Source organism: Mycobacterium lacus, assembly GCF_010731535.1.
Lineage (GTDB): Bacteria > Actinomycetota > Actinomycetes > Mycobacteriales > Mycobacteriaceae > Mycobacterium > Mycobacterium lacus.
Genome location: NZ_AP022581.1, coordinates 979,771 through 1,095,113, shown reverse-complemented (window position 1 = coordinate 1,095,113; position 115,343 = coordinate 979,771). Strand labels below are relative to the sequence as shown.

92 protein-coding genes, 2 tRNA genes, 3 rRNA genes and 11 pseudogenes (2 of these 108 only partly in view) are annotated in these 115,343 nt (G+C 65.6%); 37 read left to right on the top strand and 71 right to left on the bottom strand.

What is annotated here, in order from left to right; all coding sequences use genetic code 11:
- Both G6N24_RS05130 and G6N24_RS05125 read right to left on the bottom strand, forming a co-directional pair.
- Window positions 1-953 carry the 5' portion of an acyl-CoA dehydrogenase family protein gene (locus G6N24_RS05130; RefSeq protein ID WP_085156577.1) on the bottom strand. It extends 328 nt beyond the left edge of the window, so the window shows 953 of its 1,281 coding nt (coding positions 1-953); the start codon lies at window positions 951-953; its stop codon lies beyond the left edge, outside the window.
- Window positions 950-2,101, bottom strand: a complete 1,152-nt coding sequence (locus tag G6N24_RS05125) for an acyl-CoA dehydrogenase family protein (RefSeq protein WP_085156686.1) — start codon at window positions 2,099-2,101, stop codon at window positions 950-952. The genes G6N24_RS05130 and G6N24_RS05125 overlap by 4 nt, the downstream gene beginning before the upstream one ends.
- A 107-nt stretch (window positions 2,102-2,208) precedes the next feature.
- On the opposite strand from G6N24_RS05125, the gene G6N24_RS05120 reads away from it, so the two are divergent.
- The 5 genes and pseudogenes from G6N24_RS05120 (at window position 2,209) to G6N24_RS05100 (ending at window position 10,401) form a co-directional block, all read left to right on the top strand.
- Window positions 2,209-2,823: a hypothetical protein gene (locus G6N24_RS05120; RefSeq protein WP_085156683.1), complete on the top strand. Its 615-nt coding sequence runs from the start codon at window positions 2,209-2,211 to the stop codon at window positions 2,821-2,823.
- Window positions 2,820-3,443, top strand: a complete 624-nt coding sequence (locus tag G6N24_RS05115) for a hypothetical protein (protein ID WP_085156575.1) — start codon at window positions 2,820-2,822, stop codon at window positions 3,441-3,443. Before G6N24_RS05120 ends, G6N24_RS05115 begins: the two co-directional genes overlap by 4 nt.
- 252 nt (window positions 3,444-3,695) lie before the next feature.
- Window positions 3,696-4,922 (top strand): cytochrome P450, encoded by a 1,227-nt coding sequence (locus G6N24_RS05110; RefSeq protein WP_085156572.1) that lies wholly within the window; start codon window positions 3,696-3,698, stop codon window positions 4,920-4,922.
- Window positions 4,919-6,072: pseudogene (locus tag G6N24_RS05105) on the top strand (zinc-binding dehydrogenase). Before G6N24_RS05110 ends, G6N24_RS05105 begins: the two are co-directional and overlap by 4 nt.
- A gap of 501 nt (window positions 6,073-6,573) precedes the next feature.
- Window positions 6,574-10,401 (top strand): PPE domain-containing protein, encoded by a 3,828-nt coding sequence (locus G6N24_RS05100; RefSeq protein WP_407938697.1) that lies wholly within the window; start codon window positions 6,574-6,576, stop codon window positions 10,399-10,401.
- A gap of 309 nt (window positions 10,402-10,710) precedes the next feature.
- Here G6N24_RS05100 and G6N24_RS05095 read toward each other — a convergent pair whose 3' ends face one another.
- Window positions 10,711-11,535 (bottom strand): SDR family NAD(P)-dependent oxidoreductase, encoded by an 825-nt coding sequence (locus G6N24_RS05095; RefSeq protein WP_085158700.1) that lies wholly within the window; start codon window positions 11,533-11,535, stop codon window positions 10,711-10,713.
- A 61-nt stretch (window positions 11,536-11,596) separates the two neighbouring features.
- Between G6N24_RS05095 and G6N24_RS25295 the strand changes: the two genes are divergently transcribed.
- Together G6N24_RS25295 and G6N24_RS05085 are read left to right on the top strand one after the other, a co-directional pair.
- Window positions 11,597-12,025: a serine hydrolase gene (locus tag G6N24_RS25295; RefSeq protein WP_163745418.1), complete on the top strand. Its 429-nt coding sequence runs from the start codon at window positions 11,597-11,599 to the stop codon at window positions 12,023-12,025.
- A 13-nt stretch (window positions 12,026-12,038) separates the two neighbouring features.
- Complete coding sequence (locus G6N24_RS05085) at window positions 12,039-12,293, top strand: serine hydrolase (protein WP_163745417.1); 255 nt, start codon at window positions 12,039-12,041, stop codon at window positions 12,291-12,293.
- A gap of 353 nt (window positions 12,294-12,646) precedes the next feature.
- Here the strand turns inward: G6N24_RS05085 and G6N24_RS05080 are convergent, their stop codons facing one another.
- Both G6N24_RS05080 and G6N24_RS05075 read right to left on the bottom strand, forming a co-directional pair.
- Window positions 12,647-13,882, bottom strand: a complete 1,236-nt coding sequence (locus G6N24_RS05080) for a cytochrome P450 (protein ID WP_085158572.1) — start codon at window positions 13,880-13,882, stop codon at window positions 12,647-12,649.
- Between the two features lie 22 nt (window positions 13,883-13,904).
- Window positions 13,905-14,273: pseudogene (locus tag G6N24_RS05075) on the bottom strand (LLM class flavin-dependent oxidoreductase); the annotation flags it as partial.
- A 44-nt stretch (window positions 14,274-14,317) separates the two neighbouring features.
- On the opposite strand from G6N24_RS05075, the gene G6N24_RS05070 reads away from it, so the two are divergent.
- Window positions 14,318-15,814: an acyl-CoA carboxylase subunit beta gene (locus G6N24_RS05070; RefSeq protein ID WP_085158574.1), complete on the top strand. Its 1,497-nt coding sequence runs from the start codon at window positions 14,318-14,320 to the stop codon at window positions 15,812-15,814.
- 153 nt (window positions 15,815-15,967) lie between these two features.
- On the opposite strand, the gene G6N24_RS05065 is transcribed toward G6N24_RS05070, so the two are convergent.
- The 8 genes and pseudogenes from G6N24_RS05065 to G6N24_RS05030 form a co-directional block, all read right to left on the bottom strand.
- Window positions 15,968-17,146, bottom strand: coding sequence for an acyl-CoA dehydrogenase family protein (locus G6N24_RS05065; protein ID WP_085158576.1), 1,179 nt, complete (start codon window positions 17,144-17,146; stop codon window positions 15,968-15,970).
- Between the two features lie 2 nt (window positions 17,147-17,148).
- Window positions 17,149-18,192: an acyl-CoA dehydrogenase gene (locus G6N24_RS05060; protein ID WP_085158578.1), complete on the bottom strand. Its 1,044-nt coding sequence runs from the start codon at window positions 18,190-18,192 to the stop codon at window positions 17,149-17,151.
- A gap of 12 nt (window positions 18,193-18,204) precedes the next feature.
- The gene (locus tag G6N24_RS05055) at window positions 18,205-19,026 is read right to left on the bottom strand and encodes an amidohydrolase family protein (protein WP_085158580.1); all 822 of its coding nucleotides are present in this window, start codon (window positions 19,024-19,026) and stop codon (window positions 18,205-18,207) included.
- Window positions 19,023-20,639, bottom strand: a complete 1,617-nt coding sequence (locus G6N24_RS05050; protein ID WP_085158582.1) for an acyl-CoA synthetase — start codon at window positions 20,637-20,639, stop codon at window positions 19,023-19,025. The genes G6N24_RS05055 and G6N24_RS05050 overlap by 4 nt, the downstream gene beginning before the upstream one ends.
- Before the next feature lie 11 nt (window positions 20,640-20,650).
- Window positions 20,651-21,853, bottom strand: a complete 1,203-nt coding sequence (locus G6N24_RS05045; protein ID WP_085158705.1) for an amidohydrolase family protein — start codon at window positions 21,851-21,853, stop codon at window positions 20,651-20,653.
- A gap of 2 nt (window positions 21,854-21,855) precedes the next feature.
- A complete protein-coding gene (locus G6N24_RS05040) occupies window positions 21,856-22,710 on the bottom strand; it encodes an enoyl-CoA hydratase (RefSeq protein WP_085158702.1) in 855 nt (284 codons plus the stop codon).
- A 78-nt stretch (window positions 22,711-22,788) separates the two neighbouring features.
- Window positions 22,789-23,796 carry a dihydrodipicolinate synthase family protein gene (locus tag G6N24_RS05035; RefSeq protein WP_085158584.1) on the bottom strand — a complete coding sequence of 336 codons (1,008 nt, stop codon included), beginning with the start codon at window positions 23,794-23,796 and terminating at the stop codon, window positions 22,789-22,791.
- Between the two features lie 20 nt (window positions 23,797-23,816).
- A pseudogene (locus G6N24_RS05030) lies at window positions 23,817-24,047 on the bottom strand (SDR family oxidoreductase); the annotation flags it as partial.
- A 160-nt stretch (window positions 24,048-24,207) separates the two neighbouring features.
- On the opposite strand from G6N24_RS05030, the gene G6N24_RS05025 reads away from it, so the two are divergent.
- Window positions 24,208-25,014, top strand: coding sequence for a TetR/AcrR family transcriptional regulator (locus G6N24_RS05025; RefSeq protein WP_085158707.1), 807 nt, complete (start codon window positions 24,208-24,210; stop codon window positions 25,012-25,014).
- 16 nt (window positions 25,015-25,030) lie between these two features.
- On the opposite strand, the gene G6N24_RS05020 is transcribed toward G6N24_RS05025, so the two are convergent.
- From G6N24_RS05020 to fabG, 5 genes and pseudogenes are all read right to left on the bottom strand, one after another.
- Window positions 25,031-25,708 carry a GntR family transcriptional regulator gene (locus G6N24_RS05020; protein ID WP_085158588.1) on the bottom strand — a complete coding sequence of 226 codons (678 nt, stop codon included), beginning with the start codon at window positions 25,706-25,708 and terminating at the stop codon, window positions 25,031-25,033.
- Window positions 25,709-25,712: 4 nt separating this feature from the next.
- On the bottom strand, window positions 25,713-26,906 hold the full coding sequence (locus tag G6N24_RS05015; protein ID WP_085158590.1) for an acyl-CoA dehydrogenase family protein: 1,194 nt from the start codon (window positions 26,904-26,906) through the stop codon (window positions 25,713-25,715).
- Entirely contained in the window at window positions 26,903-28,114 is a 1,212-nt protein-coding gene (locus G6N24_RS05010) for a CoA transferase (RefSeq protein WP_085158592.1), read from the bottom strand. Before G6N24_RS05010 ends, G6N24_RS05015 begins: the two co-directional genes overlap by 4 nt.
- A pseudogene (locus G6N24_RS05005) lies at window positions 28,111-29,327 on the bottom strand (acetyl-CoA C-acetyltransferase). The gene G6N24_RS05010 and the pseudogene G6N24_RS05005 overlap by 4 nt, the downstream one beginning before the upstream one ends.
- Window positions 29,328-29,411: 84 nt before the next feature.
- Window positions 29,412-30,170, bottom strand: a complete 759-nt coding sequence (fabG, locus tag G6N24_RS05000) for a 3-oxoacyl-ACP reductase FabG (protein ID WP_085158594.1) — start codon at window positions 30,168-30,170, stop codon at window positions 29,412-29,414.
- Window positions 30,171-30,265: 95 nt separating this feature from the next.
- Here fabG and G6N24_RS04995 point away from each other — a divergent pair, with 95 nt between their 5' ends.
- On the top strand, window positions 30,266-31,438 hold the full coding sequence (locus G6N24_RS04995; protein WP_085158596.1) for an acyl-CoA dehydrogenase family protein: 1,173 nt from the start codon (window positions 30,266-30,268) through the stop codon (window positions 31,436-31,438).
- A 347-nt stretch (window positions 31,439-31,785) separates the two neighbouring features.
- Here the strand turns inward: G6N24_RS04995 and G6N24_RS04990 are convergent, their stop codons facing one another.
- From G6N24_RS04990 to G6N24_RS04980, 3 genes and pseudogenes are all read right to left on the bottom strand, one after another.
- Complete coding sequence (locus G6N24_RS04990; protein WP_085158597.1) at window positions 31,786-32,286, bottom strand: GNAT family N-acetyltransferase; 501 nt, start codon at window positions 32,284-32,286, stop codon at window positions 31,786-31,788.
- A gap of 3 nt (window positions 32,287-32,289) precedes the next feature.
- A pseudogene (locus G6N24_RS04985) lies at window positions 32,290-32,592 on the bottom strand (type II toxin-antitoxin system TacA family antitoxin); the annotation flags it as partial.
- A 188-nt stretch (window positions 32,593-32,780) separates the two neighbouring features.
- Window positions 32,781-32,864 (bottom strand) — tRNA-Leu (locus G6N24_RS04980).
- Between the two features lie 157 nt (window positions 32,865-33,021).
- On the opposite strand from G6N24_RS04980, the gene G6N24_RS04975 reads away from it, so the two are divergent.
- Window positions 33,022-33,399 carry a hypothetical protein gene (locus tag G6N24_RS04975; RefSeq protein WP_085158601.1) on the top strand — a complete coding sequence of 126 codons (378 nt, stop codon included), beginning with the start codon at window positions 33,022-33,024 and terminating at the stop codon, window positions 33,397-33,399.
- Complete coding sequence (locus tag G6N24_RS04970) at window positions 33,396-33,752, top strand: DUF3817 domain-containing protein (protein WP_085158603.1); 357 nt, start codon at window positions 33,396-33,398, stop codon at window positions 33,750-33,752. Before G6N24_RS04975 ends, G6N24_RS04970 begins: the two co-directional genes overlap by 4 nt.
- On the opposite strand, the gene G6N24_RS04965 is transcribed toward G6N24_RS04970, so the two are convergent.
- From G6N24_RS04965 to clpS, 11 genes are all read right to left on the bottom strand, one after another.
- Complete coding sequence (locus G6N24_RS04965) at window positions 33,749-34,369, bottom strand: non-canonical purine NTP pyrophosphatase (protein WP_085158709.1); 621 nt, start codon at window positions 34,367-34,369, stop codon at window positions 33,749-33,751. The genes G6N24_RS04970 and G6N24_RS04965 overlap by 4 nt on opposite strands.
- Window positions 34,366-35,145 carry a ribonuclease PH gene (gene rph, locus G6N24_RS04960; RefSeq protein WP_085158605.1) on the bottom strand — a complete coding sequence of 260 codons (780 nt, stop codon included), beginning with the start codon at window positions 35,143-35,145 and terminating at the stop codon, window positions 34,366-34,368. Before rph ends, G6N24_RS04965 begins: the two co-directional genes overlap by 4 nt.
- Before the next feature lie 86 nt (window positions 35,146-35,231).
- The gene (locus tag G6N24_RS04955) at window positions 35,232-36,005 is read right to left on the bottom strand and encodes a cyclic nucleotide-degrading phosphodiesterase (protein ID WP_085158607.1); all 774 of its coding nucleotides are present in this window, start codon (window positions 36,003-36,005) and stop codon (window positions 35,232-35,234) included.
- Between the two features lie 74 nt (window positions 36,006-36,079).
- Window positions 36,080-36,895 (bottom strand): glutamate racemase, encoded by an 816-nt coding sequence (gene murI, locus G6N24_RS04950; RefSeq protein ID WP_085158609.1) that lies wholly within the window; start codon window positions 36,893-36,895, stop codon window positions 36,080-36,082.
- Window positions 36,892-37,557, bottom strand: a complete 666-nt coding sequence (locus G6N24_RS04945) for a rhomboid family intramembrane serine protease (protein WP_085158611.1) — start codon at window positions 37,555-37,557, stop codon at window positions 36,892-36,894. Before G6N24_RS04945 ends, murI begins: the two co-directional genes overlap by 4 nt.
- Window positions 37,548-38,519 carry a cysteine synthase gene (locus G6N24_RS04940; protein ID WP_085158613.1) on the bottom strand — a complete coding sequence of 324 codons (972 nt, stop codon included), beginning with the start codon at window positions 38,517-38,519 and terminating at the stop codon, window positions 37,548-37,550. Before G6N24_RS04940 ends, G6N24_RS04945 begins: the two co-directional genes overlap by 10 nt.
- 9 nt (window positions 38,520-38,528) lie before the next feature.
- Window positions 38,529-38,801: a MoaD/ThiS family protein gene (locus tag G6N24_RS04935; RefSeq protein WP_085158615.1), complete on the bottom strand. Its 273-nt coding sequence runs from the start codon at window positions 38,799-38,801 to the stop codon at window positions 38,529-38,531.
- Between the two features lie 10 nt (window positions 38,802-38,811).
- A complete protein-coding gene (locus tag G6N24_RS04930; RefSeq protein WP_139822275.1) occupies window positions 38,812-39,240 on the bottom strand; it encodes a Mov34/MPN/PAD-1 family protein in 429 nt (142 codons plus the stop codon).
- A gap of 24 nt (window positions 39,241-39,264) precedes the next feature.
- On the bottom strand, window positions 39,265-40,296 hold the full coding sequence (locus G6N24_RS04925; protein WP_085158617.1) for a P1 family peptidase: 1,032 nt from the start codon (window positions 40,294-40,296) through the stop codon (window positions 39,265-39,267).
- A gap of 10 nt (window positions 40,297-40,306) precedes the next feature.
- Window positions 40,307-40,894, bottom strand: a complete 588-nt coding sequence (aosR, locus tag G6N24_RS04920) for an oxidative stress transcriptional regulator AosR (protein WP_085158619.1) — start codon at window positions 40,892-40,894, stop codon at window positions 40,307-40,309.
- A gap of 25 nt (window positions 40,895-40,919) precedes the next feature.
- On the bottom strand, window positions 40,920-41,225 hold the full coding sequence (gene clpS, locus G6N24_RS04915) for an ATP-dependent Clp protease adapter ClpS (protein WP_085158621.1): 306 nt from the start codon (window positions 41,223-41,225) through the stop codon (window positions 40,920-40,922).
- Between the two features lie 117 nt (window positions 41,226-41,342).
- Between clpS and G6N24_RS04910 the strand changes: the two genes are divergently transcribed.
- Window positions 41,343-42,713: a nicotinate phosphoribosyltransferase gene (locus tag G6N24_RS04910; protein ID WP_372514521.1), complete on the top strand. Its 1,371-nt coding sequence runs from the start codon at window positions 41,343-41,345 to the stop codon at window positions 42,711-42,713.
- Window positions 42,714-42,731: 18 nt separating this feature from the next.
- On the top strand, window positions 42,732-44,735 hold the full coding sequence (locus G6N24_RS04905) for an ATP-dependent DNA helicase (protein ID WP_085158625.1): 2,004 nt from the start codon (window positions 42,732-42,734) through the stop codon (window positions 44,733-44,735).
- Between the two features lie 236 nt (window positions 44,736-44,971).
- Here G6N24_RS04905 and G6N24_RS04900 read toward each other — a convergent pair whose 3' ends face one another.
- A complete protein-coding gene (locus G6N24_RS04900; protein WP_085158627.1) occupies window positions 44,972-47,554 on the bottom strand; it encodes a glycosyltransferase family 1 protein in 2,583 nt (860 codons plus the stop codon).
- Between the two features lie 191 nt (window positions 47,555-47,745).
- Between G6N24_RS04900 and G6N24_RS04895 the strand changes: the two genes are divergently transcribed.
- The 3 genes and pseudogenes from G6N24_RS04895 (at window position 47,746) to G6N24_RS04885 (ending at window position 54,049) form a co-directional block, all read left to right on the top strand.
- The gene (locus G6N24_RS04895) at window positions 47,746-49,830 is read left to right on the top strand and encodes an alpha-1,4-glucan--maltose-1-phosphate maltosyltransferase (protein WP_085158629.1); all 2,085 of its coding nucleotides are present in this window, start codon (window positions 47,746-47,748) and stop codon (window positions 49,828-49,830) included.
- Window positions 49,831-49,836: 6 nt separating this feature from the next.
- Window positions 49,837-52,032 (top strand): 1,4-alpha-glucan branching protein GlgB, encoded by a 2,196-nt coding sequence (gene glgB, locus G6N24_RS04890; RefSeq protein ID WP_085158631.1) that lies wholly within the window; start codon window positions 49,837-49,839, stop codon window positions 52,030-52,032.
- A gap of 203 nt (window positions 52,033-52,235) precedes the next feature.
- A pseudogene (locus tag G6N24_RS04885) lies at window positions 52,236-54,049 on the top strand (PE family protein).
- A 79-nt stretch (window positions 54,050-54,128) separates the two neighbouring features.
- Here the strand turns inward: G6N24_RS04885 and G6N24_RS04880 are convergent.
- Both G6N24_RS04880 and G6N24_RS04875 read right to left on the bottom strand, forming a co-directional pair.
- Window positions 54,129-55,052 carry a tetratricopeptide repeat protein gene (locus G6N24_RS04880; protein WP_085158636.1) on the bottom strand — a complete coding sequence of 308 codons (924 nt, stop codon included), beginning with the start codon at window positions 55,050-55,052 and terminating at the stop codon, window positions 54,129-54,131.
- A 160-nt stretch (window positions 55,053-55,212) separates the two neighbouring features.
- A complete protein-coding gene (locus tag G6N24_RS04875) occupies window positions 55,213-56,394 on the bottom strand; it encodes an acetyl-CoA C-acetyltransferase (RefSeq protein WP_085158638.1) in 1,182 nt (393 codons plus the stop codon).
- A gap of 78 nt (window positions 56,395-56,472) precedes the next feature.
- Here G6N24_RS04875 and mce point away from each other — a divergent pair, with 78 nt between their 5' ends.
- Complete coding sequence (gene mce, locus G6N24_RS04870) at window positions 56,473-56,931, top strand: methylmalonyl-CoA epimerase (RefSeq protein WP_085158640.1); 459 nt, start codon at window positions 56,473-56,475, stop codon at window positions 56,929-56,931.
- On the opposite strand, the gene G6N24_RS04865 is transcribed toward mce, so the two are convergent.
- Together G6N24_RS04865 and nucS are read right to left on the bottom strand one after the other, a co-directional pair.
- Window positions 56,928-57,215, bottom strand: coding sequence for a hypothetical protein (locus G6N24_RS04865; RefSeq protein WP_085158642.1), 288 nt, complete (start codon window positions 57,213-57,215; stop codon window positions 56,928-56,930). The two genes, mce and G6N24_RS04865, sit on opposite strands and share 4 nt — an antisense overlap.
- A complete protein-coding gene (gene nucS, locus G6N24_RS04860) occupies window positions 57,215-57,886 on the bottom strand; it encodes an endonuclease NucS (RefSeq protein ID WP_085158644.1) in 672 nt (223 codons plus the stop codon). The genes G6N24_RS04865 and nucS overlap by 1 nt, the downstream gene beginning before the upstream one ends.
- A 46-nt stretch (window positions 57,887-57,932) precedes the next feature.
- On the opposite strand from nucS, the gene G6N24_RS04855 reads away from it, so the two are divergent.
- The 4 genes from G6N24_RS04855 to G6N24_RS04840 all read left to right on the top strand — a co-directional run bounded on the left by G6N24_RS04855 (window position 57,933) and on the right by G6N24_RS04840 (window position 63,375).
- Window positions 57,933-59,663 (top strand): adenylate/guanylate cyclase domain-containing protein, encoded by a 1,731-nt coding sequence (locus tag G6N24_RS04855; RefSeq protein ID WP_085158646.1) that lies wholly within the window; start codon window positions 57,933-57,935, stop codon window positions 59,661-59,663.
- Between the two features lie 7 nt (window positions 59,664-59,670).
- Window positions 59,671-61,296, top strand: coding sequence for an adenylate/guanylate cyclase domain-containing protein (locus tag G6N24_RS04850; RefSeq protein ID WP_085158648.1), 1,626 nt, complete (start codon window positions 59,671-59,673; stop codon window positions 61,294-61,296).
- Between the two features lie 79 nt (window positions 61,297-61,375).
- A complete protein-coding gene (locus tag G6N24_RS04845; RefSeq protein WP_085158650.1) occupies window positions 61,376-62,881 on the top strand; it encodes a DNA-3-methyladenine glycosylase 2 family protein in 1,506 nt (501 codons plus the stop codon).
- On the top strand, window positions 62,878-63,375 hold the full coding sequence (locus G6N24_RS04840) for a methylated-DNA--[protein]-cysteine S-methyltransferase (protein WP_085158653.1): 498 nt from the start codon (window positions 62,878-62,880) through the stop codon (window positions 63,373-63,375). Before G6N24_RS04845 ends, G6N24_RS04840 begins: the two co-directional genes overlap by 4 nt.
- 59 nt (window positions 63,376-63,434) lie before the next feature.
- On the opposite strand, the gene rrf is transcribed toward G6N24_RS04840, so the two are convergent.
- The 4 genes from rrf to murA form a co-directional block, all read right to left on the bottom strand.
- Window positions 63,435-63,548 (bottom strand): 5S ribosomal RNA (gene rrf / locus G6N24_RS04835).
- Window positions 63,549-63,635: 87 nt separating this feature from the next.
- A 23S ribosomal RNA gene (locus tag G6N24_RS04830) occupies window positions 63,636-66,764 on the bottom strand.
- A 285-nt stretch (window positions 66,765-67,049) separates the two neighbouring features.
- Window positions 67,050-68,581, bottom strand: a 16S ribosomal RNA gene (locus tag G6N24_RS04825).
- The 16S, 23S and 5S rRNA genes sit together here, the layout of an rRNA operon.
- Before the next feature lie 294 nt (window positions 68,582-68,875).
- Window positions 68,876-70,132, bottom strand: coding sequence for a UDP-N-acetylglucosamine 1-carboxyvinyltransferase (murA, locus tag G6N24_RS04820; RefSeq protein ID WP_085158655.1), 1,257 nt, complete (start codon window positions 70,130-70,132; stop codon window positions 68,876-68,878).
- A gap of 70 nt (window positions 70,133-70,202) precedes the next feature.
- Here murA and G6N24_RS04815 point away from each other — a divergent pair, with 70 nt between their 5' ends.
- Window positions 70,203-70,784: a cob(I)yrinic acid a,c-diamide adenosyltransferase gene (locus G6N24_RS04815; protein WP_085158657.1), complete on the top strand. Its 582-nt coding sequence runs from the start codon at window positions 70,203-70,205 to the stop codon at window positions 70,782-70,784.
- A gap of 125 nt (window positions 70,785-70,909) precedes the next feature.
- Here G6N24_RS04815 and G6N24_RS04810 read toward each other — a convergent pair whose 3' ends face one another.
- From G6N24_RS04810 to argS, 22 genes are all read right to left on the bottom strand, one after another.
- A complete protein-coding gene (locus tag G6N24_RS04810; RefSeq protein WP_085158659.1) occupies window positions 70,910-71,353 on the bottom strand; it encodes a DUF2550 domain-containing protein in 444 nt (147 codons plus the stop codon).
- Between the two features lie 6 nt (window positions 71,354-71,359).
- Window positions 71,360-71,725 (bottom strand): F0F1 ATP synthase subunit epsilon, encoded by a 366-nt coding sequence (locus tag G6N24_RS04805; RefSeq protein ID WP_085158661.1) that lies wholly within the window; start codon window positions 71,723-71,725, stop codon window positions 71,360-71,362.
- Window positions 71,726-71,770: 45 nt separating this feature from the next.
- On the bottom strand, window positions 71,771-73,222 hold the full coding sequence (gene atpD, locus G6N24_RS04800; protein ID WP_085158663.1) for a F0F1 ATP synthase subunit beta: 1,452 nt from the start codon (window positions 73,220-73,222) through the stop codon (window positions 71,771-71,773).
- A 29-nt stretch (window positions 73,223-73,251) separates the two neighbouring features.
- Window positions 73,252-74,172 (bottom strand): F0F1 ATP synthase subunit gamma, encoded by a 921-nt coding sequence (locus tag G6N24_RS04795; RefSeq protein WP_085158665.1) that lies wholly within the window; start codon window positions 74,170-74,172, stop codon window positions 73,252-73,254.
- A gap of 6 nt (window positions 74,173-74,178) precedes the next feature.
- Complete coding sequence (gene atpA / locus G6N24_RS04790) at window positions 74,179-75,831, bottom strand: F0F1 ATP synthase subunit alpha (RefSeq protein WP_085158667.1); 1,653 nt, start codon at window positions 75,829-75,831, stop codon at window positions 74,179-74,181.
- Between the two features lie 62 nt (window positions 75,832-75,893).
- A complete protein-coding gene (locus G6N24_RS04785) occupies window positions 75,894-77,234 on the bottom strand; it encodes a F0F1 ATP synthase subunit B/delta (RefSeq protein ID WP_085158669.1) in 1,341 nt (446 codons plus the stop codon).
- Between the two features lie 6 nt (window positions 77,235-77,240).
- The gene (locus tag G6N24_RS04780; protein ID WP_085158671.1) at window positions 77,241-77,753 is read right to left on the bottom strand and encodes a F0F1 ATP synthase subunit B; all 513 of its coding nucleotides are present in this window, start codon (window positions 77,751-77,753) and stop codon (window positions 77,241-77,243) included.
- 20 nt (window positions 77,754-77,773) lie between these two features.
- A complete protein-coding gene (locus G6N24_RS04775) occupies window positions 77,774-78,019 on the bottom strand; it encodes a F0F1 ATP synthase subunit C (protein ID WP_085158673.1) in 246 nt (81 codons plus the stop codon).
- Window positions 78,020-78,105: 86 nt separating this feature from the next.
- Window positions 78,106-78,858: a F0F1 ATP synthase subunit A gene (gene atpB / locus G6N24_RS04770; RefSeq protein WP_085158675.1), complete on the bottom strand. Its 753-nt coding sequence runs from the start codon at window positions 78,856-78,858 to the stop codon at window positions 78,106-78,108.
- Complete coding sequence (locus G6N24_RS04765) at window positions 78,851-79,336, bottom strand: ATP synthase subunit I (protein WP_085158678.1); 486 nt, start codon at window positions 79,334-79,336, stop codon at window positions 78,851-78,853. Before G6N24_RS04765 ends, atpB begins: the two co-directional genes overlap by 8 nt.
- A gap of 204 nt (window positions 79,337-79,540) precedes the next feature.
- A complete protein-coding gene (gene rfe, locus G6N24_RS04760; protein WP_139822278.1) occupies window positions 79,541-80,749 on the bottom strand; it encodes a UDP-N-acetylglucosamine--decaprenyl-phosphate N-acetylglucosaminephosphotransferase in 1,209 nt (402 codons plus the stop codon).
- Window positions 80,750-80,868: 119 nt separating this feature from the next.
- On the bottom strand, window positions 80,869-81,528 hold the full coding sequence (locus G6N24_RS04755; protein WP_085158680.1) for an L-threonylcarbamoyladenylate synthase: 660 nt from the start codon (window positions 81,526-81,528) through the stop codon (window positions 80,869-80,871).
- Entirely contained in the window at window positions 81,521-82,372 is an 852-nt protein-coding gene (gene prmC / locus G6N24_RS04750) for a peptide chain release factor N(5)-glutamine methyltransferase (RefSeq protein WP_085158682.1), read from the bottom strand. Before prmC ends, G6N24_RS04755 begins: the two co-directional genes overlap by 8 nt.
- A 50-nt stretch (window positions 82,373-82,422) precedes the next feature.
- Window positions 82,423-83,496 carry a peptide chain release factor 1 gene (gene prfA, locus G6N24_RS04745; RefSeq protein WP_085158715.1) on the bottom strand — a complete coding sequence of 358 codons (1,074 nt, stop codon included), beginning with the start codon at window positions 83,494-83,496 and terminating at the stop codon, window positions 82,423-82,425.
- An 88-nt stretch (window positions 83,497-83,584) separates the two neighbouring features.
- Entirely contained in the window at window positions 83,585-83,821 is a 237-nt protein-coding gene (rpmE, locus tag G6N24_RS04740) for a 50S ribosomal protein L31 (RefSeq protein ID WP_085158717.1), read from the bottom strand.
- A gap of 92 nt (window positions 83,822-83,913) precedes the next feature.
- On the bottom strand, window positions 83,914-85,539 hold the full coding sequence (gene fadD1 / locus G6N24_RS04735) for a fatty-acid--CoA ligase FadD1 (protein ID WP_085158684.1): 1,626 nt from the start codon (window positions 85,537-85,539) through the stop codon (window positions 83,914-83,916).
- Between the two features lie 19 nt (window positions 85,540-85,558).
- Window positions 85,559-87,337: a transcription termination factor Rho gene (gene rho / locus G6N24_RS04730; RefSeq protein WP_085158686.1), complete on the bottom strand. Its 1,779-nt coding sequence runs from the start codon at window positions 87,335-87,337 to the stop codon at window positions 85,559-85,561.
- Window positions 87,338-87,607: 270 nt separating this feature from the next.
- The gene (gene thrB / locus G6N24_RS04725; RefSeq protein ID WP_085158688.1) at window positions 87,608-88,543 is read right to left on the bottom strand and encodes a homoserine kinase; all 936 of its coding nucleotides are present in this window, start codon (window positions 88,541-88,543) and stop codon (window positions 87,608-87,610) included.
- 170 nt (window positions 88,544-88,713) lie between these two features.
- On the bottom strand, window positions 88,714-89,796 hold the full coding sequence (gene thrC / locus G6N24_RS04715) for a threonine synthase (protein WP_085158690.1): 1,083 nt from the start codon (window positions 89,794-89,796) through the stop codon (window positions 88,714-88,716).
- Entirely contained in the window at window positions 89,793-91,118 is a 1,326-nt protein-coding gene (locus G6N24_RS04710; protein WP_085158692.1) for a homoserine dehydrogenase, read from the bottom strand. Before G6N24_RS04710 ends, thrC begins: the two co-directional genes overlap by 4 nt.
- Window positions 91,119-91,121: 3 nt before the next feature.
- Window positions 91,122-92,540, bottom strand: a complete 1,419-nt coding sequence (gene lysA / locus G6N24_RS04705; RefSeq protein ID WP_085158694.1) for a diaminopimelate decarboxylase — start codon at window positions 92,538-92,540, stop codon at window positions 91,122-91,124.
- Window positions 92,537-94,189, bottom strand: coding sequence for an arginine--tRNA ligase (gene argS, locus G6N24_RS04700; protein ID WP_085158696.1), 1,653 nt, complete (start codon window positions 94,187-94,189; stop codon window positions 92,537-92,539). Before argS ends, lysA begins: the two co-directional genes overlap by 4 nt.
- 114 nt (window positions 94,190-94,303) lie before the next feature.
- Here argS and G6N24_RS04695 point away from each other — a divergent pair.
- The 6 genes and pseudogenes from G6N24_RS04695 to G6N24_RS23970 all read left to right on the top strand — a co-directional run bounded on the left by G6N24_RS04695 (window position 94,304) and on the right by G6N24_RS23970 (window position 100,104).
- Window positions 94,304-94,379: transfer RNA gene (locus G6N24_RS04695), tRNA-Arg, on the top strand.
- 202 nt (window positions 94,380-94,581) lie between these two features.
- Window positions 94,582-94,947 (top strand): hypothetical protein, encoded by a 366-nt coding sequence (locus tag G6N24_RS04690; RefSeq protein ID WP_163745361.1) that lies wholly within the window; start codon window positions 94,582-94,584, stop codon window positions 94,945-94,947.
- Window positions 94,844-95,541: pseudogene (locus tag G6N24_RS04685) on the top strand (transposase); the annotation flags it as partial. The gene G6N24_RS04690 and the pseudogene G6N24_RS04685, both read left to right, overlap by 104 nt.
- Before the next feature lie 171 nt (window positions 95,542-95,712).
- Window positions 95,713-95,940 (top strand): type II toxin-antitoxin system VapB family antitoxin, encoded by a 228-nt coding sequence (gene vapB / locus G6N24_RS26050; RefSeq protein WP_085161011.1) that lies wholly within the window; start codon window positions 95,713-95,715, stop codon window positions 95,938-95,940.
- Entirely contained in the window at window positions 95,931-96,347 is a 417-nt protein-coding gene (locus tag G6N24_RS04680; RefSeq protein WP_085161013.1) for a PIN domain nuclease, read from the top strand. Before vapB ends, G6N24_RS04680 begins: the two co-directional genes overlap by 10 nt.
- Before the next feature lie 780 nt (window positions 96,348-97,127).
- A pseudogene (locus tag G6N24_RS23970) lies at window positions 97,128-100,104 on the top strand (PE domain-containing protein).
- A 307-nt stretch (window positions 100,105-100,411) separates the two neighbouring features.
- Here the strand turns inward: G6N24_RS23970 and G6N24_RS26045 are convergent.
- Window positions 100,412-100,648 (bottom strand): annotated as a pseudogene (locus G6N24_RS26045) (IS1634 family transposase); the annotation flags it as partial.
- A gap of 147 nt (window positions 100,649-100,795) precedes the next feature.
- Window positions 100,796-103,435 (bottom strand): cellulose binding domain-containing protein, encoded by a 2,640-nt coding sequence (locus G6N24_RS04665; RefSeq protein WP_085161968.1) that lies wholly within the window; start codon window positions 103,433-103,435, stop codon window positions 100,796-100,798.
- A gap of 311 nt (window positions 103,436-103,746) precedes the next feature.
- Between G6N24_RS04665 and G6N24_RS25690 the strand changes: the two are divergent.
- Window positions 103,747-103,818, top strand: a pseudogene (locus G6N24_RS25690) (hypothetical protein); the annotation flags it as partial.
- Between the two features lie 159 nt (window positions 103,819-103,977).
- Here G6N24_RS25690 and G6N24_RS04655 read toward each other — a convergent pair.
- Entirely contained in the window at window positions 103,978-104,652 is a 675-nt protein-coding gene (locus G6N24_RS04655; RefSeq protein ID WP_085161967.1) for a winged helix-turn-helix transcriptional regulator, read from the bottom strand.
- Window positions 104,653-104,730: 78 nt separating this feature from the next.
- On the opposite strand from G6N24_RS04655, the gene G6N24_RS04650 reads away from it, so the two are divergent.
- On the top strand, window positions 104,731-106,299 hold the full coding sequence (locus G6N24_RS04650; protein WP_085161966.1) for a DHA2 family efflux MFS transporter permease subunit: 1,569 nt from the start codon (window positions 104,731-104,733) through the stop codon (window positions 106,297-106,299).
- A 109-nt stretch (window positions 106,300-106,408) separates the two neighbouring features.
- Window positions 106,409-107,128 carry an alpha/beta hydrolase gene (locus G6N24_RS04645; protein ID WP_197743110.1) on the top strand — a complete coding sequence of 240 codons (720 nt, stop codon included), beginning with the start codon at window positions 106,409-106,411 and terminating at the stop codon, window positions 107,126-107,128.
- Here G6N24_RS04645 and G6N24_RS04640 read toward each other — a convergent pair.
- Window positions 107,125-107,913: an alpha/beta hydrolase gene (locus G6N24_RS04640; protein WP_085161971.1), complete on the bottom strand. Its 789-nt coding sequence runs from the start codon at window positions 107,911-107,913 to the stop codon at window positions 107,125-107,127. The two genes, G6N24_RS04645 and G6N24_RS04640, sit on opposite strands and share 4 nt — an antisense overlap.
- A gap of 74 nt (window positions 107,914-107,987) precedes the next feature.
- Between G6N24_RS04640 and G6N24_RS04635 the strand changes: the two genes are divergently transcribed.
- On the top strand, window positions 107,988-109,412 hold the full coding sequence (locus G6N24_RS04635; RefSeq protein ID WP_232070692.1) for a DUF2254 domain-containing protein: 1,425 nt from the start codon (window positions 107,988-107,990) through the stop codon (window positions 109,410-109,412).
- Between the two features lie 128 nt (window positions 109,413-109,540).
- Window positions 109,541-109,876: a DUF732 domain-containing protein gene (locus G6N24_RS04630; RefSeq protein WP_085161964.1), complete on the top strand. Its 336-nt coding sequence runs from the start codon at window positions 109,541-109,543 to the stop codon at window positions 109,874-109,876.
- A 48-nt stretch (window positions 109,877-109,924) separates the two neighbouring features.
- Here G6N24_RS04630 and G6N24_RS04625 read toward each other — a convergent pair whose 3' ends face one another.
- The 3 genes from G6N24_RS04625 to G6N24_RS04615 form a co-directional block, all read right to left on the bottom strand.
- A complete protein-coding gene (locus G6N24_RS04625; RefSeq protein WP_139822518.1) occupies window positions 109,925-111,541 on the bottom strand; it encodes a DUF4185 domain-containing protein in 1,617 nt (538 codons plus the stop codon).
- Between the two features lie 286 nt (window positions 111,542-111,827).
- On the bottom strand, window positions 111,828-112,415 hold the full coding sequence (locus G6N24_RS04620) for an NUDIX domain-containing protein (protein WP_085161962.1): 588 nt from the start codon (window positions 112,413-112,415) through the stop codon (window positions 111,828-111,830).
- A 222-nt stretch (window positions 112,416-112,637) separates the two neighbouring features.
- The gene (locus tag G6N24_RS04615) at window positions 112,638-112,787 is read right to left on the bottom strand and encodes a hypothetical protein (protein ID WP_163745415.1); all 150 of its coding nucleotides are present in this window, start codon (window positions 112,785-112,787) and stop codon (window positions 112,638-112,640) included.
- 109 nt (window positions 112,788-112,896) lie between these two features.
- Here G6N24_RS04615 and G6N24_RS04610 point away from each other — a divergent pair, with 109 nt between their 5' ends.
- From G6N24_RS04610 to G6N24_RS04600, 3 genes and pseudogenes are all read left to right on the top strand, one after another.
- Window positions 112,897-114,630 carry an NAD-binding protein gene (locus G6N24_RS04610; protein WP_085161961.1) on the top strand — a complete coding sequence of 578 codons (1,734 nt, stop codon included), beginning with the start codon at window positions 112,897-112,899 and terminating at the stop codon, window positions 114,628-114,630.
- A gap of 17 nt (window positions 114,631-114,647) precedes the next feature.
- Window positions 114,648-114,795 (top strand): annotated as a pseudogene (locus G6N24_RS24185) (VOC family protein); the annotation flags it as partial.
- A 51-nt stretch (window positions 114,796-114,846) separates the two neighbouring features.
- On the top strand, window positions 114,847-115,236 hold the full coding sequence (locus G6N24_RS04600) for a VOC family protein (RefSeq protein ID WP_085161960.1): 390 nt from the start codon (window positions 114,847-114,849) through the stop codon (window positions 115,234-115,236).
- Here G6N24_RS04600 and G6N24_RS04595 read toward each other — a convergent pair.
- On the bottom strand, window positions 115,233-115,343 hold the 3' portion of the coding sequence (locus G6N24_RS04595) for an Rrf2 family transcriptional regulator (RefSeq protein ID WP_085161959.1). It continues 375 nt past the right edge of the window; 111 of the gene's 486 nt are visible here — the last part of the coding sequence; the start codon falls outside the window, past its right edge — the gene reads right to left on this strand; the stop codon is at window positions 115,233-115,235. The two genes, G6N24_RS04600 and G6N24_RS04595, sit on opposite strands and share 4 nt — an antisense overlap.

Genomic DNA, 115,343 nt, shown 5'->3' with positions numbered 1-115,343 from the left:
GGCAGTGTGCCATCCCGGACGCTGCGATAAACGTGGTCGATCAGCTGCTCGGCCACCGCGCGGTGCACCAGCGCCCGACCGGCCATCTCGCGCACCCGTTCGCTGTCGGCCTGTCCGGTCCTCTCCGCCAGTTCGGCGTAGTCGACCGGCGTCGTGTGGCCGCCTTCGCTGCCGCTGCCGCTGGCAAACTCCGAGCCCTGCCCGACCGCGCGGCGCTCGTGGTACAGCTGCCGGGAGGCCACCGCCCACCCGTCGTTGACCTGGCCGACGACGGCGTCGTCGCCGACGTCCACTCCGTCCAGGAACTCCTCGCAGAATTCGGTGGATCCGTTCACCTGGGTGATGCGGCGCAACGTGATTCCCGGATGGTCGATGGGCACCAGGAACATGGTCAGGCCGTCGTGCTTGGGCACGTCCCAGTCGGTGCGGGCCAGGCACAGTCCGAAGTCCGCAGCGAATGCGCTGGTGCTCCAGGTCTTGGCGCCGTTGATCACCCACCGGTCACCGTGGCGTTCGGCCCGGGTGAGGACGCCGGCCAAATCCGACCCGCCGCTGGGTTCCGACAGCAGCTGCACGAGCACCTCGTCGCCGCGCAGCGCGGCGGAGATGTGCCGCGTTTTCTGCTCCTCGCTACCGGTGTCGAGCAGCGTCGCGCAGCAGATGGTGAACGTCGGCGTGTTGAGGATCAACGGCATCTCGTAGCGGAGGGATTCGTCGTCGAATGCCCGCTGGTATTCGTAATCCAGACCCAGACCCCCGTACTCACGGGGAAAGCAGATACCCGCGAATCCGCCTTCGTAGAGCCGCTTTTGCAGCTCTCGGGCTCGCTGCCAGGACCGTTCATCGTCGCGAGGCGCAGCCGGAGGCGAATCCGGGTCGATGCGAGGCATGTTGTCCGCCAGCCACGCTCTGGCCCGGGCGGCGAATTCCGCAACGGATTCGGTGGGCGTCACCTGGCCGCCCTCGCCGCCTCGTACACCCGTAGGTTGTGTTCCTCCGGTGTGCCAAACATGGCCCGGTACAACGTAACCCGCCTGAGGTACAGATGTAGGTCGTGTTCCCAGGTAACGCCGATGCCACCGTGCATCTGTACGCAACGCTGAACGATCTGGCCCGCCATCTCCCCCACGTAGGATTTGGCGACGCTGGCCGACCGGCCGGCTGCGGGTGAGCGGGCCGCGACGTCGGCAACCGCCGCCGTTGTGGTCGCACGGCACGCTTCGAGCCACATCTTCATGTCGGCGAACCCGTGTTTGAGCGCCTGGTAGGAAGCCAGCGGACGGCCGAATGTGTACCGGTCCAGCGCCCATTGGACGGTGAAGTCGAACACCGTCTGCACGATGCCGACCACCTCCGCGCATTGCAGCACCTGGGCGATCTGGCTCTGCCGATCGATCAGCGCGGCGGTCTCGGCGGCGCTGCCGACAGCCGCGGACGCCGGCACGACCACACCGTCGAACTGCACCCGCGCATACTGCTTGACCAGATCGATTGACTGCTGGGCGGAAATCCGGACGCCCGGCGCGTCCGTCGGAACCAGAAACTGGCGAACCTCGTCGGCATCTGAGGCGCATCGCGCCACCACCAGCAGCACCGCGCTTTGAGCCCCCGCCTCGACCCGGTCCTTGGTGCCCTGAATGCGGTAGCCGCGGTGGCCGGAGTCGGTCGGCGTGAAGGTCACCGACGGATCGAGTGGCGCCCAACCCCGGCCCGGCTCGCAAACCGCCCACGACGCCACCGTTTCACCGCACATCAACGACTCGATGGTGGCCGCGTGCGCCTGCCGTTCGGCGCAGTCGACCAGCCCCGCGAGCACGGTGCTGACCGGATACAGCGGCCCCGGCGCGACCGTCTTGCCGAGCTGTTCGGCAACCATGGCCAGATCCGCGACACCGTTGCCCGACACACTGCCGCCGCCCAACGCCTCCGGAACGAGCAAGCCCGTCCACCCGAGTCCGGCGGCGCGCCGCCACCACGCGGGATCAAAGGACACACCCGCGGCATGCAGCTCACGGACGTAGCGCAGCGGCGCTTCCCTGTGCAGAAATGCCTGGGTGGTCGAGGCGAAGAGTATCTTTTCGGGAGAGTCGACGGCGGTCATGATGCTCTTTGTCAAGGGTTCGCTGGCGACTCTGATGTTAGCAATGAGCAATACCGTAAGAGATACCGGAGTTCAGTCGATAATGGTGTTGACGGGCGGTGACCGCGATGTCTGACACGAAGCAGCCGCCGGAGGATTCGCCGGAATCAGAAGCCGACGCGACGGCCTTGGCCGAAGAAGCCGATGCCGAAGACGCCGAGGCCACACCCTCGTGGCGTGGCCGGTTGCGGGCCCGGCTGCCGCGGCTGTCCACGCTCGCCAAGGTGGCGGCAATCTTCTTGATCTGCGCCTTCGTGGGGCTCAGCGGGTACATGGTGTGGCACCACAACGACGCCAAACACCGCCAGCAGCTCAGCGCGAAGTTTCTCGCCGGGGCCAAGCGCGGCGTGGTCAACATGACCTCGCTCGACTTCAACAAGGCCAAGGAAGACGTCCAGCGAGTGATCGACAGCTCCACGGGTGACTTTAGGGACGACTTCCAGCAGCGGGCAGCCGATTTCACGAAGGTGGTCGAGCAGTCCAAAGTGGTGACCCAGGGAACGGTTAACGCCGCGGCCGTCGAGTCCATGGACGAGCAGTCCGCCGTGGTGCTGGTCTCGGCGACATCGCGCGTCACCAATTCCACTGGCGCAAAGGGAGAACCACAGGCGTGGCGGCTCCGAGTGACTGTGACCGCGGACGCTGGGCAGTACAAGATGTCGAAGGTTGAGTTCGTACCGTGACGGATGATGCGCACGACCCGCAAGCGGCCGACAATGCCGACGCCGCAACCGAAGTCGACGAGGCGGACGGCGAGGGTGTCGAGGAAGCCGAGCCGGCGGCAGATCGGCCGCGGCGCGACCCTTGGCGACTCGTGCGCGGTCTGAGATCCGTGCCGGTGATTCTGGTCCTGCTCCTGGTGGTCTCCGCCGGCGTGGCGACGTGGCTGTTCTACAACGAGTACCGACCCGACCGGCAGACCGACCCCGGCGTCGCGCGCGCGGCGGCAGCCGCGGCTTCCGAAGGGACGGTCGCGCTGCTGTCCTATTCACCCGACACCCTCGAGAACGACTTCGCCGCCGCCAGAACGCACCTCGGCGGGGACTTCCTGTTGTACTACAACAACTTCACTGCGCAGATCGTGGCACCGGCGGCAAAGCAGAAGTCACTGAAGACCACGGCTCGGGTGATGCGTGCCGCGGTATCGGAGCTGAAGCACGATTCGGCCGTCGTTCTCGTCTTCGTCGACCAAACCACCACGACCAAGGAGAACCCCAAGCCGGCGGTGGCGGCCAGCAGCGTGCTGGTGACCATGACCCGTGTCGACGGCAAATGGTTGATCACCAAGTTCGATCCGATATAGCCCTAGGCCCAACCAACGCCGAGCGTGCACCCAGGGCGAAAAAATCATCTGTCAGAGATTCCGCCCTGAGTGCACGTCCGGCGCCGCGTGCTCGTCACCGACGACCGGCCGTTCTCCGGGAAGGGCCCTGGTGGCCGCCCGTACAGCACGGTCGCGTTGACACCGTGCCCATCACGGCGACCACCACAAATCCGTTGGGCTTCGTTGCTATCTATACTATGATAACGATATTCCAGCTCAGGAGGGCCGTTGATGACGCTGCGCACCCACCCCGACGGCCCGCCCGTCGCGCTCGACCTCACCGGCGAAACCAGTCCCTACCCATTCTTCGAGTACATGCGGCGCACCCATCCGGTCTGGCACGGTTCCCTGGCGGACCACTCACAAATGCCCGAAGAACTGCGGCCAAACGACGAGTGGGTGCTGTTCGGCTATGACGACGTGTTCCAGGCCTTCCGCGACGACCGCACCTTCACCTCGGCCAACTACGACAAGACGATCGGATTGGTGATGGGCCACACCATCCTGGCGATGGGCGGCAAGGAGCACCACGACCACCGCAGCCTGGTGGCCAAGGCGTTTCGCGCCACCGCGCTCGAACGCTGGGAACCGTCGGTCATCGGGCCGGTCTGCGACCAGCTGATCGACGAAATCAAACACGACGGCCGCGCCGACCTGGTGAAGGCGCTGACGTTCGAGTTCCCGACCCGGATCATCGCGACGCTGCTGGGACTGCCCCGCAAGGATCTCGACCTGTTCCGGCGGCTGTCACTTGACCTCATCTCGATTCAGGCCGACATCGTGGCTGGGCTGAACGCGGCCGCAGAGTTGCACGATTACTTCCTCGACCAGGTCCAGCAGCGTCGCCGCAAACTCACCAACGACATCATCGGCGACCTGGTCGCCGCCGAGATCGACGACGAAAAGCTCACCGACGAGGCCATCATCGCCTTCCTGCGCCTGCTGCTGCCGGCCGGGCTGGAGACCACCTACCGCTCCTCGGGCAACCTGCTGTACCTGCTGCTAACCCACCCCGAGCAGCTGGCGATGGTCTACCGGGACCGGTCGGCGATCCCCACCGCGATCGAAGAGGGCCTGCGGGTCGAAACGCCACTCACCATGGTCACGCGGACCACCACCGCCGAAGTCGAAATAGGCGGCACGACAATCCCTCCCGGCGCACAGATCGACCTGTGCACGGGCTCGGCCAACCGCGACGAAAGCCGTTGGCCCGACCCCAACACTTTCGACATCCGCCGGCCGCGGCATGCCCACATCGCGTTCGCGGGGGGAATCCACATGTGCCTTGGCATGCATCTGGCCCGGCTGGAAACTCGGGTCATGCTGAACAGCCTGTTCGACCGCGTCAAGGACCTGGCACTGGTTGCCGACGACGGAACCGGCGAGGCATCCAGGATCGTCGGACTCACCTTCCGGTCACCCAACAAGCTTCCGGTCACGTTCACGCCGGCCGCATGAAAAGTCGCGCGGCAATCCTGCACGACGTCGGCGGGCCATGGCCGGTCGAGGAATTCGAGCTGGATCCACCGCATGCCGACGAAGTCCTGGTCCAGATGGCCGCCGCCGGGTTGTGCCACTCCGACGACCGCATCCTCAAGGGCGACATGTCGGCCCGTAACGAGGTGATGCGATCCCTCGGCCTGCCAACCATGTTCCCGACGATCGGCGGCCATGAGGGTTCGGCCGTCGTGCGTGAAATCGGGGACGGCGTCACCGATTTCGCCCCGGGTGACACTCCATGCCGGTCGCACACCAGCGGCACCGACCGTATACGGCGGCGAAGGACATCACCACGCCTCTGCGACGTCGGCATCGGCACCATGGTCCCGGGAATGCCCACCGAGGGCACATTCCGCCATCACACCGCCGACGGTCGGCCGCTCGATCATCTGGCGAAGGTCGGTGCGTTCGCCGAACACACTGTGGTGTCGACGAATTCACTCGTGAAGATTGAGCCGCAGCTGCCGCTGGCGCCGAGCGCGCTGCTGTCCTGCGCCATCCCGACCGGCTCGGCTCGGCCGGGAATCGGGCCGGGGTAGGCGGCGGAGACACGGTCGTCGTCCTCGGCGCCGGCGGTATCGGTACCGGCGCGATCCAGGGCGCGAAGATCAACGGCGCGGCGCACATCGTCGCGGTCGATCCGGTGGACTTCAAACAGAAATCGTCCCTGCGGTTCGGCGCGACGCACATCGTCGCAACAGTGGCCGAGGCACTGGATCTGGTGCGTGGCCTGACACACGGGGTCATGGCCGATGCTGTCGTCGTCTCCCCGTCCTTGATCACCGCCGACGATGTGCGCGACGCTCTGCCACTCACCCGCAAGGGCGGAACCTGTGTGCTCACCGGCATGGCCTCGCAGTTGACCCGGTTAATCAAGATCGATCCGCAGGACTTCATCCCGATGAACAAGACGCTGGCGGGCACCATATTCGGATCGTGCAACCCGAGGGCCGACATCTCCCGGCTGGCTATGCTGTACCAAACGGGTCAGCTCCAGCTCGACGAGATGATCACCAGGCGTTACCGCTTGGATGACATCAACGGTGCCTACGATGACCTGCGCAACGGTGAAATCATCAGGGGCATTATCGATTTCGTGATCAGCTGACTCGGCGTACACAACCTGCCCGCTCCCCCACGGCAACTCGAAAACACCCTCGACGGCAGGCCACTTACGGCGGCCCGGCTCGGGTGCGGCGTTGATTGTGGCAGGTCCCCGATGGTCGGTCCACCCGGTTCTAGCACACGCTGGGCGGCCTTTCCCGCCCAGCTTCGCCAACATCCGCTTGAGCCCGCGACGCGGCCCGTTCATCGGCGCGGCGCAGGCCGATGCGGCCCGCCGTGTGATTCATCGTCCCTCCGGCCCAGCCCCAGGGCCACAGGACCACAAAACAAGGCAGACTCGCTCCGCTCGCCGCGGCCCCCCAACTGCGTAGAGCGACTCGAACGAACCTGCTGTAAATCAGATTTACGAAGTCTATGAATCATTTGAAATCTGAGTGATCTCATCCGGCCGCGACGATCACAGAGTAGCTTCACGACAACGCACTCGCCGAGCGCGAGTTTCTGAGCAGCGGTCAATACCGGATCCCCAGAGAAGGTTGGGACGATGAACTTTTCAATGTTGCCTCCGGAGATCAACTCGGCTCTCATATTTGCTGGTGCCGGACCAGGACCGATGCTGGCGGCCGCGGCGGCCTGGGACGGACTGGCCGAGGAATTGAGCTCGGCTGCAGCCTCTTTCGGCTCGGTGATATCCGGACTGGTCGGCGGATCGTGGCAGGGGCCGTCGTCGGTGGCGATGGCTGCTGCGGCAGCTCCGTATGCGGGGTGGCTTGCCGAGGCGGCGGCCCAGGCCGAGCAGGCGGCGGCCCAGGCCGCGGCGATGGTGGCCGAGTTTGAAGCTGTGCAGGCGGCGATGGTGCAACCGGCGATGGTGGCGGCCAACCGTGCTGACCTTGTGTCGCTGGCGATGTCGAACCTCTTTGGGCAAAACGCCCCGGCGATCGCGACCGTCGAGGCCGCGTACGAGGAGATGTGGACTCTCGATGTGTCGACGATGGCTGCCTATCACGCCGGAGCGTCGGCGGTCGCATCGGCGCTCACGCCGTTCACCCGCCCGTTGCAGAATCCGGCGGATCTGCCGACCCGAATGGTCGGTGCACTCGGGGCCGCCGTACCAGCCGCATCGGCCACGACCCCGAACCTCGGTTTAGCCAACGTTGGCTCCGGCAACGTTGGCAACGCAAACAACGGCATCGGAAATATCGGCAGCGGCAATCTTGGCAACTATAACTTCGGCGCCGGAAACCTCGGCAGCAACAACATCGGCCCAGCAAACCTGGGCAACAACAACATCGGCGCCGGCAACGCCGGCAGCAGCAACTTCGGCTGGGGAAACATAGGCATTCTCAACACCGGGTTCGCCAATGCCGGCCTCGGCAACTTCGGCATTGCGAATACCGGCAACAACAACGTCGGCATCGGCCTCACCGGCAACAACCAGATCGGCATCGGCGGGCTGAACTCGGGCAGCGCCAACCTCGGCTTGTTCAACTCGGGCACCGGAAATATCGGCTTCTTCAACTCCGGCACCGGAAACTTCGGCATCGGAAACTCCGGCAACTTCAGCACCGGCCTTTTCAATTCGGGGCAGGCCAATACGGGGTTCTTCAACACCGGCTCGTTCAACACTGGCATGTTCGATGTCGGTAATGCGAACACCGGCAGCCTGAATACCGGCAATTACAATATGGGCGCCTTCAATCCGGGGGCGTCTAACACTGGAGCGTTCAACACGGGCACCGCCAACACCGGTTTCTTCAACACTGGCAACATCAACACGGGCGCCTTCAACATAGGCAACATGAATAATGGCCTGTTCAACACGGGTGATTTGAATAATGGAGTTTTCTACCGCGGCGTGGGCCAGGGCAGTCTGAATTTCACGATCACGACACCCGATCTGACGCTGCCGGCCCTGGAAATACCCGGAATATCGGTTCCGGCCTTCAGTTTGCCCGCGATAACCCTTCCGTCGCTGTCGCTGCCGGCCACGACGACACCCGACAACGTTGCGGTGGGTGCGTTCGACCTACCGGCACTCACCCTGCCCGCGCTCAACATCCCCGCCAACACCACACCCGCCAACATCACCATCGGCGCCTTCGACCTACCCGCACTCACCCTGCCCGCGCTCAACATCCCCGCCAACACCACACCCGCCAACATCACCATCGGCGCCTTCGACCTACCCGCACTCACCCTGCCCGCGCTCAACATCCCCGCCAACACCACACCCGCCAACATCACCATCGGCGCCTTCGACCTACCCGCACTCACCCTGCCCGCGCTCAACATCCCCGCCAACACCACACCCGCCAACATCACCATCGGCGCCTTCGACCTACCCGCACTCACCCTGCCCGCGCTCAACATCCCCGCCAACACCACACCCGCCAACATCACCATCGGCGCCTTCGACCTACCCGCACTCACCCTGCCCGCGCTCAACATCCCCGCCAACACCACACCCGCCAACATCACCATCGGCGCCTTCGACCTACCCGCACTCACCCTGCCCGCGCTCAACATCCCCGCCAACACCACACCCGCCAACATCACCATCGGCGCCTTCGACCTACCCGCACTCACCCTGCCCGCGCTCAACATCCCCGCCAACACCACACCCGCCAACATCACCATCGGCGCCTTCGACCTACCTTCGCTGGCGATTCCTTCGGTGACTATTCCGTCGATGACAATACCTGCGGGTATCACCGTGGGCGCTTTTGCACTCCCGCCGCTAGAGATTCCGCAGGTGATTATTCCGCCCGTGACGATTCCCCCTATTACGGTGGGGGCGTTTGATTTGCCCCCGTTGCAGATTCCGGCGGAGACCATTCCGTCGCTGACGATACCCGCCGGCACCACTATCAGTGGATTTAATCTGCCCCGATTTCACATTCCTTCGGTGATCGTTCCCCCAGTGATGATAGGCGGCATAACCGTCGGCGACTTTAGCCTACCGGCGATACATACTCAGCCGATACCCGTTCCCCCAATAAATGTGGGCGGATTTGTGCTGCCCGGTATCGGATGGAGTGACTTTCTACACACACCCGAGATAACGGTCAATAATCTTTCAATACCGTTTCAGCTATCCTTCACGACCAATATACCTGCGCTTCAGCCGATAGGCGGCGGAACTAGCGTTATCAACGGTAGTCTCAGCCTCGGCGACCCGAATTTCCACGAACTCCACCTGCCGTCACTGGCAATCCACCCATGGCAGTTGACGGTCCCCATCGTGGTCGAGCCTTTCGCCCTTCCCGGCTTCACCCTCCCCAGTATCGATGTCCCCGCTATCCACGTCGACGGCTTCACCCTTCCCCAGATCACCACCCCGACGATCGCCACACCGCCGGTGACCATCGACCCCATCGCTACCGAGGGATTAGTCCTTCCGGAGATCACCATCCCGGCGATCACTACCCCGGCGTTCGCCATCGATCCGATCGGCGTGGGTGGGTTCACGCTGCCTGCGATCACCACGCCAACGATCGTCACCCCGCCGTTGACCATCGATTCGATCGGGACTGGCGGGTTCACGCTTCCCGCGATCACCACCCCACCCATCAACACCCCACCATTCACCATCGACCCCATCGCCGTCGGCGGCTTCACCCTCCCCCAAATCACCACCCCACCCATCAACACCCCACCATTCACCATCGACCCCATCGCCGTCGGCGGCTTCACCTCCCCAAATCACCACCCCACCCATCAACACCCCACCATTCACCATCGACCCCATCGCCGTCGGCGGCTTTCTCCCCAAATCACCACCCCACCCATCAACACCCCACCATTCACCATCGACCCCATCGCCGTCGGCGGCTTCAACCTCCCCAAATCACCACCCCACCCATCAACACCCCACCATTCACCATCGCCGTCCCACCAAATCACCACCCCACCCCAACACCCCACCATTCACCATCGACCCTATCGCCGTCGGCGGCTTCACCCTCCCCCAAATCACCACCCCACCCATCAACACCCCACCATTCACCATCGACCCCATCGCCGTCGGCGGCTTCACCCTCCCCCAAATCACCACCCCACCCATCAACACCCCACCATTCACCATCGACCCCATCGCCGTCGGCGGCTTCACCCTCCCCCAAATCAACGTCCCGCCGATCACCACGCCATCGTTCACTGTTCCGCCGATCGGCCTCGGGGGCTTCACCACGCCCCCGCTCACCATTCCCGGCATCCACCTGCCCAGCACCACGATCGGGAGTTTCGCGATCCCCGGGGGACCGGGCTACCTCAACTCGAGCTCCGCACCTTCGTCGGGCTTCTTCAATTCGGGCGCGGGCGGCAACTCGGGCTTCGGCAACAACGGTTTGGGGCTCTCGGGTTGGTTTAACACCAACGCGCCCGGGTTGTTGGGCGGCTCGGGCTACCAGAATTTCGGTGGACTGTCGTCAGGCTTTTCGAACCTGGGCAGCGGTGTCTCGGGCTTCGCCAACACAGGCACACTGCCTTTCTCGGTGACCAGCCTGGTTTCGGGCTTTGCAAACATAGGCAGCAACCTTTCGGGCTTCCTCCGCGGCAGCACGTGATAAGCCGTGGGGTTACCACCAACACCGATCGCCTGCTCCAACGGCCGCCCGATCACGGCCGCTATGCATGCATGCCCGGGAATCTGACCCAGCCGGGTGAGCAGAGAATGCTACTACGCCAGCCTGGCCAGCGTCCGCTCCCACAGCTCGCAGGCCAGGCGCAGATCGTAGGCGGCGCGGTTGGCTTTCGCGACCCTGCGCCTCGAGTAGTATTCGCCGGACGTCCAGTCGACTCCGGGCGTGCTCGAAGCCAGCCAGACCAGCTGATCGGCTCCCTGGTCGACGGTCGAGGTGAATCGCTCGGCGGGCGTGTACCGCGCCATGAACGCCATGACGCGGGATTCCGATGCCACCCCGAAGTTGGAGTTGACATAGCCGGGGTGAACCGCCGCGACGGCGAGCCCTTGGTCGTGGTAGCGCCGGTGTAATTCCTTGGTGAACAAGACGATTGCCAGCTTTGAGTACGCGTAGGCGACGCTGGGCCGTCGCCTGCCGGTGTTCTCCACGTCGGCAACATTGGCCAGGCGAACCAGCCGATGCGACGAGCTGGTCGTGTTCACGATCGTCGCCCGTGAGGCCACCAGCAGATCCAACAACTGCGTGGTAAGCAGAAACGGCGCCAAGTAATTGACCTGATAGGTCATTTCATATCCATCGGGTGTGAGGTGGACCTTGTGGACCATCATGCCGGCGTTGTTGGCCAAAACGTCGATGCGCGGGTACTCGGCACGAATCTTGTCCGCCAAGGCCCGCACCGCAGACAGGTCCGCGAAGTCGGCCACAAAATAATCCGCGCCCAATTCCCGGGCCACTGCGGTGGTCTTGCTTTCCGACCGGCCAACCACGACGACCTTTTCGCCATGCGCGCTGAGCCGGCGCGCCGCCGCCGCGCCGATGCCGTCACTGGCACCCGTGATGACGATCGTCCTATTCGTCATATCGATGGCGTCCTCCACCGGGAGTGTATCGATCCGCGCCGAAATGTCATTGACTGCTCACATGGGCGACATAACTCGGCGCAAGTTCGGGCGGCTCGCCGCGCTGGCGGGCGTCGTTGGCGTAAGCGGTGCGCTTACCAGCTGTGCCGCGCCGGCCACGCCGCCGCAGTCGGGGCCCACCGAGACCGCGACCCCGGCCCCGGATACGCGGGCCCGGCCCATCAGGCTCACCCAGGCCGATGTGGACCGGATCATCGGCGATCACGCGCATACGCTGCTGGACCACCTGCGGGCCAAGGCACCCGGCCGAAACTATGGGATCGCGGTGGCTTTCGCATGTCCCAACCGCCAATTCAATCGCTTCTACATGTACGGAACGGGCGCCGAACAGACCCCGCCCACCGCGCGAACGATCTTCGCGATCGGATCGATCACCAAGACCTTCACCGCCGCGCCGTTCGCCAACGGGGTGTCGACTCGGCCGGACTGACTGGGATGCCGGCTTGCGACGCTATCTTGGCGGCGATCTGAGCCCGGCAATGCGGCAGATCACGCCCAGGATGCTCGCCCGGCACACGTCGGGTCTCCCGGAGAACTCCACCGGTCCAGAAGACGGTGCCGGCCTGTTCCTCAAGAATCCTTCCGTGCCGCCGCCGAGCCTGGTCCGTGCGTGGCGGTCCCACAACGGCCCCCAACCGGGGAGCTGCTGGACCTATTCGAACCACGGCTTCATCACGCTGGGCTTCGCCGCCGTCTGATGGCGCATCTGGGTGCGGTCAGTGGAGCGCCAACACTGATGAAGGCGCTGGCAACCACGATCCAGCCGGCCCCCTGTCGGTCGACGTGTGCGGAAAACCGAACCGCGGGCCGGCGCGCATGGGGCTGGCGTGGCAAGTCGAACCCGGTCCGCCGCAGATCATTTGGAAAGACGGTCTGACCCGGCGGGTGGCTGTTCGTGCTGGATCGGTTTCAGGCCCCCGGGCCCCACCGAGGAGCCACTGGGAATCGCCATCCTGGTCAACGGTTATTGGAAAAAGGACAAGCCACCCGTACTGGCCAACAATCACGGCCCGGCGATGCTCAAACAGGTCGCGGCCGCCATCTAGACCGCTCACGCGAACGAGTAGCGAACCGGCAGGTGTTTGAGGCCGCCGACGAATGTCGTGGCAATGAGCTGCGGATCACCGGTCAGCTCAATGGATTTCAGTCTTGGCAGCAACTCGGTGAAGAAGCTGTTGACCTCCATGCGGGCCAGGGCGGCACCCATGCAAAAGTGCACGCCATAGCCGAACGCCACGTGTTTGTTGGGCTCGCGCCCGACGTCGAACCGGAACGGGTACTCGAAGACATCCTCGTCTCGGTTGGCCGAGACATAAGATAACAGCACGGATTCGCCTGCGGCGATGGGTATTCCGCGTACCACGGTGTCACTGGCTGCGGTACGCATGAACTGCTTGACCGGGGTGACCCAGCGGATCATCTCCTCGGTGGCCAGTGGCATCAAGCCGAGATCGTCACGCAACCGTGCCATCTCGTCGGGATTCTCGATGAGCGCGTGCAGACCGCCGGAGATGGTCGCGCTGGTGGTGTCGTGACCGGCGGTGGCGACGATGAGGTAGTAGGACACCGTGTCGATGTCAGATAGCGGCTCGCCGTCGACGCGGGCGTTGGCGATTGCCGACGCGAGATCCTCGGTGGGATGCCCCCGGCGCGATGCGGTCACCGCGTTGAAGTATCCGAACATGTCCAACAGCGCCGGCAGCTGATCCTCGCTCGTGGTGCCGCGCTTGAACTCGCTGTCGTCGCTGCCGAACAACTCCTGGGTCAGCTTGAGCATGCGGGGAAAGTCGGCCTCCGGCAGGCCCAACAGCGACATGATCACGTAGAGCGGGTAATTGACCGCGACCTGCGCAGCGAAGTCGCATTCGGGGCCCGCGCCCATCATCTTGTCGACATAGATCTTGGCCAGCTCGTCAACGCGGGCCTTCAGCGCCCGCATCGCCTTCGGGCGAAACCAGTCGGCGCCGATCGCGCGCACCACCCGGTGTTGCGGGTCGTCCATGTGGATCAGCGTGCGTACTCCCGCGGCGGCCTGCAGCTCGTCACCGTCGGCGGTCGCCAGGACCGGGCGCGGCCAGTTGGTGAACAGCGTGTTGTCGCGCTCGATGTCCATGACGTCGGCGTGCTTGGTGATCGCCCAGAACGGCCGGTAGTTCGGCACGTCGACCCACGCCACCGGAGCGCCGGCGCGCAGGTGCTTTAGCGCCGCGTGCAACCGCGGTTCGTCGGTGTATGCCAACGGATCTGCCAATACCTTGGCGGCCTCGTCGATCGTCTTCGTGCTCATCGGCGAAACCCCTTCAGTGCGGCGCTCTGACAGGACGGCGTCGCCGCGAAGATCGGCAGGACGCGATCTGCTTGAAGCGCTTCTCGACATGCGGCCGGATCTGGGTTCCGAGGCCGAGAATGAACCGGCCCTCCGAATACGCCCGCAGGTCCCAGCCGATGTTGGCGACGATCATCGGATTGCGGGCGAACGCCACCGCGATGTTAGTGCCCAACTCGAGCCGCGAGGTGTGTTCGGCGGCCAGTAGCAGCGGCAGAAAGGGGTCATGACTGGCTTCGGCCGTCCAGCTCCCGTCGTATCCGTCTTGTTCCAGGGCGTTGGCCGCCACGGCCGCGCGTGCGAGCTTGGTAGGGATGCCACCATCGATCTTGGGCCCGGAGGCGCTACCCATTTGGGTAACTTTACAGTAAGTGATCCAGTATGTAGGACAGAGGCATGACGAAAGCCGAGGATTGGGAGGAGACGCTCGAGGATCTCCAGCGTCGCCGTCAGCACGCGTGGGGTATGGGCGGGCGGGAGCGGCTGGACAAGCACCGCAGCAAGGGCAAGCTCGACGCCCGCACCCGCATCGAGCGACTTCTCGACCCCGGCACCTTCCGCGAATTCGGCACGCTGGTCGGCGGCGAAATCCCGGCCGACGCGATCGTCACGGGCTCCGGCCGGATCAATGGGGCAACGGTGATGGTGGGCGCCGAAGACTTCACGACGCTGGCCGGAACCATCGCACCGGGCAGCAATTCCAAGCGCTACCGCATCGCCGAGCTGGCGCTGCGCGACAAGGTCGCGCTGGTGATGCTGCTCGAAGGCGCCGGGTTTCGCCCCGCCGGTGCACATTACGGGCGCACCCCGACCGACCTGCTCGCCCAGGCACGGTGCTCGGGCCGGGTGCCGACGGTCGCCGCGGTACTGGGGCCATCGGCCGGACACGGCGCACTGGTCGCCCCGGTCTGCGACTTCACCGTCATGAGCCACCAGGGCGCGATCTTTACGGCCGGGCCGCCTGTGGTGAAAGAGTCTACGGGAGAGGATATTTCGAAGGAAGACCTCGGCGGGCCGGACGTCGCCGTCGCCAGCGGGGTAATCCATAACGTCGCCGAGGACGACGAGGCGGTGCTCGACACCGTCCGCCGCTACCTGTCGTATTTCCCGCCGAGCGCGTGGTCGTATCCGCCGTCGCTGCCAGCCTCAGAGGCAGCCAACCCTCGGCCGACACCGGAGTTGCTCGACATCGTCCCGCGCGACAACCGTCGCGTCTACGACATGCGGGCGGTGCTCGACGTGGTCTTCGACTGTCCCGACTGGTTCGAAGTCCAACCGGGATTCGGAAAGGCGATCATCTGCGCGCTGGCCCATCTCGGTGGGCATCCGGTCGCGGTCGTCGCCAACCAGCCGCGGGTCCTCGCCGGGTCCATCGACGCCGACGCCGCCGACAAGGCAGCGCATTTCATCATGGTGGCCGACTCCTTCCACCTGCCGATCGTTTTCCTGGCGGACAACCCCGGCATGTTGGCGGGCAGTCGGTCCGAGCGGGAGGGCGCGTTGCGCAGCGGCGCACGGATGTTCGCCGCGCAAACCGCGGCGACGACGCTGAAGCTGCACGTGACGCTGCGCAAGGCCTATGGTTTCGGCTCCATGGTCATGGGGCTGATCAGCTTCGACGGCCAGGTGGCCACGTTCGCCTATCCGGGGGCGACGATGGGCGCGATGGGCGCCGCGGCGCTGAGCCGCGCGTCACACGCCGATCAGGACCTGTCCGCCAGGCTGCGCAACGCCGAGCTGCAAGCGTCGTACCGCTCGGCCGAGCACATGGGCATCGACGAGCTCATCGATCCCCGCGAGACGCGCGACGCGTTGCTCGCCTCGCTGCAGCGCGGTCTGTCCAGCCGGCAGGCCCCCGCGGAACCGGTGACCCGCACGTTGATCATGCCGTGATTTCGTTGGCGCCGAGCGGCGCCGAGCAGCGCCGAGCAGACGCGAGAGCCCCCATTTGGGCTGCCAAATGGGGGCTTTCGCGTCTGCTCGGCGGGTCGTCAGCGGCCAGCGTGCAACTACGGCGCCGACACGCCTGCGACGGTCGCCGTCATTTCACGGTCGGCGTGTGGTCGGCTTGCCCAAGCCCAGCGTGTGCTGGGCGATCATGTTGCGGAACACCTCGAGCGTGCCGCCGTAGATTCCCACCAGCGGCGCGAATCGATAGACATACTCGGCGCCGCCGTCGTCGGCGGCCCCGTCAGCGCCGAACGGTAGCGCCGACGCCGCCCCGAGGATGTCCATCAGGTCCGGCGAGATGTCTCGCATCGTTTGTGCGATGGCCACCCGGCCGAAGATGTCCGGCGCGCTGAGCGCCGCTTCCATCCGGGCGACGCTGCGGCCCAGTCGATACGCCACCGACCGATCGTCGAGAAGACGCCGCCCGTTGGGGTTCGGCTGCGCCGCGCGCGCCGCGACCCCGTCGACCGCCTGGGCCATCGAACCGGCCTGGTGCATCATGATTGACGTGTCCTGCAGGCCGTCGGGTGCAGCCGCGACCGCACCATGCTCGGTGTTGAGTGGCTCGCGCAGCACGGCCCAGCCCGCGTTCACCTCGCCCAGCCGGTACTTGTCGTCGACGCGGACTTCGCTGTAATAGACGATGTTGGTCCGGTCGCCGTCGACCGTGCGGATGCCCCGGATTTCGATGCCCGGCGAGTCCAGCGGAACCAGAAACATGGTCAGGTTCTTGTGTTTTGGCGCGTCCGGGGCGGTGTTAGTGATCAGGAAGACGTACTGGCAGTTGTGCGCGCCGGTGGTGAACATCTTCGACCCGTTGATCAGCCACGAGCCACCGTCGCGCACCGCCCGGGTCTTGCAGGTGGCAACGTCGGAGCCGCCCTCGGGCTCGGTGTAGCCCAGGCACAGCCGGACATGGCCGCTGAAGACCCCGGGCATCACCTCCTCGATGAGTTCGGGTGAGCCGAACTTCACCACCGACCGCGCCACCATGGCGGTCGTCCCCCAGGTCACCCACGGCACGTGCGCCCGCCGCTTCTCCAGCTCCCACATGCGGCGGCGCACCCGGCTGAACCCGCCTTCGGTGTGCGGCTTCCACTCCGCGGCCAAATAGCCTGCGGCACCGAACGCCAAATGCAGACCCTCGTCAAAGTTGTCACCCGTCTCGCGGTCGCGGCGCCGGACCTCCTCGGTGACGTGGGTGGCCAGAAAGCTTCGCGCCTCGTCGAGGAAGGCGAGGTCCTCGTCGGACAGTTCGACCCGGGAGAAATCCATCATTAGGTCCTGACACTCTCGCGGGCGCACACGATTTCGGCGACCCGCTGCGCGGCCGCACCCGGGTCTCCGCCCGCCAGCGGCCACCCGCGGGCACGCACCAGGTACGCCGTCGCGGCAGCCTCCGCCGAAACCCCAAGGCCGCCTTGGATATGGACCGCCATGGTCGCCGCCTTGGCCGCCTCCTCGGCCATGAACACGAACGCCGACGGCGCCAGCTCGGCGCGTTCGTCGGGCTCGTTGTCCAGGAACCAGGCGGCGCGCCGGGCGAGGTTGCGCCCGGCCGAAACGGTGATGGCCATGTTGGCCAGCGGGTGCGAAATGCCCTGCAGCGTCGAGATGGGCACACCCAGCGTGTAGCGGGTCTTCGCGAACTCCGCCGCGATGGTCATCGCCTGTTCGACCAGACCCACCAGGGCGGCGGCGGTCAGCAGTCGCCACTCATCGGTCGCCCGTTGGTAATTCACCAGCGCGTCGGATCCGCTGGCCACCACCGTCCGGGTGTCGGCCGCGGCCGGATCCACCCAGGCCATCGGCAGCCGACCGATGTTGTCGACCTTCGCCGGTCGGGTGCCAAAGGCCAGGCGCACGATCTGGTCACCGTCATGGACGATGATGAGGTCGGCGATCGACCCGGTCGGAATCAGCCGGGGACCCGGACCGCTGTCGCTCCGTGGATCGAGTGCGACCAGCTGTTCGGCGTTGAGGACGCCCGACGTGTCTCCTCCAACGCGCGCCAGCAAGCGCGCGGCACACACGTGGTCGATCCAGGGAACCGGCGCCAACGACCGGCCGATCTCCTCGGCCACCAGGGTGAGATCGACCAGCGTCGCCCCGTCGCCGCCGCAGGACTCGGACAGTGCCATCGTCGTCGCACCCATCGCGCACAACCGCTCCCACAGATTCTCGTCGAACCCGGAAAGCTCCGCGGCACGGACTGTTTCGATCGGACAGCGGGTTTTGAAGAACTGCTTGTACGCGGCCTGCAGCGCCTCGTGATCTTCGCACAGGCTGTAGTCGAGCCTTCGTAGCTCGAAGCGGTCCATCGTCAGTACTCCTTAGGAGAAGAAGAATTCCCGGGCGTTGTTGTAGAGGTAGTTGTCCAGCGCGTCGGCCGGCAGGTCCAGCGCGAGGGCTTCCGGTATCACGCGGCGCATGCGCAACACCGGCCAGTCCGACGCGTAGATCACCTTGTCCCGACCGCGTGTTCGCATGTAGTGCAACAGGCTTTCCGGCAGCCGCTTGGGTGACCAGGCCGAGGTCATCAGGCGCAGGTTGGCGTACTTGAGCATCAGCCGGATCGCGACGTCCCACCACGGATCGGCGCCATGGATCATGCATAGCTTCAGTTCGGGAAATCGGACACACACCCGGTCCAGATGCATGGGATGCTGCACCTCGCCCGGGATCGGTGGCCCGGGGATGCCGGTGTTGACGCACAGCGGCAGGTCGAGTTCGGCGCACTTGGCGTAGAGCGGATAGTAGACGGCGTCGCTGGGCGGGTACTGCCCGTCGCCCCAAAAGCTCGGTCCCACTACGGCGTAGGCCACCGGCAACTCCTTGACGATGGCGCTCAACTCGCGCAACGGGCGCACCGGACGCAGCAGGTTGACCCCACCCATGGCCAACGCGAACCTATCCGGCTGAGCCTCCACGAACTTGCGCGCGGTGGTGGACGGGTTGACGAGCGAATCCATCAGGATCGCCTGCGCCACCCCGTGGGCGTCCATCTCCGCGAGCAGCTCGGCCAGCTCGACGGGGGCGAACATCGACTCCGGGCCCTTGAAATAGTCGTCGCGTACCTTGAGCATCCAGCTGGGCTGGGCTTCGGCCTCCCCGAAGTGCACATTCACCAGGCAGTCAATCACTTGATGCGTCATGACAGGACCCGTTGCGTCGCTTGGTTTCTCGCCCATTGGTAGTTCGGCTTGCCGTTGCCGAGACGCTGAATCTGCTCGACGAAGATGAACAACTTGGGGGCCTTGAAATGCGCCAGCCGCGAGGTGCAGAAGGCATAGAGGCCTTGCTCGTCCGCGGTGACGCCCGGCTGCGTGGCGATGAGCGCGACGACTTCCTGTCCCCACCGCTCGCTCGGCCGTCCGACCACGAGCGCGTCGGCAACGCCCGGATGTGCGCGCAGGACTTCCTCGACCTCTTCGACGAATACCTTTTCGCCGCCGGTGTTCACGACCAGCGAATCGCGGCCGTATAGGCGAATGGTGCCGTCCTTTTCGACGGATGCGCGGTCGCCGGGTATCACCACACGCCGGCCGTCGATCTCCGGGAAAGTCCGCTGGGTGGCCGCGGCATCGTTGAAATACCCGAGCGGAATCCGGCCCATCCTGGCCGCCCAACCGATCTCGTGCTCACCGGGCCGCAGGAACCGGCTGCGGTCGGCGGAGACGACCGTCGCGCCGACCCTGGGTTCAAAGGTTTCGCTTGCGGTTCCCTCACGGCTGTATCCGACGGCCATGTTTCCGGTTTCCGACGACCCGTAACCCTCGATGATGGTGGCCTGTGGCAGGAACTCCATCAGCCCCCGTTTGTACTTCGGATTCGTGGCCGCCCCTCCGGTGCCGACCGAGTGCACCGAGGACAGGTCGTACGGACGCGCGCGCAGCTCGGCGACCAGCGGCCCGGCGTACGCGTCGCCGACCATCGTGATCATGCCCACCTTCTCGCGCTCCGCCGTCTCCCACACCGACCGCACGTCGAGCTTGTCGCGGTCGTCGTACATCACGACGGTGAGGCCGTGCAGGAGCGCGGCGAACGCGGTCCACATGCCGGCCGCGTGCATCAGCGGCGAGATGGCGAACCAGGGCGGGCCGCCGACGCGTACGGTCTGGTGGATCTCGTCGACGCCCGCGTGGTCGGCCCCCGCCATCGACGTCACGTACATGTCGCTCTGTCGCCACAGGACGCCCTTGGGCCGTCCCGTCGTGCCGCCGGTGCACATCATGATCAGGTCGTCCGGCGACCCCGGCAGGTCGTCGTCCGACTTACCGGCCGCCAGCACGTCGTCCAGCGAAACGGCGCCGGGCAGTTGCCGAACCGAACTCCCGTCGTCGATGGACACCAGCAGTTCGGTACCGCTGGGAGGCAGCACCTCGGCGAACCGGGCGCCCAGCGAGCGGTGGTAGATGATGCCCCGCGGCCCCACGTAGTCGAGCAGGTCGCGGATCTCGCGCGGCGAATAGTGATGATTCACGTTGACCGGAACGGCTCGTGCCTTGAGGCACCCGATCACCATGTCGGGGTAGAGGTCGTTGTGCATGATGAGGGCGACCCGGTCCTGACCGCATTCCCACCTTTGCAGTGTCTCGCGCGGACGATGGACACCGAATCCCTTGTCGCTGAGGTAATTAGCCAGCTGGCCGGATCGTTGCGCCGCCTGACCGAAGGAGCTGCGCCGGGGGCCGCATACGGTCATCAGGCGATCGGGAACCAGCTCCGCGATCGCGTCGAGGACGGCCCCGATGGTCCATTCGGCCACGGCTGTGCCACCTAGGCCGCCAGCGCCACTTTGACGCCGAGGAGGTCCAATGCGTTGTCGCGCATGATCTTTCGAACCTCGTCGTCGCCGAACCCGGCGAGCTCGTCGGTGAACGAAAGCGGTGATTCCAGGCCTTCACCGTGGGGCCAGTCGGAGCCGAACAGGATGCGTTCGACGCCGATCTTCTCCGCGAGCACCGTGAGGTCTTCTTCGTAGTAGGGGGACACCCAGACGTGGTTGCGCAGCGTGTCGACCGGGTCGTTGGGGAACCAACGCGGCTGTTGGTTCGCCGTCTTCTTCAGCCGCTTGGCAAGTCGGTGCACCCACTCGGAGCCGTTCTCGATGCTGGCGACCCGAAGCTTGGGATGGCGATCGAAAACCCCGTGCACGATCAGCGAAGCCATGGTGTCGTGGATTGCCCGGTCGTCGACGAGGATCTTGTCGAGCGGGTCGGGCTCGGCGAAGGCCTCGAAGGTGTCCTTGCCACCCCACATGGCGGCGATCTTCAGATATCCGCTGTCACCCAGATGGAATGCCACCGGGACGTTCGCCTCGGCGAGGCGGGACCAGACCGCATCGTGCGACGGATGCCCGAGTGAGCGGTTCTTTCCGACGCCCGGTACCGGGGCCGGCCGCACATGGACCAGCCTTGCGCCGCGGTCCAGCACGAAATCGACCTCCTCGACGGCCCGCTGCGGATCGGCGAGGGAAATCATTGGCGCTGTGAGGATGCGGTGATCGTCGCGGTCAAACCCCCAGTCCTCGTCCAGCCATCGGTTGAAGGCGTGCAGCGAGGCCATCGTGGCCTCCACGTCATCCTTGAGCGCTTCCTCGACCCCGCATCCGAAGGTGGGGAACATGAAGACCGTTTCGATGCCCTGGCCTTCCACCACCGCGACTCGCGCGTCGCGGTTCTGGTATTCCGGTCGCAGCTCTAGCTTTTCGACCTGCATCAAGGATGCGGGATCCACACCCTTGGGAATCTCGCCACGAAACAGCGAGTCCAGGCAGCCCGGCACGATGATCGGATCGAACGTGGGGTTGGGGATGAAGCGGTTGACCCGGTCGCCGATGATGGCCTGGGTATGCCTGCCGTCGCTGTACATCTGGACGCCGCGCCTACGAAACTTTCTGTCCAGGTGTCGGGTAAACGCGTCCAGCGGCTCGTAGTAGTGATTGTCGACGTCGATCGCCTGGTAGCTCAGGTTACCCATGATCATCCTTTCCGGGCGCTCCACGCGTCAGATGGGGTGAGGGAAGGAAACTGCGGCGGCCGCTTCTCGAGGAAGCTCACGATCCCCTCGATGACGTCCGGCCGCGGCATCGCCTCGCGCAGCAAGACCTCGGCGTGTGAAGTGGCTTCTGCGACACCGCGGGTGGCGTCGCCGTATACCTGTCGCTTGATCACGGCCATCGAAGCGGGCGAGCAGTTTTGGGCGATGTCCCCCGCATATTCCAGCGCACGCCTCAGCAAGTCGTCGGGTGCGACAACTTCCTTGACGAGGCCCAGTTCGGCCGCCTCGCCGGCGAGAAAGGTACGGCCGCTCAACAACAGATCGAGGGCAACACCCCAACTGGTCAGGCGGGGCAATATCCACGAGATGCCGAACTCGGCGATCAGCCCGCGGCGAGCGAACACGGCGGCGAACTTGGCCCCGGCGGCCGCGAACCGGACGTCACACATCAGCGCCTGGGTCAGACCGATGCCGACACACGAACCGTTGATCGCGGCGATGACGGGCTTGCGCAGCGTGGTCACGAAGTGCGGTGGGCGTTCGCCGACCAAGTCCGCCAGACTCGTCCGACCCGCCTTCTCCATCGACTCGCCGAGCCCGGATGCCGAACCCGGCGCGCCCAGATGAGCCCCGGCGCAGAACCCCCGGCCCCGACCGGTCACCACGATCACCCGAACGGCCGGATCCGCTTCGGCACGGTCGATGCCCGCGTAGAAGCCGGCGGCAATGTCGGGACCCCAGGCATTGAGGCGGTCCGGGCGATTGAACGTCAGGATTGCGACGCCGGGAGGCCCGGCCTCGTAGAGCACCGCGTCCTCGGCATCCACGGTGCTCATCGGCGCCTCCTCGGGCATGACTCAGCGTACTTGTACGCATACTGTATACCTATCGGTACTGCATTCCGCTCGGTACCGCTAAGGACGTAGCAGCCCGAGGCGGCGATAGGCGGCCGCGATCTGGGTCTTCGCCTCGGCCGGCAACTCCGCTTGCGGAGGCCGCGAATGGGGATATGCGCCCACCGGCAGACCCAGCAACGACGCGGCATACTTGAATGCCCCGCCCCAGTGGGTGAAGTAATCCGGTCGTCCTGGGTAGCAGGTCCACCACGATCCGATGTCGATATCGAATTGATCCAGACCCGAATCGCGTCCGTAGTCCATGGCCTCGAGCAACTTGTCGTTTTGCACCAGATCCCAGTACTCGGAAAACAATCGCCGCTGTGGGGTCTCGAACAGGTAGCCGGCGGTGCCCAACTGGGCGGGGCAGACGATTCCGGCGCGCAGCCACCCGGCGCGGTACACCGTCTTGTCGCATTCCCAGATCACCAGGTCGGGCGCCAACTGATGCAGCCGCCGACTGGCCTCCGGGCGAAAGGCGCCCTCCTTCGTGGCGCATACCGCGGGCACTTCGTCGTAGATCCGCGCGCTTTCGGCCGGGGTCAGCACGTAACCCGAGGACGGGGAATTGAACATGCCCAAGGCGATATCGGTGCGCGAAGCGATGTATTTGAAGAATCTCAGCACGCCTTCGCCGCCGTGCACTTCCATCACCGGCGTTTGTAGGTAGGCGATGTCGGCGCCGCCGTGTTGGGCGTGCAGCGTTAAGTCCAGACAGTCCTTGGCCGTCATCGCCGAAGTACAGGCCTGCACGACGACGTCGGGATTTGCGCCGCGCGCCTCTTCGATCGCGACCTCCAGCAAGCGCTTGCGCTCATCGAGGGTCAACGACCAGAACTCGCCGATGCCGCTGGTGCACCACAACATCGGATGCCCGAGATCGGCCACGCAGTAGCGCACCAGCGCCCGGTAGGCGTCCCAGTCGATGTCGTCACCGTCGGGGCCGCAAAACGGCGTGTACAGCGAGTCGCCGATTCCCCGTAAAGCGCCGCGCGCCCAGGCGCGCGCCTCACCCGAGGTCACCACCGCAGCCTCCTTCTGAGTCGTCAGGTGAAGTCGGAACCGCCGTCGACGTTGATATTGGCTCCGGTCATGTAGGAGTTGCGCAGCGACGCAAGGAATGTCATGACGGGACCGATTTCGTCGGGCAGACCCGCTCGGGGCATTTGAGCCGGATGTCCGAAGTGCTCGGCGATCGCGTCCATCAGGTGATAGGGATCGTTGCCGTCGACACCGATCGACGTGGCCCGGCCGACCAGCGACTGGGACGCGATCACCACTGTGGCGGCATTCGCCAGGCCTAGATCCATGACGCGTATCAACCCAAGAAGTGCATTTACCAAAAAGCCTACGATAGGTTTTACAGTAGCAGACGAAAAACCGCACCACCGGTAAGGTTGATGGTCATCACCGGCCGCAGGCGTGGGCTAGATGTTGATGGAGGTGCCCGTAGTGGCAAAGCAGACAACCGCAGACAAGCGTCAGCGACGCGAGCGCGGGTCCATCAATCCCGATGACATCATCAGCGGCGCATTCGAACTCGCGGAGCAGGTGTCAATAGACAACCTGAGCATGCCGCTTCTTGGCAAACACCTCGGTGTCGGCGTCACCAGCATCTACTGGTACTTCCGCAAGAAGGACGATCTGCTCAATGCGATGACCGACCGCGCCTTGAGCAAGTATGTATTCGCCACCCCGTACGTTGAAGCCAGCGACTGGCGTGAAACGCTGCGCAATCATGCCCGCTTGATGCGGAAGACGTTCATGGGCAACCCGATATTGTGCGATCTGATTTTGATTCGGGCGGCGCTGAGCCCCAAGGCGGCGCGCGTGGGCGCTCAGGAGATGGAGCGGGCGATCGCCAACCTGGTGGAGGCGGGACTCTCGCCCGAAGACGCCTTCGACACCTACTCGGCGGTTTCGGTCCATGTCCGCGGATCAGTGGTGCTGCATCGGCTCTACGAAAAGAATCAGTCGTCGGACAACGGACCCCGCGCCATCGAGGACGCCGTGGCCATTGATCCCCAGACCACACCGCTGATCGCTCGAGTGACCGGCAAGGGTCACCGCATCGGGGCCCCCGACGAGACGAACTTCGAATATGGGCTCGAATGCATCCTCGACCATGCCGGCCGATTGATCGAGGAGGGCAAGAAGGCCACGAAGTCAGCCCCGTCCCGGGCACGCAAGGCGGCCAAGTCGCCCGTTGCGCGTGGACGGTCCAAGGCCGGCGCCCCACGGTAGCCATCGGCGGATCGCGTTATGGCGCCTCTGCAATCACCCCACGCGAGATCAGGTGGTCGATCAACGGAGCTGCGCCCGCGGCGAGATGCTCCGACATAGCCGCGCGGGCGAGCTTATCGTCGTGCTTCTGCAACGCGGACAACACCCGCCGGTGATCCCTGATCGACTGGGCCGGCCATCCTTCGATCGCGGGAAACACCGATTCCGGTGCGTAGCGGGTAATCTGCGACATCAGCTGGGCAAGCTTGGGCGAGTCGGCCGCAACGTTGATGGCCCGGTGAAACTCGTGGTTGAGCCGAACCGTCCGTTCGTCGTCATCACCGGCGTAGGCCGCCTCCAACTGGACCTGGATTCCGTTGAGCTCGCGCAGCTGGTCGTCGGTGATGTTCAACGCGGCCCGCGCGGCGAGCTCGCCACCGACGTGAGCCTGCACGTTCGCGACGTCGGCCAGGTCTCGCCCGGTTACCGGCAACACCACGAAGCCCCGGCGCGGCTGCTGCGCGATCAAACCTTCGGCGCGCAGGGCGAGCAGCGCTTCACGCACCGGCGTGACGCTGATGCCCAATTCCACGGCCAGTTGGTCCAGGCGAATGTAGGACCCCGCTGCGTAGCTGCCGTCGAAGATCCGCTTACGGACAAAGCGTGCGACATCCTCGGAAAGTTGCGGCCGCGCAGTGAAATCCGGGGCGGTCATCGCCTCACACCCGATACTCGGCCAGCAGCCGCTTGCTGATGATGGACTTTTGGATTTCGCTGGTTCCCTCGCCGATGAGCAGGAATGGCGCATCGCGCATCAGCCGCTCGATCTCATACTCCTTGCAGTAGCCGTAACCGCCGTGAATGCGGAAGCTCTGCTGGGTGACCTCGGAACAGTACTCGCTGGCAAGGTATTTGGCCATGCCGGCGGCCAGGTCGTTGCGTTCACCCGAGTCCTTCAACCGCGCCGCGTTCACCATCATCAGGTGCGCCGCTTCGACTTTGGTTGCCATCTCGGCCAACTGGAAGGCGATGGCCTGGTGTTCGGCGATCGGCTTGCCGAAGGTATGGCGTTGCTGGGCGTAGCGCACTGCGAGCTCGAAGGCCCGAATGCCAACACCACACGCTCGTGCCGACACGTTGACCCGGCCGACTTCGATGCCGTCCATCATCTGGAAGAAGCCTAGCCCCGGGGTGGCGCCGAGGATGTCGTCGGCGCTGGCGCGATAGCCGGCGAAGACGAGTTCGGTGGTGTCGATGCCCTTGTATCCCAGCTTGTCGATCTTGCCGGGAATCGTCAGTCCTGGCACTACTTCGCCGAAACCCGTTGGCTTCTCGACGAGGAACGCGGTCAGGTTGCGGTGCGGCTGGTCCGCGCCCTCGTCGGTGCGCACCAGCACGGCGATCAGCGTCGAACTGGCGCCGTTGGTCAACCACATCTTTTGGCCGTCGATGGTGTAGGTGCCGTCGGGGTTGCGTCGCGCCCGGGTTCGGATCGCGGCGACGTCGGAGCCAAGCTCCGGCTCAGACATCGAGAACGCGCCGCGAGAATCGCCACTCGCCATGCGCGGGAGGAAGCGCTGCTTTTGTGCTTCGGTGCCGTGCTGGCGCAGCATGTGCGCGACGATGAAGTGCGTATTGAGCACCCCGGACACGCTCATCCACCCGCGTGCCAGCTCCTCGACACACAGCGCGTAGGTCAGCAGCGATTCCCCCAGCCCGCCATACTCCTGCGGGATCATCAAACCGAACAGGCCCATGTCGCGCATCTGGTCCACGATGTCTTGCGGGTAGGTGTCGCCGCGTTCGAGCGCCGGCGCGTTGGGAATGACTTCCTTCTCGACGAATTGCCTTACCGTAGTGATGATCTCGGTCTGGATTTCGGTGAGGCCGAGTGTCTGAGCGAGTCTGGTCATGTGCTGGCTACCCCTATTGTCTTCGCTCTTGTCAACCGCGCGATGTCGGCGGTCGTCAATCCCAGGAACTGGCTAAGGACGTCCGCGGTGTCCCGTCCCAAGGCGGGCGCGGGCGAACTGGCGGGATGGGCGCCATCGAATGCGGTCGGCATGCCCGGCGCCAGATAGTCGCCGACACCGGGTTGGTGCAGCCGCGAAAACAGCGGATTGGCGGTCACCTTCGGGCCCGCCGCGACCTCCGCGAAAGTCCGGTACTGCTCGAACAACACCGTGGTGTCCGACAATGCCGCGGCGATTTCCTCCGCCGTACGATCGGCGAACCAGGTGGCGAACAGGCCGGACAGTGCATCGCGATACCGGTAGCGGCCGCCTTCGTCGGCAAAGTCCACGCCCAGAGCCTCGGCGAGCGCCGACACCGCGGCCCGGGTGCCCGTCACCTCGACCAGATCGTGAAAATGCCTCCCGGTCAACGTGACAACCATGAACGCGACCCCGTCGCGACTGGTGAAATCCTGGCCGTACTGACCGTAGATGGCGTTGCCCAGACGCTGGCGTTGCGTCCCGTTCACCTGGGGCTCGGTCAACAGCCCTAGATTTCCCGCCGTGGCCAGCGCGACGTCCTCAAGTGCCAGGCTGATGCGCGCACCCACCCCGGACTGGTCACGGCGGTGGACGGCCGCGACGACGGCCAGCGCCGCATATAGGCCACAGCACACGTCCCAGGCCGGCAACACATGGTTCACCGGACCGGCATGCTCGACCGGCCCGGTGACGAGCGGAAAGCCGATGCCCGCGTTAACGGTGTAGTCCACCCCGGTGGAGCCGTCGCCGCGGCCCAGCAGCTGGACGTGGATGACGTCGGAACGCCTGGCGGCCAACAGATCATGACTCAGCCAGCGCAGGCCGGCGGCATTTGTCACCACGATGCCGTCGCCCTCGACGATCAGTCGCTGGACCAGCCCTTGGCCCTCCGGCGACCTCAGATCGATGGTGGCCGAACGCTTTCCCTTGTTCAGCCCGGTCCAGTAGATCGACGCGCCGGTGGCCGCCAGGGGCCACCGCGCCACGTCCGAGGCTCCCCCGATCGGATCGACGCGGATCACCTGCGCGCCAAGCTGACTCAGCGTCATGCCGCACAGCGGCGCGGCGACGAAACTCGACACCTCGATGACGCTGATGCCGGTCAGCGGCAACCGGGCGCCGTTCATCGCGACCCGACCCGCTCGAAGATCGCGGCGAGTCCCTGGCCGCCACCGATACACATGGTCTCCAACCCATAGCGCGCCTGGCGGCGATTGAGCTCGCGCGCCAAGGTGGCCAGCATCCGCGCGCCGGTCGCGCCGACCGGGTGACCCAGCGAGATCCCGGAGCCGTGCACGTTGGTTCGCTCGCGGTCGGCGACGCCGAAATTCCATTCGCGCATCACCGCGAGGGCCTGGGCGGCAAAGGCCTCGTTAAGTTCGATGAGGTCGATGTCGGACAGTTGCAGACCTGCCTTGGCGAGTGCGACATCGGTGCCCGGCACCGGACCGATGCCCATGACGTTGGGCGCCACGCCGGCCTGTCCCCAGGACACCAAGCGGACCAAGGGCGTCAGGCCGTATTCGTCCGCCTTCTCCGGTGTGGTCACCAGGCACATGGACGCGGCGTCGTTTTGCCCGCTGGCGTTGCCGGCCGTCACCGTTGCTTCTGGATCATCGCCCAGCAGAACGGGTTTGAGTCTGCTCAACGACTCGATTGACGTGTCAGCTCGTGGGCGCTCGTCGGTGTCGATCAACTCTTCGCCGTTCCGGGTCCGCACCGGGACCGCAATGATTTCCTCGGCCAGAATTCCGTTCTTCTGTGCGGCCACCGCGCGCTGGTGTGAGGTCACCGCGAGCTCGTCCTGCTCCCGTCGTGAAATGCCATACTGGCGACGCAGGTTCTCGGCAGTCTCCAGCATCCCGCCCGGCACCGGGTAATTGCGGCCACCGGCCGTGGTGCGCCCGCGAGTCAGCCCGTCATGCACCCGAACACCGGAGCGGGCGCCCCCCAACGCATGTCAGTGGAGTAGAACGCGACGTTGCTCATGCTTTCGCATCCGCCGGCGACGACGAGGTCGTTGTCGCCAGAGCTCACGTGCAGGCACGCGTGAATCACCGCTTGCAGACCCGACCCGCAGCGGCGGTCGACCTGCATTCCGGGGACGGTCACCGGCAGACCGGCATCCAACGCCACCACGCGCCCGATCGCCGGGGCCTCACTGCTGGGATAACAGTGTCCCAGGATGACGTCTTGGATTGCCCCGGGCGCGATCCCGGTTCGGTGGAGCAGGCCCCGCAGGGCGGTCACGGCGAGGTCGACGGCGGTCTGCGACTTGAACATTCCGCCGTAGCAGCCGATCGGTGTCCGCACCGGTTCGCAGATGACGGCCTCACGCATGGCGACTCCCGTCTTGAGGCCGAGCAGACGCAAAAGCCCCCCAATTCGGCGCGAATTGGGGGCTTTTGCGTCTGCTCGCGCCGGTCATATGTGCCGGCCGCCGGTGACGTCCAGGACGGTGCCGGTCATGTACGAGGACAGGTCGGAGGCGAGGAATAGCGCGACGCTCGCGACCTCGCTGGGTTCACCGGCCCGGCCCATGGGAACCTCGGCCACCTTTTGGTCCCAAACGCGTTGCGGCATTGCTTCTGTCATGGCGGAGCGAATCAAGCCGGGAGCGATCGCATTCACCCGGATGCCAAGGTACGCAAGCTCTTTGGCGGCCGCCTTGGTCATCCCGACAATTCCGGCCTTGGCCGCCGAGTAGTTCGTCTGGCCGACCATGCCGACCTTGCCCGACACCGACGACATGTTCACGATGGCACCCCGCTTGTTTTCGGCCTTGTTTTCCCGCATGACCGCCGCGGCCAGCCGGGTGCCGTTCCACGTCCCCTTCAGATGCACGGCGATGACCTCGTCGAACTGTTCTTCGGTCATCTTGCGCATCGTCGCGTCGCGGGTGATCCCGGCGTTGTTCACCATGATGTCCAGGCCACCGAAACGCTCAACAGCGGTCCGGATGAGGGTGTCGACGTCGTCCGCTCGAGTCACATCGCAGCGCACCGCCAACGCTTTGTCGTCGCCCAACTGCTGTGCCGCGCCCTCGGTCGCCTCGAGATTGACGTCGCCGAGCACCACCCGCGCGCCCTCGGCGACGAATCGCTCCGCGATGGCCAGCCCCAGCCCTTGGGCGCCGCCCGTGATCACCGCAGTTCGACCGCTCAACAACGACACCTCGATCACCCATCCTCAGGTCGTGGCTCCCGCACCCGTTCAAATATCATATTTCATATAGGATCTCCCTGCCGGATGCGGTACCCAGCGAGGAGCGTTTGCCGATGACCATTGCCGAAAGCCCGGAGGTCTCCGACGAGGATTTCCAGCAGATCCTGGATCAGACCCGTCACTTCGTCCGCACCGCGGTGGTCCCACGCGAGCAGGAGATTCTGGCCGAGGACCGGGTCCCCGACGATCTGCGTGAGCACGCCAAGAAGATGGGCCTGTTCGGGTACGCGATTCCACAGCAGTGGGGCGGGCTTGGGCTGAACCTTGTGCACGATGTCGAGCTGGCGATGGAGTTGGGCTACACCTCATTGGCCCTGCGGTCGATGTTCGGCACCAACAACGGCATCGCCGGGCAGGTTCTGGTTGGCTTCGGCACCGACGAACAAAAGGCGCGCTGGCTGGAGCCGATGGCAGCCGGCGACGTCGTCGCCTCGTTCGCGCTGACCGAGCCCGGCGCCGGCTCAAACCCGGCCGGACTGCGAACCAAAGCCGTTCGCGACAAAGACGATTGGGTGATCTCCGGACAGAAGCGTTTCATCACCAATGCGCCCGTCGCCGATTTGTTCGTGGTATTCGCCCGCACTCGTCCCGCCGACGACCAGGGTGCCGGCATCGCCGTCTTCCTCGTTCCCGCGAACACCCCGGGAGTGCGGGTCGGCGTCAAGGACGCGAAGATGGGTCAGGAGGGTGCGTGGACATCCGACGTCAGCTTTACCGACGTCCGCGTGGGCGGCGGCGCACTGATCGGCGGCACGGAAGACATCGGCTATCGGGCCGCGTTGACCTCGTTGGCGCGCGGCCGGATCCACATCGCCGCGATCGCCGTGGGCACCGCCACCCGCGCACTCGACGAGTCCGTGGCGTATGCCGCCACCGCGACGCAGGGCGGTGCGCCGATTGGAAGCTTCCAGTTGGTGCAGGCGATGATCGCCGACCAGCAGACCGGGGTGCTGGCCGGCTGCGCCCTCGTCCGCGAGGCAGCACGGCTGTGGGTCACGGGCGAGGATCGCCGGATCGCGCCATCGGCGGCAAAGCTCTTCTGCACCGAAATGGCAGGCAAGGTAGCAGATCTCGCGGTGCAGATTCACGGCGGCACCGGCTACATGCGTGGCGTCCCGGTCGAACGCATCTACCGCGATGTCCGGCTGCTGCGACTGTATGAGGGCACCAGCGAGATTCAGCGCCTGATCATCGGGTCCAACCTCGTCAAGGCCGCGCAACGCTGATTCTCCGGTATTCGCCTTTCCCCGGAAAATCGCTCCCACGCGGATTGGCGGGTGACGCCAAGGGCCCCACCGATTCTCGACCTCGCAAACATCGACCAGGTTGACTGAGTGCCGCCGATAACCACCGCGGGGTCACATCGCGCGGGTGCCGGAAATCGCGGAAAATGCGCCTCCCAGACGTGATTCCACCAACGAGCAGATCCGATGGATTGGTGGGTCGACTGTAAGCCATACGGCATCAATTGCGGCCACAGGTGCGCGGGCGTGAAATTCCACCCTGGCGTTACGCTCTTGGAGTCCGGTAGTCGACGACCAAAGGTGTGGAAGATGCCCCACGCTGGGAATGCTCAAGCACCGATCAGCGCGCGAGCGTCTTTCATCGAGAGCATCAAGTGCAGCGGATCAGTCGGGGAAGGCTCGAACTCGAAATGCAGGTAGAACGAGCGGGCCTCGTCGTGCAATGCGTGCACAAGCATCGCCCGCACCCCAACCTGCTCGGCCACCCCGACACAGCGCGCGATCGCATCACGTAGCAGATGCTTGCCCAAACCCTTGCCCCGCTCTTTGCGGTCAACCGCCAACCGCGTCAACAAAATTACCGGCACCGGGTCAGGCATGTTGCGGCGCACGCCCCCCGCACCGGCACCACGCTCCACCGATGCCCACGCCACCGCATAGAAACCGACCACCCGGCGATCCCGGCACGTCACGAAACAGCGCGACGCCCCCGCAACGTGAGTGGCCAACGCCCGCTTGCGCAGATAGTCATCCAAGCTGCGTTCACCGCTGTCGAACGTGGCGGCCTCGTCAGCCTCGCTGATCGGCCGCGGCAGGCCGTAACCGCTCACGCGTCAGCGTTCGAAAATAGACGGCTCGGCGACTAACTTCTCGAGCCGCGGCTTGTGCGCGACGGGCCGGTCCAGCACCGCCAGGAATTCCGCCCACGCGGCATTATCAAGGACGAACAGCCTGCGGTCAGCCAGCACGTCACGCGCATGCGCCAACGTCGCGCCGACGGTGAAGTTGGTGAGGTCGGTCCCCTCGACTTCGGCGGCATGACGAATCAGCGCGTCCTGCTCAAGGGTCAGGCGCACGGCGAAACGCTGAGTCTTCGTAGCCATGCACCACATTGTGTGCCTGATAGGCGTACAACTCTACTTAGTCACCATCACCACCGCCTTCACCAGGCGTTTTCCTCGGTCGCGCACTCATGCCGTGATATCAGCGGCACCGGTTCGTGGCGCTACCGGACGCCGTGTTCGTGGCCATGTTGCACGCGCGTTACCCACACGAAATTGTGCTCAAAATCAAAAATGCGCTCACGTCGCCGGGACAGTTTGAGTGCGGGCGGAGGGACTCGAACCCTCATGCTCTTTCGAGCACCGGCACCTAAAGCCGGCGCGTAAGCCAATTTCGCCACGCCCGCGGACCCAGCGATCTTAACGCTTCTGTCGCCCGGGGAACGTGTCGGTGGAGTGGATTGTCTTACGGGCACAACGGCGAGCGGAAGGCTAGCTTCGGGCGATCATGGGACGAATTCGTCGGGCCGAAGTGATGACCCGTCAACGGGGTACGGTCTAATCGTGTCCACGACGCGTCGCCACCGGCCCGCGCTGATCGCCCTGGTGATCGTCGCGGCCGGCGGCTGCCTGGCCCTGGGCTGGTGGCAGTGGACACGATTTCAGGCGGTATCAGGCACCTATCAGAATCTCGGATATGCGCTGCAGTGGCCGCTGTTCGCCTGGTTCTGCGTCTACGCGTACCGCAAATTCGTTCGCTACGAAGAGGCGCCGCCGGAGCCGCGAAAGAACGGGGTCATGACCGAAATACCCGCCGGGCTGCTGCCCGAGCGCCCGAAACCCGCGCAGCAGCCGCCCGACGACGTTTTGCAAGCGTACAACAACTACCTCGCCGAACTCGCGAGAAGCGATGCCGAAAAGCAGAACAGGACCACCGCATGACGACACCCGAGTCACCCGAAGCGCAGCAAGCCGCGCCCTCATTTCCGGTCGAGAAGATCCGCACGGCGCTACTCGGTTACCGCGTCATGGCGTGGACGACGGGCATCTGGCTCATCGCGCTGTGCTACGAGATCGTCTCGCACCTGGTGTTCCACCACGAAATCCGGTGGATCGAGGTGGTGCACGGCTGGGTTTACTTCGTCTACGTGCTCGCCGCCTTCAACCTGGCCGTCAAGGTCCGCTGGCCGATCCCCAAGACGGTCGGCGTCCTGCTCGCGGGCACCATCCCGCTGCTGGGCATCGTCGTCGAGCACTTCCAGACCAGGGACATCAAGGCGCGCTTCGGGCTCTAGGCCAGCGCTCGCAGCGCCGGCAGTAGCAGGGCCAGGGCGCGGCCACGATGGGACATCGCGTCCTTCTCTGCCGGGGTTAGCTGCGCCGCGGTGCGGCCCCCGATGCCAGGGCCGTCAGGTATGAAGATCGGGTCGTAGCCGAATCCGCCCTCCCCCCGCGGTTCCCGGGCAATCGTGCCGGGCCACTCGCCACGGACGACGATTTCTTTGCGGGCGTCGCCCGCTCCGTAGACCAGCGCGCAGGCCGACACGAAGGCGGCACCGCGCCGCTCGTCGGGCACATCACGCAGCTGTGCCAGCAGCAACGCGGTGTTGCCGGCATCGTCACCATGGATTCCCGACCAGCGCGCCGACAGCACGCCCGGCATCCCGCGCAGCGCGGCCACCTCCAAACCGGAGTCGTCGGCCACACTCGCCAGACCCGTCGCCGCGAACGCTTCCCGCGCCTTGGCCAGCGCGTTGTCCTCGAACGTCGCGCCGGCTTCCGGCGCTTGGTCGAACGGTGCCACATCGTCGAGCGACACCAGCGTCAGACCCGGCAATCCGGCGCCGTCCAGCACCCGGCGCAGTTCGGTCAGCTTCTTGGTGTTGCGGCTGGCAACCAGCAGCCGGGTCAGCTTCCGAACGCTTTCGGCGGCGGAGGTCCCTCGGGCAGCACACCCGGGTACGGCAGCGCCAACGCCTCGCGCTGTGCGGCAAACAACTTGTCGCACGCGCTCAGCGCCACGTCGAGCAGCTTGTCCAGCGTCGAACGCGGGAACGTCGCACCCTCGCCGGTGCCCTGGATCTCCACCAGGGTCCCGGTGTCGGTGGCAACCACGTTCATGTCGACTTCGGCGCGCGAGTCTTCGTCGTAGGGCAGGTCCACCCGAATCCTGCCGTCGACCACACCCACGCTGACCGCCGCGATTGCGCATGACAACGGCCTGGGATCGGAGAGCTTGCCCGCCGCCGACAGGTAGGTCACCGCGTCGGCCAACGCCACGTAGGAGCCGGTGATGGCTGCCGTACGGGTCCCGCCGTCGGCCTGCAGCACGTCGCAGTCCACGGCGATCGTGTTCTCCCCCAGCGCGGCCAGGTCGATGCATGCCCGCAGCGACCGGCCGATCAATCGGCTGATCTCCTGGGTGCGCCCGCTGAGCCGGCCTTTCACGGCCTCGCGGTCGGAGCGGGTATGGGTGGCCGACGGCAGCATCGCGTACTCGGCGGTGAGCCAACCCAGACCGGATCCCTTGCGCCAGCGTGGCACCCCCTCGGTGACGCTGGCCGTGCACATGACCTTGGTGTGGCCGAATTCGATCAGCACCGAACCCGCCGGGTTTTCGGTAAACCCCCGGGTGATGACCACCGGTCGAAGCTCGTCGTCGAGGCGACCGTCTTCTCGTTTGGACACGACGCCAACCCTAGCGGTCAGCCGCGGACGCAGTACGCGAGGTGATTGCCGCTGAGGGCCGATGGTGATCCCACGTTTTGCCCCGGTCAGGCGCGCTTGACCTCGAAGGTCTCACCGCACACCACGGCGTGCACGGGACCATCGAACTCGGCCTTGGCCTCGCTGATCACGTCCTCGCGCGACGTCCATGGCGGGATATGCGTCAACAGCAGCTCGCGGACGCCCGCCCGCGCTGCGGCCCTCCCGGCCTCGGTACCCGACAGGTGCAGGTCGGGCGGGCGGTTGGGCGAGTGCGTCCAGGAGGCCTCGCAAAGGAAGACGTCGGCGCCACGGGCCAGCTCAACCAGCTGGTCACAGAAGCCGGTGTCGCCACTGTAGGCCAACGCGGCCCCGCTGGGATCGGTGATGCGCAGGCCGTACGACTCGGTCGGGTGGGCAACCACCCGCGGCACGATCGTGAGCGCGCCCAGGGTCACCGGTTCACGGTCAACCCAGTGGCGCACGTCGAAGATGTCCGAGCAGTCGTCGATCTCCCCGCCGTAGGGTGACGACGCGGCCCCCAACCGCGACCAGGTATCGCTCGGCCCGTACAACAACGCCTTGCCGGTGGGGCGTGCCGGATGGTAACGACGCCACACGAAAAGGCCCGGCAGGTCCAGGCAATGGTCGGCGTGCAGGTGGGACAACAACACATGCACCGAGCCGGGGTCGGTGTGCCGTTGCAGCGCGCCGAGCACGCCCCCGCCGAAATCCAGCACCAACGGCGGGGTGCCCGGCGCCCGGAGCAGGTAACCCGATGCAGGCGAATCCGGACCCACGACACTGCCGGAGCAGCCGAGCACGGTGATTCGCACGGACACTACTGTGCCATGCCCGATACCACGATGAGAAAGACATTGCCGCATTGGGTGACCAGAATCTCTCCTCCTTGCGCCTAGTGGATGTGGGACCACTGAACCGGTCGCACACCCGTCACCGCGGGACCCAGGAATCGTGCCGCCAGTTTGGTGAACGCCTCGGGGTCGCCGGTGGCCTCGAAGACGCGGGTAGCGGGCGGTGCGTCGTGTGGACGCAGCAGGTCCAATTCGCTAAGTACCCGAACCACTTCCTTGGCGGTTTCCTCGGCGCTGGAGACCAGGGTGACGTTGTCACCCATCGCCAGTTGAATCAGACCGGACAGCAGTGGGTAGTGCGTGCAACCAAGCACCAACGTGTCGACCTCGGCGCGCTGCAGCGGCTCCAGATAGCCCTCAGCCAAACCGAGCACCTGACGTCCGCTGGTGACGCCGCGCTCGACGAAGTCCACGAACCGTGGGCAAGCCACGGCGGTGATCTCGGTGTCGCGGGCGGCGGCGAACGCGTCCTGGTAGGCGTGCGAGGTGATCGTCGCCCGAGTACCGATGACGCCGATGCGGCCGTTGCGGGTGGCGGCAACGGCGCGGCGCACCGCCGGCAGGATCACCTCGACGACGGGCACGTCGTAGCGCTCACGGGCGTCTCGCAGGCACGCCGCCGATGCCGAGTTGCATGCGATCACCAGCGCCTTGACACCGCGGGCCACCAGGTCGTCGCCGAGGGCAAGGGCGTGGGCGCGGATCTCGGGGATGGTGAGCGGGCCGTAGGGGCCATTGCCGGTGTCGCCGACGTAGACGAGGTCCTCGTCGGGCAGTTGGTCGATGATTGCCCGCGCGACGGTCAATCCTCCGACGCCGGAGTCGAAGACCCCGACGGGCGCCAACGGCGAACTCATGTTCCGAGACGCGACGAGCGGAGGGCCTTTTTCCGTTCGCGAGCCTTGCGCTCCGGCGCGGACAACAGATACGCCGCCACGACGCCGGCGAGCGCACCGCACAGATGGCCTTGCCAGGACACGCCGCCGCATTGGCCGAGCACCGGCATCGCGCCCCACAGAACGCCGCCATAGACGAACAAGACCACCAGCCCGACGACGATGTCGGCCACCTTGCGGACAAACAGCCCGAACACCAGCAGGAAGGCCAGATAGCCGAAGATCAGACCGGAGGCGCCGATGTGGTCGGTCGGGCCGCAGGTGCTGCCCACGTTGCCGATAAGCCAGGTGCCGAAGCCGCCCAGGATCCACACGATCGCCGTGGCCCAAATGAAGCGGGACAGGCCGGCCAGCGTCATCAGGAAACCCAAGACCAGCAGTGGGACCGTATTGGCTATCAGGTGCGCCCAGTTGGCGTGCAGCACCGGCGCGAAGATGATCCCCCATAGGCCGTCGGTTTCCAGCGGCCTGATGCCGTTGACATCCAGGGAATGCCGCGACAGCTGGTCGATCAATTCGACGAGGTACAACAACGACACTAAGGTCAGGATCGTCGCCCCGCCAACCATCCAGCGCGGCCGCCGCTTCGTCTGCGTCGCCGGTGTGCGCGGGGTCATGCCCATAGCTGCCCTTCCAGAGCTTTCTCGGCATCGTCCAGGCTACCGGCGTAGGCGCCGGTGGACAGATACTTCCATCCGGCGTCGGCGACCACGAGGGCGATGTCGGCGCACTCGCCGGCCGCCAGCGCGATGGCGCCGACTCCGAGGGCGGCATGCAGGACCGCTCCGGTCGAAATGCCGGCGAAGATGCCTTCGGAGTCCACGAGCTCGCGGGTGCGGCGCACCGCGTCGGCCGCGCCGACCGAGTACCGGGTGGTCAGTACGTCCGGGTCATACAGTTCGGGCACGAATCCTTCGTCGATATTGCGCAGCGCATAAACGCCCTCGCCGTAACGGGGCTCGGCGGCCACGATCTTGACGTTTCGAACATGCTCGCGCAGATACCGGCCGGTGCCCATCAGCGTGCCCGTGGTACCCAGACCGGCGACGAAGTGGGTGATCTCGGGCAGGTCGGCGAGCAGCTCGGGGCCGGTGCCGTAGTAGTGCGAGTCGGTGTTGGCCGGGTTGCCGTACTGGTAGAGCATCACCCACGACGGGTTGGCCGCGGCCAGCTCTTTGGCGGTCGCCACCGCGGTGTTGGAGCCGCCTTCGGCCGGCGAGTAAATAATCTGCGCGCCGTAGAGCTCCAACAGCTGACGCCGTTCCACCGAGGTGTTCTCCGGCATCACGCAGATCAGCCGGTAACCCTTCAACCGGGCCGCCATCGCCAGCGAGATGCCGGTGTTACCGCTGGTGGGTTCCAGGATCGTCGCGCCCGATGTGAGCAGCCCGTCGGCCTCGGCCTGCTCGATCATCCGCAACGCCGGGCGGTCCTTGATCGACCCGGTCGGGTTGCGGTCCTCGAGCTTGGCCCACAACCGCACGTGTGGCCCGTCGGGCCCGTCATCCCAACGCGGCGACAGCCTCGGCAGACCAACCAGCGGCGTGTTGCCCAGGGCGGCCAACAGCGAGTCGTAACGCGTCATGTGCTCCGCTTACCCGCCCGCGACGGCGGGCAGGATGGTGACCGAGTCACCGTCGGCGATCTCGGTGTCCAGGCCGCCGGAGAACCGCACATCCTCGTCATTGACGTAAATGTTCACGAAGCGGTGCAGTTTGCCGTTGTCGACCAGGCGCTCGGAGATGCCGGAGTAGTTGGCTTCCAGGTCGCTGATGACCGCGCCGAGCGTGTCACCGCTCGCGGAGACGCGCTTCTGGCCGCCGGTGTGGGGCCGCAGGATGGTCGGGATGGACACGGTGACGTTCATGCGGGCCTTCCTAAGATCGGTACTTGTCGACGATGGTGATGGGCTCTTCGGTGACGGTCCCATCCACGATGCGGTAGCTGCGCAGCTCATGACGCTGCGGGTCGCGGGTGGACACCAGCACATAGTGCGCGTCCGGTTCGGAGGCGAGGTTCACGTCGGTGCGGCTCGGGTACGCCTCGGTCGCGGTGTGCGAGTGATAGATGACGATCGGGGCGTCCCCCGCGCTTTCCAAGGCACGCCACACCTTGAGTTGCTCTTGTGAGTCGAAGCGGTAGAACGTCGGCGAGCGCTCGGCGTTGGTCATGGGGATGTGCTGCTCGGGCCGGTCGGAGCCGTCCGGGCCGGCCAGCACCCCGCACGCTTCGTCGGGGTGATCGGAGCGCGCATGGGCGACCATCGCGTCCACGAGGTCGGCACGAATCACCAGCACGTCAACCATTCCCCTTCGCAATATCCCCGATAGTCAGGCCCCGAACGCTCCGGGCAACATGCCGCGGTAGGTCGGTATTCCTGCCACCGACTCAGCGGCGAGCACACCGACCAGGACCGCGCGCGCCACACATTCTGCCGCGGCGGCGCCCACCGCGGCGACCAGCCCCGTCTCCGGAGACAATGCGGCCGGCGCGGTGTTCTCGCCGCCAGCCGACATCTCGACCGCCCCGGTCGCCAGGGCGAACACCGTATCGCCGTCCAGCGGGGTGTGCGCCGGCCGGATCGTTCGGGCCAGCCCGTCGTGGGCGGCGATCGCGACGCGGCGGCACGCCGCCGGGCTCAGCGCGGCGTCGGTGGCCACCACACCGATCGTCGTGTTCAGTGGGCTCACCGGGGACGGCAGCTGCGCCAGCGCGTCGAGCTGCTCGGCCGGCGGCGGCGCCAACCCGAACTCGCCAATCAGATCCGCCATCCAGGGCAGGCCGGTGGCCCGGTCGACGACGTCGCCCGCGCAGTTCACCGCGACGATGGCGCCGACGGTCACGCCGGACGGCAACGTCAGCGACGCCGTCCCGATACCACCCTTGAGCGAGCCGGCACGCGCCCCCACGCCGGCGCCTACCGTCCCGACGAGCCCACCGCCATCCGCGGCGGCTGCACAGGCCAGATAGCCGAATTCGGCCGTCGGCCGGCAGTCCCAGCCGCCGACCGGGAGATCGAAGATCACCGCACCCGGCACGATGGGGACCACGCCGCCGCTCATCGCTACCCCGCGCTCGTGTTCCTCCATCCACCGCATGACGCCGTCGGCGGCCGCCAGCCCGTACGCACTGCCGCCGGCGAGCAACACCGCATCGACAAAGCGCACGCTGTTGGCCGGGTCCAGCAGATCGGTCTCTCGGGTGCCAGGCGCGCCGCCCCGGCAATCCACGGCGCCGACCGTCCCCGGCGGCGTCAGCACGACGGTGACGCCACAGGCCCAACCGGCGCCGAGGGACGCATCGGGGTCCAGCCTCTGGTAGTGGCCGACACGGATGCCCCCGACGTCGGTGATGGAGCTCATCCGGACTCCGTCACGATGATCGGGCCCCCATCAGCACCACGACCAGGTATTCCTGCAAGACGGTCAGCCACTGGTACACGTCGAAGTGCGCGGCCAGTGGATGGTCAGCCGGCAGGCGTTGCGGACCCTGCGGGCCGATCTCGAGCATGACTCCCAGCGTCAGGCGAAGGTCGTTGACCGCCGCGATCCAGGCGTTCGCCGCCTCCTCGGTCAACTCGACCCGGCCGCCGTTGTCCGGAACCGTATCCAATAACTGCCGTGCGGCAACACGTTTGGCGTCGATGATCTCCGGCTCGTGCAGGCTGCGCAGCGCCGCGTTGAGGGTCTCCGAGGCATCCAGGGGCAACGGGTCGTCGACATCGCGCTTGTAGAAGTCCGGCAACAGCCGACCCAGCGTCGGGTCGCCGGGGCGTTGCGAATGCCCGGTCTTGATGCCGGTGATCTCCTCGAGTTCGTCTGAGGGCGAGGAGGATTCGCGTTGGTCGAGCAGACCGATCATCGCGGTCACCAGATGCTTGAGCAGGGCCGCCTCATGCGCGGCCAAGGACGACCGAAAACGAGGACCGTTGCGGGTCTCGACGCGCTTCCATTTGCGCACGGTGGATCCTGGATACCCTCGAATCTCACCGGTCCTGCTGCATAGTCGCCCACAAACCGGCGGCGTGCAGTCTGGACACGTCGACCTCCATGGACTCCCGGCTGCCCGACGACACCACTGCCTTGCCTTCGTTGTGCACCTGCAGCATCAGCTTGGTGGCATGCGGCTCGCTGTAGCCGAACAACTTCTGGAAGACGTACGTCACGTAGGTCATCAGGTTGACGGGGTCGTCCCACACGATGGTGACCCAGGGTGCGGCGGTAACGTCTACCGGCGCGGACTCGCGTTGCCCGGTGGTGCCCGGCTTAGCGGGCGCGGACGCGACAACCATGGCCCCAGGATACCGAGCCATCGACGCGAATACCGAGCTACCGGCGCGTACGGATACGGTTGCAGCATGAACGACTCGGTCCCAGCTGGGCGACGATGCGGGCCGTCTGGGCCCGCTGTGGGGGCACCCCCAGCCGCGCAGGGGGTACCGCCCGCCTGCGGGGGACGGCGAGGGGGAGAGCCCGGCAATCCAGACCCAGCCGGGCTGCTGACCGACAAGTACGAGTTGACCATGCTGGCCGCGGCGCTGCGAAACGGCACGGCCCATCGCCAGACCACGTTCGAGGTGTTCGCCCGGCGGCTCCCCGCGGGTCGCCGATACGGCGTGGTCGCCGGAACCGGCCGACTGTTGGAAACCCTGCCGCAGTTCAGGTTCGACGACGACGCGTGCCGGTTACTCGCCGAATTCCTCGACCCCGACGTCTTGCGCTATCTGCGCGGTTTCCGGTTCGGGGGTGACATCGACGGCTATGCCGAGGGCGAGCTGTACTTCCCGGGATCCCCCATCCTGTCGGTACACGGCAGCTTCGCCGAATGCGTGGTGCTCGAAACACTGGTGCTGTCGATCCTCAACCACGACAGCGCGATCGCTTCGGCGGCCGCACGCATGGTCAGTGCCGCCGGGGGGCGGCCGCTGATCGAGATGGGCTCACGACGAACCCACGAACGTGCCGCGGTGGCGGCGGCCCGGGCGGCCTACATCGCCGGGTTCGCCGCGACCTCCAACTTGGCGGCCCGGTGGCGCTACGGTGTGCCCGCGGAGGGCACCGCCGCGCACGCCTTCACCATGCTGCACACCCAGCGGGACACCCCCCTGGAAATGTCCGAATTGGCCGCGTTCCGCGCGCAGGTCGACGCTCTGGGCGCCGACACCACGCTGCTGGTGGACACCTACGACGTGACGACCGGCGTGGCCAATGCCGTGGCCGCCGCCGGTGCCACACTCGGCGCGGTCCGGATCGACTCCGGCGAGCTGGGGGTGCTGGCGCGCCAGGTCCGGCAGCAGTTGGACCAGCTGGGGGCCGCCCGGACGCGCATCGTGGTATCCGGTGATCTCGACGAGTTCTCCATCGCGGCGCTGCGCGCCGAGCCGGTGGACAGCTACGGCGTCGGTACGTCGCTGGTCACCGGCTCGGGCGCACCGACCGCGAACATGGTGTACAAGCTGGTCGAGGTCGACGGCATGCCGGTGCGAAAGCGCAGCAGCCACAAGGAATCCCATGGCGGGCGCAAGGAGGCGCTGCGGCACTCCCGCCCGACGGGCACGGTCACCGAGGAGGTTGTGTATCCGGCGGGCCGCCCGCCGGATACCCCCGAACCATGCCGGGTATTGACGACGCCCCTGGTCCGCGGCGGGCAGGTGGTGGCCGATACCAGCCTGGCGAAAGCGCGGGAGCTGGTCGCGTCCGGACTGCGCAGCCTGCCGTGGGAGGGACTTAAGCTGGCGCATGGCGAACCCGCGATTCCGACGCGGCAGATCGCGTTCTGAGGAGTAGCCACGCCAGCCGTGACCGAGTCCGTTTCCAAGTCTGTGCCCGAGCTGCTCGCCATCGCCGTGGCCGCGCTCGGTGGCAGTGAACGCCGCGGTCAGCTGGAGATGGCCACCGCGGTCGCGCAGGCCTTCGAAACCGGCGAGCACCTGGTCGTTCAGGCCGGAACCGGCACCGGCAAGTCGCTGGCGTATCTGGTTCCCGCGATTGTCCGCGCGGTCAGCGACGAAACTCCGGTCGTGGTGTCGACGGCTACGATCGCCCTGCAGCGTCAACTCGTCGATCGCGACCTGCCCCGGCTGGCCGATTCACTCGCCGAAGCGCTGCCTCGCCGGCCGCGGTTCGCGTTACTCAAGGGTCGACGAAACTACCTGTGCCTGAACAAGGTCCACAATGGCGCTTCCGACGACCCAGGCGTAGGGGAGGAACCGCCGCAGGAGGAGCTCTTCGACCCGATGGCGGTCACCGCGTTGGGCCGCGACGTGCAGCGGCTCACCGCCTGGGCGTCGTCGACCGACACCGGCGACCGCGACGACCTGAAGCCTGGCGTGGGCGACCGATCGTGGTCTCAGGTCAGCGTTTCCGCGCGCGAATGTATCGGCGTCGCGCGTTGTCCGTTCGGCTCCGAGTGCTTCTCCGAACGGGCGCGTGGTGCTGCCGGCAGGGCCGATATCGTCGTCACCAACCACGCGCTGCTGGCCATCGATGCCGTCACCGAATCGGGTGTGCTGCCGGAACACACGCTGCTGGTCATCGACGAGGCGCACGAGCTGGCCGACCGGGTGACCTCGGTGGCCGGCGCCGAGCTGTCCTCGGCCAGCCTCGGACTGGCCGCGCGGCGGATTGCCCGGTTGGTAGACCCGGAACTGACCCAGCGATTGGATGCGACGACAGCCACCCTCGCCTCGGCCATCCACGATGCGAAGCCCGGCCGCATCGATTATCTAAACGACGAGATGGCGACCTACCTGACCGCGCTGCGCGACGCGGCGGCCGCGGCACGCTCGGCGATCGAGGCCACCAGCGACGCCAAGGCGGCATCGGCGCGCGCGGAAGCGGCTGCGGCACTGATCGAGATCTCCGAGACCGCGTCGCGGATCTTAGACTCGTTCACCCCCGCCATCCCCGACCGCACCGACGTGGTCTGGCTCGACCACGAGGAAAGCCGCGGTGCGTCCCGCGCCGTGCTACGGGTGGCTCCGCTGTCGGTCGCCAAGTTGCTGGCTACTGCGGTGTTTTCGCGTTCGACCGTCGTATTGACGTCGGCGACGCTGACCGTCGGCGGGACCTTCGACGCGATGGCCACCGCGTGGGGACTGACCAGTGACGATTATCGTTGGCGCGGACTGGACGTCGGCTCACCGTTCCAGCACGCCGAGTCGGGAATTCTCTATGTGGCAGCGCATCTCCCGCCGCCCGGCCGCGACGGCACCGGCTCGGCCGAGCAGTTAACCGAGATCGCCGAACTGATCACTGCGGCCGGCGGGCGCACGCTTGGCCTGTTCTCCTCGATGCGGGCGGCGCGCGCCGCCGCCGAGGCCATGCGCGAACGACTCTCCACACCGGTGTTGTGCCAGGGCGACGACAGCACCCCCGCGCTCGTCGAGCAGTTCACTGCCGACCCGGCGACATCGCTGTTCGGCACCTTGTCGCTGTGGCAGGGCGTCGACGTGCCGGGTCCGTCGCTGTCACTGGTGCTGATCGACCGCATCCCGTTTCCCCGGCCGGATGACCCGTTGCTGAGTGCGCGCCAGCGTGCGGTGGCAGCCCGCGGCGGCAATGGGTTCATGGCCGTCGCCGCCAGCCACGCCGCGCTGTTGCTGGCTCAAGGGTCGGGTCGGCTGTTACGCCGCGCCACCGACCGGGGCGTGGTTGCCGTGCTGGATTCGCGAATGGCCACCGCCCGATACGGCGATTATCTGCGCGCGTCGCTGCCGCCGTTCTGGCAAACCACCAACGGTGCGCAGGTCCGCGGGGCGCTTCGGCGGCTGCGGGTATCCCTGGACAACCACCCGGCGTGACAGCTCGCCGCCGGGTAGGCGGCCGGTGATGGCCCAACCAGTGGGCGCAACGTGTCGGCGGCGGTGACGATACCAGGCGCGGAGCCGTGGGCGGGCAAGTGGATGATCATTCCGCCGATGCCCGCATCGAGCACATTGGCCCGCGGCTGCTCGGCGACACGCGTTTTGATAGCCCACCACCATGCGCGGCCGCATCTCCGCTGGAATGTCTGCGAGCTTGTCGTTCCCGTCGAACGTCACGCGAGCGTCACCAGCCCAAGTTCGTTGCTGGCGGCGAGCATCGGATGGCGCGGCAGCACCCGCACCGTGTACCCAACGGCCCCCGCTATCGGCAGTGGCGTTGTGGTCGAGAAGATTTCGCTAGCGCCGTCTGTGCCCGTATGCGACATCTCGACGGTGATGGGGTCCACCAGCACATCGCCGGCGTCGACTCTGCCCAGCACCGCCTGCACGGTGACGTCGCCGGGCCCCAGCCCGGCCAGTTGCACGATAGCGGTCAGGGTGAGTTTGGACCCGAGCAGCGGAGTATCCGGCAGGCCGGTGCTGTCGACGTCGGTGATCTCGATCTTGGGCCACGCTTCTTCGGCGCGCCGGCGGTAGGCGGCCAGCTCCCGGGCCGCGTCGAACTCGCTGCCGCCGACGGGGGCGGCAATGGTCTTGCGCAGCGATTTTGCCGCCGGCGCGTAGTAGTGCTCGACGTAGTCGCGCACCATTCGCGATGCCAACACTTTGGGGCCAAGCGTCTGCAGAGTGTGGCGCACCATCTCCATCCACCGCGGCGGCACGCCACGTTCGTCGCGCTCGTAGAACTTTGGTGCAACCGCCTGTTCCAGCAGGTCGTACAGCGCGCTGGCCTCCAGGTCGTCGCGCCGGCCCTCGTTAGCCACTCCGTCGGCAGACGGTATTTCCCAACCGTTTTCGCCGTCGTACCACTCGTCCCACCAGCCGTCACGGATGGACAGGTTCAAACCGCCGTTGAGCGCGCTCTTCATTCCCGAAGTGCCGCATGCCTCCAATGGTCGCAGCGGATTGTTGAGCCAAACGTCGCAGCCCCAGTACAACAACCGGGCCATCGACATGTCGTAGTTCGGCAGGAAGGCGATGCGATGGCGTACCTCCGGACGGTCGGCGAAGCGCACCACCTGCTGGATCAGCGCCTTGCCGCCGTCATCGGCGGGGTGCGACTTTCCGGCAACGATCAGCTGAATCGGCCGTTCCGGGTCGAGCAGCAAGCGCTCCAGCCGTTGCGGGTCGCGCAGCATGAGCGTCAGGCGCTTGTATGTCGGGACCCGCCGGGCGAACCCGACCGTGAGCACGTTCGGGTCGAACGCCGAAGATACCCAACCTAATTCGGCATCGGATGCGCCGCGTTCCAACCACGATTGACGCAGCCGCACCCGGACGTCGTCGACGAGTAGCGATCGCAGTTGACACCGGATCCACCACAGGTGTCCGGGATCGACCTGTTGCAGCCGCAGCCAGACGCCGGGGTCACTGAACGAGTCGGAGCCGGCCAGTTCGCGACCCAGCTGCAACCACTGCGGCGCGGCCCAGGTGCGCGCGTGCACGCCATTGGTGATCGATCCGATCGGCACCTCACCGCGATCGAACCCGGGCCACAGCTCGTTGAACATGGCCCGGCTCACCCGCCCGTGCAGCAGCGAGACGCCATTGGAGCGTTGCGCCAGCCGCAACCCCATGTGAGCCATGTTGAACTTGGTCGGATCGTCCTCGGCGCCGAGGGCGAGGACCCGCTCGGCCGGCACGCCCGGCAGCAGCGCCTGCGCATCATCGTCGAAGTAGCGCTGCACCATATCCAGCGGGAACCGGTCGATGCCGGCCGGTACCGGGGTGTGGGTGGTGAACACCGTGGCCGACCGCACGACCGTCAACGCGGTGTCGAAGTCCAATCCCGAATCGGCGACCAGTTCACGGATGCGTTCCACGCCGAGGAATCCGGCGTGGCCCTCGTTCATGTGGAACACCTCGGGCGCGCGAAGCCCTTCGATCGCGGTAAACGCGCGGATCGCCCGCACGCCCCCAATTCCGGCCAGGATCTCTTGCTTGATGCGGTGCTCCTGATCGCCGCCGTAGAGCCGATCGGTGACGCCACGCAGTTCGTGCTCGTTTTCCGGGACATCGGAGTCGAGCAGCAGCAACGGCACACGCCCGACCTGCGCGACCCAGACTCGCGCCCTCAGCTGCGTGGAATCCGGCAGGGCCAACTCGACCAGCACGGGATCCCCGGCGGCATCGGTGAGCAACCGCAACGGCAGCCCTTGGGGGTCGAGCGATGGATATGTCTCCTGCTGCCAGCCGTCGGCGGTCAACGACTGCCGAAAGTAACCAGACCGGTAGTACAGGCCCACCGCGATCAGCGGCAACCCCAGATCAGATGCCGACTTCAGGTGGTCGCCGGCGAGAATTCCGAGGCCACCGGAATAGTTGGGCAACACCTCTGCGACGCCGAACTCCATCGAGAAGTACGCAATGCCGGCGGGCAGGGCCGCGCCGGCCTGTTCCTGCTGCTGATACCACAGCGGACGGCTCAGGTAGTCGTTCAGGTCGGCCGCCAGCTCATCGAGCCGGTTCAGGAACGCTTCGTCGAGCGCTAACTCGTCGAGCCGTGCCGGGCTTACCGCACCTAGCAGCGCCAAGGGATCGTTGCCGCACTGCGCCCACAACACGGGATCGATGCTCGCGAACAGGTCCTGAGTCGGCTTTTCCCACGACCACCGCAAGTTGGTCGACAGCTGGTCCAACGCGGAAAGGCGGTCGGGTAGGTGGGCACGGACGGTAAACCGGCGGAGGGCTTTCACGCATCCTTACCTTACTGAGGAATTCGCTGCCCGCTGGCCCGGACGGCAACGGCCTTTGGGCCGCCGGTGTGGCGGGACACTAGGGTAGGTACGGGGCGCGAACAGACGCATTGACAACGACACACGAAGGACACCCCGACGAGAACCGCTGATAATCGCCGGGGGTGAGGAGCCCAGGAACGGAGTGATCGGTGCCCGGCCGTGTCGAGATCGATAATGTCCAGCCCGTCGTCTCATGCGGCGCGTACCCCGCCAAGGCCGTGGTCGGTGAGGTGGTTCCGGTCAGCGCTTCGGTGTGGCGGGAAGGCCACGAGGCTGTCGCGGCAACCCTGGTCGTGCGCTACCTGGGGCCGCGCTATCCGCAGGTCCAGGAAACCCGCCTAGTCAGGGCGGTCCAGGCGCCCGAAGCCGAGCTGGATGACAGAACAGTCGAGCGACGGGTCAAGCCGCTGCTGATTCCCATGACGATGGGCCAAGAGCCCTTTGTTTTCCATGGTCAGTTCACCCCGAACAGCGTGGGATTGTGGACGTTCCGGGTCGACGGCTGGGGCGACCCCATCCGCACGTGGCGCCATGGGCTGGTGGCCAAGCTGGACGCCGGCCAGGGCGAGACCGAGCTGTCCAACGATTTGCTGATCGGCGCTGCGCTGTTCGAGCGCGCCGCGGCGGGCGTGCCACGCGAGCAGCGACTCCCGCTGCTGGAGGCCGCGGCGGCCTTGCGGACCCCCGGGGATCCGGTGACCCGCACGGCGCTGGCCCTGGCGCCGGAAATCGAAGCGCTGCTGGCTCACTTTCCGTTGCGGGAGCTGGTCACCCGGGGTGAGCAGTTCGGCGTTTGGGTGGACCGGCCGTTGGCCCGGTTCGGCGCGTGGTATGAGATGTTTCCACGCTCGACCGGCGGATGGGACGCCGACGGCAATCCGGTCCACGGCACCTTTGCCACTGCCGCCGCGGCGCTGCCGCGCATTGCCGCGATGGGATTCGACGTGGTGTACCTGCCACCGATCCACCCGATTGGCCGGGTGCACCGCAAGGGCCGCAACAACGCCCCCACCGCCGCTCCGACAGATGTGGGATCGCCATGGGCAATCGGTAGCGATGAGGGTGGCCACGACGCTGTTCATCCGAGCCTGGGCACCATCGACGACTTCGACAACTTCGTCGCCGCGGCACGCGACCTGGGTATGGAGGTGGCCCTGGACCTGGCGCTGCAATGCGCACCGGATCACCCGTGGGCGCGCGAACACCGGCAGTGGTTCACCGAATTGCCGGACGGCACCATCGCCTACGCGGAGAACCCGCCGAAAAAGTATCAGGACATCTATCCGCTCAACTTCGACAACGATCCCGCCGGTCTCTACGACGAAGTCCTGCGCGTGGTACGACATTGGGTCGACCACGGCGTCAAATTCTTTCGGGTCGACAATCCGCACACCAAGCCACCGGACTTCTGGGCCTGGCTGATCGGCCAGGTGAAACGCGTCGACCCCGACGTGCTGTTTCTATCCGAGGCCTTCACTCCGCCCGCACGTCAATACGGGCTGGCCAAGCTCGGCTTCACCCAGTCCTACAGCTATTTCACCTGGCGCACCTCCAAGTGGGAGCTGACCGAATTCGGCAACGACATCGCCGCACTCGCCGACTACCGCCGACCCAACCTGTTCGTCAACACCCCCGACATCCTGCACGCCGTCCTGCAACACGACGGGCCGGGCATGTTCGCCATCCGCGCGGTGCTGGCGGCGACGATGGGTCCGGCCTGGGGCATGTACTCCGGTTACGAGCTGTTCGAACACCGCCCGGTGCGGGAGGGCAGCGAGGAGTACCTGGACTCGGAGAAGTACGAATTGCGTCCCCGCGACTATGCGGGCGCGCTGGCCGAAGGCAGATCGCTCGAGCCGTTCATCAAGCAGCTCAACGCGATTCGTCGGCTGCATCCCGCGCTGCAGCAGTTGCGCACCATTTCGTTCCATCACATCGACAACGATGCGCTGCTAGCCTACAGCAAGTTCGATCCGGCTACCGGCGACTGTGTATTGGTGGTGGTAACGCTCAACGCATTCGAGCCCGAGGAAGCGACGCTGTGGTTGGACATGCCGGCATTGGGTATGGAACCATACGACCGGTTTTGGGTGCGGGATGAGGTCTCCGGCGAAGAATACCAATGGGGGCAAGCCAATTACATTCGCATCGACCCTGGGCGGGCGGTGGCCCACATCATCAACATGCCACTCATACCGGAAGGATCCCGAATCACGCTGCTGCGCAGGAGGTGACGGGCTTTGAGTAAAACCAACGAACTCCCCGGGACGCACTTGGCTCCCGAGCCAGCCGATCTCTCGCGCCTGTTGGCCGGTGCGCATCACAACCCGCACAGCATCCTGGGCGCCCACGAGTATGGCGACCACACCGTAATCCGGGCCTACCGGCCGCACGCGGTCGAAGTCGTGGCGATTGTCGGCGATGATCGATTTCCGTTGCAGCACATTGAATCTGGCCTGTTCGCCGTGTCGTTGCCGTTCACCGATCTCATCGACTATCGACTCCAAGTGAGCTATCAGCGTTCCGAACCACACATCGTCGCCGATGCCTACCGCTTCCTACCCACCCTCGGGGAAGTCGACCTTCACCTGTTCGCCGAAGGCCGCCACGAGCGCCTGTGGGAGGTCCTCGGTGCCCATCCCCGCTCGTTCACCACGGCCGACGGTGTCGTAACCGGTGTGTCGTTTGCCGTATGGGCGCCCAATGCCAAGGGCGTCAGCTTGATCGGCGAGTTCAACGGCTGGAACGGCAACGACGCCCCCATGCGGGTGCTGGGCTCATCCGGGGTATGGGAATTGTTCTGGCCCGGCTTTCCCACGGATGGCCTGTACAAGTTCCGGGTGCATGGCGCCGACGGTGTCGTCACCGAACGCGCCGACCCGTTTGCCTTCGGCACTGAGGTCCCGCCGCACACGGCGTCGCGCGTGACGGTGAGTAACTACACCTGGGGCGACGGCGACTGGATGACACAGCGTGCGCAACGCAACCCGGTGTTCGAGCCGATGAGCACCTACGAGGTCCACCTCGGCTCGTGGCGCCCCGGGCGCAGCTACCGCCAGCTTGCTCGCGACCTCACGGATTACGTCGTGACACACGGGTTTACCCACGTCGAACTGCTGCCCGTCGCCGAGCACCCGTTCGCCGGTTCGTGGGGATATCAGGTCACGTCCTACTACGCGCCGACGTCGCGATTTGGCACACCCGACGATTTCCGTGCCCTTGTGGACGCCCTCCACCGCGCCGGCATCGGTGTCATCGTGGATTGGGTGCCGGCGCACTTCCCGAAGGACGCATGGGCGCTGGGGCGGTTTGACGGCACCCCGCTCTACGAGCATTCCGATCCCAACCGCGGAGAGCAATTGGACTGGGGCACTTACGTATTCGACTTCGGTCGCCCAGAAGTGCGAAACTTCCTGGTGGCCAACGCGTTGTACTGGCTGCAAGAGTTCCACGTCGACGGCCTACGCGTGGATGCGGTGGCGTCGATGCTCTACCTGGACTACTCGCGCCCGGAAGGCGGCTGGACCCCGAACATCTACGGCGGGCGCGAAAACCTAGAAGCGGTGCAGTTCCTGCAGGAGATGAACGCCACGGCGCACAAGGTCGCGCCGGGGATCGTCACCATCGCCGAGGAGTCGACATCGTGGCCCGGAGTGACTCGACCGACCACCCTTGGTGGCCTGGGCTTTTCGATGAAATGGAACATGGGCTGGATGCACGACACCCTCGACTACCTCAGCCGAGATCCCATATACCGCAGCTACCACCACCATGAGATGACCTTCTCGATGCTGTATGCCTTCAGCGAGAATTTCGTGCTGCCGCTCAGCCACGACGAGGTGGTGCACGGCAAGGGCAGCCTGTGGGGGCGGATGCCGGGCAACAATCACGCCAAAGCCGCCGGGCTGCGCGGCCTGCTCGCCTACCAGTGGGCGCACCCCGGCAAGCAACTGTTGTTCATGGGCCAGGAATTCGGCCAGCGCGCCGAATGGTCGGAGCAGCGCGGCTTGGACTGGTTCCAACTGGACGAAAACGGTTTCTCCAACGGCATTCTGCGCCTCGTACGCGACATCAACGACATCTACCGCAGCCGCCCGGCGCTATGGAGTCAAGACACCATTCCCGAGGGCTATTCCTGGATCGACGCCAACGACTCGGCCAACAACGTGCTGAGTTTCCTGCGACACGGCAGCGACGGGTCGGTGATGGCCTGTGTGTTCAACTTCGCGGGTACCGAGCACAGCGGCTACCGGCTCGGCCTTCCGAGTCCCGGCCGCTGGCGTGAGGTGCTCAATACCGACGCGACGGCCTACAACGGCTCCGGGATCGGCAATCTTGGCGGTGTGGACGCCACCGCCGACCCCTGGCATGGCCGACCCGCGTCGGCGGCGCTGGTGCTGCCGCCGATGTCGGCCGTGTGGTTCGAACCTGCGTAGCGCGAGCAGACGCAGAGTAGCCCCAAAACCGTGGTTTTGGGGCTACTCTGCGTCTGCTCGCCGGGTCGAACTTGTGCAGAGTGCACATGCCCGACTGCCATTTGGGTGCACTCTGCCGACCGAAAACCGATCCCACCGCCCGAGCGATAGCGCTACCTTCGTTTAACCCGATTCTCGATGGCGAACCGATCGGAGAAACAGCCATGTCGTTTGTAATCGCCGCGCCCGAAGCGCTGGCGGCGGCCGCTTCGGATTTCGCGAACATCGGATCAACCCTGGGAGCCGCCAGCGCCGCGGCGTTGGCCCCGACGACGGAGCTGCTGGCCGCAGGTGCCGATGAGGTCTCGGTGGCCATCGCGACGCTGTTTGGGTCGCACGGCCAGGCCTATCAGGCGGTGAGCGCTCAGATGTCGGCGTTCCATGACCAGTTTGTGCGGACCCTGGCCGCGGGCGCCAACTCGTATGCGGCCGCCGAGGCCGCCAGCGCGTCGCCGCTGGAAGGGCTGCTCAACGTGATCAACACCCCCACCCAGCTGTTGCTGGGGCGCCCGCTGATCGGCAACGGAGCCAACGGCGCGCCCGGCACCGGGCAGAACGGCGGGGCCGGCGGCCTGTTGTACGGCAACGGCGGAGCCGGCGGCTCCGGCGCGCCCGGCCAGGCCGGCGGCGCCGGCGGGGCCGCGGGGCTGTTCGGCACCGGCGGGGCCGGCGGTGCCGGCGGCGACGCCAGCGGCAACGGATTTGCCGGCGGGGCCGGCGGGGCCGGCGGGATTCTGTTCGGCGCCGGCGGCAACGGCGGGGCCGGCGGAGTCGGTTCGGCCGGCACCGGCGGGGCCGGCGGCGCGGGCGGGCCAGCCGGGCTGTTCGGCGCCGGCGGCACCGGCGGCACCGGCGGGCCAGGCCTCAATGGCGGGGCCGGCGGGGCCGGAGGCCGCGCTGGGCTGTTCGAGCTGTTCACCGCCGGCGGTGCCAGCGGCACTGGCGGGCTGAGCGCCGATGACGGGGGCACCGGCGGGCCGGCGGGGCCGGCGGGGACGGCGGGCTGTTCGCGAATGGGGGCGCCGGCGGCACCGGTGGGCGTGGCATCGACGCCGGGGCCGGCGGGGCCGGCGGGGCCGGCGGGGCCGGCGGCATATTCTCCGGCTCCGGCGGCGCCGGCGGCGCCGGCGGGACCAGTGCCGGTGACGGGCTCCTCGGCGGCAAGGGCGGGGCCGGCGGGGCCGGCGGCAACGCCGGCATCTTCTTTGGCTCCGGCGGGGTTGGCGGCACCGGCGGGACCGGTCTCGGTGCGCCCGACGCGGGCGGTGCCGGCGGCATTGGGGGTGTCGGTGGCATCGGCGGGGCCGGCGCGCTATTCGGCCCCGGCGGCGCCGGGGGCGCAGGAGGGTTCGGCAACGCCAGCGCGGACGGCTTAGCCGGTGGCACCGGCGGGGCCGGCGGCAACGGCGGGGCCACCAGACTCGTCGGCTCCGGCGGCTCCGGCGGCACCGGCGGGGATAGCGCCAGGGGCGCCGCCGGTAACGGCGGCACCGGCGGCGCCGGTGGGTTGTTCGGCCCCGGCGGCTCCGGCGGAGCCGGCGGGACTGGCTTCGAAACCGGGGCGGTTGGTGGGGCCGGCGGGACCGGGGGCAACGCCGGCGCGCTCGCTGGCTGGGGCGGCGCCGGCGGCGCCGGCGGGTTTGGCGAGACGGCCGGGGACGGTGGCGCCGGCGGCAACGCTGGTCTGCTCAACGGCGACGGCGGCACCGGCGGTGCCGGCGGCCTTGGCATCCTCAGTGACGGCGGGGCCGGCGGGAAGGGTGGCAACGCTGGGCTCTTCGGCAACGGCGGCGCCGGCGGGGTCGGCGGGGTGAGCGTTCTTGCAACTGGCGGGGCCGGCGGCGCAGGCGGCACCGCCCAGCTCGTCGGCAACGGCGGCAATGGCGGTAACGCCGGCCTGGGCGCGACGATGGGCGCCGGCGGCGCCGGCGGCGCCGGCGGGCTGATCGGCCTCAACGGTCTAAACGGATTACCATAGCCGGACCGGCGCGAGCAGACGCAGAATCGCCGCAAAACCGTGGTTTTGGGGCGATTCTGCGTCTGCTCGCCGCAGGTGCTCAGTACAGCGCGTTGGCGAGGTTGCGCCGGCCGGTGACCACCTCGGGATCGGCGGGATCAAAGAGCTCGAACAGCTCGATCAGGCGAGTGCGGACCCGCGTGCGCTCATTGCCGGATGTGCGTCGCACCAACGCGATCAGGCGCTCGAACGCCGCACTCACGTCCTGGTTGAGGACTTGCACGTCGGCGGCCGCGAAAGCCGCGTCGATGTCGTCGGGAGCGCTATCGGCGACCGCGACGGCGTCGGGGCGTTGTGCGGTTGCGCGCATGAGAAAGTCGATCTGCCGGAGGGCCGCCTTCGCTTCGACGCTGCCCGGCTCGGCGTCCAAGATCGCCTGATACGACTCCCGGGCGGCGGCGAAGTCGCCGGCCTCGAGTTCCCGACGCGCCCGCGCCACAGCCGGATCGACTTCCGCACGTTCCTCGGAACTCGTTGCGCCCTTAAGTTTTCCGGCTGTCGCCGACACCAGGGAGTCCAGCCAGCGTCGCAACTGATCGGGGGGCTGCGGGCCCTGAAAACTCGAGATCGGTTGTCCCGCAGCCAATGCCACCACCGTTGGGACCGCCTGCACGCCGAATATCTGGGCCACCCTGGGCACCGCGTCGACATTCACGGTCGCCAGCGACCACTTGCCTTTGTCGGTAACGGCCAGGCCCGACAACGCGTCAACCAGCTCGACGCACACGTCGCTGCGCGGCGACCACAGCACGACCACGACGGGCACTTCGTCGGACCGGACGATCACCTCATCCTCGAAGTTGGCCTCGGTGATCTCGCTGGTACGCGAGCCACCTGGGGCCGCCGATCTCGACTCGGCCGCGGCGCCCGTGGCCGGAGCGTTCTGCTGAGCTCGCTGCTTGAGGCCGGACAGGTCGACCGCACCGGCCATGGCAGGCCCGATAGGGGGTCGGGGACGCGTCACGCCGTCAAGTCTGTCACGTCGCTTCGGTCGCCCATCCACCCGGTGGTGCCGACCCGCATATCACTGAAAATCGGCTTCCAACGGGCCGCACTCGGCAGCTATGACCAATCTCACACCCACCATCGCAGGCGTCGCGCCAGCAACGTGGCGGGCGGGCTGGCTAACCGGCCCGCAGGATGAGCGCGTCGCCCTGGCCGCCGGCCCCGCACAGGGCCGCAACACCATAGCCGGAGCCGCGGCGCGCCAGCTCCAGGGCCACGTGCAGCGTGATTCGGGCGCCCGACATTCCGATTGGATGCCCGACTGCGATCGCGCCGCCATTGACGTTGACGATCTCCGGGTTCACCCCGAGCTCTCGCGTCGAGGCCAACGCCACCGCCGCGAACGCCTCATTGATCTCCACAACATCGAGCTGGTCCACCGAGATGCCCTCGCGGTCAAGCGCTTTCTTGATCGCGTTGGCCGGCTGCGATTGCAGCGTGGAGTCCGGGCCGGCCACCACCCCGTGTGCCCCGATCTCGACCAGCCACGTCAGCCCCAGCTCCTGGGCTTTTTCCTGGTTCATCACCACGACGGCGGCCGCACCGTCGGATATCTGCGACGCCGACCCGGCGGTGATGGTGCCGTCCCTACGGAACGCCGGTTTGAGGCCCGCCAAAGACTCGGCCGTGGTGTTGGCGCGGATCCCCTCGTCCTCGGAGAACTGCAGGGGATCACCCTTGCGCTGCGGGATGTTCACCGGCACCACCTCGTCGGTGAAGACCCCGTCCTTCCATGCCGCGGCCGCTTTTTGGTGCGACCGGGCGGCGTATTCGTCCTGTTCTTGGCGGGTGAATTTGTCGACATCGTTGCGTTGCTCGGTCAGCGCACCCATGGGCTGGTCGGTGAACACGTCGTGCAGGCCGTCGTAAGCCATGTGGTCCAACACCGTGACATCGCCGTACTTGTAGCCCGACCGGCTATCCATCAGCAAGTGGGGCGCCTTCGTCATGGACTCCTGGCCGCCAGCCACCACCACATCGAACTCTCCTGCCCGAATGAGCTGGTCAGCCAGCGCGATTGCGTCGATGCCGGACAGGCACATCTTGTTGATGGTCAGCGCCGGGACATCCCAACCGATCCCTGCCGCCACGGCCGCCTGCCGCGCGGGCATCTGCCCCGCCCCTGCGGTCAACACCTGGCCCATGATCACGTACTCGACCAGAGACGCCGGAACGGTGGCCTTCTCCAGGGCGCCTTTGATGGCAATGGCGCCCAGATCGGTGGCGCTGAAATCCTTCAAGGAGCCCATCAACTTGCCGATGGGTGTGCGTGCTCCAGCAACAATCACCGATGTCGTCATGACTACCTCCTCAGCGCACCGGAAAGCCGATCTGACCAACCCGGAGAAGCAGATTCTTTCCCGCCAGGTTACCGTTGTGTGATGACGACCGATCAAGTCGACGCCCGGCACCTCCTGGCCACCTCATTGGTCACCGGACTCGATCACGTCGGCATTGCGGTCGCCGACCTGGACGCCGCCATCGAGTGGTACCACGACCACCTGGGCATGATCCTGGTCCACGAGGAAATCAACGATGACCAATGCATCCGCGAGGCGATGCTGGCGGTGCCGGGCTCCACGGCGCAAATCCAGCTGATGGCCCCGCTCGACGAGTCGTCGGTGATCGCGAAGTTCCTGGACAAGCGCGGGCCGGGCATCCAACAGCTGGCTTGCCGGGTCACCGATCTCGACGCCATTTGCCGGCGGCTGCGCTCCCAAGGTGTCCGGCTGGTGTACGAGGCGGCCAGGCGCGGCACGGCGAATTCGCGGATCAACTTCATCCACCCGAAAGACGCGGGCGGGGTTCTGATCGAGTTGGTCGAGCCGGCCGGCTAAGACCACCTTCGGGTGGGACCGCGGGTGGCGCGCTTGGCCCAGCAAGGGGTATGCCAATGCCGCCGGTCCTGCGCCGCTTCCGGTGATTCAGCTGGCCATACCACCACATGCGCCGTGCCGGAACGGATTTCGTGGTCGCATCCGGGACAGCGATAGGTCTTGACGGCGCGGGCCGCAGCGACCGAGCGCACTTCGTATTCGCGACCGTCGGGGCCGGTCTCCACCCGGCGCAAAGTCGGGAACACCGGCTGTTGCCGGCGTGCTGGTTTGCGGCGCCTGGCCATCAGAACAACCGGTAATCATCGCTGTCCATCCCGCGCATCTTGTCGTAATCCAGTGTCACGCAACGGATTCCGCGGTCAGTGGCCAGGGTACGAGCCTGCGGCTTGATCTGTTGAGCCGCGAACACCCCCGTTACCGGCGCGAGAACACTGTCGCGGTTGAGCAATTCGAGATAGCGGGTGAGTTGCTCCACCCCGTCAATCTCGCCACGTCGTTTGATTTCCACGGCGACCGAGCCACCGCATTCATCGCGGCAGAGCAGGTCCACGGGCCCAATGGCGGTCATGTACTCGCGACGGACCAGTGTGTATCCCTCACCTAGCAAGTGGACGTGCTCGGCGAGCAATGCCTGCAGGTGGGCCTCGACGCCGTCCTTGACCAGTCCCGGGTCCACGCCAAGATCGTGGCTGGAGTCGTGCTCGATCTCCTCGATGGTGATGCGCAGCTGCTCACCAACTTTGTTCGCAACCACCCACACCGGCAGGGGGCCACCGAGCTCCTCGGTCATCCAGCACGGCGGACTCATCCAGTTCAACGGCTTGTAGGCGCGGTCGTCGGCGTGCACGCTGACCGATCCGTCGGCCTTGAATAGCAGCAACCTACGCGCGGATGGCAGGTGCGCGGTGAGCCGGCCAACGTAGTCGACCGTGCACCGGGCAATAACTAGACGCACCCGACTCACCTTAGAGCGTCTTGGGACCAATTAGGCTGACGCCACCATGCCCAAGAAGACGATGGCCCAACGCATGGGCCGGGTGCTCGAGATGCTGACCCGTCAGAGCGGTCGGTTAACAGAGACGCCCGCGTACGGCTCCTGGCTGCTTGGACGGGTGTCGGAGAGCCCGTCGCGCCGACGGATGCGCATCAAGGTCATCGTGACCGTCTATATCCTGGTGGCGAACCTGACCGGGATCGGCGTCACGGTGCTGTTGGTGGCGGTCGCCTTTCCGGCGCCCAGCGTCTACACGGACGCGCCGTGGTGGGTCACCTTCGCGGTCGCGCCGGCGTACGCCACCATCGCACTGGCACTCGGCACCTACTGGATGACCACCCGAATTGTGACAACGTCGATACGGTGGGCGATCGAGGAACGCAGGCCCACCCAGGCCGACCAGCGCAACACCCTGCTGGTTCCGTTTCGAGTGGCTGTCGGCCACATCATCCTGTGGGATTTCGGCGGCGTATTGTTGGCGACGCTCTACGGCCTGGCAAACCGCCTATTCATCCCGATCATCTTGTTCTCGGTGACAATCTGCGGTGTCTCGGTGGCCACCAATTGCTATCTATTCACCGAGTTCGCGCTGCGACCGGTCGCCGCTCAAGCACTCGACGCGGGACCACCCCCGCGACGGTTCGCGCCGGGCATCATGGGCCGAACGTTGACGGTGTGGACGCTCGGTTCGGGCGTGCCCCTGGCCGGCATCGCCCTGACAGCGCTCTTCGTGCTATTGGTGCGCGATCTGACCGAGACCCAGCTCGGGGTGGCGGTGCTGATCATGGCAACGTCGACACTGATCTTCGGGTTCCTCGTGATGTGGATCCTGTCGTGGCTGACCGCGACACCGGTCCGGGTCGTGCGCGCGGCACTCAAACGTGTCGAGCAGGGCGACTTAACCGGCGATCTGGTGGTATTCGACGGGACCGAACTCGGTGAGCTGCAGCGGGGTTTCAACGCGATGGTCGACGGCCTGCGCGAGCGCGAGCGGGTGCGCGACCTTTTCGGCCGGCACGTCGGGCGCGAGGTCGCCGCCGCCGCCGAACGCGAGCGACCCAAACTCGGCGGCGAAGAACGCCACGTCGCAATCGTTTTCGTCGACATCGTCGGCTCCACCCAGTTGGTCACCAGCCGACCCGCGGCAGAGGTCGTGACGCTGCTCAACCGGTTCTTCGCGGTGATCGTCGAGGAAGTGGACCGCCACCGCGGACTTGTCAACAAGTTTCAGGGGGACGCCGCGCTGGCAATCTTCGGAGCCCCCAACCGCCTCGACCATCCCGAGGACTCCGCGCTGGCCGCGGCACGAGCCATGGCTGATCGGTTGGCCAGCGAAATGCCGGAGTGTCAAGCCGGCATCGGTGTGGCGGCAGGGCAGGTCGTCGCCGGCAACGTCGGCGCCCACGAACGGTTCGAATACACCGTGATCGGCGAGCCGGTCAACGAGGCGGTCCGACTGTGTGAACTGGCCAAATCACGCCCGGGTCGATTGTTGACCACTGCCGACACGCTACGGGGTGCAACCCAAAACGAGTGTGCCCGTTGGTGTTTGGGTGAATCGGTGACACTTCGCGGGCACGACCAGCCCACCCGGCTCGCAGCGCCCAATGGAGCCACGCGACCCGGCCATCAAGCCGCGGGAGTGAACGATGGCCCACCGATGCCCGGTTCGCCGTCCGGCTCGCAGCGCCCGGGCGAACCCGAGTCGCCTGGGAGCGTGCCCGGCAAACTAGGCTGACGCCATCATGTCGGCCAAGAAGACGACGGCGCAACGTTTGGGCCGGGCGCTCGAGGCGGTGACCCGCGTGAGTGGCCGGCTGCCCGAGACCCCCGCGTACGGCTCCTGGCTGCTGGGACGGGTCTCGGAAAGCCAACGACGCCGGCGGATCCGTGTCCAGGTCATCCTTACCGTCCTCGTCACGATCGTGAACCTGGTCGGAATCGGCGTCGCCACGTTGTTGGTGACGGTCGCCATCCCCGTACCGAGTGTGTTTACCGACGCGCCGTGGTGGGTGACATTCGCGGCGATACCCGCCTACGTAGCTGTCGCGTTTGTGCTGGGCGGTTCTTGGATTACCCGCCGGACGGTAGCGGCGCTGCGCTGGGCTATCGAGGATCGCACACCCACCCCGGCCGACGAGCGCAACACCTTCGGAGCCCCGTGGCGACTCGCGATGGTCGACCTCATCCTGTGGGGGGTTGGGACGGCGCTCTCGACGACCCTCTACGGCCTGGCCAACACCATGTTCATCCCACGGTTTCTCTTTGCGGTCGGCTTTAGCGGCGTGCTCGTCGCCACTGGCAGCTATCTGCTCACTGAGTTCGCGCTGCGACCGTTCGCCGCGCAGGCCCTCGAGGCGGGACGGCCGCCCCGCCGGTTGGCAGCCGGGATCATGGGCCGAACGATGATGGTCTGGCTACTCGGTTCGGGCGTGCCCGTACTCGGCATCGCCCTGATGGCGATTTTCGAAATGTTGCTGCGCAATCTCACCTACTGGCAGCTCGCGGTGGGTGTGCTGATCCTGTCGATGGCCACCCTGGTCTTCGGGTGCATCCTGATGTGGATCCTGGCCTGGTTGACGGCGACACCGGTGCGGGTCGTCCGCGCGGCGCTCGAGCGCGTGGAGGGAGGCGACCTCCGCGGCGACCTAGTGGTATTCGACGGGACCGAGCTCGGTGAACTGCAGCGGGGTTTCAACACAATGGTTGGCGGCCTGCGTGAGCGCGAACGGGTGCGCGATCTGTTCGGCCGCCACGTCGGACGCGAAGTCGCCGCCGCCGCCGAACGCGAGCGGCCGAAGCTGGGTGGCGAGGAACGCCATGTCGCCGTCGTGTTCGTCGACATCGTCGGCTCCACTCAGCTGGTGACAAGCCGGCCGCCCGCCGCCGTCGTTCACGTGCTCAATCAGTTCTTCACGATCGTCGTCGAGGAAGTCGACCGCCACCACGGCCTGGTCAACAAGTTCGAGGGCGATGCGTCGCTGGCGATCTTCGGCGCCCCGAATCGCCTGGCGTGCCCCGAAGACGAGGCGCTGGCCGCCGCGCGCGCCATCGCCGATCGGCTGGCCGACGAAATGCCCGGGTGCCAGGCCGGGATCGGCGTGGCGGCGGGGCAGGTCGTCGCCGGCAACGTTGGCGCCAAAGAACGATTCGAATACACCGTCATCGGCGAACCGGTCAACGAGGCGGCCCGACTGTGCGAACTGGCCAAATCGCGCCGAGGCAGATTGCTGGCTTCCGCGCAAACCGTGGCTGGCGCACGCGAAAGTGAGCGCGCCCGTTGGTCTTTGGGTAGGCATGTGAAGCTTCGCGGACACGGCCAACCTACCCGGCTGGCATCGCCAATCGAGCCGGCCAGGCCGCGGAGGTAATCCCGGGGACCGCACCCGAGCCCACTTTGATGTCGCTTTTCCGCTAGTGATGTCGGTGGGCAGGTGTAACTGTTGAAGGGTGCATGAAGATTTCGAGCGCTGCTACCGGGCGGTCCAGTCCAAGGACGCCCGGTTCGACGGCTGGTTCGTCACCGGCGTGCTGACGACCCGGATCTTTTGCCGACCCAGTTGCCCGGTGCGGCCGCCGTTGGCTCGAAACGTGCGGTTCTATCCGACCGCCGCGGCCGCGCAGCGAGCCGGCTTCCGGGCGTGCAAACGGTGCCGTCCCGACGCATCTCCCGGCTCGCCCGAGTGGAATGTGCGCGGTGACGTCGTCGCTCGTGCGATGCGACTGATCGCCGACGGCACGGTGGACCGTGAGGGCGTCGGCGGCCTTGCCTCCCATCTCGGTTACACCACCCGTCAGCTGGAGCGACTCTTGCAGGCCGAGGTCGGCGCTGGTCCGCTGGCGTTGGCCCGGGCACAACGCATGCAGACGGCGCGAGTGCTGATCGAGACCACGGACCTGCCATTCGGCGATGTCGCGTTCGCCGCCGGGTTTTCCAGCATCCGACAGTTCAACGACACCGTGCGGCTGGTGTGCGACAACACGCCAACGGCGCTGCGCAGGCGCGCCGCCGCCCGGTTCGGCTCGAATGTCGCCTCCCCGGGAACCGTGTCGTTGCGTCTGCCGGTGCGCACGCCGTTCGCCTATGAGGGTGTTTTCGGCCATCTGGCCGCGACTGCCGTTCCGGGTTGCGAGGAGGTCCGCGATGGTGCGTACCGACGCACACTGCGGCTGCCGTGTGGCAACGGCGTCGTCTCCCTGACACCCGCGCCCGACCATGTCCGCTGCCTGCTCGTGCTCGACGACTTCCGCGACCTCACGACCGCGACCGCACGTTGCCGTCGGCTCGTTGACCTCGATGCCGATCCAGAAGCGGTGGTCGAGGCGCTGCGGGGTGACCCGGAGCTGGGCCCGGTGGTGGCGAAGGCACCCGGACAGCGCATCCCCCGCACGGTCGATGAGGCCGAACTCGCCGTGCGGGTGGTGCTGGGCCAACAGATATCGACCAAGGCCGCGCGCACGCATGCCGGCAGGCTGGTCGCGGCCTACGGGCAGCCGGTCCACGATCCCCACGGCGGATTGACCCACACGTTCCCCTCGGTTGAGGACCTCTCGGAACTCACAGAAATCGATCCAACCCATCTGGCCGTCCCCAAGGCACGCCAACGGACGCTGAGCGCGCTGCTCGCCGGCCTTGCGGACCGAAGTCTGGTCCTGGACGCCGGGTGCGACTGGAAATGCGCGCGGAGTCGATTGCTGACCCTGCCTGGGGTCGGCGCGTGGACCGCCGAGGTGATCGCGATGCGCGGTCTGGGCGACCCAGACGCCTTTCCCGCAAGCGACCTCGGCCTCAGGCTGGCCGCTGCGCAGCTGGGGCTGCCCACCCAACAGAACGCACTCATCGAGCGCAGCGCCCGTTGGCGTCCCTGGCGGTCCTATGCCGCCCAACATCTTTGGACCACGCTGCAACATCCGATAAACCATTGGCCGCTCGAGCCTCCAAAGGAGATTGCATGATTCGCTACCGCACCATCGACAGCCCGATCGGACCATTGACCCTGGCCGGGCGTGGCTCGGTGTTGACGAATCTACGAATGGTGGATCAGTCCTACGAGCCCAGCCGGGTCGGCTGGTCACCCGACGATGCAGCATTCGCTGACGCCGTCGACCAACTCTCCGCCTATTTCGCCGGCGAGCTCACCGAATTTGATGTCGAGCTCGATCTGCGGGGTACGGAATTCCAGCAGCGAGTATGGGAGGCGCTACAGACAATTCCGTACGGAGAAACCCGCTCTTACGGCGAAATCGCCGAACAGATCGGCGCCCCCGGTGCGGCCCGGGCCGTCGGATTGGCTAACGGTCACAATCCCGTTGCGATCATTGTCCCGTGCCATCGGGTAATCGGCTCTAGCGGAAGCCTCGTTGGCTACGGGGGCGGCCTCGACCGAAAGCAGGCGCTGCTCGAATTGGAGAGACGCCGGGCACCCGCGAATTTGACGTTGTTCGATTAAGTTTGCACGGCGTCGAGTAAATGCAAAAACACCCCCGTGACGGGGGCGTTTTTGTGTATGTTCGGCGGTGTCCTACTTTTCCACCCGGATTGGGCAGTATCATTGGCGCTGACAGGCTTAGCTTCCGGGTTCGGGATGGGACCGGGCGTTTCCCTGTCGCTGTGGCCGCCGTAACTCTATTACTTTATCTTGTTAGTTGTTCTGGTGGGGGGTGTGGTGTCCACGCGTGCGGCGTGAGCGGATTGTGGTTGCGATGTTGTGTTGGTAAGTTTTCGGCCGGTTAGTGCCAGTTCCCTGCACCCATTACTGAGCTTCCAGGTCTGGCCTATCGATCCCGTGTTCTGCGGGGGGCCTTATCCCACCAAGTGGGTGAGAAGCCTGATCTTGGAGAAGGTTTCCCGCTTAGATGCTTTCAGCGGTTATCCTGTCCGAACGTGGCTATCCAGCGGTGCCCCTGGTGAGACAACTGGTGGACCAGAGGTTCGTCCGTCCCGGTCCTCTCGTACTAGGGACAGGTTTCCTCAAGCTTCTGACGCGCGCGGCGGATAGAGACCGAACTGTCTCACGACGTTCTAAACCCAGCTCGCGTGCCGCTTTAATGGGCGAACAGCCCAACCCTTGGGACCTGCTCCAGCCCCAGGATGCGACGAGCCGACATCGAGGTGCCAAACCATCCCGTCGATATGGACTCTTGGGGAAGATCAGCCTGTTATCCCCGGGGTACCTTTTATCCGTTGAGCGACACCCCTTCCACTCGGGGGTGCCGGATCACTAATCCCGACTTTCGTCCCTGCTTGACGTGTAGGTCTCGCAGTCAAGCTCCCTTGTGCATTTACACTCGCCACCTGATTGCCGTCCAGGTTGAGGGAACCTTTGGGCGCCTCCGTTACATTTTAGGAGGCAACCGCCCCAGTTAAACTACCCGCCAGGCACTGTCCGTGAACCCGATCCAGGGTTCGACGTTAGGTGTCCAATACGATCAGAGTGGTATTTCAACAACGACTCCACCCCAACTGGCGTTGAGGTTTCACAGTCTCCCACCTATCCTACACAAACCGTACCGAACACCAATACCAAGTTGTAGTGAAGGTCCCGGGGTCTTTTCGTCCTGCCGCGCGTAACGAGCATCTTTACTCGTAGTGCAATTTCGCCGAGTCTATGGTTGAGACAGTTGAGAAGTCGTTACGCCATTCGTGCAGGTCGGAACTTACCCGACAAGGAATTTCGCTACCTTAGGATGGTTATAGTTACCACCGCCGTTTACTGGGGCTTAAATTCTCCGCTTCACCCTTACGAGTTAACGGGTCCTCTTAACCTTCCAGCACCGGGCAGGCGTCAGTCCGTATACATCGTCTTGCGACTTCGCACGGACCTGTGTTTTTAGTAAACAGTCGCTTCTCACTGGTTTCTGCGACCGGATCCCGCTCGCACCGCAAGGGTGTTCACGATATTCCGGTCCCCCTTCTCCCGAAGTTACGGGGGCATTTTGCCGAGTTCCTTAACCATAGTTATCTCGTACGCCTCGGTATTCTCTACCTGACCACCTGTGTCGGTTTGGGGTACGGGCCGTGTGTGTGCTCGCTAGAGGCTTTTCTTGGCAGCAGAGGATCACCGAATTCGCCTCAACCGGCTATGCATCACCTCTCAGGATATGTGAGCGACGGATTTGCCTATCGCTCTCCCTACAGGCTTGCCCCAGTATTACCACTGACTGGTACGGCTGCCTTCCTGCGTCACCCCTTCGCTTGACTACTACCAGCGAAGTTCCCACGCAGCCCCAGACCTCCACGCCCCCGAAGGGGCATGATCGATCCGGTTTTGGGTGGTTAGTACCGCTGATTCGTCAGGGACGCCCACACACGGGTACGGGAATATCAACCCGTTGTCCATCGACTACGCCTGTCGGCCTCGCCTTAGGTCCCGACTCACCCTGGGCGGACTGGCCTGGCCCAGGAACCCTTGGTCTTTCGGCGGGCAAGGTTCTCACTTGCCTTGTCGCTACTCATGCCTGCATTCTCACTCCCCCACCCTCCACCGCCGGTCACCCGACGGCTTCCCTGAATGGGGGACGCTCCCCTACCCACACCCACCTAAAGGTGGATGTGCCGCGGCTTCGGCGGTGTGCTTGAGCCCCGCTACATTATCGGCGCACAATCACTTGACCAGTGAGCTATTACGCACTCTTTCAAGGGTGGCTGCTTCTAAGCCAACCTCCTGGTTGTCTTTGCGACTGCACATCCTTTCCCACTTAGCACACGCTTTGGGGCCTTAGCCGGCGATCTGGGCTGTTTCCCTTTCGACGCACGGAGCTTATCCCCCGCCGTCTCACTGCCACGCTCTACACCACGGCATTCGGAGTTTGGCTGACGTCAGTAACCTAGTAGGGCCCATCGGCCATCCAGTAGCTCTACCTCCGCGGTGAACCACGCAACGCTGCACCTAAATGCATTTCGGGGAGAACCAGCTATCACGGAGTTTGATTGGCCTTTCACCCCTACCCACAGCTCATCCCCTCAGTCTTCAACCTAAGTGGGTTCGGGCCTCCACGCGGTCTTACCCGCGCTTCACCCTGGCCATGGGTAGATCACTCCGCTTCGGGTCCAGAACATGCCACTACACCCCTTACGGGGATACGCCCTATTCAGACTCGCTTTCGCTGCGGCTACCCCACACGGGTTAACCTCGCGACATGTCCCTGACTCGCAGGCTCATTCTTCAAAAGGCACGCCATCACCCCACCCACCCAAAAAGAGGGGGAGGCTCTGACGGATTGTAGGCACACGGTTTCAGGTACTCTTTCACTCCCCTCCCGGGGTACTTTTCACCATTCCCTCACGGTACTAATCCGCTATCGGTCATCGAGAAGTATTTAGGCTTACCGGGTGGTCCCGGCAGATTCACAGCAGATTCCACGGGCCCGCTGCTACTCGGGAATTGATACTAGGCAGGTGCCGGGTTTTCGCGTACCGGGCTCTCACCGTCTACGGCAGACCATCCCAGGCCACTTCCGCTAACCACGACACTTTCTGACTGCCCCTCAGCCGGGTAGAGCTGAGACGTATCACTCCCACAACCCCGCACACACAACCCCTACCCGGTTACCCATGCGTGCGGTTTAGCCATCCTCCGCGTTCGCTCGCCACTACTTACGGAATCACAATTGTTTTCTTCTCCTACGGGTACTGAGATGTTTCACTTCCCCGCGTTCCCTCCCGCACCCTATATATTCAGATACGGGTAACACGACATCACTCGTGCTGGGTTTCCCCATTCGGAAATCCTCGGATCCACGCTCGGTTGACAGCTCCCCGAGGCATATCGCAGCCTCCCACGTCCTTCATCGGCTCTCGATGCCAAGGCATCCACCATGCGCCCTTAGTCACTTACAAACACAACAAAAACCAAAGAATAAAAATTGCACAAAAGAACACGCCACCGCTACGAGCGGCGCATCCATTTGATGCTCGCAACCACTATCCAATACTCAAACACCACACCCCACCACCAAGATGGTGGGACAACACCGGCGAAACAAACGCAAGTGTTGCCTCAGGACCCAACAGTGTGTCCGGCGTTTCTTTTGCTGCTGCGCACCCGGCCCTCGCCCACTACAGACGAGAACCCCTCACGGCTTACACCCCACCAGTTGGGGTGTTTTTCGTGGTGCTCCTTAGAAAGGAGGTGATCCAGCCGCACCTTCCGGTACGGCTACCTTGTTACGACTTCGTCCCAATCGCCGATCCCACCTTCGACAGCTCCCTCCCAAAGGGTTAGGCCACTGGCTTCGGGTGTTACCGACTTTCATGACGTGACGGGCGGTGTGTACAAGGCCCGGGAACGTATTCACCGCAGCGTTGCTGATCTGCGATTACTAGCGACTCCGACTTCACGGGGTCGAGTTGCAGACCCCGATCCGAACTGAGACCGGCTTTAAAAGGATTCGCTTAACCTCGCGGCATCGCAGCCCTTTGTACCGGCCATTGTAGCATGTGTGAAGCCCTGGACATAAGGGGCATGATGACTTGACGTCATCCCCACCTTCCTCCGAGTTGACCCCGGCAGTCTCTCACGAGTCCCCGGCATTACCCGCTGGCAACATGAGACAAGGGTTGCGCTCGTTGCGGGACTTAACCCAACATCTCACGACACGAGCTGACGACAGCCATGCACCACCTGCACACAGGCCACAAGGGAACGCCTATCTCTAGACGCGTCCTGTGCATGTCAAACCCAGGTAAGGTTCTTCGCGTTGCATCGAATTAATCCACATGCTCCGCCGCTTGTGCGGGCCCCCGTCAATTCCTTTGAGTTTTAGCCTTGCGGCCGTACTCCCCAGGCGGGGTACTTAATGCGTTAGCTACGGCACGGATCCCAAGGAAGGAAACCCACACCTAGTACCCACCGTTTACGGCGTGGACTACCAGGGTATCTAATCCTGTTCGCTCCCCACGCTTTCGCTCCTCAGCGTCAGTTACTGCCCAGAGACCCGCCTTCGCCACCGGTGTTCCTCCTGATATCTGCGCATTCCACCGCTACACCAGGAATTCCAGTCTCCCCTGCAGTACTCCAGTCTGCCCGTATCGCCCGCACGCTCACAGTTAAGCCGTGAGATTTCACGAACAACGCGACAAACCACCTACGAGCTCTTTACGCCCAGTAATTCCGGACAACGCTCGCACCCTACGTATTACCGCGGCTGCTGGCACGTAGTTGGCCGGTGCTTCTTCTCCATCTACCGTCAATCCGAGAAAACCCGGACCTTCGTCGATGGTGAAAGAGGTTTACAACCCGAAGGCCGTCATCCCCCACGCGGCGTCGCTGCATCAGGCTTGCGCCCATTGTGCAATATTCCCCACTGCTGCCTCCCGTAGGAGTCTGGGCCGTATCTCAGTCCCAGTGTGGCCGGACACCCTCTCAGGCCGGCTACCCGTCGTCGCCTTGGTAGGCCGTCACCCCACCAACAAGCTGATAGGCCGCGGGCTCATCCCACACCGCAAAAGCTTTCCACCACAAGACATGAATCTCATGGTCCTATCCGGTATTAGACCCAGTTTCCCAGGCTTATCCCGAAGTGCAGGGCAGATCACCCACGTGTTACTCACCCGTTCGCCACTCGAGTATCTCCGAAGAGACCTTTCCGTTCGACTTGCATGTGTTAAGCACGCCGCCAGCGTTCGTCCTGAGCCAGGATCAAACTCTCCAAACAAAACCTAGCACTCCCTTAAATAAGGAAGCCAAAGGCGATCAGAAATATCCTGACAAAACAAACGGCCATACCCCCGACACGGGGCATCAAGAGCATGGCCTAAAAACAACAACAAAAATATGAATCACCAAACACACTATTGAGTTCTCAAACAACACGCTCGCTTGTTTCTGCCCGCTTCGGGGCAACCCTGCCAGCTTAATACAAATCGGGCAGTGGAGTCAAGGGCCGGTACCATGCCGACTCAAAGGCCGATTAAAGGACCGGTTTCACTCGTCCTATGCGGCGACCGCTCTACGAGCATACCCTCTCGATCTCGGCTCCGAGACTCACCAGGTTCTCCACGAACAACGGGTATCCGCGATCGATGTGGAAGACGTCGTGGACTTCCGTATCGCCGTCGGCAACCAGCCCTGCCAGCACCAAGCCGGCCCCGGCCCGGATGTCCGAACACCACACCGGCGCGCTCGAGAGCTGCGGCAGGCCCCGCACGACGGCGTGGTGCCCATCGGTGCGGGCATCGGCGCCGAGCCGGATCATCTCTTCGACGAACCGGAACCGCGCCTCGAACACGTTCTCGGTGATCATCGACGTGCCGTCGGCAATCGACGCCAAGGCGATAGCCATTGGCTGCAGATCGGTCGGAAACCCGGGGAACGGCAGTGTCGCGACGTTGACGGCCTTGGGCCGCTCGTACTGGGCCACCCGGAAGCTGTCGTCGGTCTGGGTGACGGTGGCACCCGCATCGTGCAACTTGTGCAGTACCACCTGGAGGTGCGCCGGATCGGCGCCGGTCACCGTTATGTCGCCACGGCTCATGGCAGCGGCAATACCCCACGTGGCGGCGACGATTCGGTCCCCGATCACCCGGTGTTCGGTCGGATACAGCCGTGGGACACCGGTGATCGTCATAGTCGGCGAACCCGCGCCTTCGACCTGTGCACCCATCTGGTTCAGCATCGTGCACAAATCGACGACGTCAGGCTCGCGCGCCGCGTTGTGAATCGTGGTGACACCCTCAGCCACAACGGCGGCCATCAAGATGTTCTCAGTAGCTCCCACCGACGGGAACTCCAACTGAATCTCCGCACCGCGCAATGTTTCTGCGTTGGCCACCACGCATCCGTGCTCGATATTGCATTGCGCACCCAGTTGCCGCAGGCCCGCCTGATGCATGTCCAGCGGACGGGATCCGATAGCGTCGCCACCCGGCAGCGCGACCCTGGCCCGCTTGCACCGGCCGACCAGTGGTCCCAGCACGCAGACGGAGGCCCGGAACTGCCGCACCGCAGCGAAGTCCGCATCGTACTTCGGCTCGTCCGGTGAGGTGATTCGAGCTACGTCGCCATCAAGTTCGACGGTGGCGCCCAGGCCACGCAACACCTCTGCCATCAACGGCACATCGAGGATGTCGGGACAGTTGGTAATCGTGCTGGTGCCTTCGGCCAGCAGTGTCGCCGCCATGAGCTTGAGCACACTGTTCTTGGCACCCCCAACAGCGACTTCGCCTGACAACCGGTTGCCCCCGGTTACGACGAAACGCTCAGCCACCCGCGTTAGTGTAGTGAAGGCCTATCCGCTTGTCAGTCGGCCAACGTGGTCCGCCCGGTACGGTTTGTTCATGGCGATACACCTGACCCGCATCTATACTCGAACCGGCGACGACGGGACGACCGGGTTGAGCGATTTCTCACGGGTCCCGAAAACCGACCCCCGCCTCGCGGCCTACGCGGACTGCGACGAGGCCAATTCGGCGATCGGCGTGGCAATCGCACTGGGTGAGCCCGACCAGCGCATCAGAAGCATACTGCGGCAAATCCAGAACGACCTTTTCGACGCGGGTGCCGATCTGTCGACCCCAATCGTGGCAAATCCCAAACATCCTCCGCTGCGAATCACCCAGGCCTACATCGACCGGCTCGAGGGGTGGTGCGACACCTATAACGAATCCTTGCCTGCCCTCAACTCCTTTGTGCTGCCTGGTGGTTCGTCGTTGTCGGCGCTACTGCACGTGGCCCGCACCGTGGTACGCCGCGCCGAGCGGTCGGCCTGGGCCGCGGTCGACACGCATCCCGAAGGCGTCAGCGTGCTCCCGGCGAAATATCTAAACCGGCTGTCGGATCTGCTGTTCATCCTGTCGCGCGTGGCCAACGCGGGCGATGACGTGCTGTGGCGGCCAGGCGGCGATAGCACGGCGAGCTAGGCGCATCTCCCGCGTGCGGAGAACGCGAAAGCCCCTGAAAACTGCCGCTTTTGGGGCTTTCATGTTCCCCCGCAAGCGTGTGGGGCCCCCTCTGGGGGAGTGCCACCAGCTCGCCAGTGTGCGCGTCAGACACTGCGGCGGCGGGCGCGCGGTGAGGGACGGGACTCCAACCAGGACAGGAACGCGGTCAACGCGCTGTGATCGAGGGCGAGTTCGTAACCCTGCCTACGGTCTTGGGTGGCGTCACGCAGTTCCAGGACGACGATCTCGTCGGTCATGATGTCGAATTCGTCACCGCGAGGCCCCCGCCGGGCGACGATCTCCACACCGCGTCTGCTGAGCCGACGATCCGGCCATAGGCGCAGGCTGGACAGCCTATAAAACGCGGCTTCACCACCGCGATAACGGATAACACCGTGCCGCCAGCCATGCCCCCCGATCGCGGGGATATCCCGCATGATCCCTGCGGTTCCGCCCTGGCGCAGCTTCCACAACCGATAGCTCAGGGCGAGGACCGCGGCCCCCAGGACAACGACGAGCGCGACCATGCCGATCATGGGCGCGCTCATCGGCCGTTAGTCGATCGCGCCGATGGCGCGCAATCTAGCGCGGCCTCTGGCGGCAATCTTCGGATCGTCAGATTCTGAATCCTGTTTGGCGACGCCCTCGTCGATCTCCGACTCGAACTCGGCGGACTCGGCGAGAATGCTGACCCCTTCCTCGGTCACCGACAAAAAGCCACCGTCCACCGCAATCCGCAGATCGGCTTGGCCTTCCCGCTCCACCCGCACCATGGCGTCGTCGACCAATTGCGCTACCAACGGGATATGGCGGGGCAAAATACCGATCTCACCAACGGTGGTCCGGGTGAAGAGGAAGGTTCCCCGGCCCGACCATATCTTTCGGTCGACGGCGACGATCTCAACGTTCAATTCAGCCATGCCGCACCACCTTTCAGTGCCCCTTTCAAGCCGGATATCCCTGGGTCACAGCTTGGCGCCGAGGCTCTCGGCTTTCTTGGCCAAGTCGTCGAGGCCACCGATCAAGAAGAAGGCCTGTTCGGGTACGTGGTCGAACTCGCCCTTCGACAGCTTGTCGAAGGCCTCGATGGTCTCTTTCACCGGGACCGTGGATCCCGGCTGTCCGGTGAACTGCTCGGCGGCCATCATGTTTTGCGATAGGAACCGCTCGATCCGCCGCGCCCTTCCGACCAACTGCTTGTCCTCTTCCGACAGCTCGTCGATACCGAGGATCGCAATGATGTCCTGAAGGTCCTTGTACCGCTGCAGGATACGGATGACTTCCTGCGCCACACGGTAGTGCTCGTCACCGACCACACCGGGGTCGAGGATGGTCGAGCTCGACGCCAGCGGATCCACGGCGGGGAAAATGCCCTTGGAGAACACCGTACGGGACAGCTCAGTCGTGGCGTCCAGATGCGCGAACGTCGTCGCCGGCGCCGGGTCGGTGTAGTCGTCGGCCGGCACATAGACCGCTTGCATCGACGTAATCGACCGGCCACGCGTCGAGGTGATGCGCTCTTGCAATTCACCCATCTCGTCGGCCAGGGTGGGCTGGTAACCCACGGCCGACGGCATACGGCCGAGCAGCGTCGACACCTCCGACCCGGCCTGGGTGAACCGGAAGATGTTGTCGATGAACAGCAGCACATCCTGCCCCTGCTCATCGCGGAACCATTCGGCCATCGTCAGCGCGGACAACGCCACTCGCATACGAGTGCCAGGCGGCTCGTCCATTTGACCGAACACCAGCGCCGTGTCCTTGAGCACGTTGGCTTCGGCAAGCTCGACCCACAGGTCGTTGCCCTCGCGGGTACGTTCCCCCACGCCAGCGAACACCGAAGTGCCACCGAAGTTTCGGGCGATGCGGTTGATCATCTCCTGGATCAACACGGTCTTGCCCACCCCGGCACCACCGAACAGTGCGATCTTGCCGCCACGCACATACGGAGTCAACAGATCGACGACCTTGAGGCCGGTCTCGAGCATTTCGGTCCGAGGCTCCAGCTCCTCGAACGTCGGTGGCTTGCGGTGAATCGACCAGTGCTCGAACTCGTGTCCGTACCCGGGCTTGTCCAGACAGTCTCCCAGCGCATTGAAGACGTGGCCCTTGACGCCTTCACCGACCGGCACCGAAATCGAATTGCCGGTGTCGATGACCTCGACGCCACGAACCAGGCCGTCGGTGGGCTGCAGCGAGATGGTGCGCACCAAGTTGTCACCGAGATGCTGCGCCACCTCCAACGTGAGGGTCTTGGCGAGCGACTCGAACGTAATCTCGGCGTGCAACGCGTTGAACAGCTCCGGGACAGAACCACGCGGGAACTCCACGTCGACCACGGGCCCAGTGACCCGCACGACGCGGCCGCTGGTGTCGGAGCCTGTGGACTCGGCGGTCTTATCGGCAGTAGCAGTCATACTCTTCTTCGCTTCCTCGTGGGGGCTTCCTAGCGGGCGTCGGCGAGCGCATTTGCGCCACCGACGATTTCGCTGATCTCCTGGGTGATCTGGGCCTGCCGCTCGCGGTTGGCCATCAGCGTCAGGGCCTTGATGAGGTCGTCCGCGTTGTCAGTGGCCGACTTCATCGCGCGTTGGCGCGACGCCAACTCCGATGCGGCGGATTCCAGCAGCGCCGCGTAGACCCTGGTCGTCAGGTATCGCGGCAGCAACGATTCGAAGAGCGTCGTCGCATCCGGCTCGAACGAGTACAGGGTGCGCGGCCCACTCGGCTCCTCGACGTATTCCACGACCATCGGAGCCATGCGGCGGGCTTCCGTCGATTGCGACAGCATCGACTTGAACTCGGTGAAGACGATGTGCAGCTCGTCAACGCCCTGGTCGGCATTCGCCTGCTGCCCCTCGCCGCCCTCGCCGCTGCCCAGCATGAACGCATTGACCAGGGTCGAGGCGATCGCGGCGGCGTCATCGTACTTGGGCTGCTCGGAGAAGCCGGCCCAGGACTCGGTGATATCCCAATTCCGGAAAGTGTAGTAATTCAGCGCTTTACGGCCCACCACATACAGAACCGGTGTCTTACCTTCCCCGCGCAGCAAGGAAAAAAGTTCCTCGGAGCGGCGGAAGATGTTGGCGTTGTAGGCGCCACAAAGGCCACGGTCGGAGGACACCACCAACACACCGGCCCGCTTTGGTTCGGGACGCTCCACCAACAACGGATGGTCCAAAGCGGCCTCGCTGGCCAGAGTCGTAAGCATCCGGGTGATCTCGACGGCATAGGGTCGTGCGGACCCTAGCCGCGCCTGCGCCCTGGCGATACGGGAGGTCGCGATCAACTCCTGGGCTTTGGTGATCTTCTTGATCGAACCGGCCGACCGGATCCGGCCACGCAGTTCACGAAGGGTGGCAGCCATTGTGTGCTATTTCTTCTTCTTCTCCGGCGCGGGCTTGTGGACTTCCACGGCTTCCTTGCCCAGCTTTTCCTCGTCGAGGGCCTCGACGTGTTCGTCGGGCACCACCGAGGCGCCGCCACTGGCTGCGAAGCCCTTCTTGAAGTGCTTGATGATCTCGGTGAGCGAGTCGGCGGTTTCGTCGGTGAGTTTCTGGCTACCGCGGATCTCCGCCAGGATTTTCTCCTCGGATGCCCGGATGTGGTCCAGCAGTTCGGTTTCGAACCGTCTGACGTCCTCGACGGGCACCGAGTCCAGGTGACCACCGGTGCCCAGGAAGATCGAGACCACTTGCTCCTCGACGGGCATCGGCTGGTATTGCGGCTGCTTGAGCAGCTCCACCAACCGCGCGCCACGTTCCAACTGCGCTTTCGACGTGGCGTCCAAGTCGGAGGCAAAGGCGGCGAAGGCTTCGAGCTCGCGGTACTGCGACAGATCCAGGCGCAAGGAGCCGGCCACCTCCTTCATGGCCTTGATCTGCGCCGCGCCGCCGACCCGGGACACTGAGACACCGACGTTGATGGCCGGCCGCACACCCTGGTTGAACAGGTCGGTCTCCAGGAAGCACTGTCCGTCGGTAATCGAGATGACGTTGGTCGGGATGTAGGCCGAGATGTCGTTTGCCTTGGTCTCGATGATTGGCAGACCGGTCAGTGAGCCGCCACCGAGTTCGTCGGACAGTTTGGCGCAACGCTCCAAGAGCCGCGAGTGCAGATAGAACACGTCGCCGGGGTAGGCCTCGCGGCCGGGCGGACGGCGCAGCAGCAGCGAGATCGCACGGTAGGCCTCGGCCTGCTTGGTCAGGTCGTCGAAAACGATCAGCACGTGCTTGCCGTCGTACATCCAGTGCTGGGCGATCGCCGAACCGGTATACGGCGCAAGCCATTTGAAACCGGCGGAATCCGAGGCCGGGGCCGCGACGATGGTGGTGTAGTCCATGGCGCCGCCCTCTTCCAGCGCGCGGCGAACGGCTGCGATCGTGGTCCCCTTCTGCCCGATGGCCACGTACACGCAGCGCACCTGCAACTTGGGATCATTACTCTCCCAGTTCTGCCGCTGGTTAAGGATGGTGTCAACGCAAACGGCGGTCTTGCCGGTCTTGCGGTCGCCGATGATCAGCTGACGCTGGCCGCGGCCGATCGGGGTCATCGCGTCGATGGCCTTGATCCCGGTCTGCAACGGCTCCTTCACACCTTGGCGCTGCACCACCGACGGCGCCTGGAGCTCCAAGGCGCGGCGCGTGTCGGACTCGATGTCCCCGCGCCCGTCGATCGGCTGGCCGAGCGGATTGACCACGCGCCCGAGGAACCCGTCGCCAACGGGAACCGACAGGACTTCTCCGGTCCGCTTGACCTGCTGGCCCTCTTCGATGTTCTCGAAGTCACCGAGAATCACCGCGCCGACGCTGTGCTCGTCGAGGTTGAGGGCGACGCCGAGGACTCCGCCCGGGAACTCGAGCAACTCCTGGGTCATCACCGACGGCAAGCCCTCGACGTGCGCGATGCCGTCCCCGGCATCGACGACCGTACCGACCTCCTCGCGGGAGGTTTCGGCGGTGAACGAGCTTACGTATTCCTCGATCGCGCTTTGAATGTCATCAGCGGAGATTGTCAACTCGGCCATGGCTTTTCGTCTTCCTCTTGATTATCCGTCTTTGGCGTGGTTTGTGCTGACTCGTTCGTGTTTCACTCGGGCAGTTGCGCCTTGGCAGCGGCCAAACGAGACGAGAGGGAGCCGTCGATCACCTCGTCGCCCACCGCAATTGAGAGCCCACCCAGCAACCCGGCGTCAATATTCATCTGCAGCGTCACCGGATGACAGTAAATGCGACTCAGCACGTCGCCGAGACGGGCGCGCTGGGCATCGCTGAGCTCGGCGGCCGCGCTCACTTGCGCGACGATTTCGCCGCGGCGAGCCACCGCTACCTCGGCCAACAACAGCACCGCCTCCTCGGCCGGATGACCTCGCAACAGCTCGACGGTCTGCGACAGCAGCGCAACCGTAATCGGGTTGACACCACCGCTGGCGCTCTCGAGCACGTTGCGCAACAACCGGATACGGCCTTCGGTCGGAACCGCGTAGTCGCCCAGCAGGATGGCAAGCCGCGGCTGGGCATCGAGGATGCGAGAGAATCGGAACAACTGGTCTTCCACCTCGTCGACCTGCCCCTCGCGTTCGGCGCGCTCCAGCAAGGCCTGTCGCGCGAGGTGCTCGATGGCATCGACCAGATCGGAGTTGGTCGACCAGCGCTCCGAGACCGCTGCCCGCAGCACGTCGAGGGCCGGGGCGCCGACCTTGCCCGAGACTAGCCGCTCGAGCAGCCGGACCCTGGGCGCCGCGTCTTCGGCGGGCACGGTCAGATACCGAGTCACCACGATTTCGCGATCCAGCAGTTTGGCCACCGAGACCAGTTCGTCGGCGAGCGTGGAAAGCCCTTGATTATCGAGATCCCGTGTTATCCGGCCAAACCGCTCCACCAGGTCGACCAGGGCCCGCCGACTGGCTGAGCGCATCTTCGCCAACACGGGATACTGAACGTCTGCCGCGGACGGCGCCATGGCATCGAGCTCGTCCAGGAAGCGGTCGACCGTGGCCGACTGCTGAGCCGGGTCGGCTACGTAGGTGCGCACCAATTCCTCTGCCTGGCGCACGGATTCGTGGCCGAGCTCCAACCGAAGTTGACGAGCGAGCTGAGCACGCAGCAGCTCGACCTGTCGTGCACCCTGTATCTTGATGCGTTCCGCCTCGACCTCCGCCTGGGCTTGTAACTGTTCCGCGATGCGTTCGGCGTCTACCTTGGCCTCTTCGACGACCCGCTTCGCCTCCGCCCTGGCGGCCTCCACGGCCTTGCTGTGGGCCTGGGTCGACTCAGCCAGCCGCTCGGCGGCTTCGGCCGATTCCGTCAACTGCTGGCGCACAGCATCTTGCCGAGCGGCCATCAGCCGACGCACGGGTGGCACCACATAACGCCACACCAGATACACGATGGCCGCGAACCCGATCAGCTGTCCGATGAAAGTCGACATGGATAGTTACCTCGTCGCGGCCGAGGCGGTGACGTCAACGCCGAGGATTCGGCTGGCCAGGGTTGCCGACATGCTCGCCACGTTGGCGCGCAAATCCAGTTCCACCGCGTCGCGCTCCCGCTTCAATTGGTCGTTGGCGCCTAGCACCGTCGACGCCACCTGCTGCTCGGCGCTGAGTCGGGCGTCTTCGATCACCTTGCGCCCCTCTGCCCGGGCATTGTCGCGCAACGACGACGCCTGGACACGGGCTTCCGTCATGGCTTCCTCGTAGTCGGCCTGGGCGGCAGCGAACTGCTCGGCCGACTTCTTGTTGTCCGCGTGCGTCTTGGCGACCATGGCATCGCGTTCACGCAATACCCGCAGAATCGGCGGCACGACGAAAGTGCCGATCACACCGAGCACGACCAGGAAGATCGCCAGTACGAAGAAAAAGGTGCCGTTAGGAATGAGGAAGTTACTGGTCTTTCCTTCCTCGGCGGCTTGGCTTGCGGCCAGAACCAAAGAGCTCACGTCACCCATTGCAACCCATCACACCCGAATTACTTGACGGGGGTTGCGAAGACGAACAACGCCATGAACGCCAGGTTGATGAAGTAGGCCGCCTCAACCAAACCGACGGTGATGAAGAACGGGGTGAACAAGCGCCCCTGGGCCTCGGGCTGCCGGGCGATACCGGAAACCAGCGCGTTACCCGCGACACCGTCACCGATACCGGCGCCGATCGCGCCGCCAGCCATGATCAGTCCACCGCCGATGAGGGCACCGGCAGCGATAGTGGGGTCCATTCTTTCCTCCTTATCTGGTGGCTATCTGGTAGCGGTCTACCAGGCTCTAGTCGTAGTGCGCGGGCCGGGCCATTTCCCTGGGCGCCTTAGTCATGGTGTTCCTCGACTTCCATGGCCTGGCTGAAATACAAGATGGTCAGAATCGAAAAGATGAACGCCTGGATGGCGCCAACGAACAGATCGAACGATTTCCAGATCGCGTTGGGCGCCCACATGATGTACGGCGGAAAGAGTGCGATCAGGGCCACCAGGATGCCGCCGGCGAAAATGTTGCCGAAAAGTCGGAGCGACAACGAGATCGGCTTGGCGATTTCTTCGACCAGGTTGATCGGCGCCAGGAACGCCACGTGACCTTTGAGCACCGCGAGCGGGTGACCCACGATGCCGCGGCGCCAGATCCCCGCCACGTGGTAGCAGACGAACACGAAAAGCGCCAGCGCCAACACGTAATTGATGTCCGCCGCCGCCGACGAGAGCAGCTCGGTGGTGTGCCCATCTGGCTCGGTGTATTGCAGAGGAAGCACCGCCAGCCAATTGGAGATCAGGATGAACACGAAGATGGTGACCGCCAACGGCAGCACGAACGGAGCGATCCGCATCCCGATGGCGCTCTCGATCTGACCGCGCATCTGTATGGTGATCGCCTCCCAGAACAACTGAACGCCACCGGGCACGTCCGTCGACGTGATCTTGGCACGCAAAAAGAAAGCCAGCGCGATCACGATCACCGCGGCGATCGCGGTCGACAGCACGGTGTCGGTGTTGACGGTCATACCGAGCCAGCTGGCCGTGTGGTGCTCGCCAACCTCGATTTGGGCGGCCAGGATCGTCTCAGTCATCGCTGGTGGTCCTCCCTTGCGTGCCTTCCGATCCCGCGGGCTGACTGGCCTGGGAGGAAGATGCCGGCTCCCCGCTGCGCAGCTTCTGCCAGACCGGCAGAGCCGTCGTGGCCACCAAGAGCACCTGGAAGAGCGCCAGGCCGAATACCACCCCCAGCCCGGATGGGCGGAAAACGTAAGCGATGAACAACCCAAGGATGGTGATGATCGCCAGACGTGACGCCGAGTTGAGCGCCATCGCGCTTTTCAGCGGATGCTCTTTGGCGGTGATCGACTCGACTGATCGCCGAACCAGGAGCGCGTTGAGCAAACCAAGCAGCAGCCCGATGCCAAAGAACGCCCCGAGCATCAGGTGACCGATCAATCCGGCCCCGAGCGTTGCCACCGCGGTCAGCACAACGCTGATGACGAACAGGCGAACCGGGCGGAAAGCAACAGAGGGAAACACCAACGGCGCGTCCTGCGCTGGTGTCGTCACTGCAGCACCTCAATCCCGGGTAGATGGGGCGTGGCCCGCCGAGCGTATCGCAACGGTTGCGCCGCAATCACCCAAGGGGTAGCTCCCTATGTCGGTCGTGAACCGGCGCGACCAGGTATGCGTCCCGTGCGCCGGGTGGCCGGCAACCCGCGAGGTTTCATTTCGGGCTTCTAGCTGCACCGTACCATATGACGGACACGACTACTACTCGTCGTCGTAGAGGTCGTCACGCCGGCGCAGGAGTGGGATCACCGTCGCCACGCTCGCGACCACAATCGCGCCCAGCATTACCGCCGCGGTATGGCGCGGGTTGAAGAAGATCGTGCTCGCGGCGCCAAACGCCACGATGCCCACCCATAGGTAGATCAGCAGCACCACGCGCCGATGCGAATGACCAATCTGCAGCAGCCGGTGGTGCAGGTGCATCTTGTCGGGGCTGAAGGCGCTACGGCCCGCGCGGGTACGACGCACGATCGCCAGCAGCAGATCGAGCATCGGCACGAACATGACCGCCACCACCAGCAAGAACGGTGACAGCAGAACAAACACGTCGCGGGCGCCGTAGGCGTTTTGCGAAATGGGACCGGCCGCGGTCGTGGAGGCGGCGGCCAGCATCAAACCGATCAGCATCGACCCGGAATCGCCCATGAAGATCTTGGCCCGGTGAAAGTTGTGCGGCAGGAAGCCCAGACACGCTCCTGCTAGCACCACCGAGATCACGGCCGGCGGATAGAACAGCACGTCGCCACCATGGTCGCGAAGCAGCCCAACGGAGAACATGCAGATCGCCAGCGCCGTGATGAGGCCCAGCCCGGCGGCCAGTCCGTCGAGGCCGTCGACGAAGTTCATCGCGTTGACGATCGACACGGTCAGCGCCAGGGTGAGCAGGATAGAAGAGGCCTGATCCAACACGATGGTGCCGACCCCACCGATCGGGATGTACAGGACGCTCCAGGCGACACCCATGGTGACCAGCACGCTGGCCGCGGTGATCTGACCGGCGAACTTCGTCAGCGCATCCAGCCCCCAACGGTCGTCGATCAGACCGATGCCCATGATCACCGCCCCCGCCACCAATACCGCGGGCATGCCGGTGGAATAGACGAAGCCGCGGGTGAGGGCCGGAAGCTGCGAGGCGAGAAACACCGCGGCGACAACCCCGAGAAACATCGCCAGCCCGCCCATCCGCGGGGTTGGTGTCACGTGCACATCCCGTTCCCGCGGATAGGCGACCGCCCCCAATCGGTTGGCCAGCACGCGCACCGGCCCGGTCGCGAAGTAGGTGACGATCGCCGCGGTCAGCCCGACGAGCGCGAGTTCGCGCAGCGGGACACCGGCGCTGCGATAAGACAGGGCGAGCAAACCACCGGCAAGGCTGGTCACGTCGCTAGCCACCTCGAGACCGTACTGCACCAACCTGAGACGCCGACACGCGCGCTCGCTACCCGCGCCGAACGTGCACGCACGACGAAAAATGAGCGCCTGAATTTTCGCCGTGAGTGCACGTTGGGCGGTCCATAAGGGTTGGGTTGCTACGGGTAGGCGGTCAAGCTCGCCGGGTCCAGCCCGAGCACCTCCGCGATTCGCTCGTTGCCCACCGGTCCCGGTCGCAGGATGCGCGGCGTGGCACCGGTCAGGTCGACGATCGTCGAGGCGGCCTGCTGTGCGGACCGACCCGCGTCGAGATAGACCTCGACGAGATCGCCGAGTTGGCGGCGCGCCTCGTCGGCGTCGACCGCAGGCGATTGACCGGAGACGTTGGCGCTAGATACCGCCATCGGCCCCACCTCACGCAGCACCTCAATGGCCACCGGGTGCAACGGCATTCGCAGCATCACGGTGCCACGGGCGTCGCCCAGATCCCACTGCAGCGACGGCGCCTGCAGCACCACCAGGCTCAGCGCGCCCGGCCAGAACGCGCGGATCAGTTCGCGCGCCCCGTCGGGCATCGCGTAGACGAGACCCTCGATGGTGTGCCAGGAGCCGACCAGCACACCCACCGGCATGTCACGCCCACGCCCCTTTGCCGCCAGCAGAGCGGCCACCGCCGCGCTGTCGAAGGCGTCGGCGCCGATGCCGTAGACGGTGTCCGTCGGCATGACAACCAGGCGGCCAGCCTTGACTGCCCCTACCGCCGACGCGATACCGCGCGCGCGCTGACCGGGGTCGGCGCAGTCGAACACCTCAGTCACGAGCGCCGCTCCTGCGAGCCGCCACGAACCTTGGCCGGCCCGCGAGATCCTGCCGGGCCGCGATATCGTCGAAAAGTCCTGTGCTGCTGAGTAATTCGACAGTCAGCGAAGATGTCGTCTCGTCATGTTCGATGGCGCATACACCGCCGGGCCGCAGCCAGCGCCCGGCGAGGCCTGCAACCGCGGCGATGATCGTCATCCCGTCCGGCCCACCGAACACCGCATGGAGCGGATCATGTTGAGCCACCTCAGGTTCCAGAACAGCATGATCGGGGACGTAGGGAGGGTTGGACACGACGAGGTCGACCCGTCCGTCGAGGTCGGGAAGCAGCCCCGGCTCAGTGACATCGGCTCGTAGGAGTTCTACATTGCTGCCCTCGGCATTGCGGCGCGCGTAGTCAAGGGCCGCGTCGGAATCGTCGATAGCCAGCACTCTGGCCGCGGGCCGCAGATGGGCGAGCGCGACCGCCAACGCGCCAGAACCGGTACATGCGTCGACGATCAGGGGCCGGGCCGGAAGTCGCTGCGCGGCGGCCCAGTCCAGGATGGCCTCGGTCTCCGGGCGCGGTATGAACACGCCCGGGCCTACCTGCAGCGCTATCGGCCCAAACGACACCGTCCCGATGAGATGCTGCAACGGCACCCGCTGGGACCGTGCGGCGACGACTTCGCGGTAACGCTCGAAGAACTCGTCATCGGGTGGCTCGAGCAAGGACAGCCGGCCGCGGTCGGTGCCGGCTAGGTGAGCGGCCAACTGCTCGGCATCGCAGCGCGCCGAGTCGATCCCCGCTTCGGCGAGCCGCGCCGCAGCGGAGTCGATCGCACGCCACAACTCGGACCGCATTGCCCGCCTGCTTAGCGGTCCTTCGGAACCGCACCGTCGCCGGAAGGTGGTCATGTGTGTTGCAGCCGGGATTGCTTGTCGGCGACGATCAGCGCATCGAAGAGCGCGTCCAGGTCACCGTCGAGAACCTGGTCGAGATTGTGTGCCTTGAAACCGATTCGGTGGTCGGTGATCCGGTTCTCCGGGAAGTTGTAGGTGCGGATGCGTTCGCTGCGGTCAACCGTGCGGATCTGGCTGGCCCGATCCGCCGACGCGTCGGCCAGCGCCTGTTCCTCGGCCATCGCCTGCAGGCGCGCGGCCAGCACCTGCAACGCACGGGTCTTGTTCTGCAGCTGCGAACGTTCGTTTTGGCAGGTGACGACTATCCCGGTGGGAAGGTGGGTGATCCGCACCGCGGAGTCGGTGGTATTGACGCCCTGGCCGCCCTTCCCCGACGACCGGTAAACGTCGATGCGCAGGTCCGACTCGTCGATCTGTACCTCGCCGACTTCTTCAGGCTCCGGATAGACCAGCACGCCGGCGGCCGAAGTATGCACGCGACCTTGGGATTCCGTTACCGGGACACGTTGCACCCGGTGTACCCCGCCCTCGAACTTCATTCGCGACCACACCCCGTCGGCGGTGTCGCCCTTGCTGGCAATGGCTAGCGTCGCATCCTTGTAGCCGCCCAGATCCGAGGTGGTTTCGTCGAGGACCGTCACCGTCCAGCCGTGCCGCTCCGCGTAACGAATGTACATCCTGGCCAGGTCGGCGGCGAACAGCGCCGATTCTTCGCCCCCTTCTCCGGATTTCACTTCGAGCACGATGTCGTCGGCGTCGTGGGGGTCGCGCGGGGCCAGCATGTCGGTGAGTTGGGTGTCCAATTCGGCCACCCGCGACTCCAATTCGGCGACCTCGTCGGCGAACGACTCGTCGTCGGCGGCCAGCTCGCGCGCCGTCTCCAGGTCGTCCCGTGCGGACACCAGCTTGCGGTGGGTGGCGACGATCGGGGCCAACCGCGCGAACCGGCGTCCGGCCTTGCGCGCCTCTTCGGGCTTGCTGTGCAATTCGGGATCTGCCAGGGCGCGCTCGAGCTCGGCATGTTCGGCCAACAGCACGTCGATCGTCTGCACCGGCTGCGTCATGTCACCTCCTATCGCGAACTTCTTGCACAAACACGAACCGACGCCCGGCCTGTGCAGTTCGAGCACAGTTCGGGCGTCGGTAAACCAGCTATTTGTCGGCCGCGGCCGCTTCAGCCTTGTTGCGCTTGCCGTACCGCCTTTCGAAGCGGGCCACCCGGCCGCCGCTGTCGAGGATCTTCTGCTTGCCCGTGTAGAACGGGTGGCACTGCGAGCAGACCTCGACCACGATGCGACCTCCCGGCTTGGTGCTGCGCGTCTGGAAGGTATTTCCGCATCCGCAGACCACGGTGGTCTCCTCGTAGGCGGGATGAATATCAGATTTCATGCTGTCCTCTTCGATCGTTGGCCGCCCGATTTGGCGTACCGAGAACCGAGCTGGTTCCGCGTGGTCGAACATCGATTATGCCAGGTCAACCACTACCCGCCCAAACAACGGGATCGGCCGCGGCGTCCGGGGTCCTCCACCGCCGCATAGACATTGCCGCGTCCGCGGCGCGTCCAGAGCACACCGCCCTCGGGCGCGGCGCCGAGAGCGCTCAGCTGCCGCTTGAGGATCTTGTTGGTCGCCGTGGTCGGCAGCCGATCGATGAGCCAGACATATCGGGGCCACGCCTTGGGCGACAAGTCGGGCTGACCGGCCAGAAACTCGCCGAATTCCTGCGGCGTCAGATCGGCATTGTCGCGCAACACGATGGCCGCCATCACCTGGTCGCCCACGTGTTCGTCGGGTACCGCATACACCGCAACCTGGCTGATGGGCGTCAAGCGCTGCAGGATCCGTTCGATGGGAGCCGTCGTCATGTTCTCCCCGTCGACGCGCAGCCACTCGCCGCTGCGTCCGGCGAAGTAGATCCAACCGTCGACGTCGCGGTAGGCCAGGTCGCCCGACCAATACATGCCGTGCCGAAGCCGCGCATCGGTGGCGTCCGGGTCGTTGTAGTAACCGGCAAACAAACCCGCGCCGCTGGTGTTGACCAACTCCCCGACCGCTTCGTCGGCGTTGGTCGGGACCCCCCGATTGACCCCGTCGCCGAAGGTGGCCGGTGGACACTCGACGAGCGTGTCCGGGTTGTAGACGCTGACGCCCGGGAAACCGCGCCCGAGCGATCCCGGTGGGCAGCCGTCCTCGCGGGTGATGATGATCGCGCCCTCCGTGGAGCCGAAGCCGTCCCATACCGTGCAGTCGAAACGACGGCTGAATTCGGCGATATCGCGATCGCTCGCCTCGTTGCCGAACGCGACCCGCAGTGGGTTGTCGTGGTCATCGGGTCGCTCAGGCGTGGCCAGCACGTAGGCAAGCGGTTTGCCGACGTAGTTCATGAAAGTGGCCCCATACCGCCGCAAATCAGCGAGCAGCCGCGACGCGGAGAACGTCGCAGGGACCATCGCCGCGCCGGAGCCCACCGCCACGCTCCAGCCGGCCAGCAGCGCGTTGGAATGAAACAGCGGCATGGATAGATAGCACACGTCGCAGGCTTGGACTTCGAACCGCGCTATCAGCGTCGTGCCGGCAAACAGCACCGTCAGATGGGTCACCTGGACCGCCTTCGGTTCGCCGCTGGTTCCCGAGGTGAAGATCATCATGAACGTGTCGGTGGGTGCGACCTCGCGATACGGGGTCAGCGGTCCGGCGCCCGCCAGCAAGGCTGACCAGGATTCGCTCGACACGTCGAACACCTGCACGCCGGGCAGGTCGAGACCCGCCAGCAGCTCTCGATGCGCGGGATCGGTGAGCAGGATCTGGCAGTGGGCACGCAAAATGTCGCGGCGCAGCGCTTGACCGCGGCGGGTGTCGTTGATCCCGCACAGCACATAGCCGCCGAGTGCCGCCGACGCCATGGCGGTGAGCATCTCGGGGGTGTTGCCCAGCAATGCGCCGACGTGCGGCGGGCGGTCCGGATCGGCGACGCGAATCAGGGCGGCGGCGGCGGTGGCGGCATCGGCCAGGTGCTCCCGCCAGGTCCAGACCCGCTCGCCGTACTTCACTGCCGGCGTGTCCAGGTCCAAGCGCTCACGCAGCAGTTGCTGCAGCGTCTCGGCCACGGCTCACAAGGCTAGTGCGCTAATCGTTATCCATGGACCCCGGTGTCGTCTTGGACACCTGCACCAGGAACTCGTAATTGTTCTTCGTCTTGCGCAGCTGCGACATCAGCAGGTCGATCGCCTGGTGGGAATCCAGACCCGACAGCACGCGGCGCAGCTTGTGCACGATGGCGAACTCGTCGGGCGACAGCAGCAGCTCGTCCTTGCGGGTGCCGGACGGGTTGACGTCGACCGCGGGGAAGACCCGGCGCTCGGCGATCTTGCGGTCCAGCTTGAGCTCGGCGTTACCGGTGCCCTTGAACTCCTCGAAGATGACCGTGTCTCCGGTGGAGCCGGTCTCGACCATCGCGGTAGCGATGATAGTCAGCGAGCCGCCCTCCTCGATGTTGCGCGCGGCCCCGAGGAAGCGCTTGGGCGGGTACAGCGCCGTGGAGTCGACGCCGCCGGACAGGATGCGGCCCGATGCCGGTGACGCGTTGTTGTAGGCGCGACCCAGCCGGGTGATCGAGTCGAGCAGCACCACGACGTCCTTGCCCTGCTCGACGAGCCGCTTGGCGCGCTCGATCGCCAGCTCGGCCACCGAGGTGTGGTCCGACGGCGGCCGGTCGAACGTCGAGGCGATCACCTCGCCCTTGACCGAGCGCTGCATGTCGGTGACCTCCTCGGGGCGCTCATCGACGAGGACGACCATCAGGTGGCATTCCGGGTTGTTCTTGGTGATCGCGTTGGCGATGTCCTGCAAGATCGTCGTCTTACCCGCCTTGGGCGGCGACACGATCAGGGCACGCTGGCCCTTACCAATCGGCATGATGAGGTCGATGACCCGCGTGGTCAGCCGCTCGGTAGCGGTTTCCAGACGCAGCCGCTGGTTCGGGTACAGCGGCGTCAGTTTGCCGAATTCGGGCCGCTTCTTGGCGTCTTCAACCGGGCCGCCATTGACGCTGTCCAGGCGGACCAGCGGGTTGAACTTCTGCCGTTGGTTGGGCTGTTCACCGTCTCGGGGCACCCGAACCGCGCCGGTCACCGCGTCACCGCGGCGAAGGCCGTTCTTGCGCACCATGTTCATCGACACGTACACGTCGTGCGGACCCGCCAGGTAACCGGAGGTGCGGACGAACGCGTAATTGTCGAGGACGTCAAGGATTCCGGCTACCGGCTGGACGACGTCGTCCTCGCGCAGTTCGGTCTCGACGCCATCGCCGGACCGTTCACCGCGGCGCCTGCGGTCGCGGAACCGGCGTCCCCGCCGCCCCTGACGCCCTTCGCCGTCCTCGTCGCCGCGTGGCTGCTGGCCGCCCGGCCCTTGCTGGTCACCAGCCTGTTCGCCACCCGTGTCGGGGCCGCCCTCCTCGGTCTTGGTGGCCTGTTGGCCTGGCTGGGTGCTGTCAGCCACGTCGGTGCGCTCGCCGGTGGCAGATCCCGCCTCGCGCGAGGCGACGCGTCGTTCCCGGCGTGGCACCTCGGCCGATGAATCGGTCTGTTCCCCTCGGGCACCCGGTGCTTTTTCGGCAGCCGGTGCTTGGGCACTCGCCGGTGGGTCCGAGCCGTCGGCAGCTGCTGTGCCGTTGGCCTGTCCCCTGATTTCCCGAATCGCGGCGATCAGTTCGTTCTTGCGCATGCCCGACGTCCCCTTGACGCCAGCTCGATTGGCTAGCGCACGCAGTTCGGGCAGCACCATGGTGGCCAGCGCGCCATCCGACGCGTTGATCTTCGCCTTGGGCGTGTCTGTAATCACGGGATTCGACTGCGTATCGCTGTCGTTGCTTTCATTAGCCGTGATGAGGTCCGTATCAGTCACGGATTTCCTTTCTTTCCCCCGCTGATGACGTCACACGAGGGTTCTTGCATTCAGCCAAGCAGTCAGCAAATTGCCTCGTGCGCCCAATCATCGACTCTGCAACGTGATCGCCAGGATCGGCGGCTAAAGCGGCGAACCTCGTCCACGAGAAGAATTGGTGTTGTCCTAGCGGCAAGGCAGTATGGATGCAAATGCTGCGATTGCTGGACGGCTCCGAGGATAACCTGCATCCCTGTCGGAAGCAAGCAAACCCTCCCGCAACGCTGTGGATTAACCGGGAACTGTGACTTCCGGGCTCCAGCGAACTCCGTCGCCGACGGTCATCTCAGTGATGGTAAATCCGTTCGCGGCTCCGTACTCAACCGCCTCGGAGGGCAACTCCGGCTCTGTGCTCAGCGCAATCACCGAAGGTCCCGCACCAGAAAGCGCAGCTGCCACGCTATGACGCCGCAACAGCCGCAGATATTCCGCAGAGGCCGGCATCGCCGGGGCACGGTGGGGCTGGTGCAACAGGTCTTCGGTAGCCGCCATCAGCAGACCGGGGCGTTCGGTGAGCGCTACCACCAGCAACGCGGCGCGGCTCACGTTAAACCGCGCGTCGTCGTGGCTGACCTGCGCGGGCAGCAGCACCCGGGTCTCCGCGGTCGACGAGCGCTCCTCGGGAATCGCTGCGAAGAGATGGATATCGGGATGAAGCCGCAGCGGCACCGCCGAATACACATCCCGACCACCACTGCGGTCCGTCCACGACACCACCGCGCCGCCCAGCACCGCGGCCGCCGCATTGTCCGGATGACCCTCGAACTCCGAGGACAGCTGGATCAGCTGGGCCTCGCTCAACGGCGTCGACTCCGTCTGTGCGACAAGACCATTGACAGCCGCGAGGCCCCCGACTACGGCGGCCGCAGAGGAGCCGAGACCGCGGGAATGCGGGATCGCGTTGCGGCAACGCACCACCAGACCCGCGGCGCTGACCCCTGCGGCCCGCAATCCGCGCTGCACCGCGCGCACCACCAGATGGTCGGGGCCCAGCGGTACCTGGTCGGCCCCCTCACCCTCGACCACCACGACCACATCGGAATTTGTTGTCTCGACGGCGATTTCGTCGCAGAGATGCAATGCCAGACCGAAGCTGTCGAAGCCGGGGCCAAGGTTGGCACTGGACGCCGACACCACGGCGCTTGCCACCAGTCCGGCGGGCAGCACTAGATCCGATTGCTGGCGACCCGCCGCGCCCGGCTCCGCCGCGCTTGCGATCCCCACTAGATCCGATTGGTGGCGACCCGCCGCGCCCGGCTCCGCCGCGCTTGCGATCGCCACTAGATCCGATTGGTGGCGACCCGCCGCGCCCGGCTCCGCCGCGCTTGCGATCGCCACTAGGCCAGCCCCAACCTCTCCACAACGGCGACAGCGTCGACAGGCACCGGTGTCACGCTCGGCATATCCTTCAGCGCCGTGTCGGGATCCTTGAGACCATTGCCGGTCACCGTGCACACCACCGTCGACCCGCGAGCCACCCAGCCATCGTCTATGGCCTTGAGTAAGCCCGCGATGCTGGCCGCGGATGCGGGTTCGACGAAAACACCTTCCGCACGGGCCACCAGGTGGTAGGCGGCCAGGATCTCCTCGTCGGTGGCGGCCAGGAAGCGCCCCTTGGATTGTTGCCGCGCCTCGACGGCCGAGGTCCACGAGGCCGGTGAGCCGATGCGGATCGCGGTGGCGATGGTCTCCGGATGGCTCACCGGTTCGCCCAGCACCAGCGGCGCGGCGCCGGCGGCCTGGGTGCCCAGCATGCGAGGAAGCTTGTCGATGAGCCCCTCCTGGTGATACTCGGTGTACCCCTTCCAATACGCGGTGATGTTCCCGGCGTTGCCTACCGGAAGGGCGTGCACGTCCGGTGCGGCGCCCAGCTCGTCGACGATCTCGAACGCCGCCGTCTTCTGACCCTCGATGCGCACCGGGTTGACCGAGTTGACCAACGAGATCGTGGGGAAGTCGGCGGCCATCTTGCGGGCCAGTTCCAGGCAGTCGTCGAAGTTGCCGTCGATCTGGATGATCTTGGCGCCGTGCATAACCGCCTGCGCCAGCTTGCCCATTGCGATCTTGCCCTGCGGTATCAGCACCGCGCACGTGATGCCGGCGCGGGCGGCGTATGCCGCGGCCGAGGCCGAGGTGTTGCCGGTCGACGCGCACAGCACGGCCCGCTGCCCGCGGGCGAGGGCGTCGGTGACCGCCATCGTCATGCCGCGATCCTTGAAGGAGCCGGTGGGGTTGAGACCCTCGACCTTGAGGTGGATCGTGCAGCCGGTCTGTTTGGACAGTCTGGTCGCCGCGATCAGCGGGGTGCCCCCCTCGAGCAGGGTGACCGGCGCCCAATCGTCACCCACCGGCAACCGGTCGCGGTACGCCGCGATCACGCCCGGCCAGGGCTGGCGAGTGGCCGTCCGCGGGGTGCTCATAGGCCGGTTCCTTCCAATCGCAGCACGCTTGTTACGCCTTGCACGGCATCCAAGTCGGCCAGTGCTTCAACGGTTTCCGAGAGTGCCGCGTCGGTAGCCAGGTGAGTGACCACCGCGATCCGGGCTCCCACCCGTTGACCGCCCTCGTCGACCATGCCTTCCTGACGCACCTCGGCGATGCTCACTTCTCGTTTGGCGAATTCTGCTGCCACCGCAGATAATACGCCCGGCCTGTCGGCGACGTTCATGCTGACGTAGTAACGAGTGCTGATGAAACCCATTGGCGCTATGGGCAATTGAGCGTATTTTGATTCACGCGGACCGCGGCTCCTCATGACCCGGTTACGGGCGGCCATCACGAGGTCGCCGGTCACCGCCGATGCGGTGGGCGCGCCACCCGCGCCCTGCCCGTAGAACATTAGCCGCCCTGCGGCTTCGGCCTCGACCACCACGGCGTTGAAGGCACCGTTGACCGTGGCGAGCGGATGACTCAACGGCACCAGCGCCGGATAGACTCGAGCCGAAACCCGTTGCCGCCCTTCGTCAGTGGTGATTCGCTCACAGATGGACAGCAGCTTGATGGTGCAGCCGAGGGCGCGGGCGGATTGGAAGTCGGCGGGGGTGATCTTGGTGATGCCCTCGCGATAGACGTCGTCGGCGGTTACCCGGGTGTGGAAGGCGATGGATGCCAGAATCGCGGCCTTCGCCGCGGCGTCATAGCCTTCGACGTCGGCAGTGGGATCGGCCTCGGCGTAGCCCAGCGCGCTGGCGTCGGCCAGAGCCTTGGCGTAGTCGGCCCCGGTGCTGTCCATTTCGGAAAGGATGTAGTTGGTGGTGCCGTTGACGATGCCGGCCACTTTTAGCACCGTGTCACCGGCCAGCGACTGGGTCAGCGGGCGGATGACCGGGATGGCGCCCGCGACCGCCGCCTCGAAATACAGATCGACATGGGCGTTTTCAGCGGCTTGCGCCAGCTCTCCGGTGGACGTGGACAGCAGGGCCTTGTTCGCCGTGACGACGGACTTGCCGCGCTCGAGCGCGCCCAGGATGGCCTTGCGAGCGGGCTCCACCGGTCCCATCACTTCCACGACGATGTCGACGTCCTCGCGCGAGACGAGTTCGTCGATGTCGTCGGTAAGCAGCTCAACCGGCACGCCGCGGTCGGCGGACACGCGGCGTACCCCGACGCCACGCAGCACCAGTGGGGCACCGACGCGGGCCGCGAGATCCTCGGCACTCTCGTTGATAATCCGGACAACCTCGCTACCGACATTGCCCAACCCGAGTACCGCCACGCCGACCCGCTTTTCGTCACCGGGCACCGGTCACCTCACTTCCAGACTCAGCAGGTCGTCGACCGTCTCCCGGCGCAGGATCAGGCGGGCCTGGCCCGCTCTTACCGCGACCACGGCGGGGCGGCCGATCATGTTGTAACGGCTCGACAGCGAATAGCAGTAGGCGCCGGTAGCGGCCACCGCCACCAGGTCGCCGGGCTCCAGGTCGTCGGGCACCCACGCGTCGCGCACCACGATATCGCCGCTTTCGCAGTGCTTTCCGACGATACGAGCCTGCATGGCAGGGGCATCGCTGACTCGCGAGACCAGCCGGACGTCGTATTGCGCATCATAGAGCGCCGTACGGATGTTGTCGCTCATGCCGCCGTCGACGCTGATGTAGCGTCGGTTGGCGGTGGCGCTCACGTCGACGTCCTTGACGGTGCCGACTTCGTACAGGGTGACGGTGCCCGGTCCGGCGATGGCGCGCCCGGGCTCGACCACCAGCCTGGGCGCCGGCAGGCCCACGGCCGCTGACTCGTTGCTCACGATGGCGCTCAGCATGGCCGCCAGCTCGGCTATCGGCGGCGGGTCGTCGGGTGGCAGATACGAGATACCTAGGCCGCCACCGAGATCGACGGTTGCGATCTGCGCCGTCTTTTCGACGCCGAACTCTTCGACGATCTTGTGCAGCAGACCGATAACCCGGTGTGCGGCGAGTTCGAAGCCGTCGACATCGAAGATCTGCGACCCGATGTGGCTGTGCAGCCCGACCAGTCGCAGGTGATCGGTGGCGAATATCCTCTGCACTGCCGCCATCGCCGCACCGCTGGCCAGCGAGAGCCCGAACTTCTGGTCTTCGTGTGCGGTGGAGATGAATTCGTGGGTGTGCGCCTCGACGCCGACGGTGAGGCGCACCAGGACATCCTGCACGACGCCCGCCTCCCCCGCGATGGCGTCGAGCCGCTCGATTTCGATCATCGAGTCCAAGACGATCTGGCCGACGCCGGCTTTGACCGCGGCGGTCAGTTCCGCTACCGACTTGTTGTTGCCGTGAAAGATAATTCGCTCCGGCGGAAAGTTTGCGTGCAGCGCGACGGCAAGCTCGCCGCCGGTGGACACGTCGAGCGAGAGGCCTTCTTCGTTGATCCACCGCGCAATTTCGCTGCACAGGAAGGCCTTGGCAGCATAGTGCACATTGGCCCCGCCGCCGAATGCCGCGGCGGTCTCTTTGCACCGAGAGCGAAAGTCGTCCTCGTCGACGACGAACAGCGGAGTTCCGTACTCCTGGGCAAGATCGGTCAGCTTGATCCCGGCTATGCGGGCCACTCCGGTCTCGTCGCGAGTGGTGTTGCGCGGCCAGACATTCGGCGCCAGCCGCAGCAGGTCTTCGGCCGACTGTGGCCGCGGCGGGCTTTCGACGTGACGGGTCTCTTCGGCGTGCCACGGGCAGGCGGGATGGACGTTCACATTCGCTCCGGTGCGCTGACGCCGAGTATCGCCAGCCCGTTGGCGATCACCTGGCGGGTGGCCTGGCACAGTGCCAGGCGCGCGGTGTTTAGTTCGGTGGGCTCCTCGTCGCCCTGCGGCAAGACGCGGCACGAGTCGTAGAAGCGGTGGTAATCGCCGGCGAGGTCTTCCAGGTAACGGCAGACCCGGTGTGGTTCGCGCAGCGACGCCGCCGTTTCGAGCACCCGTGGGAACTCGCCGATGGTGCGCAGCAGCGCGCCCTCTTTGTCGTGGGTGAGCAGCCGCAAGTTTGCGGTGTCGGGGATCAGGCCGAGCTCGGCGGCATTGCGCGCCAACGCCGAGAGCCGGGCATGCGCGTATTGCACGTAATAGACTGGGTTTTCGTTCGACGCCGACGACCACAGCGCTAGGTCGATGTCGATCGGGGTGTCCACCGAGGAGCGGATCAGGCTGTAGCGCGCGGCGTCGACCCCGATCGCCTCGACCAGGTCGTCGAGGGTGATCACGGTGCCCGCGCGCTTGCTCATTCGGAGCGGCTGGCCGTCGCGGACCAGGTTGACCATCTGCCCGATGAGCACCTCGACGGTGTCCGGGTCGTCGCCGAACGCGGCGGCCGCGGCCTTAAGCCGGGCGATGTATCCGTGGTGGTCGGCGCCGAGCATGTAAATACACAGGTCGAAACCGCGTTGCCGCTTGTCCAGGTAATAGGCAAGATCACCGGCGATATAGGCGGGCTTGCCGTCGCTCTTGATCACGACGCGGTCCTTGTCGTCGCCAAAAGCGCTGGTGCGCAACCAGGTTGCGCCATCTTTCTCGTAGATGTTGCCGGACTCGCGGAGGCGCGCGATGGCCTGGTCGACGCGGCCGCTGCTGTGCATCGAGTCTTCGTGGGTGTAGACGTCGAAGTCGGTGCCAAACTGATGCAGCGACTCTTTGATGTGGGCGAACATCAGGTCGACGCCGATTTCGCGGAAGGTCTCGCGCATCTCGGCATCGGGCAGGTTCAGCGCGCCGGGCGCCTTGCGGAGGATCTGCGCGGCGATGTCGGTGACATAGGTGCCCGCATAGCCGTCGACCGGGGTGGGCTCGCCCTTGGCCGCTGCGATCAGGGAGGTGGCGAACCGGTCGATCTGGGCGCCGTGGTCGTTGAAATAGTATTCGCGCACCACGTCGGCGCCCTGCGTTGATAGGAGCCGGCCCAGCGCGTCGCCGACAGCGGCCCAGCGGGTGCCGCCGATGTGGATCGGTCCGGTCGGGTTGGCCGAGACGAACTCCAGGTTGACTTTGTGGGTGGCCAGTAGCTGCGAGTGACCGTAGGTGTCGCCGGCGTCGATGACGTTGTCGACGACCTTGGCCTGTGCCGACGCCTCAAGACGCATGTTGATAAAGCCCGGTCCGGCCATCTCCGCTTCCGCGATGCCGTCGGCGTTCGTGAGTGCCTCGGCGAGCCATCCGGCAAGCTCTCGCGGGTTGGTGCCGACCTGCTTGGCGAGCTGGAGCGCCAGGTTGCTCGCGTAATCGCCGTGTTCGGGGTTGCGCGGGCGTTCCACCGTGACCGTCTGCGGGAGCGCGGACGCGTCGAGGCCATGCGCGGCCAGCACCGCGGCAGCGGTGGTTTTGAGCAGCTCAGCCAGGTCGGCGGGGGTCACGAACGTCCATCCTATGGGCTGAGGTACTCCCGCCTCGAATCCATTGCCGTGGTCAGGCCGCGACCTCGATGCGCTACTCTAGGCGGGCCCGATGGCGCAGCATGGTGACAATGCGCCCCCGTAGCTCAGGGGATAGAGCGTCTGCCTCCGGAGCAGAAGGTCGCAGGTTCGAATCCTGCCGGGGGCACCATCTGACCAGCGCAGATGCAAACCCGCGCAATATCTGCGCAACAAGCTGGCGTGGCTCCGAATGAATTGGAGCCCAACCATGACCCTCACACCCCGTTTCTGCGCCCACGCCGACAACCAACGGCGACGAGAGCCGCTGCCCGTGCGCGCCGCTGATCCGGCTCCGCGAAGCCCACGATCATCTCGCCGCCGCCCGGCAAGCCGTGGCAGCCGCCAAGCAACACTTGGACGGCGCCCGCCGCACCCGCGCCATAGAGCTGGACGCCCGCACCGTCGCCGCCCTGAACGTGTGCACCCGGCTGGCCACCGTCGTGAAGGGTGACATTCGCGAACACGACGGTGTGCCGCCGCGGGTGCTGCTGGACTACGCCCGCCAAGAAGTCGAGGCCCGCCTCGTCGACACCGCCTACGCCGACCTGCCGGCGCCGCCCGGCGCCACCTGGGTCGGCAGCTGGGGCCCACGGCGATGCGTTGGGGGTGCTCGACCGCGCACCAAGCCCCGAGCAGGCAGCGCGGATGTCTTTGGCGGCGATTCAATCAGCGCTCAAACGTGGTGGGCGCCAACGTAACGTAGCCGACCGCGCCACAGAGATCCACGCCACGCTGCGCACCTGATCAACTGACCGCTCCGGCCCCCGTCAGTGCCGCGTTGGCGGCCACCACCCGTACCACCGTGGCCATCATCGCCGAACTCAACCGCCAGATCAGTGACCTCGAGGCCACCCTGGCACAGCATTTTGAGACACACCCGGACGCCGACATCTACCTCTCCCTGCCAGGACTCGGTGTCATCCTCGGCGCCCGGGTGCTCGGTGAGTTCGGGGACGACCCGAACCGGTACACCGACGCCACGTCTAGCAGAAACTACGCCGGCACTTCACCGTTGACCATTGCCTCAGGCAACAAACGCGCGGTACTGGCACGCCACGTTGCGAAACCGCCGTCTGTATGACGCCATCGACCGATGGGCGTTTTGCGCCCCATCCACCAGCCCCGGCGCCCGCGCGTACTACGACCAGCGCCGCGCGGCCGGGAACACCCACCATCAAGCGCTCCGCGCCCTGGGCAACCGTCTCGTGGGCATCCTGCACGGCTGCCTGACCCACCACAAAACCTACGACGAAAACACCGCCTGGGCGCACCGCACCGCGGCCGCGGCTTGACGACTTACCACCGTCGGATGTCTAGAACCATACGGTTGTGCACGATTCTCCCGCCGTGCGTCGCCGGCGTGCAGCTCTCAGAGCGCTATTCGCGCTGAGTTTCGTGATGGCGAAAGGTGTCTCAGTGCAGGCACCAACCAGTGATAGCATTGATATCAGGAGGTGGCGCACATGCCAGATGTATTGATCAGGGGTTTGTCAGAGGCCGCAGTTGCTCGTATCGACGCCGACGCCGCGGCTCGTGGGCTTTCGCGCAACGAGTATCTACGCCGCAGACTCGAAGCCGATCGATCGCCCTCCGCAACGCCAGCCCACCTCACGATCGAAGATCTGCGCCGCGCCGCTGAAGCCGTCAAGGATCTCAACAACCCGCAGCTAATGGAGGCTGCGTGGCGGTAACCACGTGGCTCATCGACAAGTCTGCATACGCCCGCCTGGCAGAGTCCCCCGATGCACAGGTATGGATCGACCGTATTGACCGCGGCATGGTGCGAATCAGCACCGTGACCCGACTCGAAATTGGGTACTCGTTTCGCACCGCGGCGCAAGCACGCACCGAATCCGTCTCACCTCCGCTTGCCCTCATGCCGGTCGAATACCTAAGCCCGGCAGTCGAAAATCGCGCGGTCGAGGTGCAGCTACTGCTGGCCGATCGCGGCCAGCATCGTGGACCATCGATCCCTGACCTATTGGTCGCGGCCGCCGCCGAGGTATCCGGCCTCACAGTCCTGGCCGTGGACAAAGACTTTGAACTCATAGCACAGATCACGGGGCAACCGATCGAGCGCCTGCGCCTCGCCACGTAACGCAAATGTCCTCGGGGGTACTCCAAGTCCTCACGCAGACCAGTCGTTGTCAATTCGTTGAGGAACACCGCCAAGGCGACCGTGCTTGCCCCGACACCAAGCTGCTTGCCGACTTCCGCAGTTGAGTGACTGTTGGCGCAGAGCCGTTTTGCTCGTTCGACTAGTTCCGGCGTCATCTTCAGCTGACCGCGGACGGCCACGCCCTCCCGCTCCAGGTGTGCCGCGACCGTGTGGCGATGCATCTTGTACCTGCAAGCGGAACTAGCGCGGACGCGCCGAACCGGCACTCTTCCGCCAGCTTGGCGCGGTGAGCGGGGCTGGGCTTCTGGTTCATGCGGTAACGCGCCGGATCTACCCCTTTGACCTGCATTAATACGGGTTTGACATCGTCGAACACATCACCCGCTCTACCGCATGAGCTTGACAAATGGAGTGTTTTGTTTGGAAAGCGCTTCACGAAGGGGCACCATCTGAGCAGCGAAAACGCCCGAAACGGGTCGCTTGATCTGGTGTCGCGCGTTGGCACGCCAGTTACTGCACCTCGAATTAGGTCGTACCACAAAACGTTTCGCACAAGCGCTGGGTTGCGCGCCGACAGGGCTCGGTACTGGCCATGGCCAGCAAAGGCACGGCTGGCGGGCGCCGAGGATGGGGATCGAGCTTTCACCCGAGAAAACGCTCATTTCCCCCCCACATGGCATGCGACGCGATTAAGCTCATTTTTCCTTGACGCGCGTCAAGTACCTGCGCAGCCCGCAGCGAGTCGAAGGGGAGATGGCCATGTCGTTCTTACTCGCGGAGCCGGACTTGCTGACGGCGGCGGCCGGCGATCTGGCCGGTATTCGCTCGGGCCTGAGCGAAGCCGCTGCCGCCGCAGCAATCCCCACGACTGGGCTGGCGGCCGCGGCCGCGGATGAGGTTTCGGCGGCGATCTCGCGACTGTTCGGCGCTTACGGTCAGCAATTCCAAGCGCTGAACGCCGAGGCGGTAGCATTTCATGCCGAGTTTGTGAACGTGTTGAATGGCGGCGCGGCGGCCTATGCCGCTGCCGAGGCCGCCAACGCGGCGCCGATGCAGGCCCTGCTCGACGCGGTGAATGCGCCCGCCCAGTCGCTGTTGGGACGCCCGCTCATCGGCAACGGCGCCGACGGAGCGGCGGGTACCGGATCAAATCCCGGCGGAAACGGCCAGCCCGGTGGAATTTTGTACGGCAATGGCGGAAACGGCGGGGCCGGCGGACCCGACGGCGGGGCCGGCGGTAGCGGTGGGGCGGCCGGGTTGATCGGCAACGGAGGTGCCGGTGGTGCTGGAGGTGCGGGAGGGGCAGGCGGCGCTGGCGGTGCCGGCGGAGCCGGCGGACTGCTGTATGGGAACGGCGGGGCCGGAGGCAATGGGGGTACTACCGCCGCCGCCGGAGGGGCCGGTGGCAACGCTGTACTCTTCGGCAACGGCGGCAACGGCGGAAGCGGGGCTTCCGGCGGCACCGCCGGCCACGCCGGACTGGTGGTCGGCAACGGTGGCAATGCGGGGGCCGGGTCCGGGCTGGCCGGCGCGGACGGCGGGTTGTTCGGCAACGGAGGTGCCGGTGGTTCCAGCGCCACGAAGGCTGGCGGCGCCGGCGGAAATGCCCTGTTCGGCAATGGCGGGAACGGCGGTGACGCCGGCGTGGCCGCGATTTCGGACCCTCTCGCTAGCACGGCCGGTGGAGCCGGCGGAAATACCCTTATCGGGAACGGTGGTGCCGGCGGTGCCGGTGGCGTCAACGTCATCGGCGCCGGCTCGGCCGGCGGGGCCGGTGGCAGTGTCGGCCTCTGGGGTTTCGGCGGTGCCGGCGGTGCCGGCCATGCCGGCACGACAGTTACCTCCGTCGGCATGAACGCCGGCGACGGCGGCCGGGGCGGCAACGCCGGGCTGCTGTTCGGCGGCGGCGGTGCCGGTGGGGCCGGCGGCACGGGTGGGGATACTTCGTTTCCTGGGGTCAGCGCGGGCGCCGGCGGCAGTGGGGGTGCCGGCGGAGACGCCAGCCTGTTCGGTAACGGTGGCGCTGGTGGGGCCGGTGGTGCTGGTGGCGCCGCCGACACCCTCGCCAATGCCGGCGGTGCCGGCGGTGCGGGCGGGCGGGGTGGTGCCTCCGGGCTGTGGTACGGCAACGGTGGGTCCGGCGGGGCCGGGGGCAACGGTGGGGCCGCTACGGGCGCAGGCAACTCCGGTGCCGGCGGTGCCGGCGGAAACGGCAGCAATGCCTTCTTCATCGGCCACGGTGGGGCCGGCGGGGCGGGCGGTACTGGTGGGGACAGCACCCTGTCCATCGCCGCCGGTAACGCCGGTGTGGGCGGTGCCGGTGGACACGGTGGTGCTGGCGGGGCCCTGTACGGCAACGGCGGGGACGGTGGGGCCGGTGGCATCGGCGGAAAGAGCGCTGACCACCCCGCCGGTACCGGCGGAGCCGGCGGAAACGGCGGCAGCGGCCAATTAATTGGTAACGGTGGCCACGGTGGGGCCGGGGGTACCGGCGGGGCGTCAACTGTAACGCTCACCGGCGACGGCGGCGTGGGCGGTGCTGCCGGAAACGGCGGCAACGCCGGACTGCTGTACGGCAACGGCGGGAACGGCGGCCGGTGGGGGCGGCGGCGCCACCAGCGCCACCTTAAGCGGTAAAGGCGGGGCCGGGACCAACGGCGGTACCGGAGGCAACGCCACCTTGATCGGTGACGGCGGAAACGGTGGCGCAGGCGGCGCCGGCGGCGCCGGCCCCACGGTCGGGACCAACGGCAACGGCGGTAGCGGCGGTACCGGCGGGCTGTTGTTTGGCAAAGGCGGCACAGTCGGTCCACCTGGCGCGGCAGCGGTCGCCCTCCCCAGCCTGAGTGCCAGCCTTCCCATCGTCGGGCCCTATGAAGACCTGATCACCAACACGGTCGCCAACCTGCAGAGCATCGGCACTACCTGGCTTGCTGACCCGGCGCCATTCCTGCAGCAATTCCTCACCAACCAGTTCGGCTACGGTCAGCTGACCCTGACGGCGTTCACCGATGCCACCAGGGACTTCGCTATCGGGCTGGCCGGTATTCCGCCGAGCCTGCAATCGGCTCTCGAAGCCCTGGCGGCGGGCAACGTCAGCGCCGCGGTGAGCGACGTGTTGGGGGCGGTGGTCAAGGTCTTCGTCAGTGGTGTTGACGCGAGTGACTTGTCGAACATTCTGCTGCTCGGTCCCGTGGGAGACCTGTTCCCCATCCTGAGCATCCCCGGACTCACGGCGCAAAACTTCACCAATGTGATCACGACGCTCACGAGCACAAACCTCGCCTTCACGATCACGCTTGATCCTCCCGGCGGGGTAATGACCATTGGATTGCCGCTGGCGATCACCCTTGACGCTCTGGGTTCGCCGGTCACCACGGCGATGGCGTTGGGACAAAGCACGACAGCGTTCATCACTGCCGTGGAGGCCGGAGACCTGCCGGCGGCAGCGAGCGCCCTGGTCGGTGCTCCCGCCAACATCGCCAACGGCTTTCTCAATGGCGAGGGCAATATCCCGTTAGCGCTACCTCCGTCGACGACGGCGGGAATTCCGGTGACCGTCAACATTCCAGTCGGAGGCATTATCTCGCCGCTGCGGCCCTTAACGGCGACGATAGCGGCACCACCGCCTATCGGGACACTTAACCTGACGCTCGGCGGCACGCCTGCCGGTGGCATCATTCCTGCACTGCTGAACTACGCGCCGACACAGCTCGCGAAGGCAATCGGCGGCTAGTTGCGACGTGGTCGTCGACCATTGCCATCGACGGCCATCACGACTCCCACGCCAACCGCGGCGCGTCGGTATACGACCACGGTGACGGCGCTGATCGCACTGTTGAGCACTGGGATAGGGATTTGGTGGGTGATCGATCCCGGCTCGTTCGCCGCTTCGTCGGATTCGGCGACCATGAGCATTTATGCAGGACGTCGGTCCCCAGCCCAGTGTCCGCGCAACGCTGCTGCTCGCGCTGATCTGGTCAATGCGTTGGCCACGGCGATCGCCGGATTCTTCGTAGCCAACATGTCCACACCGTCAACCCGACGGGTTTGTCCCGTTGGGTGCGGTGTTCGTCGGTGAATGTCATTGGCACCCAGGCCTTGCGGAGGTGCCAGACCAGGTAGCAGGCGAGCATGCAGATCAGCACGTGGGCTTTGGCGCGCTCGTTGAGGCGGTGGTGAATGAGTCGCAGGCCGAGGTCGTCGGTCTTGATGATGCGAAAGTCGCATTCGATGTTGCCGAGGTTCTTGTAGCTTTCGACGACCGCGGCGGGGTCGAGGGCAACCCCATTCGCCCACGATGCGCCGTCTCAACTTCGGGCAAGCGATCAGGCATACGAAAACGACTGTGCAACAACGGGTTTACAAGTCAGGACACAGATCGGTGCGAATTGTGACGGCAGGTTCCGGCGCGCACCGGGTCGCCGTCAGGTTAAGGGTCCGCTTTCAATCTGCTCGAAGATCTTCGAGAACGCAAACGGGGTTTGTTGTATCCCGCTACCGTCGACCGCATCTACTGCGCCCAACGTACCTGTCTGATCGCGGGGCAGCTCCCACATGGACAGCTCACCGATACCGTGCTGCTGGGCGAAAGTGGTCAGCTGTTGGGCGTTGGCCAGAGTGAAGACCTCGAGGGGGTCGTCGTTGATCCCGATCAGGGGCGTCACCCCGACCATCGACCACGCATCCTGGCTGGACATCGACGGGTACAGTGTCATCAACTGATTGTGGGTATTCGTCGCGGCATCGATCGCATACTGTCCCATGCCCGGGTTTCCGGGCTGATCGAAACCATTGCCATAGTCCATGGCCATGATGTTCACGCGTGAGATGTCCACGCCATTGGCCGTAGCGATCTTTAGCACGTTCAATCCTCCGCCCTGCCCCTCGACCAGGCCGCTTGGCAGCACCGGGAGGGTGTACGAGACGGTCACGGGCGTGCCATTGGCCGCCTCCTGCTGCTGGAGTAAGGCGATCGCCTTCGACTGAATGTTCATCGCTTGAGTGTTGCCTTGCAACGCGCCTTCGACGTCAAAGTCGAGGTTGTAGATGTGGTAAGTGTCCACGATCGTCTTGTACTGCTGCGCCAGCGCCGCGGGAGTCTGACCGTTAACGGCCGAGAGATCCGTGCCAAACGCGCCACCGAAGGAGATCGTCCCGTCGATGCCGGCGTTCTTCATGTTGGTGATCTGGTTATTGATGTACGAGCTCTCGGAGCCGCCGGTGACGTCGTACGCCTGATAGCCGCCCCAGGCCGCGTGACCAGTTGGGTCGGCGTTGATGAAGGCGAGCGTGACGTGCTTGACCCCGTTCTGGGCAGCGGTCGCAAAGTCGTATCCGTTGGGCCCGGGCCACAGTGTTATGTCGACATAGGGCGAGTACTGCCCGGTTCCGCCGGTGGCGGTGCCGCCAGTCCCGGTGCCAGCGCCAGTGCCAGTTCCGGTGCCGCCAGTTCCGGTGCCGCCAGTCCCGCTACCGCCAGTCCCGGTACCGCCAGTGCCGGTGCCAGTTCCGGTACCGCCAGTGCCAGTTCCGGCGCCAGTGCCGGTTCCAGTGCCAGTACCAGTGCCGGTTCCGGAACCGACCGAGTGGCCGTTCAGCAGCACATTAGTCGGTGCCGAGTAGGAGCCGGTCTGCAAGCCTTGGAAGCCAACGGTAACCGAGCTGCCGGGTGCAATCGTTTGCGTCCAAGATTCAGGGGTGATGGTGTAGTGCGTGCCTGACTGGGCCATCTGTCCACTCCACGCACTCGTGATGGATTCGTTTGCAGGCAAATCGAATTGGAGCTGCCAGTTGTTCACCGGAGTGGTACCCGTATTGGTGATCGTGTAGTTGGCAATGAAGCCGTTATCCCAGTGCGACGTCGCGGTGTAAGTCGCTGTCAGCCCATTGTCGCCGGTGCCGGTGCCGGTGCCCGTGCCCGTGCCCGTACCTGTGCCGGTGCCGGTGCCCGTGCCCGTGCCCGTGCCCGTGCCATCACCGCCGGTTCCAGTACCAGTACCGGTGCCCGTGCCCGTACCGGTGCCCGTGCCCGTGCCCGTGCCCGTGCCGGTACCAGTACCAGTACCAGTACCAGTACCAGTACCAGTATCCGTGCCGCCGGTGTCGCCGCCGACTGGGTGACCGTTGACCGTCAAATGTGTTGGCGCTGAGTAGGTCCCGTCGTGCGCAGCTTGGAAGCCAACGGTGATCGAGTGGCCTGGCGCAATCGTGCTGTTGTAGCTCTCGGGGGTGACGGTGTACTGCGTGCCGGACTGCTGAAGTTGTCCGTTCCACATGTTGGTGACGGATTCGTTTGCGGGCAGGTCGAATTGGAGCTGCCAGTTGGTCAGCGGAGTAGTGCCGGTGTTGGTGATGGTGTAGTTGGCGACGAATCCGTTGCCCCACTGCGACGACGTCGCGTAAGCCGCGGTAACGCCGCTGTTGCCGGCGATGGCGGTGGGTGCTGCCGCGCTGAGACCCGATGGGGATGTTTCGGATGTCGCTGTCGTGGCCGCAGTGGTGGCGGCGCTGCCGTTGCCCGCGGTATTCACGGTGTTTCCGGCATTCGGATTGACCGCCGCGGCAGCCGCGGCGCCGGCGCTGGAGGCAGGCGTCGGCCCACTGGCTGTCGAGGCAGGCGCTGTGGTCGCGCCCGCGCTTGTGCTGGTGGGACCGGTGTTACTCGGAGTACTCGTCGTCTGATTGGGATTTGCGTGAGCTGCGCCGGTACTACCGGTACCACCGGTGCGATCGGTGCCGAACAGCCCGAACGCCTGCTGCACGATGCTCTTCAGTGGCGACACGTTCACCGCCTCGGCGAGCTCATACAGGCCAGCACTCGAGGCCAGGGCTTGTACAAACCGGTTGTTACAGGCCGCCGCTTGAGCGCTCAGGGCTTGAAATTCCTGACCGTGCGTCCCAAACAACGCCGCGATCGACGCCGACACCTCGTCGGCGGCCGCCGCCGCGATGTTCGTCGTCGGTACCGCCGCGGCTTCGGCGGCCGCATTCAGCGCGGAACCGATACTGAAAACACGCGTCGCGCCCTCTACCAGCGCCTCCGGAAGTGCGATTAGATGCGCCATACCCAACCCCATTCCTAGCCATATAACGAACTCATAACGATCACATGGTTAAGTCATACGTACTACCCCGCGATCGGCAATTACGTCCAGCGAAGTGGTGTACGGTCAACCACCGCATAGTGGGTGTGTCGTAGCCCGATAGAGGGTGGTCATCGGGCGATCCTTCGAATCGTCACCAAACCAATCGAAAGGAGAACAGCGCGATGACCAGTCACCACCCCTATCGAGGTTGAGAAGCTGCTGGGGGAACAACTCGCCACCGCGAATGTCGATTTGCTACGCGGTCTGTAATCGACGTTTATCGGGCGTTGATGAGCGCCCAGGCCGACGGGCCGCGCGGGGCCGGCTACGTCGAAGCCAGCGAGAGACGCACGAATCGCCGCAACGGGTATCGGCACCGGGATTCCGACACCCACGCTGGCACCATCGACGTGGCGATTCCAGGCTGCAGCAGGACGGCCATTTCCCGGACTGGCTGCTGGCCCGCCGCCAGCGCGCCGAGCGGCAGCCGCATCGGATCGCGATCACCGGCCGAGTCTTCGCTAGTTCGAGCGAACGGCCCAAGCGTCCAGCCCGGGGTCGGCCGAAAGCCGAAACGCCACACGCATCTCCTTGACCGCAACCGCATCGCCGTCGAACCTCACCCGCCGCAGTGCGGCCTTGCGCTCGGCGGCGGCCGGGGCAAGCCGGGCGGCGATCAGATCGGCGGCGGTCGCGGTCACCGTCACGTCGGGCGAGCCCTGCGCGGCGGTCAGGCCGCCATCGTGAACCGCGAATTCGAAGCGGCGGTCGTCGACGTTGACGCGGTATGACGCGCTGAGCCGCGTGCTGCAATCAAACGCCAGCAGGACGCCGGCGAGGAAGCCGTTCAGCGGCGTAATCGCGGTCTCGTCCGGGTCAACCAGGTCCAGCCCGAACGTTGCGATCGCCTGGACGACGGGCGGAACCTTGCGCCAGCCCGTCGCACTGAGGGTGTACACGGTACGTGCGATCGGCGGCGGCAGTTCGGTCCGGTCGACGAGCCCGGCGTCTTCCAGCTCGCGTAACCGGTCGGCCAGCAGGTTGGTGGCGATCCCGGGCAGCGCCGCGCGCAGGTCGGCGTAACGGCGCGCACCGCCGATCAACTCGCGCAGGATCAGCAACGTCCACCGCTCCCCGAGAACGTCGAGCCCACGTGCGATCGGGCAGTTCTGTTGGTAGTTCCTCCGAGCCGCCACACCAGAAACTATACCAGGTGAACAAGGTTCAGGAATATTTACTTGATTTATTTGTCTATATGGTTTAGGTTTCTGTCCATGCGTACACCAGTCTTCAAGAACCACCCGCTCGCCGCGCTCCTGGTCATCTGCCTCAGCGTGTTTGTCATCAGCGTCGACGCCACCATCGTCAACGTCGCGCTGCCCACGTTGTCCCGGGAACTCAACGCCGACACCGCCCAGCTGCAGTGGATCGTCGACGCATACACCCTCGTCATGTCCGGCCTGCTGCTGTCGGCCGGCAGTCTGAGCGACCGATACGGACGCCGCGGCTGGCTCAGTGGCGGACTCGCCCTGTTTGCGATCACGTCTGCCGTTGCGGCACAGGTGAACTCGGCAGACACACTGATCGCCGGGCGCGCGGCGATGGGTGTCGGCGCCGCCGTGATCTTCCCGACTACGCTGGGCCTGATCACCAACATCTTTATCGACCCGGTCAAGCGGGCGAAGGCGATCGGGGTGTGGGCCGCCATGGTCGGAGTCGGCGTGGCCGCCGGGCCGATGACCGGTGGCTGGCTGCTCGAACACTACACATGGGGCTCGATCTTCCTGGTAAACGTCCCTATTGCCGCGGTGGCGATTGTCGGAGGCATCCTGTTCGTCCCGACGTCGCGCGACCCCGCCGCCCCGCCCGTTGACGTGCCCGGGCTGATCCTGTCCGCGGTCGGGGTGACCGCGGTGGTCTACACGGTCATCGAGGCCCCGAACTGGGGATGGGCCAGCATCCCGACCGCGACGGGCTTCGCCGTCGGCGCCGTCGTGCTCACCGCATTCGCGCTCTGGGAACGGCGCACCACCCACCCGATGCTCGACGTGTCGGTGTTCGCCAACCGCCGGTTCTCCGGCGGCAGCTTGGCCGTCACCGCGGGCTTTTTGACGCTCTTCGGCTTCATCTTCGTCATCACCCAATACTTCCAATTCATCAAGGCCTACAGCGCGTTCGAGACCGGTGTGCGGCTCCTTCCGGTCGCCGCGTCAATCGCTGTGGGCAGCGTCGTGGGACCTCGGATTGTCGAGAGGATCGGCAGCACGGCGGTGGTCGCCGCCGGCCTGGCGACCTTCGCTGCGGGCTTGGGCTGGGCGTCCACCGTCGATGCGGCCACCACGTACCTGCAGATCGCGCTGCAGATGGTGCTCCTGGGCGGCGGCCTGGGGTTCACGTTTTCACCGGCCACCGATGCGATCATGGGCTCACTGAGCGCCGACAAGGCCGGTGTCGGCTCCGCCGTCAACGACACCACCCGCGAGCTGGGCGGCACTCTCGGCGTCGCGATCGTGGGCAGCGTCTTCGCATCCGTGTATACGGTGCGACTCGCCTCGAACTCGGTGATCGCAGCGTTGCCCGCCCAATTGCGATCCACCATGCGGGATTCGATGGCCGCGGCAGAACAGGTCATCAGGCAGCTGCCGACGGGTGTGGCCGCCGACGTTCGCAACGCCGTCAACAGCGCATTCCTCGACGGCCTACAGGTCGGATCGCTGGTCTGCGCCGGTCTCGCGCTGGGCGCGGCCGCCGTCGTCGCCGTGCTGCTCCCCGCGCGGGCGCGCCAAACAGCACCCGCCGCAAGCGAAATCGACATCGGCGCACCAGAGGAGGTCCGCGCATGAACTACACACAATCGTGGAGCAACGGCCACGAAAGGCCGAATTCTTCACCCGGGCGGATGGGTCGCACCTGCGGTACTACACCGCGGGCACCGGCGCGGCGCTGGTACTGATGCACACCGTGCGCACCCAACTCGACTACTTCCAGCGCGTCATCCCGCTGCTGTGGGATGCCTCCACCGTCTACGCGCTCGACCTGCCCGGCATGGGATGGTTCGACATTGTGCCGGGTGCGCGCTACGACGAGCCGCAGCTGCGCGCCGCAGCCATCGAATTCGTCACCGGATTGGACCTGCACGACGTTACACTTGCTGGTGAATCGCCGGGCGCCGCATTGTCTTTGGGTGCCTCGATCGACCTCAAGGATCGGCTGAGGCGTGTAGTTGCTCTCAACAGCTACGATTATCCGGGCGGACTCGAGCGGGGAAACCCGTTCGCCCGCTTGATCATCAGCCTGGTGCGGACGCCCGGGCTCGGACCGGTCTTCGCCGCCATGGAAAACCGGCCGATCCTGCGTGGCGTGATGCGCGGCGGTTTCGTCGACAAGAGCCAACTGCCCGAAGACCTCCTTGTCGAACTCCGGAAAAGCGGTGACCGCAAGGGGTACCCGATGGTGGCCAGAGCGATCTATCGCAGCCTCAAGGGATTTCAGCGGGCGCGAGACCGCTATCTCGATGTCAGCGCGCCGGTCACGTTGGTGTACAGCGAGCGAGACTGGTCTCACCCACGAGAGCGGGATCACGTTGCCGGACACCGGCCACTTCTCCGCGCTCGAACGGCCCGACGACGTGGCGCGCATCCTGTTGCAGACTCGGTGACAAGCCACCCTTAGAACCCCTGGCCCGCGAGCCAACCGTCGATTCTCTCGGCCACCGCCCGCCATCCCGGCTCCAGCATCATGTCGTGGCCCATGTCGGGGAAGATCTGCGCGTCGGCGCCGTAAACCGCTGCGGTGCGGCGAATTTGGCGCTCGGAGACGATGGCGTCATGCTCGGCTCCCAACACCAGCATCGGGACACGGTTGACGTGTTTGGTCTTGACCAGATCGAGGGCGAGCATGTCAAGGAAGGCCCGGTAGGACTCGTCTTGGACTCGCCGTCGACAGGTTTCGACGTTCGAATCCGGTGTGGACGCGCAGAACAATAGGTCTCGCACCAACTCCGGGGTCCCCACCAGGGGCGCCAGCCTCAATGAGGCGTGGACTTTGAGGAATGGCGCCGGATAGCGGCGCGCGATGTACAGGGTCACCCGCAGCACGCCGGTGGGCGGGATGGTTGCGACGAGAATGGCCCCGGCGGCGGTGTGGTGTTCCAGGTATTTCTGAATGACGAAGCCGCCCATCGAATGCCCGATCAGAACCGGCTTGGTCGGTAGTTGCGCGGCCGTCGCGGCGACATCGCCCACGTAGTCCTCAATTCCGGTCCAGCGCAGCCGCTCCTTGCCGGGGCTTGCACCGTGTCCGCGCAGGCTCGGGGCGCAACAGGCGTAACCGCGATCGGCGAAGAACGCCAGAAAGTGCTCGTCCCAGCACCACGCTGCATGCCAGGCGCCGTGGACAAACAGAAGCGGCACGGGATGGGATTCGGTGGCAGACCCCTTGTCGATCATTTCAAGCATGCGCGTCCCTTCGATCCGCATTGCCGAGGCAAAACGTTCCGCCTAGCGCTCAGTAACGGTGCATGCTTAATCCCGTGACCGCAAGCAACCTGCTCAGGCGCCGTCGCGTCGTGCGGGATTACCTGCAGGGCGCGGTATGGGTGCTGCCGACGCTCGGCGTTGCGCTTGGGCTCGGCGCCGGCGCCATCCTGTCGATAGTCCCGGTAAGGCGCGGCTCGCTGATCGACAAGGTGATGTTTCAGGGCACCGCGGGCGACGCCCGCGGGGTGTTGATCGTCGTGTCCGCCACGATGATTACCACGATCGGCATCGTCTTCTCGCTCACGGTCCTGTCCCTACAGATCGCCTCGAGCCAATTCTCGGTGCGATTGCTGCGAACCTTCCTGCGCGATGTGCCCAACCAGGTGGTGCTGGCGATCTTCGCCTGCACCTTCGCCTACAGCACCGGTGGCCTGCACACCGTCGGTGAGCATGTCGACGGACGCGCGTTCGTTCCCAAGGTCGCGGTCAGCGGCTCGCTCGCGCTGGCGTTCGTCAGCATCGGCGCGCTGATCTATTTCCTGCACCACCTCATGCACTCGATCCAGATCGACACGATCATGGAAAAGGTGCGGCGGCGCACGCTGGGGCTGATCGACGAGCTGTATCCGGAACCGGATACGCCGGACCGACAACAGCAAAAGCCGCCCACACCTCCGGCCGAAGCGAAGCCGTTGTTGGCGCCGCAATCGGGCTATCTACAAACCGTCGACGTCGACGACATCGCCGAGTTGGCGGCGGCCAGCGGGCACACGGTGCAGCTGGCCACCTTCGTCGGCGACTACGTCACCGCCGGGTGCTTACTCGGCTGGTGCTGGCGGCGGGGCACGACACCGGCGGCGCCGGAGCACGACTTCGCGCGACGCTGCCTGCGGCATGCGCACGTCGGGTTCGAGCGCACGCTGCAGCAGGACGTCCGGTTCGGATTGCGGCAGCTGGTCGACATCGCGCTGCGGGCCCTATCGCCCGCCATCAACGATCCGTACACGGCCATCCAAGTCGTGCACCATCTTTCGGCCGTGGAATCGGTGCTGGCGTCGCGCGCGCTGCCCGACGACGTGCGCCGCGACAGCGCCGGCGAGCTTCTCGTCTGGCTTCCCTACCCCGGTTTTGCCACCTACCTGCACGTCGGATGCGCACAGATTCGCCGCTACGGGTCGCGTGAGCCGCTGGTGCTGGCCGCGCTGCTGCAACTGCTGAGCGCGGTTGCCCAAAACTGCGTCGACCCGGCGCGCCGCGTCGCGGTGCAGACCCAAATCGCCCTCGTGGTGCGGGTGGCACAGCGCGAGCTCACCGACGAATCCGACCGGGCCATGGTCGTCGGCGCCGCCGCACGGGCGACCGAGGTCGTCGAGCGGCCCGGGACTCTGGCGCCGCCGGCGTCCGCGTTCGGCCAGGTGGCAGCCGCGCAGGCGGCGGTCTCGACAATCACGGCCACGCAACACGGCGGCGACAACTAGCGGCGGGGCGAGCGGCCAGTCATCTCGATTTCGCCAAGGATTTGTTGAGAACCCGTCAAGGCGCACGGCTGATTCTTTGGTCGGCGCAAACAGCGTCCACCACCAACACCCGCACATGGAGACAACCAATGTTCACTCACCGTCTCACCGCCTCCCTGGCCGGCACCACCCTGACCGCCACCGCCCTCGGCCTGGCCGCGCTCGGCTTCGCCGGCGCCGCGGGCGCGACCTCGACCGACACCGCATTCCTCGCTCAGCTGCGGGCGGACGGGATCACGCCGCCGAGCGCGGCGCGTGCCATCAGCGATGCGCACGCCGTCTGCGCCGCCCTCGACGAGGGGCACTCGCCCCAGGAGGTCATCAACGCGGTAGCCGAGTCGACCGGTCTGAACGCCAAGGGGGCCAAGATATTCGCCGTCGACGCCGCGTCGGCCTACTGCCCGCAGTACGTCACATCGACCTAGAGAACGACCACCACGATGCGGGGACCCCACACGGGTCCCCGCATTCGCCTACGGCAGCACGGTATGCATCAACATCACGTCGTATGCCGACCACAGCGACAGATTGAAATACACGTCTTTGCCCGTCGACCACGGATGCATCATCGGCGCGTAGACACCACCGGGCATCTGGAAGGATGACACGAGCAGTTGCTCTGGGCTCCACGGTCCCTGCGGAGCGGGCGCGGTCCTTGCCACCACGTCGTTCGCCCCGTTGGTGTACATCACCAGGTATTGCTTCAGATAGGTGTTGTACTGGGCTGACATCTCGGCCACCGGGCCCGGGATCACCGGGGTGGCCGCGTCCGGCTTGTTGGGGACCCAGGAGTTCGAGTCGCCGTTCCAGTATTGGTACTTGGTGAGGTCGGGCACGAAGCGCTGGGGAACTCGCGTCAGGTACGCCGAACCGCCCCGTCCGGACGGGGTACCGAACGAGTAGAGATAACCGTCGCTCGACTTGAGGAACGCGCCCATCTGGAAATTCTCATTTCCGGGTACGTACCTGGCTCGCCCGCTGTCCGGCCCGGAAGCGCGGATCGTGCCGGGGTAGACGCCCCAGTTCTGGCCATTGTCGTTGGACACCGCGATGCCCGAGTAGTTCGTCCTCCATTCGCCGTCTCGGCCCCAGTCCCTGATGGACATGAAGTTGACGTATTGGGTTCTCCCGACGGAAATGCCGGCCGTCGGAATGATTCCGGTCTCGTTTGGCGCCCACTTGATGCTGTTGATGATTTGTTTGGAAAAGTTCGGATGGCGCACCGGTGAGCCGGAGTAACGGTTGGCGGGGTCGCCCGGCGTGATGTGGATTCCGTGTTCCAGATCGCGGTCTTGGCTGCGGAACAGCGTGTTGTACCGCCATTGATGGCCCTCGACGCCGCAATAGCCGAATGTGTCGCCGAAGGCCATGAGCACCTGCTTGTTGACGGGATCGCCGTTGTCCCACATGATCCCGAGGTCGGTCCCGGAGATGCCGAAACGTTCAAGGGTTTTGTTCGGGCCATCCGGTCCGGTCACCCAGTCGACGAGCGATGTCGGAGACCCGCCGATCGCCGGCGGAGGATCCGGCGCCGCCGCCGGAGCGGGGGCTGGAGCCGGCGCCGGACCGGCATCGGGAGCCAGCTGAGCAGCGTTCGGGGGCGCTTGATTGCCCGGGGCGGGAGGGTTAGGCCCCGGGGGCAACACCCCCGCCTGGGGTTGTATGGGCGCGGAATAGCGAGTACCCGGCCTGAGCAAACCAGAAATCAACGGCCCCAGCTTGGGCAGCGGCGCGCCTTCGTTCGCACCGCGCGGCCTGCGCGTAGTCGGTAGCGGGATGCGTCCGTTGGGCATCGGGCCGAGCGTCGTGGCCCCGGGGTTGGTGACGATCGCGCCCGGCGGGGCGGGTCCGGTCGGAGCGCCGTCGTGGCAGGGGATCGCGTTTGCTGGTGGCGCGAGGCTTATCCCAACGATGAGTCCGATCGCGGCCGCCGACGTCGTCGATACCGACACGATTCGAGGAATCGGCGCCATGTCACACCTTTCCAGGGCTGGACGCATCTTCGGGAAGCATTGACGTCCACAGTTGCTTATGTGACGATAGTGATCTGCGTGGCTTCTGTGACCAGTGATTCGTGGATAGATATGCATCCGTGACCGTGTCGCAACGCATCGGTTTCACCAGGACGCGCTAGAATTTGGCGCCCCGTCGCCGAGGTCCGACAGGAAACGCCCAACAAGAACGAAAGCCCCTGCGACGCAGGCTAATTCGTCCGCGCCGGTAACCCGCTCGGCGGTGCCTTTCGACAACGAGGTCGAACAGGTCGGTGGCGACGCCCACCGCGCATCGGGCGTCACGGGCCAGGTCACGAGATTTCCGGGTCGCCCGGCCGGAGGTGATCGTCATAGCGGTGTCGGCCGATGCCGTCCGCAAAATTCATCGCTCGCGCAGCAGGAACAGGCCGTAGGCGGCGATCGACTGTGCGTCGGCGATCACTCCCGAGCGGATCATCCGCTCGACGTCTTCGCGCGGGAACCACGCGCTGCGCATGTCCTGTTCCTCGTGTTCGCGATCCGCTTCTCCCTCGACGATTCCGGTGGCCAGGAACACCCACCCGCGCTGACTGCTCATTCCCGGAGCGGTGTCGAGCTGACCGAGCGCCTCGAACGACATGGCGCTCAATCCGGTTTCCTCGCGCAGCTCACGCTCGGCCAGCTCGGACGGTTCGACGGCCGCCAGATCGGGGGCGGTGCCCTGCGGAAACTCCCAGCGCCGCGCGCCGACCGGATAGCGGAACTGCTCGACCAACCGGAACCGGTGCCCGTCATAGGGCATCACGAGCGCGTACGTCTGCTTGTCCACCACGCTGTAGATGCCCGCGCTGCCGTCCGGGCGGCGGATGTCGTCCTCCCGGAGCACCAGCCACGGGTTTCGATAGATCTCGCGGGATGCGAGGCGTTCGATGAAAGGCACACCGCCAGTATCACGAGGGAGCTGACGACATGGGCAACGGTCACCGGCCATCACGGCGCGGCGGCCGCGATCGGTAGAGGTGGACTCGGCCTGGCGATCAGGCGTCGGCCGACAGGACCCTTACCCGACAGGGTTCGACGAGCTCAGGCCTCGGGCCGGCGTTTCGGCGGCCAGCTTGATGCGCCGCAGTGTCTCCGCGATGCCGCGGTTTACCTGACGTCCCCGCGGGATGAGCGCTTCGGCCAGCCTGTTGGGCACCGAGCACCAGAGGACTCAAAGGACTCGGTGAGCAATGTCCCATACGCCGACGGCTCCAGCGTGTAGCGCCAGCCCCATCCTGGTGACGTCGGTGATGAGGTCGTACACGACGTCCGAGGGTGCGGCGATGTCGATCCTTGCTTGGCCGCGCTGGGCTGTGGGCATGACCTGAGTATTTCATCGTGGTACAAATCAGCGGCGATACCCGATAGTCATAGAAGCGTGGCCGTCAGTGTCCGCAGAAGTGGATGTTCATGCCGGAAGACATAGGACCATGGGCCGGGGCTTGAGCGTGCACCGCCACATCATCGTCAGCGGCGACGACGCACTGGCGACGACGATCGTCGACGAACTCAACAGCTTGGGCACGAGCATTGTCAAGCTCGCCACCTGCGAGCTCGCCGGCGCCGACCTTGCCCACGCGAGCGCCGTCATCTGCGCCGGGGACGACGATGCACGAAACCTCGAAATCGCGCTGCTGGCAAGGAAAGCCAACCCGGACGTGCGGGTGGTGGCGCGGCTAGCCAATGACGTCCTGCGCGAGGCGATGGCCACCGACAACGGCCCCGGCGCGATCCTGGACGTCGCCGACCTCGCCGCGCCTTCGGTCGTCGAGGCCTGCCTGGCGCGCACCGCGCACCCGTTCGACGCCGCCGGCGTCAAGTTCGTCGTGTGGCGCTCCGAGGCACCCCGGGATGCGACCCTGCGCGAGATCTACGGCGACCTGGCGCCGGTGGCGGTGATCCGCGGCAAGAACTCCGCCACCCCCGGGGAGGTGGTGACCTGTCCGGGACGCGATCTGCGGGTGCATGCCGGCGACTGGACCGCGATGATCGGTACCGCGGACGAGTTGGCCGCCCGCGGCATCAAGGTCCCTCGGCCGACCACAACGCGCTCTCGTCTGCCGCGGCTGCGTCAGCTGTCCGATACCGCACGCACCCTGCGCAACGACATCAACCCGATGTTCTATCGTGCGTTAGCCGCAATGGCGATCCTGCTGATCGGGTCAACGGTGTTGTTGCGGTTCTCCTACCGGCGCCCTCCTGGCATGACCTGGCTCGACGCGTTGTACTTCAGCACCGAAACGATCGCGACGGTGGGCTACGGCGACTTCAGCTTCGCCCACCAGCCCACGTGGCTGCGCGTGTTCAGCATCATGTTGATGTTCGCCGGCGTCAGCATCACCGCGATACTGATCGCCTTCATCGCCGACCTGCTGCTGTCGCGGCGCCTCACCCGCTCGGCCGGCGTGCGGCGGGTGCGCCATCTGCGCAACCACGTCGTCGTCGTCGGGCTGGGCACGTTCGGCATCCGCGTGGTCAGCGATCTGACCACCGCCGGATACGACGTCGCGGTGATCGAACGCGACGAGAACAGCCGCTTCCTGTCGTCGGCGGCCGAGCTCGACGTGCCGGTCATCTTCGGGGACGCAACGCTGCCTCAGACGCTGGAATCGGCGTGCGTCGACCACGCCCGCGCGATCGCGGTCCTGACCCAAGACGACATGGTCAACATCGAAGCCGGGATCGTGCTCCGCGAAATCTTGGGAGCCCGGGCATGCCAGCAAGCCAAGCGACGTGGCGTACCGCTGGTGCTGCGCGTATACGATCGCGCGTTGGGAAGCGCGGTGGCGCAGCGATTCGGTTTCGAGAGCGTCCGATCGACGGTCGAACTGGCCGCACCGTGGTTCATCGGCGCCGCGATGGGCTTGCAGGTGCTGGGAACGTTCTCGGTCGGGCAAAGTTCATTCATGATCGGCGCGATGCATGTGGCGGCCGGCAGCGAACTCGACGGGCTGCCGATGCACCAGCTGTCCACCGAAACCCGCGTCATCGCGATCACCCGGCCGGACGGGCCGGTCGAGCTGCACCCGCGCCGCGACGCCCGGCTCATGGCCGGCGACACGGCCTATCTCGTCGGCCCATACCGTGAGCTGCTGGCGACGCTGCGCAAGGGGCAGCCTCCCCAGCAGTCCGGTACCGTCGCAGAGCCGTCGATCTCGGCCTAGAGCGCGATCCTGGCAGCAGGATGCGCAGCGATGCCGAACTGGATGCCGCGGCCGCGTATGTGGACGATCTCGGCATTTGGCACGAGCCGGTCAAAGACATTGGGCCGTCATACATCTTGGAACTCCGCGGTCCCGACAGCTTTGGAACTCACGGCACCGAAGTAGCGGACACGATGTTTGTCGCGTCGCTCCGGAAATGGTTGACTGGGAAGAACTATGGCAATCAGTTTCAACCACACCATCGTTGCGTCGCGCGATAAGCATGAGTCCGCGGAGTTTCTTACCGAACTTTTCGGCCTGCCAAGCCCGACACCGTTCGGCCGCTTCATGGTTGTCACGCTGGAGCACGGCGCCTGCCTCGACTACGCCGATGTCGCCGAGGGCGAGGAGATCCGTCCGCAGCACTACGCATTTCTCGTTTCCGACGACGAGTTCGACACGATCTACGGCAAGATCCAGTCGCGTGGCTTGCAGCACTGGGCGGATCCGGGTGCCCAACGACCCGGCGAGATCAACCACAGCGACGGTGGACGCGGCGTCTACTTTCCCGATCCCTCAGGTCACGCTCTGGAGATCCTCACTCGGCCCTACGGCTCGGGTGGCTAGTCGCCACTGCGCGGCGAGCCGTGCCGCATGCTCTCCTGATTGCGGTAGTCATCGGCGAGTTGCGCGACGTGCGTGGGCAGGACGCCCTTGGCGACATCGGCCAAGGT

Excerpts from the sequence above, each read along its gene's own strand:
- G6N24_RS04620 (WP_085161962.1), bottom strand. The coding sequence starts at position 112,415 with ATGGCCGGTGACCGTTGCCCATGTCGTCAGCTCCCTCGTGATACTGGC.
- G6N24_RS04630 (WP_085161964.1), top strand. The coding sequence starts at position 109,541 with ATGTTCACTCACCGTCTCACCGCCTCCCTGGCCGGCACCACCCTGACC.
- G6N24_RS05110 (WP_085156572.1), top strand. The coding sequence starts at position 3,696 with ATGACGCTGCGCACCCACCCCGACGGCCCGCCCGTCGCGCTCGACCTC.
- thrC (WP_085158690.1), bottom strand. The coding sequence starts at position 89,796 with ATGAGCACCCCGCGGACGGCCACTCGCCAGCCCTGGCCGGGCGTGATC.
- G6N24_RS04875 (WP_085158638.1), bottom strand. The coding sequence starts at position 56,394 with ATGACGACATCGGTGATTGTTGCTGGAGCACGCACACCCATCGGCAAG.
- G6N24_RS04665 (WP_085161968.1), bottom strand. The coding sequence starts at position 103,435 with ATGGCGCATCTAATCGCACTTCCGGAGGCGCTGGTAGAGGGCGCGACG.
- atpD (WP_085158663.1), bottom strand. The coding sequence starts at position 73,222 with ATGACTGCTACTGCCGATAAGACCGCCGAGTCCACAGGCTCCGACACC.
- prfA (WP_085158715.1), bottom strand. The coding sequence starts at position 83,496 with ATGACGCAGCCGGTGCAGACGATCGACGTGCTGTTGGCCGAACATGCC.
- G6N24_RS05120 (WP_085156683.1), top strand. The coding sequence starts at position 2,209 with ATGTCTGACACGAAGCAGCCGCCGGAGGATTCGCCGGAATCAGAAGCC.
- G6N24_RS05125 (WP_085156686.1), bottom strand. The coding sequence starts at position 2,101 with ATGACCGCCGTCGACTCTCCCGAAAAGATACTCTTCGCCTCGACCACC.
- G6N24_RS05065 (WP_085158576.1), bottom strand. The coding sequence starts at position 17,146 with ATGGATTTCTCCCGGGTCGAACTGTCCGACGAGGACCTCGCCTTCCTC.
- vapB (WP_085161011.1), top strand. The coding sequence starts at position 95,713 with ATGCCAGATGTATTGATCAGGGGTTTGTCAGAGGCCGCAGTTGCTCGT.
- G6N24_RS04865 (WP_085158642.1), bottom strand. The coding sequence starts at position 57,215 with ATGGCCAGGCGCCGCAAACCAGCACGCCGGCAACAGCCGGTGTTCCCG.
- G6N24_RS04640 (WP_085161971.1), bottom strand. The coding sequence starts at position 107,913 with ATGCTTGAAATGATCGACAAGGGGTCTGCCACCGAATCCCATCCCGTG.
- G6N24_RS04775 (WP_085158673.1), bottom strand. The coding sequence starts at position 78,019 with ATGGACCCCACTATCGCTGCCGGTGCCCTCATCGGCGGTGGACTGATC.
- G6N24_RS05040 (WP_085158702.1), bottom strand. The coding sequence starts at position 22,710 with ATGAGCACCGTGGATGCCGAGGACGCGGTGCTCTACGAGGCCGGGCCT.
- G6N24_RS05070 (WP_085158574.1), top strand. The coding sequence starts at position 14,318 with ATGACGAAAGCCGAGGATTGGGAGGAGACGCTCGAGGATCTCCAGCGT.
- murI (WP_085158609.1), bottom strand. The coding sequence starts at position 36,895 with ATGAGTTCGCCGTTGGCGCCCGTCGGGGTCTTCGACTCCGGCGTCGGA.
- G6N24_RS04610 (WP_085161961.1), top strand. The coding sequence starts at position 112,897 with ATGGGCCGGGGCTTGAGCGTGCACCGCCACATCATCGTCAGCGGCGAC.
- G6N24_RS05100 (WP_407938697.1), top strand. The coding sequence starts at position 6,574 with ATGAACTTTTCAATGTTGCCTCCGGAGATCAACTCGGCTCTCATATTT.
- G6N24_RS04615 (WP_163745415.1), bottom strand. The coding sequence starts at position 112,787 with ATGCCCACAGCCCAGCGCGGCCAAGCAAGGATCGACATCGCCGCACCC.
- G6N24_RS04925 (WP_085158617.1), bottom strand. The coding sequence starts at position 40,296 with ATGAGCTCCATCACCGACGTCGGGGGCATCCGTGTCGGCCACTACCAG.
- G6N24_RS04940 (WP_085158613.1), bottom strand. The coding sequence starts at position 38,519 with ATGACGCGTTACGACTCGCTGTTGGCCGCCCTGGGCAACACGCCGCTG.
- G6N24_RS04970 (WP_085158603.1), top strand. The coding sequence starts at position 33,396 with ATGACGACACCCGAGTCACCCGAAGCGCAGCAAGCCGCGCCCTCATTT.
- G6N24_RS04855 (WP_085158646.1), top strand. The coding sequence starts at position 57,933 with ATGCCCAAGAAGACGATGGCCCAACGCATGGGCCGGGTGCTCGAGATG.
- G6N24_RS04650 (WP_085161966.1), top strand. The coding sequence starts at position 104,731 with ATGCGTACACCAGTCTTCAAGAACCACCCGCTCGCCGCGCTCCTGGTC.
- G6N24_RS04785 (WP_085158669.1), bottom strand. The coding sequence starts at position 77,234 with ATGTCGACTTTCATCGGACAGCTGATCGGGTTCGCGGCCATCGTGTAT.
- G6N24_RS04795 (WP_085158665.1), bottom strand. The coding sequence starts at position 74,172 with ATGGCTGCCACCCTTCGTGAACTGCGTGGCCGGATCCGGTCGGCCGGT.
- G6N24_RS05080 (WP_085158572.1), bottom strand. The coding sequence starts at position 13,882 with ATGAGCACGAAGACGATCGACGAGGCCGCCAAGGTATTGGCAGATCCG.
- G6N24_RS05060 (WP_085158578.1), bottom strand. The coding sequence starts at position 18,192 with ATGGACCGCTTCGAGCTACGAAGGCTCGACTACAGCCTGTGCGAAGAT.
- rpmE (WP_085158717.1), bottom strand. The coding sequence starts at position 83,821 with ATGAAATCTGATATTCATCCCGCCTACGAGGAGACCACCGTGGTCTGC.
- G6N24_RS04645 (WP_197743110.1), top strand. The coding sequence starts at position 106,409 with ATGCACACCGTGCGCACCCAACTCGACTACTTCCAGCGCGTCATCCCG.
- clpS (WP_085158621.1), bottom strand. The coding sequence starts at position 41,225 with ATGGTTGTCGCGTCCGCGCCCGCTAAGCCGGGCACCACCGGGCAACGC.
- G6N24_RS25295 (WP_163745418.1), top strand. The coding sequence starts at position 11,597 with ATGGGCGACATAACTCGGCGCAAGTTCGGGCGGCTCGCCGCGCTGGCG.
- G6N24_RS04935 (WP_085158615.1), bottom strand. The coding sequence starts at position 38,801 with ATGAACGTCACCGTGTCCATCCCGACCATCCTGCGGCCCCACACCGGC.
- G6N24_RS05055 (WP_085158580.1), bottom strand. The coding sequence starts at position 19,026 with ATGACGCATCAAGTGATTGACTGCCTGGTGAATGTGCACTTCGGGGAG.
- G6N24_RS04625 (WP_139822518.1), bottom strand. The coding sequence starts at position 111,541 with ATGCATATCTATCCACGAATCACTGGTCACAGAAGCCACGCAGATCAC.
- G6N24_RS04930 (WP_139822275.1), bottom strand. The coding sequence starts at position 39,240 with ATGGTTGACGTGCTGGTGATTCGTGCCGACCTCGTGGACGCGATGGTC.
- G6N24_RS04840 (WP_085158653.1), top strand. The coding sequence starts at position 62,878 with ATGATTCGCTACCGCACCATCGACAGCCCGATCGGACCATTGACCCTG.
- G6N24_RS04995 (WP_085158596.1), top strand. The coding sequence starts at position 30,266 with ATGACCATTGCCGAAAGCCCGGAGGTCTCCGACGAGGATTTCCAGCAG.
- G6N24_RS04945 (WP_085158611.1), bottom strand. The coding sequence starts at position 37,557 with ATGGGCATGACCCCGCGCACACCGGCGACGCAGACGAAGCGGCGGCCG.
- atpA (WP_085158667.1), bottom strand. The coding sequence starts at position 75,831 with ATGGCCGAGTTGACAATCTCCGCTGATGACATTCAAAGCGCGATCGAG.
- G6N24_RS05045 (WP_085158705.1), bottom strand. The coding sequence starts at position 21,853 with ATGGGTAACCTGAGCTACCAGGCGATCGACGTCGACAATCACTACTAC.
- G6N24_RS05015 (WP_085158590.1), bottom strand. The coding sequence starts at position 26,906 with ATGACCAGACTCGCTCAGACACTCGGCCTCACCGAAATCCAGACCGAG.
- G6N24_RS04815 (WP_085158657.1), top strand. The coding sequence starts at position 70,203 with ATGGCGATACACCTGACCCGCATCTATACTCGAACCGGCGACGACGGG.
- G6N24_RS04805 (WP_085158661.1), bottom strand. The coding sequence starts at position 71,725 with ATGGCTGAATTGAACGTTGAGATCGTCGCCGTCGACCGAAAGATATGG.
- G6N24_RS05025 (WP_085158707.1), top strand. The coding sequence starts at position 24,208 with ATGGAGGTGCCCGTAGTGGCAAAGCAGACAACCGCAGACAAGCGTCAG.
- G6N24_RS04600 (WP_085161960.1), top strand. The coding sequence starts at position 114,847 with ATGGCAATCAGTTTCAACCACACCATCGTTGCGTCGCGCGATAAGCAT.
- G6N24_RS05010 (WP_085158592.1), bottom strand. The coding sequence starts at position 28,114 with ATGAACGGCGCCCGGTTGCCGCTGACCGGCATCAGCGTCATCGAGGTG.
- G6N24_RS05095 (WP_085158700.1), bottom strand. The coding sequence starts at position 11,535 with ATGACGAATAGGACGATCGTCATCACGGGTGCCAGTGACGGCATCGGC.
- prmC (WP_085158682.1), bottom strand. The coding sequence starts at position 82,372 with ATGCGGTCCGAGTTGTGGCGTGCGATCGACTCCGCTGCGGCGCGGCTC.
- G6N24_RS05020 (WP_085158588.1), bottom strand. The coding sequence starts at position 25,708 with ATGACCGCCCCGGATTTCACTGCGCGGCCGCAACTTTCCGAGGATGTC.
- G6N24_RS04810 (WP_085158659.1), bottom strand. The coding sequence starts at position 71,353 with ATGAGCGCGCCCATGATCGGCATGGTCGCGCTCGTCGTTGTCCTGGGG.
- G6N24_RS04780 (WP_085158671.1), bottom strand. The coding sequence starts at position 77,753 with ATGGGTGACGTGAGCTCTTTGGTTCTGGCCGCAAGCCAAGCCGCCGAG.
- G6N24_RS04850 (WP_085158648.1), top strand. The coding sequence starts at position 59,671 with ATGTCGGCCAAGAAGACGACGGCGCAACGTTTGGGCCGGGCGCTCGAG.
- atpB (WP_085158675.1), bottom strand. The coding sequence starts at position 78,858 with ATGACTGAGACGATCCTGGCCGCCCAAATCGAGGTTGGCGAGCACCAC.